Source organism: Thermocatellispora tengchongensis (assembly GCF_014202315.1).
Taxonomy (GTDB): Bacteria; Actinomycetota; Actinomycetes; order Streptosporangiales; family Streptosporangiaceae; genus Thermocatellispora; species Thermocatellispora tengchongensis.
Genome location: NZ_JACHGN010000010.1, coordinates 230,687 through 344,851, shown reverse-complemented (window position 1 = coordinate 344,851; position 114,165 = coordinate 230,687). Strand labels below are relative to the sequence as shown.

Sequence of the window (114,165 nt, the reverse complement as noted above, 5' to 3'; positions counted from 1 at the left end):
ACCCGGGCCTGCTCCCGGCGATCCTGGAGCTGGCGTACGGGCTGATCGCGCAGAACGAGCCGTACGAGGCCGAGGCGCTGCTGCGCGACCTGCTGCAGACCTGCGACCAGCGCGGCGAGCTGTGGCTGCGCTCCTACGCCCACTGGGCGACCTCGCTGGCCCAGCGCGCCACCGGCCGGGTCACCGAGGCGCTGGCCAGCGTGCGCGAGGCGCTGCGCATCAAGGGCCACTTCCACGACGTGCTCGGCGCGATGATGTGCCTGGAGGCCATGGCCCGCATCGCCGCCGAAAGCGGCGATGCGGTGCGGGCGGCCAACCTGCTCGGCGCGGCCGAGACCAACTGGCCCCTGTTCGGCCTGCCTCTCCTGGGCTCGCCGTTCCTCAGCGACGAGCACGAGCAGAGCGTCAAGGAGTGCAAGCGCCTGATCGGAGAGTCGGGCTACGAGGAGCAGTTCCGGCTCGGCGCGCGCATGGACCTGGAGGAGGCCATCGCGTACGCGCTGGACGACGACGATCTCGGCGTGTCCCCGTCACCCCACGCGTGACGCGTCCCCTCCGGGCTCAGGAGACCGACAACAGATCGTCCAGCCGGTATCCGGCGCCCGTCGCCCGGTCCACGGCGTCCGCCTTCCGGTAGCGGAACGTCTCGCGCTGCCAGCGCTCGTAACCGACGATCCACGCGGCCAGGGCGTCCAGGTAGCGGTACAGGACGGCGACGTCCTCCTCCGGGAGCTCCAGCGCGGCGACGACCTCGGGGACCTCCTCGCGAAGCTCGACGAACCGCTCGACCTTGCCGGCCACGAAGTGGTAGGCGTGCTCGATGGCCTCCTCCAGCGTGCAGTTGCGCTCGTTGCGGATGACCATGACGAGGTTGTCCGTCTCGCCCGCGGCCAGCTCCTTCTCCAGCGAGGCCAGGTCGTTGGCCAGGTTGACGAAGTCGGCGGTGAGGGTGCGCATGATGCGCACGTGCGGGATGTTGAAGGCGACCCAGGGCACCTCGAACTCCCCGGCCACCTCGCAGGCGTCGGTGAACTGCTGCATCGCGCCGGTGACCAGCCGCTGCTCCAGATAGCAGTCGAGCGGGAGGAACTCGCCCCGGCGGCGGTTCCCCGACTCGTGCACCAGCGAGCCGAAGTACCGGCGCCAGCTCTCCGACGCGCGCGCCCGCCAGGCGGCCGACTTGCCCGCGCACGAGTCGCGCCACATCTCGGCGAACGCCTGATGCAGCGGACTCCGCCCGGCGGCCTCGCCGTCCTCGGCCCCGTCGGCGTCCTCCAGCAGCCGCTCGAAGCTCGCGCTGATCGCCCGGGCACTGACCGGGTCCCGCCCGGCGGGCCCGTCGAACTGGTCGTCGAGCAGCGTACAGACGGAGACGATGCGATTGGCCATGTCCAGGCCGTGCGGACTGGCGTAGGGGAAGGTGTAGCCGACGAGGCGCTCGGACTTGAACAGGTTGTACAGCCCGGCGGTGCCCTCGCTGATCAGATGACGACGGGCGAGCCAGTCGAGGTTGCGCTCGGCAGCCTCGCGCCACCCTTCGTTCAACCGGAGGGGAAGGGGGATCTCGAACTTCACATCGGCCGGCATTCTGAGCACTCCAGAGGGGGGATCGGCGCTACGGTGCGGGAACCAGATATCGAGCCATAAATACGATGTCAATGAGTAAAACGCCCAAAGATCCGCATACCCCTACACCCATTCCGGTAATCCCGATTACGAAAAACCGTACACATCACATCGCCACGCCCAAGCCCACACCCCGGACACCCCAACACCTCACCCCAGCCACCGGAAATCCCCAGAAGTCCACGGCCCGCCCAGCCCAGGTGGGCGACTCCCCACTCCACCCCCGGGCAAGGCCGAAGCAAAGAAGGGTGAGGTGGGCAGGCCGGGCAGGACGGGCCGAGCCGAGTGAGCCGGGCCGAGACAGAGCGGGGTGAGGCGAGGTGGAGAAGGCAGGGCGGGTGAAGGCCCGCCGAGGACCCCGCAGCCCAGCCGCCCGAGCAGGCGGGAGCGGCGCGATCCCTGCGACCCGCCGCCCCGGCAAGCGAGAGTCCGACGAGGTCGTGCACCACGCCCAGCCCCGCACGCAGAAGCCCGCCGGGCGGTCCGCGACCCGACCGACCCCGCGCAACCGGCCTCACCCAAAGCAGGCGGTCGCCTATCCGGCACACTGCCGGCCACCGGCCGATGCAGTCGAGGGCAGGCAGGCGTAACTCCACCACAGCACTCCACCACGGCGCGGCCCAACCAGGCCGCGTGGGTGGGCCCGGCCGGTGGACCGCCGAGCCAGGTGGCCGATCGGACCGCTCGGGCCTGCCGGGCCGCCTGGGCCGGCCGGGCGACGGGTCAACCGCATGGGCGAACCAGGCCGGGTGGGCCGGCCGAACCGAGTAGGCCGCCCGAGCCGTGGGCCCACAGGACCCACCCCAGGGCCAGCCGGGCCGAGCCGGGCGGGCCGACCGGGCTGCTGGGCCAGGCAGGGGCCGGCCGGGCTGGGCCAAGCCGGGTGGGCCGACCGGGCCGAACCGGAACGGGTGGGCCGGATCAGACCGAAGCGGAGCGAGGTAATGCGGGGTGGGGCAGCCTCGGGCAAGGCACGACAAGCCGGGGCGGGGCAGGGTGAGCAGCGTGTGTGCCTTCACCTCGAACGACCGTGTCCTGCCGGCCGGCGCCGGCACGGACGGGAGCGTGCGGGTCTGGGACCCGGCCATCCGCACCTGCGAAATGACCATCCCGGTTCATGCACCGGCCCTCGATGCTGGACAACCGATGTCCTCGTCATAGGCATGGACACCGGGATCCTCGCCCTCCGGCTCAACCCCGCGGCCACGGGACGCAGATGATCCGGACGTGCGCCCCGTAGTGACAAGAGCGCATGCTGCTCTGCTCAATGCTCACCTTGGCCGGCGCGCACATTGCCCACTCCTTGTGAACCCTGGTCAGACGTGTCGCGCTGAGTCCGAGCAGTCGCCTGCCAAGAACTCCGCGCACGACCGCTGACGATCTCTGCTCTCCGCGCGCAACACCCACTGATACGAGCAGGCGGGAGCCCGTCGCAACCCCTGTGGGCCTAGCCGGCCTCTGGCGGGCGAGGCGGTGGGGGCCGTGCGGGCTGGAGACGGGGGGTGGGTGATTTGGCGGGCGGTCTTGACGGGTTTATCTACGAGGGTGCCGGTGGCGCGTCAAATGCATTGATACGGGGTGAGCACCCGCGACCACCGCGCGAAGTGTGACCGGGAAGTCAGTATGGCAACATATGCCACTATGGTTACATAGATCGCATTTAATCGGGATTGATCGTCTCCTGATTAGAGTCCGACCGTATTCCCATTTATGGCCCTTGTGTCTGAAATATGGGCTTTTGGGGTCATCGATGTCTGATCGGAGGTTTGGGTGGAAAATGTGGTGCTACCTGAGTTGAGGCTTCCGTTCCCGTCCCGGCTGAACCCCTTCGAGGCGGAGGCCGCGGCGCATACCACGGCGTGGGCGCGTGGGATCGGGCTCATCGGCGAGGGTGGGGACGCCGAGCGGTTCGCGGGCGAGTCGTACGCCCGGCTGGTCGCCCGGCTCTATCCCGAGGCGTCGTTGCCCGACCTGGCGCTGGCGGCCGACCTCAACAGTTGGTTCCACGTCTTCGACGACCAGTTCGAGCTGGCCGAGGTCGGCCGGGATCCGGTGCTCGCGCGCCGGCTGGCCGAGCGGGCCGAGGCGCTGCTGCGGGGCGAGCCGCCGGGGCCGAGTGCCGGGCCGGTGCTGCGCGGCCTGGCCGACCTGGGCGCGCGGATGCGGATCAGGGCCGGGGACGCGTGGTGGGACCGGTTCTCGCGGAACCTGCGGCAGTGCCTGGACGCCGCCCTGTGGGAGGTGGACAACCGGGCCTGCGACAAGATCCCCGATCCCGAGACCTACGTCGCCAAGAAGCTGGACATCGCGTACGTGCCGCCGTCCTTCGACGTGATCGAACTGGTCGAGCACTTCGAGGTGCCGCCCGCGATCCGGCTGTCGCCGGAGTACACCACGCTGCTGCACGAGGCCGGGCACATCGTGGTGTGCACCAACGACCTGATCGGGCTGCGCCGGGAGCTGGCGCAGGGCGAGTTCCACAACCTGGTCATCGTGCTGGCGCACGCGGGCGGCGGCACGCTGCAGGAGGCCGTGGCCGAGGTGGAGCGGACGATCTACCGGCGCCTCGACGCCTACCTCGCGGCCAAGGCGGGGCTGGGCGCGCGCCTGGACCGGCTGGGCGTGCCGGAGCCGGTGCGCGCCGCGACCCTGCGCTGCGTCACCGGCCTGGAGGACTGGATGCGCGGCTACCTGGACTGGGCCCTGGAGACCCGCAGGTTCACCGACCCGCTGCCGCGCGGCGCGGCCGGCAGCTTCCACCGTGAGCTGGCCGACTGAGAGCGAGGACTAGCGGGACTCCTCGAACCAGCGCAGGAACTCCTCGTGGCCGAACATCCGGGCGGTGTCGATCGCGGAGGGCGTGCCGGCCGCAGGGTCGGCACCGGCCTCCAGCAGCGCGCGTACGACCTCGGCCTCCTTCTTGAACACCGCGCCCGCCAGCGGGGTCTGACCGCGGTCGTTGGCCCGGCCCGGGTCGGCGCCGCGGGCGGCGAGGGCGCGTACGGTGTCGGCGTGGCCGTGGTAGGCGGCCAGCATCAGCAGGGTGTCGCCCTTGTCGTTGGTCAGGTCGGCCGGCACACCGGCGTCGACGTACGCCGCGAGTCGCTCCGTCTCGCCCCTGCGGGCGAGGTCGAACATCCGGGTGGCGAACTCCTCAAGCTCGTGGTCCGGCTCCATGCAGCCCATTGTGCACCGGTAGTGTGCGCTCGACGGAATTCCCCCCGGCACGCCGTAGGTTGAGAGTGGAACAGGATTTCACGAAAGGCTGGGAGAACGTGTTCGACCCGACGGATCTCTACCGGCTCGGCGGAGATCTCCCCGAGCTGACCGATCCGGTGCTGCTCTACCACTTCGAAGGGTTCGTGGACGCGGGCGGCGCCGGGAGGCTCGCGCTCGGCCACCTTCTCGCCGAGCTGGAGCACCGGGTCGTGGCCACCTTCGATGTGGACCGGCTGCTCGACTATCGCTCGCGCCGTCCCATCATGACCTTCGACACCGACAGATGGGTGTCCATCGACGCCCCCGAGCTGAGCGTGCGCCTCGCGCACGACGTCACCGGCACCCCCTTCCTGATCATGAGCGGCCCCGAGCCCGACCGCGAGTGGGAGCTGTTCACCGAGGCCGTGGACCGCCTGGTGACCCACTTCGGCGTCTCCAAGCTGGTCACCGTGCACGGCATCCCGATGGCCATGCCGCACACCCGCCCGCTGGGCGTCACCGCCCACGCCACCCGTCCCGAGCTGATCGGGGGGCAGAGCAGCTCCTTCGGCAGGGTGCAGGTGCCGGGCAGCGTGGCGGCGATGATCGAGCTGCGGCTCGGCGCCAAGGGCCGCGACGCCATCGGCTACGCGATCCACGTCCCCCACTACCTGGCCCAGGCCGAGTACCCCCAGGCGGCCGTGGCGGCGCTGGAGGCCGTGACCAAGGGCACCGGCCTGGTCTTCCCGACCGACAGCCTCCGCGAGGCCGCCGAGAAGACCACCGCCGAGATCGAGGAGCAGATCCGCTCCTCGGCCGAGCTGTCCACCGCGATCAGCGGGCTGGAGCAGCAGTACGACGCGTTCGCCGCGGGCAGCGAGCGGGAGAACCTGATCGCCGAGGCCACCCCGATGCCCACGGGCGACGAGCTGGCGGCGCAGTTCGAGCGCTTCCTGGCCGAGCGCGACGAGCGGGACGGCTGATGCCGGGCACGGCGCCGGTGCGCACCGGGCTGATCGGCTACGGCACCGCCGGGGAGTTCTTCCACGCGCCGCTGATCGACGCGGCGCCCGGCCTGGAGCTGGCCGCGGTCGTGACCGCCAACCCCGACCGCGCGGCGCGGGTGGACAAGCGCTACCCCGGCGCCCGCGTGGTGTCCTCCCCCGCCGAGCTGTGGGAGCTGTGCGAGCTGGTCGTGGTGGCCACGCCCAACCGCACCCACGTGCCGCTCGCCGAGGAGGCGCTGCGGGCGGGGCGCGCGGTGGTGGTGGACAAGCCGCTGGCGGGCACGGCCGGCGAGGCGGTGGCGCTGCTACGCCTGGCGCACGAGCGCGGCCTGATGCTGACGGTGTTCCAGAACCGGCGCTGGGACGGCGACTTCCTGACGCTGCGCCGCCTGCTGGAGTCGGGCGAGCTGGGCGAGCCGCACCGGCTGGAGTCGCGCTTCGAGCGCTGGCGCCCGCTGCCCAAGGGCGGCTGGCGCGAGTCCGGCGGTCCCGACGAGATCGGCGGCCTGCTGTACGACCTGGGCAGCCACCTGGTGGACCAGGCGCTGCACCTGTTCGGCCCGGCCGAGACGGTGTACGCCGAGACCGACGTGCGCCGCGCCGGGGTCGCCAACGACGACGACGCCTTCATCGCGCTGACCCACGAGAACGGCGCCCGCTCCCACCTGTGGATGAACGCCCTGGCCGCACAGCTCGGGCCGCGCTTCCGGGTGCTCGGGTCGCAGGCGGCGTACGTGAAGTGGGGGCTGGACGTGCAGGAGGAACGGCTGCGCGCCGGCATGCGCCCCGACGAGCCCGGGTTCGGCGAGGAGCCCGAGGAGCGCTGGGGCACGCTCGGCGCCGACGGCGACACCCTGCCGATCCGCACCGCCCCCGGCGCCTACCTCGACTTCTACACCGGCGTGGCGGCGGCGCTGCGCGACGGCGGCCCGCCGCCGGTCGATCCGGCCGACGCCATCGCCGCGCTGCGCGTGCTCGAGGCCGCCCGCCGCTCGGCGGCCACGCGCTCGGTGGTCTCGCTGCGCGCCTGAGCCCCGCCCTGTGGTCCTGCCACCGCCTGGGCCTGCTGGTGGCGCCCGGACAGGGTCAGCCGCGCAGGCGCGCTCGCAGGGCGGCGGTGTCGGCGTCGGTCCAGCCGTGCCGGGCGAGCCAGCCCATCGGGCCGTCGAAGCGCTCGTCGAGCGTGCGCAGGAACTGGCGCATGAACTCCGCGCGGGGCAGGTGGCTGCTCGCGGGACGGCCGTCGAGGTCGCTGCGGTAGGTCTCGCTGGCGCGCAGCCTGTCCAGGATCGCCTCGATGCGCTCGCCGGTCGCGACGTAGTCGGTCACGATCGCCTCGCGGGTCGCGCCCGCGACCTCCAGGGCGAGCGCGCACACCACGCCCGTACGGTCCTTGCCGGCCGCGCAGTGCACGATCGCCGCGCCGTCCTCGTGGGCCAGCACGCGCAGCGCGGCCAGGACCGAGTCGGGCCGGTCGCGCAGGTAGAGGTAGTAGTAGCCGGTCACCCGCAGCTCGGCGAGGTCGTCCTCGCTCGGCTCGCCCTGCCAGGGCAGCACCTTGTCGGCCTCGATGCCCTCCGGCTCGCGATCCGGCGACACGTCGGCGTCGACGTCGGTGTAACGGCCGCCCTCGGCGAACAGGGTGTGGTGGTGGATCTCCACCTCCGGCACCCGGGTGAGCGGGCCGGGCCCTTCGAGGCGCACCTCGGGGCCCGAGCGCAGGTCCACGACGTGGCGCAGCTTCAGCTCGCCCACCAGTTTCGCGACGTCGCCCTCGGTGAGGCCCTGCAAGTTGTCCGACCGGAACACCCGGCCGTGGCGGGTCGTGCCGCCGTCCACCGTCTCCAGCCCGCCGAGATCGCGAACGTTCACCGCGCCGTCGAGCGTGATCCACCGCTTGGAGTCATTCATCACCAAGAGCTTATATCGCGAATTATGGCGTGCCGGTAAATCCCTATCGGGAGCTTCCCTAAATCCGGATGTTGCCCGACACCTGCCCGCAAATGCACTACTTGCCGTCTTATGGGTTAGGACAGGAGGTATCCGACCCGCTTCCTGGGAGGTGACGTGGAACCACAGGACCAGGCCCGCGACCCGCACTCCGTCCCCTCCGCCCGCCCCGGCACGCCGGCGCCCCCTTTGACACGGCCGGCGCCGGGAGCGGTCCACGGGAGGCGGCAGGGCGACGGGCCGGCCTCCGCGTACCGGCAGCAGTGGCGCAGGCACCGCCACGAGCGCGGGCCACGGCCGGTCATCGACCCGTCCCTGGACGCCGACGTCGCCTGGACCCTGCGCGCCAGCCCCGGCGCACTGCGGGCGGCCAGGGCGCACGCCGGCGCCAGGCATCCCGCGCACACCGGCAGGGGCGGCCACGGGAACGGCCACGGGAACACCGCGCACCCGATGCGCGAGGCGGCCAGGCGGGCCCGCCGCAACCACCACGTGGACCCGTTCACGGTGTTCTCGGTCGTGGCCTTCCTCGCCCTCGTCGCGGGCACGACCGGCGTGGGCGGAGCGGTGCTCGCGCTGGTCATCATCGGCTCCATCGGCGCGGTCAGGCAGGCGACCCGGGACCTCGGCAACCAGGGCGCCCGGCGCAAGCTGCGGCTGGCCATGGAGCACGGCGACAGGTTCGTGCTCCCCGAGGACCTGGACCACGCCTGCCAGGAACTGCTGCGGCGCACCCAGGACGCGGTGGACTCGGTGCTGGCCTCGCGGGTGAACCAGGCCGGGCTGATCGACACCATCGACAACCGGGTCACCCTGCCGGAGGAGACCTGGCGGGTCGCGGTGCAGCTCGCCCGGCTGTCGGCGATGAACGCCGAGCACCACCGGATCGTGCCGCGCGACCTGCCGGCGGAGGTCGCCTCGGCCTTCGCGCCGTACACGGCCGCGCTGGACGCCGCGTTCGAGTCGCTGAGCGCCCGGGTGCGCGCCCTGGAGGACTACGCCTGGCGTGTCTACCGCGCCGACCAGGTCTACCGCGCCTTCCGCCAGCTTGAGGTGCTCGCCGAGCGCACCCCGGAGTACGAGCAGCTCCTCGCCGACGTCGTACGCGACGAGCTGGCCGCCCCGCACATCGAGCACCTGTCCGACCAGGCCGAGCAGGTCCGGGCGCTGTTCCGGCAGAGCATCGACGTGGCCCGCGAGGCCGGGGCCCACCTGCTCGCCGGCGGCCTCACCCCCGCGACCCCCGACGTGCCGGCGCCCCCCGCTCCCCGGGCGACACCGGGACCGCCCGCCGCCCCCGAGCCGCGCGACGCCTGACATCACGACTCGCGGGCGCGGATCAGCAGCTCCAGGGTCCGGGCCATGCCGGACTGGTTGCCCAGGCTGCGGTAGATGTCCTGGGCCTGGGTGAGCGGGACCACCGCCGAGCGGCGGTCGCCCGCGTCGAGCCGCACCTCCCCCAGGTAGCGCAGTGACCGCGCCGTCCACCCGCGGTCGCCCAGCTCCTCGAAGGCCCGCACCGCGCCGTGCAGGTCGGCGTCGGCCTCGGCGAAGCGGCCCAGCCTGGCGTGCGCCCGCCCCGACGACACCAGGGTCCGCGCCTCGCCCCAGGAGTCGCCCAGCGCGCTGAGGATCTCCGCCGCCCGGCGCACGAACTCCAGCTCGCGCAGCCCGTTGCGAGGGTCGCCCACCTCGCCCGCGGCGCGCAGGCAGCGGGCCTCCTCCCACAGCTCGCCGCGCTGGCGGAACATCTCCGCGGCCCTGGCCAGGCTGAACCCGGCCTTGGTGAAGGCGTCCTGGGCGGCCCGCGACTCGCCCGCCTGGTTCAGCATGCGCGCCTGGGCGGCCAGCACCTCGCCGTACGCGCGCAGGGTCTGCGCCTCGGAGTAGCGGTTGCCGTCGCGCTTGAACACCGCCAGCGCGTCCTCAAGCAGCTCGCGGGCCTGCTCGGGGCGGCGCTGCGCGAGCCGCAGCTCGGCCAGGTTGCGCTGGGTGCGGGCCGACCACCAGGGGTCGTCCTCGGCGCGGAAGGCCGCGATGGCGTCGATCAGGTACTGCTGCGCCCGGTCGAAGTTGCCCGCGCTGAACAGCGTCATGCCGACCGTGCGCATCGCCCGCGCCGCCCACCAGCTCTCGCCCAGCTCGGTCAGGATGCCGAGGGCGCGCTCGGCGTCGGCCAGCGCCTCCTCGTGGCTGCCCTGGCCGCCGGTCACCGCGGCCCGCTCCAGCAGCGCGATGCCGAGCGAGCGCCGGTCGTCCAGCCGGGTGGCCGCCTCGTGCACGATCTCGGCGACGGTCCGCCAGTCGGACCAGTACGCCCGCAGCGAGTGGCACAGCGAGCAGAACGCGCGGCCGAGCCCCCAGGCCAGCTCCCACAGCTCCAGGCTCCGGGCCTGGCCGACGGCGGCGACCAGGGTCAGCCGCTCGGCGTTGAGCCAGTCGGCGGCCGACACCTGCAGCCGCTCGGCGGCGCCGGGATCGCCGCCGACGTCGGCGTGCCGGCCGCCGCGCCGCCAGTCCTGTGGCCAGCGGGCCATGGCCGCGGCCTCGGCGCGGCGCCGGTAGCCCGACAGCACCCGCTCGATGGCCGCGCGCCGCCGCTCCCCCGAGTCCTCCTGCAGGGCCAGCTCGTGCGCGAAGACGCGTACCAGGTCGTGCAGCCGGTAGCGCAGCACCCCGGCCGCGTCGGTGCCCGAGCACTCGGCGAGCTGCGCGTCCATCAGGGTCTCAAGCTGGTCGGCGCCCTCCAGCGGCGCGATGGCCAGCAGCTCCCCGGCCACCCAGCCCGGCACGTCGGGTGCCTGGACCAGGCTGAGCAGGCGCAGCAGCCGGCGCTGGATGTCGGTGCAGTCGGCGTAGCTCAGCCGCAGCGACGCCCGCACGCTCTTGTCGATCCGGTCGGCGAGTTCGAGCTGGTTCAGCCGGCGGCGCTCGTCGGCGAGGCGTTCGGCCAGCTCGGCCAGGCTCCAGTTCTCGCGGGTCGCGAGCCGGCCACCGCAGATGCTGATCGCCAGCGGCAGCCGGTCGCAGGCCCGTACGATCTCCTGGGCGGCGGCGAGGTCGGCCGCCACCCGCTCGTCGCCCGCCAGCCGGGCCAGCAGTTCCACGCCCTGCGCCTCGCTGAACTCCTGCAGCCGCTTGTCGTAGGTGTTGAGCAGGAACAGCGGCTTGCGCGAGGTGACCATGACCGCGCAGCCGGGCTCGGCCGGGATCAGGTCGCGGACCTGGTCGCCGTCCTGGGCGTTGTCCAGCCCGATCAGGATGCGCCGGCCCCTGGTCCAGGTGAGCCAGAGCTTGCGCAGCTCGGTGAGGCCGCCGGGGTCGGTGGTCAGGCGTACGCCCAGTGCGCGCAGGAACCCGGTCAGCACCTCCTCCGGGCTGACCCCGGCCTCGGCGCCGCCGCGCAGGTCGGCGTACAGGCGGCCGTCGGGGAACCAGGAGGCGACGGCGTGGCCGAACCTGGCGATGAGCGCCGACTTGCCCACCCCGGCCCGGCCGTAGACGGACACCACCAGCGGGCCGCCGGCGTCGCCGGAGACGGTGTGGCCGCGCCCGGAATAGCGGCCGGAGAACACCTTGTGCAGCTCGGCGAGCGAGTCGGTGCGGCCGGTGAAGTGGGCGGGCACGGGCGGCCACTGGTCCGGGGGCCGCCACGAGGGACCCGCGACGGGCTCGGGGACCGGCACGGGGGCCGGCTTGGTGGTGGTCGCCCAGGTGAGCATGCCGACCAGGAGCCCGGCGATCACGGTGATCCCGGCCTTGGCCTCGGTGGGCAGTTCCCACACGTCGAGCGAGGTCGCGAGGATGCTGGCCACGGCGGCGGCGATCCCGGCCGCGGCGGGCGCGGCCAACGGCACCCGGCCGGGCCGCCCGCGCCTACGCGGCTTCTCCGGCCACCGCGACGCCCTGGGCATCCTCGCACCTTTCGGTGAGATCCATTGCGGCACGATTCAATCAGATGCCACCCGGGCCCGGAGGCCCCGATGTTTCCCGCGAAATCCGCGCGAAATCATGGCGAACGGCGAGCAGCGGATCGGCGCACGCGCGTTTTCCGCCGTACGGCGGCGTGGGCCGGGCTCGGTGTGTACCGGCTGTCCGCCCAGGTCCCGCCGGGGTATTCTGGTATTTCATCCGGGTCTGGAACCGCTGCTCACCGCCGGGTAGCGCCTCCCGCCCGGCATGGACGGCGGCGAACGGCCGCCCCTGAGAATCCGAGCCCGAAGCCGGCCCGGTCGTCCCGAAACGGACATGATCCACGGGCTCTGAGCGATTGGTGTGGTTTGCGGGGGTGTGGTGGTGTCCCGCAGAATCGCAGAAAGGGAAGTCCGACGGGAGCTTGAATGGCGACGCGTGACCGGCACACGTCCCTTTCCACCCTGCCCGCGAACCCCCGCCGCCGCGGCCGGTCCCCGGCCGTCACCATCCACTCCGCCACGCTGGTCGTGCCCCTGTCGGGCCCGCCGATCCGCTACGGCGCCATCGCGGTCCGCGACGGACGGGTGGTGGCGCTGGGCCCCCGCAAGCAGCTCACCGCCGCCTTCGCCGGCTGCGTCGAGCGGCACTGGAAGGGCATGCTGGTCCCCGGCCTGGTGGACGCCCACACGCGCATCGGCCGCGCCCCCGACCCGGCCGCCGCGGCGCGCGACCTGATCCGCTCGGGGGTGGTCGCGGTCGCCGACGTCCTGGACGACCACGACGCGATCGGCGTGCTGGCCCGCTCGGGCCTCGGCGGGGCGGCGTACCTGGAGGTCCGCTGCCCGGACGAGCGCACCTGGGAGGACAGCGAGCGCGACCGGCTGATCACCGCGATCCGCGAGCTGGACCACACCGGCGTGATCGGCATCGCGGCCCACACGCCCGACCTCGCCGTACTGGAGGACCTGGCCATCCTGGCCCGCACCTTCGGCCTGCGCCTCCACGCCGAGCCCTCCCCCCGCCACCGCCTGGCCGTGCTGGACGAGACCGGCCTGCTCGGCCCCTACACCCACCTCGTCCACACCGCCGCGCCCCTCGACCCCGCCGACCGCAAGCTGCTGCGCCTGCGCGGCACCCCCGTGGCCGTCTCCCCCGCCACCGCGTCCCCCGAGGACCTGACCGCCCTGATCACCGAGGGCAACGCCGTGGCCCTGCACACCGGCCCCGGCGCACCCGACCTCCTGGCCGCCGCCCGCGCCCTCCTGGACGCCCTCCTCCCCGCGACCCCCCACACCCGCGCCCGCGCCGCCACCCTGGCCCGCCTGGCCTTCGAGACCGCCACCATGGGCGGCGCCCGCGCCCTCGGCCTGTCCGACGGCCTGGGCCGCCTCGGCACCCTGAGCCCCGGCAGCCGCGCCGACTTCGCCGTCTACCCGGTCACCCTCTCCCGCCGCGACCCCTACACCGCCCTCCTCCACGACGGCCCCGGCACCTGCACCACCACCGCGATAGCCGGCCAGATCCACTGGCCCCCCTCCGCCTGATCCGGGGTCACCCGGCCTCCATCCTCGGCAGTACGAAAGTCCAACCACGGTTGAATGCGACCGCGGGCCGCGCGACGTTAGTGTGTGCCTGATGCGTTCGCGTATCGCGCCGGTCCTGCGGCGCTTGTCCGGCCTCGATCCGCTCGTCGTCGACGGTGGAGTGGCGCTGGGGATGGCCGTGGGCAGTTGGGTGTGGACCGTCTGGGAACCCCAGCAGGCGTGGCGGCCGGCGGATTTCACCGCCCTGGTGCTGACCGCGGTGGTGAACCTGCCGCTGGCGTTGCGCAGGCGTGCGCCCTCGACCGTCCTGGCGGTCTCGACGGCCGCCGCCACGGTGTTCCACGTGCTCGGCTACCACAGCGTGACGAACAACATGGGCCCCCTGCTGGCGCTGTACAGCGTCGCGGTGCGCCGGCCCTGGCACCACACGGCGGCCGGGGCGGTGCTGGTGACGATGGAGTGGACGCACGCCATCGCCCAGGCGCCGGGGGTGCCGCAGGCGATGCTGTCGGCCCTGGGGCAGTCGCTGATGGTGGTCGGCGTCGTCGTGGCCATCGGCACCAGCGCGCGGCTGCTGGCACAGCGCACCGAGCAGCTCGCCACCCGCACCGCCGAGCTGGCCGTGCTCGCCGACCGGTTGCACCGCCAGCAGGCGGCCGTGGCCGAACGGGCGGTCATGCACGAACGCCTGCAGATCGCCCGCGAGTTGCACGACGTGGTGGCCAACTACATGTCGATCATCGCGGTGCAGGCCGGCCTTGGCCGTTACGTCGCCCGCTCCGACCCGCCGACCTCCCAGCAGGCGCTGGACGTGATCGCCGACACCAGTCACCAGGCGCTCACGGAGATGCGGCGGCTGCTGTCGATCCTGCGGGTCGAAACCCGCGACGAGGAGGATCTGTACGCCGTACCCCCCGGAGTGCGGCGCCTGCACTGGCTGGTCGAGCGGATGAACCGGGCCGGGCTGACCATAGAGTTCACCGTGCACGGCACGGTCCGGGACCTGCCGCCCGGACTGGACCTGTGCGTCTACCGGATCGTGCAGGAGTCCCTGACCAACACCCTCAAGCACGCCGGACGCGCCCGTGCCGAGGTGAGCCTCACATACGCACCGGCGGAACTGACCGTCCGCGTACGCGACGACGGCGTCCGCGTGGGCACTGAAGGCGTCCACGTGAGCACTGAAGGCGTCCCAGCGTCCCTCCCACCGACCGACTCCGGAGGTCACGGGTTGATCGGCATGGCAGAACGTGTCAGGCTCTACGAGGGTTCGATCACCACAGGACCGCGGCCGCAGGGAGGGTACGAGGTGATCGCCGTCTTTCCGCTGGCCGGCCTCCCCAGACTCGGGCAGCAGGCCGATGCGGGCCCGTCAGGAGCCGCATGATCAAGGTGCTCGTGGCCGATGACGAGGTCCTCATCCGCTCGGGCCTGGCGGCCCTGCTCCGCGCCGCCCCCGGGCTGGACGTCGTCGGTGAGGCGGCCGGCGGCGAGGAGGCCGTGCGCCTCGCCCTCGCCACCGCCCCTGACGTGGTGCTCATGGACATCCGGATGCCCGGCATCAGCGGCATCGTCGCCACCGAGCGCATCCTGCGCGGCCGATCGGCCGACCACGCCCCCAAGGTGCTCATCCTCACCACCTTCGACCTGGACGAGTACGTGTACAACTCGCTGCGGCTGGGCGCGTCCGGCTTCCTGCTCAAGGACACGCCTCCCGAGCGGCTGATCTCGGCGATCCACACCGTCGCCTCCGGTGACGTCCTGCTGGCGCCCACCGCCACCAGGCGCCTGATCGAGGCGTTCTCCCGCCCCGAATTCGGCGCGCACCCCGGCTCCCGGCAGGACGCGAACCTGTCCGTGCTGACCCCGCGAGAGACCGAAGTGCTGCAACTCGTCGGGCGCGGGCTGACGAACAGGCAGATCGCCGACGCGATCTCGGTGCGAGAGGTCACGGTCAAGACCCACCTGAACCGGGTGCTGGCCAAGCTCGGCCTGTCGAGCCGGGCGCAGGCCATCGTCCTGGCCTACGATCACGGCCTGGTGAAACCCGCGATCGGATGACGCTCCGCCCTGCCGGGCAGGGCGGCACACATCCGGCCCACGCGCCCGTGGCCACCGCGGCGCTTCCCCCCTGATAGGCAGCCCTTGAGAGCCGCTCTGACCTGCGGTTGAGCCCGCAGGCGCGCTCAGTACCAGGGGTGGAGGCCCCGCTACGGCAAAAGTTTGAGGCGGCCTCATACCGCCGATTGAAGACCGTTTTCGGGCTTTGTTTTACGTTTGCGGCGTTCAAGAAGAACATCCGGCCGGATGTCCGCCGACGGCGGCCGCTCTCGAATGGCCGCCCCGCAACCCATCACCTCGGAAATGGGGTATCACCATGCCCGTACGAAGCCGTCATCTGGCGTTGGCGCTCGCGACCGCCTCGCTCTCCGCGCTCGTACCGATCAGCGCAGCAGCCGCGACGGACACCCCGACCACCCCGACCACCCCGACGGCCCCGCCCGTCCCGGCCGAGCAGCAGCCGTCCGACCCCGCGCCCACGACCCCGGCGCCCACGGATCCCGCCCCCACCGCCCCGGCACCGACCGACCCGGCACCCACCACCCCTGCTCCCACCACCCCTGCTCCCACCGACTCTGCTCCCACCGACCCAGCACCCACGGACCCCGCTCCCGCGGACCCGCCACCGGTGAGCACCGAGCCCACCGCCCCCGCCCCGAGCGAACTGGAACCCACAACACCCGACCCCGGCGAGGAGCCCCCCGCCGAGGTGGCCGAACTACTCGCGGCAAAGGTGTACAAGCCCTTCCGGTTCATCATCAACGGCAAGAACCGCTGCATCGACGTCCCGCGTTCCTCCAAGGAGAGGGGAACCACCATCCAGTTGTACGACTGCAAGCCCGCCGGCAAGCGGGCCAACCAGGAGTGGACGATCGAGGGCTACTACCTGGACAAGGCAGGCCGCATGGCCTACCTGATCCGCAACCGCCACAGCCAGATGTGCCTCAACGTCAAGGGCTCCTCGAAGGACAACGGGGCGCGGCTCATCCAGTGGCCCTGCAACAAGAACCACCAGAACAGCCTCTGGTACTGGAAGCGCAACTCCTACGGCAAGGGCCAGATGCTGGCGAACTCGAACAGCACCAAGTGCCTGAACGTCGGCGGCAACAGCGCCGCCAACGGCGCCTGGCTCATCCAGTGGACCTGCAGAAAGGACCACCCGAGCTTCGCCCTGTACTTCTGACCTGAAGACTTCTGACCCCTGGCTCAGGACTGCCGGCCGAACCGGTCCGGTGCCTTCCGAGCGGCCCTGTCCCCCCGGATCGCCGACGGCCGGCACGCGGATGGCCGGCAGCCCTGCACCTCGTACGCACCCCGCGCAACCACCGTCCGCTGCCGACGCTCACGGCCCGATCGCCCCACCCGGTCAGGCGGCCACCACGGCCTCCCGGCACCGGGCCGGAGCAGGCCGGTACGGGCGGTGGCCCACCCCGCGCACACGCCCTTCCGTCCCCGTTCCCACGTGGTCCCGGCACGCCGCCGGTAACCCGACAGCACCCCGCCCCCAGCCGGCCACGCCGGGTACCTGGCCCCTCCACCTCCGTAGCCCGGCTCCGCACACCCCACCTACCGGAGGGCCGGGCAGGGCAGGCAGGGCAGAGCGGATGCGGCCGACCACATCAGCCCAGCCACGACAGGGCAGGCAGGACGGCCGCGACACGCGGGACACCGGGCGGGACGGTCCGGGCGGGACGCGCGACGAGACGGCCGAGTCGGGACGCCTGGGGCAAGGGCGGCCGCGCCCCGCCCCACCCATCCCCGGCTCCGCGCGGCCACCCGCGCCCGGCCCCGCCATCCCAGCCCTGCACCGCCACCCGCGCCCGGCCCCGCCACCCCAGCCCCGCACCGCCACCCGCGCCCGGCCCCGCCACCCCAGCCCCGCACGCCCACCCGCGCCCGGCCGGGATCCCGGCCCCGCCCGTTCACACACGCCCGCATGCCATCCCGGCCCCGCCCGCACGCCCGCATGCCATCCCGGCCCCGCGCGTCCACCGGCGTCCGCCGCGCCATCCCCAGTCCCTGGCGTCACACCCCGGTGCCCGCCCGCCCATTCCCTGGTCCCGTGTCCGCCCGCGCCCTCCCATCGTGCGGGCTATCTGGGGTTTAAACCTGGATTGGGTGTGACATGGGGCACATTTGGGATTTATCGGAATCCGGGGGAGGAAGCGGGGCGTTCGGTGACTCGTGTCTCGACCGTCCCCCACGCTAGGACAAGCTGTGCCCCTCCCGGCTGCCGCGCTGCGATCGTTTCGTCACCGTAACTACCGCCTTTGGGCATTCTCCGACATCGTCTCGGTGACCGGGACCTGGATGCAGGTGCTGGGCGTCAACTGGATGGTGTTGAGCGCGACCGGGTCGGCGACCAGTGTGGGGCTGAGCCTGGTGTTGCAGGCGCTGCCGACGCTGGTGCTGGGGATGTGGGGCGGGGCGCTGGCGGATCGGCTGCCCTCTCGGCCGGTGATCGTGGTCTCGCAGGTGACGCAGGCGGTACTGGCCGCGCTGCTGGCGATGATCGCGCTGGGCGGGACGGGTTCGGTGGCGGCCGTGTACGCGATCGTGCTGGTGAGCGGGGTGGTGTCCGCGCTGACGGGGCCCGCGTTCGGCAGGTTCGGGGCCGAGGTGGTGCCGCCGGAGGACCTGCCGAACTCGCTCGCGCTCGGGTCGCTGATCAACTCGGCCGGACGCATCCTGGGCATGAGCCTGGCGGGGGTGCTGATGCCCCTCACCGGCCCCGCCTGGCTGTTCCTGATCAACGCGATCACGTTCTTCGCGGTGGTCGCGTGCGTGCTGGTCATGCGGGCCGACGAGATGCACACGATCCCGCTGGCCGCCGCGTCCGGGACGCACCCCGGGGGCGTGCGCGCCGGGCTCGCGTACGTGCTGCGCACCCCCTGGCTGCTGGTGATGCTGGCGCTCGCGCTCGTCCTGGGCAGCCTGGGCCGCAACTACCAGGTGACCATGGCCGCGATGAGCGCGGGGCCGCTCGGGGCCGGCGCGGCCGGGTACGGGGTGCTGTCCACGGTCTTCGCGGTCGGCACCGTGCTGGGCGGGGTCTTCGCCGCCGGGCGGTCGCGGCTCACCCTGCGGCTGCTGCTGGTCACCGCCGGTGTGGTCAGCGCGGCGCAGGCGGTCAGCGGGCTGATGCCGGACGTGATGACGTTCGGCGCGCTCATGCTGCCGATCGCCGCCGGGGCAGTGATCATCGACACGACCGTGGGCACGCGGGCCCAGCTCGACAGCCCGCCGGAGATGCGCGGGCGGATCATCGCGGTGAACGGCATCGTCGGCGCGGCGGCGGGGGCGATCGGCGGCCCGCTGCTCGGTGTGATGTCGGACACGATGGGGCCGCGCGGGGCGCTGCACCTCGCCGGGGTCGTCACCGTGGCAGCGACCCTGCTGGCCGCGGCGGCCTTCGTCAGGACCCGTGCCAGGGCGCGCACCTCGCCCGCACCGGTGCTCCCGGCCGCGGCTCCGGCCGCCGCCGTGGAACCGGTGGGCTGAGGGCGCTCACGGGCACGCCCACCGGGTGCTCGCCGGGTGCTCGCCGGGCGCCCACCGGCCGGTCGCCGGGGCCTCGCCGGGCGCTCATTGGGCGGTCGCGGGGCGCTCCTTGCGGTGGTCACCGGGCGGTCGCGGGGCGCTCCTTGCGGTGGTCACCGGGCGGTCGCGGGGCGCTCCTTGCGGTGGTCACTGGGCGGTCGCGGCGGGGGTCAGGGGGCCGGTCGGTACGCCTCCACCAGCAGGGCCTCGGCGTCGTCGAAGTAGGCGGCCAGCTCGCGCTCGGCCTTGTCCAGTTCCCCGGCCGCCATGAGTTCGAGCAGCTCCCGGTTCCGCGCCACGAACGGCTCGTGGAAGGACCGGGGGTTGCGCATCACGTGGAAGACCAGCCGCAGTTCGGCCAGGAGCTGGCGCATCAAGTCGTCCAGCCGCTGGCTGCCGTTCAGGCGGGTGATGCCCTGGTGGAAGCGGAGGTTGGCGGTGCCGACGTCGCGCCAGCGGTTCTCGGCGGCCGCGCGCTCGCCGTCCTCTACCGCCTCGCGCAGCGGGCCGAGCGCGTCCGGGGTGGCCCGCCGTACGGCGGAGCACTCGATCACGCGGCGCACCCGGTAGAGGTCGGTGACGTCCTCCAGCGACAGGACCCGCACGAACACGCCCCGGTTGAGCTGGTGCCTGAGCAGCCCTTCGTGGCCGAGCAGGCGGAACGCCTCGCGCAGGGTGTTGCGCGAGACGCCAAGCGCGGTGCCGATCGCCTCCTCCGACAGCCGCTGGCCGGGGGTGAAGAAGCCCTCGGCGATGCGCTCGCGCAGGATGTCGGCCACGCGTTCGGCGGTGCTGCTGCGGCTCAGGCGATCACGATCGCGTTCCAGGGCGGCGACGTCGTCCATGGCGAAATCATCGCACAAAGAATCCACAAGCCTCTTGTCGGATTGTTCAACGATCCTTATGTTGAAAGAAATCCCCCGACAGGAGCGAACGCGATGGCAGGCTCCCATCGTCAAGCACGGCGGGTGATCACCGCCGGCCTCATCGGCACCTCCCTTGAGTGGTACGACTTCTTCCTGTACGGCACCGCGGCGACCCTGGTCTTCGGCAAGCTGTTCTTCCCCACCTTCGAGCCTCTGACCGCCACCCTCATCGCCTTCACCACCTACGCCGTCGGCTTCGTGGCCAGGCCGGTCGGCGGCATCGTCTTCGGCCACTTCGGCGACCGCATCGGCCGCAAGAACGTCCTGGTCGTCACGCTGCTGATCATGGGCGTCTCGACCGTGCTGATCGGCCTGCTGCCCGGCTACGGCACCATCGGCGTGGCGGCGCCGCTGCTGCTGGTCACGCTGCGCTTCCTGCAAGGGCTCGGCCTCGGCGGCGAGTGGGGCGGCGCGGTGCTGATGTCCATCGAGCACGGCGACCGGTCACGGCGGGGCCTGAACGCGAGCTGGCCGCAGGTCGGCGTGCCCGCGGGCAACCTGCTCGCCGCGGCCGTCCTCGGCGCGATGGCCGCCACGCTGCCGGAGGAGGCGTTCCTGTCCTGGGGCTGGCGGGTGCCGTTCCTGCTCTCGGGCCTGCTGGTGGTCGTCGGGCTGTGGATCCGGCTGCGGATCGCGGAGTCGCCGCTGTTCGCCGAGGTCGAGCGGCACAACAGGAAGGCGCGCATGCCGGTGCTGGACGTGATCCGGTCGCACCCGCGCGCCCTGCTGTCGGCGATCTTCGCCCGGATCGGGGTGGACGTCGCGTTCTACACCTTCGCCCTGTTCATCGTGCAGTACGTCTCCGGCACGCTCGGCCTGGACCGCACGGTCGGGCTGAACGCGGTCCTCATCGGCTCGGCGGTGCAGCTCGGCCTGATCCCGCTGTTCGGCGCGCTGTCCGACCGCCTCGGCAGGCGCCCGGTCTACCTCGCGGGCGCGGTCGCGGCCGGGATCTGGGTGTTCGCGTTCTTCCCGCTGCTGGACACCCGCTCCACGCCGCTGATCGTGCTGGCCGCGGTGATCGCGCTGGCCGCCCACGCCGCCATGTACGGCCCGCAGGCCGCCTTCATCGCCGAGTTGTTCAGCACCCGGCTCCGCTACAGCGGCGCGTCGATGGGCTACCAGATCGCCGGTGTGCTGGGCGGCGCGCTCGCGCCGATCATCTCCCTGGCCCTGCTGGAGGCGTTCGGCACCTCGGTCGCGATCTCGCTGTACGTGGTGGCGGCCCTGCTGCTCACCGCCGCCGGGCTGGCGCTCGCCCCGGAGACCCGAGACCTGGACCTGGACACCGGCCTGGCCCCGGCCCCGCCGGGCGCGAAGGCCGCCACCGGCTGAGCCGCCGCGAGCCCTCCCCCTGGCGGGTTCCGCGCGGCCACGCGGAACCCGCCCGCGCGCCCCTCCCGCGACCGGGCGGCGCGGGCCCGCTCAGCGGGGGCCGAGCCCGTTCGCCAGCGCGGGCAGCAGGTCGGCGAGGCCGTCGATCACCAGGTCGGCCTCGCCCGCCTCGGGGCGCTCGGCGTGCAGGAACCCCCACGGCCCTCGGCGCAGCAGCGCCGCGCGCATCCCGGCGGCCCGCGCGGGCCGCACGTCGTTGTCCAGGCGGTCGCCGACGTACAGGATCTCACCGGGTTCGCGCCCGACCACCGCCGCGACCTTGCTGAAGAAGCCGGGGTCGGGCTTCTCCACGCCCCACTCGGCCGAGGTGTGGATCGCGTCCACCGGCAGCTCCATGGCCGCCAGCGCCCCCGCGGCCTGCGGCGGCTGGTTGCCCGCGATCACCACCTGGTAGCCCGCGGCGCGCAGCCCGGCCAGCACCTCGCGCACGTCGGGGTACAGGTCGTCCTGGTCGAAGTTCTCGCGCAGCCCGTCGGGCTCCTCGCGCCGCCACGCGGCCAGCTCGGCCTCGACGTCCAGATCGGGGCGGATCAGCAGCAGGGCGGCGGTGTGGGAACGGTCGAGCGCGGCCATCCCCCCGAGCAGCCCCAGCATGGTCAGCCGGGGCACCCCCAGCCGATCGGCCCACCGCGACCAGATCCGCGTCTCGTCGATCAGCGTCTCGCCCACGTCGAACACCAGCGCCCGAATCTCGCTCATTCCCCAACTTTAGTGGCAGCCCTCCCGGCACCGCGCTCGCGTGCGATACTCACAGTGCCTGTTCGACCACGAAGGGCCACAGAGCGCACCGCATGATCACCGGCTTCGCTCCCATGGGCTGATCCTGGTCTCCGAGATCGTCTCGCCGGGCAGCGTGACGATCGACCGGGAGCGCAAGCCCGCCCTTCACGCGCGGGGCGGGGTGCCGCTGTTCCTTCTGGTCGATCCGGTGGCCGAGCCCGCCGCCGTGACGCTGTTCGGCGATCTGCGCGACGGGAGGTACCAGGAGATCCACACCGTGGCGGTGGGCGCGGAGGTGTGATCGCCGGCGCCGGTGGAGTTCGAGCCGGACACCGGGATCTTCAGGTGATCTTGTCGATGGCCTTGCGGATGCGCTTCTCCGAGACCGGGTAGGGCGTGCCGAGGGTCTGGGCGAAGAAGCTGACCCGCAGTTCCTCGATCATCCAGCGGATCTCGGTGACGTCGTCGTCCTCGCGGCGCGGGGGCGGCAGGCGGTCGAGGAGGTCGTGGTAGTCGTCCTCCACGTCGTGCACCTTGAGCATCCACTCCTCGTCGCGGTACGGGTCGTCGGGGAGCTTGGCCAGCCTGCGTTCGGCGGCGCGCAGGTAGCGGTGCAGGTCGGGCAGGCGGCGGTGGCCGGTGGCGGTGACGAAGCCGGGGTAGACGAGCCGGGCCACCTGGTCGCGCACATCCTGTACGGCCGCCGCCGTAGCGCCGCCGCGCAGCTCGCCCAGGGTGGTGCCGACGGCGTGCCACAGGGCGAGGATGCCCTCCACCCGGCGTACGACGTCGAGGGTGGTGTCGAACAGCTCGGCGCGCACGTGCTCCTGGATGCGGGCGAAGCCGCCCTCGTCCCAGGCGGGGCCGCCCACGTCGGCGATGAGCTTGTCGGCGGCGCAGGCCACGCAGTCGTCGAACAGCGCGGTCGCGCCCTGGTGCGGGCTGCGGCTGAGCGCCAGCTTGGCCTGGTTGGACAACTGGCCGAGCACCCACTTGGCCGGGTTGGGGCTGCCGAGGAGGGCGAGCCTGCGGGTGCCGGCCCACATGGCGCGGCGCTGCTCCGACTCGGTCTCGAACATGCGCACCGCGACGCTGTCGCCCTCGTCGGCGAGCGCGGGGTAGGCCTTCATCCGCCGCTGCTCGAACGTCTTGGGCAGGGTGCCGACGTCCTCCCAGCCGCGCAGGCCGCCGCGCTCCAGCTCCTCGCCCGCCTTGGACAGGGTGGCGCGCAGCCGTGGGGCGAGGCGGCGTTTGAGCGCGGCGAGGTCCTTGTCCTCGGCCAGGGTCTTCTTGCCCTGCACCACCCGGAAGGTGATGCGCAGGTGGTCGGGCACCTGGTCGAGCTGCCAGTCCTCACGCGCGACGGTCACGCCGGTCATCGCGTGCAGCTCGCGCTCCAGCACGGCCAGCAGCGGCTCGCGGCGCGGCTCGGCGCCTTCGAGCACCCGGCGGGCGAAGTCGGGGGCGGGCACGAAGTTGCGGCGCAGCGCCTTGGGCAGCGACCTGATCAGCGCCGCGACGAGGTCCAGGCGCAGGCCGGGGATCTGCCAGTCGAAGCCGTCGGGCGAGACCTGGTTGAGGACCGACAGCGGGATGTGCACGGTCACGCCGTCGGCGTCGGCGCCGGGCTCGAACTGGTAGGTGAGCGGGAAGCGCAGCCCGCCCTGGCGCCAGGTGTCGGGGTAGTCGCGCTCGCTGACCTCGGCCGCCCGCTCGCTGATCAGCATCGACTTCTCGAAGTTGAGCAGGTCGGGCTGCTCCTGGCGGACCTTCTTCCACCAGGCGTCGAAGTGGCGGCCGGAGACGACCTCCTCGCCCACCCGCTGGTCGTAGAAGTCGAACAGCGTCTCGTCGTCCACCAGGATGTCGCGGCGCCGGGCGCGTTCCTCCAGCTCCTCGACCTCGTCGAGCAGCTTGCGGTTCTCGCGGAAGAAGGCGTGGTGGGTGTCCCAGTCGCCCTCCACCAGCGCGTGCCGGATGAACAGCTCGCGCGACATCTCGGGGTCGATCCGGCCGTAGTTGACCTTGCGCTGGGCGACGATCGGCACGCCGTACAGGGTGACCCGCTCGTACGCCACCACCGCCGCCTGGCTCTTCTCCCAGTGCGGCTCGGAGTAGGTGCGCTTGATCAGGTGCTGGGCCAGCGGCTCGACCCACTCGGGTTCGATCTTGGCGTTGATCCTGGCCCACAGCCGGGAGGTCTCCACCAGCTCGGCCGACATCACCCACTGCGGCTGCTTCTTGGCCAGCGCCGAGCCCGGCCAGATGGCGAAGCGGGCGTTGCGGGCGCCGAGGTACTCCTGGATCGGGCGCCGCGGGCCGTCCTTGTCGGCCTTGCGATCGACGTCCTTCAGGCCGATGTGCGACAGCAGGCCCGACAGCAGCGACACGTGCACCTTGTGCGGGTCGCCGGGCACGCTGTTCATGGTGACGCCCAGCGCCTTGGACATCTGCCTGAGCTGGCCGTAGACGTCCTGCCACTCGCGTACGCGCAGGTAGTTCAGGAACTCGGCCTTGCACAGGCGGCGGAAGGCGCTGGAGGACAGCTCCTTCTGCTTCTCCTGCAGGTAGGCCCACAGGTTGAGGTAGGCGAGGAAGTCGGAGTCCTTGTCGGCGAAGCGCCGGTGCTTCTCGTCGGCGGCCTGCTGCTTGTCGGCCGGGCGCTCGCGCGGGTCCTGGATCGACAGCGCGGCGGCGATCACCATGACCTCGCGCACGCAGCCGTTGCGGTCGGCCTCCAGGACCATGCGGGCCAGGCGTGGATCGACCGGCAGGGTGGCCAGCTTGCGCCCGAGCGGGGTGATCCGCTTGGCCTCGTCGAAGGCGCCCAGCTCCTGCAGCAGGTTGACGCCGTCCTTGACCTGGCGCTGGTCCGGCGGCTCCACGAACGGGAACGCCGCGATGTCGCCCAGGCCGATCGAGGTCATCTGCAGGATGACCGAGGCCAGGTTGGTGCGCAGGATCTCGGGGTCGGTGAACTCCGGCCGGCTCAGGAAGTCCTCTTCGGAGTACAGCCGGACGCAGATGCCGTCGGAGACCCGGCCGCAGCGGCCCTTGCGCTGGTTGGCCGACGCCTGGGAGATCGGCTCGATGGGCAGGCGCTGCACCTTGGTGCGGTGGCTGTAGCGGGAGACGCGGGCGAAGCCGGGATCGACGACGTACTTGATGCCGGGGACCGTGAGCGAGGTCTCGGCGACGTTGGTGGACAGGACGATGCGGCGGCCGGAGTGGGGCTGGAAGACGCGGTGCTGCTCGGCGGCCGACAGCCGCGCGTACAGGGGGAGGATCTCGGTGTCGCGGAGGTTCTGCTTGGCCAGGGCGTCGGCGGTGTCGCGGATCTCGCGCTCGCCGCTGAGGAAGACGAGGATGTCGCCCGGCCCCTCGGCGCACAGCTCGTCGATGGCGTCGGAGATCGCCTGGATCTGGTCCTCCTGGTCCTCCTCCAGGGGGCGGTAGCGCACCTCGACCGGGTAGGTGCGGCCGGAGACCTCGATGATCGGGGCGTCGCCGAAGTGGCGGGAGAAGCGCTCGGGGTCGATCGTGGCCGAGGTGATGATCACCTTGAGGTCGGGGCGCTTGGGCAGGAGCTGTTTCAGGTAGCCGAGGATGAAGTCGATGTTGAGGCTGCGCTCGTGGGCCTCGTCGATGATCAGGGTGTCGTACTGGTCGAGCGAGCGGTCGGTCTGCAGCTCGGCCAGCAGGATGCCGTCGGTCATCACCTTGACCAGCGTGGAGTCGCTCACGTGGTCGGTGAAGCGGACCTTGTAGCCGACGGCCTGGCCCAGCTCGGTGTTCAGCTCCTCGGCGACGCGCTCGGCGACGGTGCGGGCCGCGATCCGGCGCGGCTGGGTGTGCCCGATCAGCCCGCGCACGCCCCGGCCCAGCTCCAGGCAGATCTTGGGGAGCTGGGTGGTCTTGCCGGAGCCGGTCTCGCCGGCGACGATCACGACCTGGTTGTCGCGGATCGCGGCCAGGATGTCGTCCTTGCGGGCGCTGACCGGCAGCGCCTCGGGGTAGGTGATCGCGGGCACGGCGGAGCGGCGGGCCTCGGCCCGCCGCTCGGCCGCCTCGATGTCGGCGGCGATCTCGGCCGCGATCTTCTGCCGCGCGGCGCGGTTGCGCACCTTGCGCGCGCCCTCGATCCGCCGCCGCAGCCGCCGCTGGTCGCGCAGGGTCAGCTCGCCCAGCCGCGTGCGCAGCTCGTCGAGCGTGTCGGTCGCGCCGGGTGCCGCGCCGGGCACCGGGCCGGGCGTACGGTCGCGCGCACGCAGATCGTCGCGCGGAGAGTTCAACGAAGTGCTTCCCATGGTCGCTTTCCCGGCCGCCCCATGAACGACCGCCCCCGTAAGGATAGGCAACCGCACCCGGTACTCCGCCAGTCGATATCCGCGGCGCCGCCGGGGGTTCAGGGCGTCAGGCGGCCCAGGTAGAAGAAACAGCCCTGGTCGTCGTGGCATTCCGCCATCTGCCCGAACGGCCGCGCGACCGGGTCGCCGGCCGTGCCGCCCTTGGCCCGGACCGCGGCGACGCCCGCCTCGATGTCGGCGACCGCGTACATGGGCACCGCCCTGGCCTCGGCCCGGCCGCCCCACAGGCCGGTCATCGGCCGCAGCTCGCGGCCCGCGTCCAGGACGTTCCAGCCGTGCTCGACGCTGCCGGGGGTGAACTCCCAGCCGAAGACCGCGCCGTAGAACGCCTTGGCGGCCTCGTCGTCGGGCACCTCGATGGTGAGGTAGGCCAGCTCGCCGGGGTGCGGCGGGCCGGCGGCGGGACGGCCCTCGCCGGCGTCCTCGTAGACGGCGAAGGGCAGGCCCTGGTCGTCCTGGCACATCGAGATCAGCCCGTACGGCTCCCGCGTCGCCTCGCCGGCGGTGCCCCCGGCGGCCCTGATCCGCTCGATCGCGGCGGCGATGTCGTCCACGGCGTAGCACAGGAACAGCGTGCGGCGCTCCTGGCCGCCCCAGATGCCCAGCGACGGCGTGACGCCCTCGATCCGGCGTCCCTGTTCGGTGCTGCCGGGGGCGATCCGCCAGCCGAGCACGTCCCCGTAGAACTCGGCGGCCTTGGCGGCGTCGGGCAGCCACAGCGAGGCGTACCCGAGGTCGCCGTGGCGCAGCATGGTGCCGGTGGTCATGTCGTCTCTCCTCCAGTGGTGGGCGGGGTCGAGCACGGCGCGCTCCAGCCGGGCGCGCAGCCGGGCCGCGAAGGCGGGGTCGGGCGCGACCGGCCGCACCTGCTCGCGGAGGGCCTCGAAGGGGTCACGCATCGGGGTCCTCCTTCCTGTCGGGGGCGGCCAGGCGCTCCTCGTACGAGCCGCGGAACGCCTTGCGCGCCCTGACCAGCAGCGCCTCGGTGGCGTGGACGGTGCGGCCGAGGAGGTCGGCGACCTCCGGGACCGGCAGCCCGTCGAGGTAGCGCAGCGTCAGCGCGGCCCGGTGGTGCGGCCCGAGCGAGCCCAGCACCTCGCGGGCGAGCATCGCGTCCAGCCGCTCGTCCCAGGGGTCCTCGAACCAGTCGTCGCGGGCGGACCCGCTCACCAGGCGCAGCCCGCGCTCCTCGCGCTCGGCGCGCCGCCAGTGGTCCACGAGCTTGTGCCGGGCCACGCCGATGAGCCACCCCACGCTCACGGCGTGGGGCGGCCCGCGCCTGGCCGCCTCGACGGCGGCCAGGAAGGTCTCGGCCGTCAGGTCCTCGGCCAGCGCCCGCTGCCCGCAGCGTGCGAGCAGGTAGCCGTAGACCTGGGGCAGCGCCTCGTCGTACAGATCGAGCAGCGCGATCCCCGGGTCCTGTTCGACGCCCGCTGGTCGTTCCACACCCCTCCGTCGTACGAGAGCCCGCTTCTCCGACGCCCTGGACGGCGGAAATACGGCGGAATTTCAGCGGGCGCGCCCCTCGTAGGCCGCCCGCCGCTGCGGCACCGCCGCCAGGACCTCCTCGTCCCCGCACAGCACCCAGGACAGCTCCTCCTGCGGCAGGAAGAACAGGTCGCCGCCGTGCCCGCTCAGTTCCCCGGCGCGCAGCCAGTACGCCCGGAACACGCCGAAGGCCCGTTCCACCTCGCCCCATACCCCGTCGCCGGGCGCGTCCTCGCCGCACCCCGGCGCCGCGATCTCCAGGCGGCGGTGGTCGCCGGGGTACTCCCCGGCCTTCGAGGCCCGCACCATGCCGGCGGCGAGGTGCAGGTAGCCGCCGACGGGGCCCTGCCAGAGCAGGGCCAGCTCCTCCGGGGTGCGCACCCGGGCGATCATGTCGCGCATCTCGCCGCACCGCTCGTCGCCCAGGGCGAGGAACTCCGGCAACCTGCGCCGGTACGCCCGCGTGCGCAGCCACCCGCGTACGCCTCCCGGAGCCCCGGTGTCGCCGCGGGCCACGGCCCGCAGCAGGGACCAGGCGGCCGGTGTCAGCCCCGTGACGCCCAGGCTCGCGTACCACTCGTCGAGGGTGTCCTCCGACACCCCGGACACGACCGCGGAGAACCGGTCCCCTACCTGCTCCGCGCCCCCGTCACCTTGTCCGAATCCCCCAAGTTGTTCCACTTCCTCCCCATGCCCGACCTGCCACAAAGGGAAACAACCCGCTCACTCTCCGTCAGATGACCGGGACCTCGTGGCCGCGCGCCAGGCCGGGGGCGCGGTGCAGGTGGCCGGGGCGCCCGTCGGGGATCAGCGGGCCCTCGAAGAAGAAGCCGGTCAGCGGGCCGCCGAGGAGGGCGAGGATGTCGTGCTCGTCGCCGGCGCGGGTGCACACCAGGTCGCCCGGCCCCACGTCGTGCTCCTTGCCGCCGGTCAGGACGCGGGCGCGGCCCTCGATGATCAGCCAGTACTCGTCGCAGTCGTGGTAGTGCCGGTCGAACCGGCCGCCCGCGGCGGGCACCGTGAAGGCGCCCGCCGCGGTCAGGTCGGACCAGTACGGCCTGCCCGTGCTCCAGGGCGTGCCGCGGCGGACCACGGTCATCGGGCCGCCTGGGTCCACTCCGGGACCTCGCCGGGGGCGTGCAGGCAGAAGTCGGGGGCGCCCTCCAGCGCCTTCTCCTCCCCGCCCGGCGTGTAGGTGACGATGAGCCGCAGCGGGCGCCACGTCGAGTTGTACGTGGAGTGGTAGGCGCCCTTGGGGATGTGCACGGTGTCGCCCTCCTTGATCGGGAAGGGCTCGCCGTCGTCCACCATCTGCATCGCCTCGCCGGAGATCACGTAGATGATCTCCTCGGCGCCGGGGTGGTTATGCCGGGCGTGCCCGCGCCCCGGGTTGACGATCACCTCTCCGAGGGTGCTGGCCGCGCCGGGCACCGTGGACGGGGTGACGAACCACTTGATGGACCCCCAGTCGAAGGACATGGTGGTCACCTTCTCCGGGCTGAGGTGCATCCTCGCTCCCTCCTAGATCTTCACGCTCTTGAACGCGGCCACCTGCTCGGTGATCGCCCGCTCGGTGGGCAGCCGCTCCACCGAGGACGCGCCGAAGAAGCCGACGACACCCCGCGTGCGCGCCAGCACGTACGCCGCGTCGTCCGGCTCGGCGATGGGCCCGCCGTGACACAGCACGAGGATGTCGGGGCGAACCTCGGCCGCCGCGTCGCGCATCGCCTGCACCCGCTCCACCGCCTCGTCCAGGGTCAGGGCGGTGCCCGCGCCGATGCTGCCCTTGGTGGTCAGGCCGACGTGCGGCACCAGCACGTCGGCCCCCGCCTCGGCCATGGCCCGCGCCTGGTCCGGGTCGAACACGTACGGCGCGGTGAGCAGGTCCCGCTCGGCGGCCTGGCGGATCATCTCGACCTCCAGGTCGTAGCCCATGCCGGTCTCCTCCAGGTTCTGCCGGAAGACGCCGTCGTACAGGCCGACCGTGGGGAAGTTCTGCACCCCGGAGAAGCCCATGGCGGCGAGCTGGTCCAGGAACCTGGGCATCAGCCGGAACGGGTCGGTGCCGCACACCCCGGCCAGCACCGGGGTGTCCTTGACGACCGGCAGCACCTCGCCGGCCATCTCCACCACGATCTGGTTGGCGTCGCCGTACGGCAGCAGCCCGGCCAGCGAGCCGCGCCCGGCCATCCGGTAGCGGCCGGAGTTGTAGATGATGATCAGATCGACGCCGCCCGCCTCGGCGCACTTGGCGGACAGCCCGGTGCCGGCGCCCGCGCCGATCACCGGCCTGCCCTCGGCGACGGTGCGGCGCAGCCGGTCGAGGATCTCCTGGCGGTTCATCGCGCCTCCTTGATCATCTCGTGCAGGCGTCCGGCCATGGCCCGGCCGAACTCCGGGTCGTTGATGTGCGCGTCCATCACCCGCACCTCGGCCGGTGAGCCGCGCAGGCCCTCCTCCATCGCCTCGAAGCAGGCGGCGTCGGCCTTGGGGTCGTGGAAGGCGGCGCCGGGCGAGTCGAGCGCCGACACCCCGCCGAGCGGGACGAACAGCGCCGTGGGCCCGGTGGCCGCGCGCAGCTTGGCGGCGACCCTGCGGCCCAGCTCGGCCATCTCCTCCACCGTCGTACGCATCAGCGTGACGGTGGGGTTGTGCACGTACAGGTTGCGGCCGGCGAAGGCGGCGGGGACGGTGTCGCGGGGGCCGAAGTTGACCATGTCGAGCGCCCCGGGCGCGACCACCTGCGGCACCCCGTGCCGCCCGGCGGCGGTGAGCCGTTCAGGCCCCGCGCTGAGCACCCCGCCGACCAGGTCGTCGGCCAGCTCGGTGGTGGTCAGGTCGAGCACCCCGGCGAGCATGCCGCTCTCGGCCAGCCCCTCCAGGGCCCGGCCGCCCGCGCCGGTGGCGTGGAAGACCAGCACCTCGTAGCCCAGCTCCTCCAGCCGGGCCTTGGCGGCCTCGACGGCCGGGGTGGTCACGCCGAACATGGACGCCGCGACCAGCGGCCGGTCGTCGGCGCCCTCCGGCTCGCCGGCCCGCGCCATGCCGGCGATGGCCGCCGCCGCGTTGCCCAGCACGACCCGGGACACCCGGTTGATCCCGGCGATGTCCACGACGCTGTACATCATGGTCACGTCCTTGGCCCCGACGTACGGCGTCACGTCGCCGGAGGCCATGGTGGACACGATCAGCTTGGGCACGCCGACGGGCAGGTCGCGCACCGCCCGCGCCGCGATGGACGAGCCGCCGCTGCCGCCGACCGCGAGCACGCCGTCGGCCCGGCCCTCGGCGCGCAGCCGGGCCAGCACGACCGCCGCGCCCTCGGCCATCACGGTGACGGCCGCGCCCCGGTCGCCGGCGGCGCGCAGGGCCGCGAGGTCGGCCCCGGCCGCCGCCGCCACCTCGGCGTTCGTCACGTCGGCCCGGGTACGCGGCTCGCCGGTGCCGGCGTCCACGAGCACGACCTCGCAGCCGAGCCCGGCGAGCCGGTCGCGCAGCCAGGCGTACTCGGCGCCCTTGGTGTCCAGCGTGCCGATCAGCACGACACTGGTCACGTCACGCCCCTCTCCTGGAAGACCTTCTTCGCCACGTTGATCGCGTTGATCGTCCGGGGGAACCCGGCGTACTGCACGCAGTGGATGATCGTCTCGACGATCTCCGTGGGCGAGAGGCCCACATTGAGCCCTGCTTTGATATGGCCGGTGAGTTGCGGTTCGACACCCCCCAGCGTGACCAGGGCGGCGATCGAGGCGATCTGCCGCTGCCGCAGGTCCAGGCCGGGCCGGGAGTAGATCTCGCCGAAGTTGAACTCCACGCCGTATCGGCCGATGTCGGAGCCCCAGCCGTCGAGGGCGGCGAGCAGCCGGTCGGCGGCGCCCTCGCCGTACACCTCGTCGTACTTTGCGCGTCCGCGCTCCAGGTCGCCCATCAGATCGAGTGCCCTCCGTCCTGCGGCAGGATGACCCCGGTGAGGTAGTCCGCCGAGGGCAGGCAGAAGAACACGATGCTCTCGGCCAGGTCCTCGGGGCGGCCCAGGGTGCGGGTGGGGATCTGCGCGAGCAGCCTCTCGCGCTGCTCGGGGGTGTCGCGGTCGCGGCCGGGGGTGTGCTGGGCGCCGGGGGCGATGCAGTTGACCGTGATGCCCTTCTCGGCCAGCTCGATGGCCAGGGCCTTGGTCAGGCCGATGACGCCGGCCTTGGCGGCGGCGTACGCGGTGGCGCCGCGCACCAGCCGGCCGCCGCGCACCGCCGCGATGGAGGAGATGTTCACGATCCGCCCGCCGCCGCGCTCCAGCATCGACGGCACCACGGCCCGGGTCACGTTGAACACGCTGGTCAGGTTGACGTCGGTCATCCTGCGCCAGTCCTCGGCGCTCATCTCGTGGAACCAGCGGACCATGCCGCCGCCGGCGTTGTTGACCAGGATGTCCACCCCGCCCCAGGCCGCGATGACCTCGCCGACCGCCGTCTGCGTCGCGTCGAAGCCGGTGATGTCCGCCTTGACCTCCAGCGCCTCCCGGCCCAGGGCCCGTACGGCGTCCGCGGTGGCGGCCAGGCCGTCGGGGGCGATGTCCAGGCCGGCCACGTCGCACCCCTCGCGGGCGAGGGTGCGGGCGATGGTCGCGCCCAGCGCCCCTCCCGCGCCGGTGACGATCGCCTTCTTGCCTGCCAGTCGCATGAGACCTTCCTTCACTTCCGTGCGCCCTTCACTTCAGCGCGCCCTTCACTCCAGCGCGCCCTTCACTTGAGCGCGCCCGCGGTCATGCCCTGGATGAAGTGCCGTTGCAGGACGAGGTAGACCGCGATGATCGGGATGCTCGCCAGCGTGACCCCGGAGGCGATCATGGATCGGTCCACGCTGTACTCGCCGATGAAGAACATGATCCCGGTGGAGATCGGGCGCAGGTTCTCGTCCTGCCCGTACAGCAGCGGGATCAGGAACATGTTCCAGGTGAACATGAACTGCAGCACGACCAGCGTGATCAGGCCGGGGCGGGCCAGCGGCAGCATGATCCGGGTGAACACCCGCCACTCCCCCGCGCCGTCGATGCGGGCGGCGTTGCCGATCTCCTGCGGCAGGCCGCGGAAGAAGGCCCGCATCAGGAACACGCCGAAGGCCAGGCCGAGCGCGACGCTGGGCACGATCACGCCCCAGTACGTGCCCAGCAGGTCCAGGTCGCGGATCAGGTAGTACTGCGGGATCATGATCGACTGGAACGGGACCATGATGCCGAGCAGGAACGCGCCGAAGATCAGCCGCTCGCCGGGCGGGCGGCGGGCGCCCAGGGCGTACCCGGCCAGGCAGGAGAACGCGGTGACCAGCGGCACGACGAACACGGCGTACAGCACCGAGTTGCCGATGTAGGTGCCGAACCTGCCGGTCGTCCACGCCTCGGCCAGATTGCCCCACATCAGCTCGCCGGGCACGCCGAACGGGTCGGCGTTGATCTCGGCGGTGCTCTTGAGCGCGGAGAACCAGATCCACACGAACGGCATCAGGAACAGCACGGCGAACAGGATGAGCAGCAGGTAGCGGGCGCCCTGCACGGTCAGCCCCATGACCCGCCGCGGCGCGATGTCTCGTTTCACAGGCTGATCCGCTCCCGTTCCCGCACTCGCACCACGGCCACCGAGACGATCAGCGAGATCACGGTGAGGACCAGGGACAGGGTGGCGCCGTAGCCGACCTCGTTCTCCATGAACGCCTTCTGGTAGGTGTAGGTGGCGATGAGCTGGGTGGAGTCGTCCGGGCCGCCCTTCGTCATGATCCACACGTGGTCGAACGCCTGGAAGCCGTGGGTGAGCAGCAGCACCGTGACCAGCGTGATCGCGTTGGCGAGCTGGGGCACCACGACGTTGCGGAAGCGCTGCCAGGCGTTGGCGCCGTCCACCCGGGCGGCGTCGATCAGGTCGGTGTCCACGTTCTGCAGCGCGGCGGTGAAGATGACGAACGCCAGGCCGATCTGCGCCCACACGGCCGCGGCCAGCACGGCGTACAGGGCGAGATCGGGGTCGCCGAGCCAGCCCCGCGCCCAGGACTCCAGGCCGACGGCTTCCAGCGCGCGGTTCAGGATGCCGAAGGCCGGGTTGTAGATCCAGCTCCACACGATGCCGACGATGACCGCGGGGAGCACCTGCGGCATGAAGTACAGGGTGCGGAAGGCGGTGAAGCCGCGCGGCCTGGACCACACCAGCATGGCCAGCAGCATGGCCACGGCCATGGTGGCGGCGGTGCCGAGCACCACCCACACCACGTTGTGGCCCAGGGAGCGCCAGAACAGCTCGTCGCCGAGCATCCGCTCGAAGTTGGCCAGGCCGACGAACTCCTTCTCCGGCTGGGCGCCGTCCCAGCTCGTCAGGCTGAGGAAGACCGACTCGGCCAGCGGATACAGGATGAACACCGCGTACAGGGCGCCGGCGGGCAGCAGGAACGCGTAGGAGATGCCGTGGCCGCGCCGGGGCCGCCGGCCGGGCGGGCCGGTCGCGGCGCGGCGGGCGGCCCTCGGCCGCGTACGGGGAACCGTCACGGTCATGAGGTCAGGCCCGCCTCCCACGCCTTCTGCAGCTCCTCGGCCTGCTTCTCCGGCGTCTTGTCGCCCGCCACCACGGCCTGGAAGCCGCTGGTCATGGCCTTGAGGAAGCCGGGCGAGGCCAGGCCGTGGTTGACGGCGTAGCCGATGTTGGTCTTGGCGTCGCCGCCGCCGGTCTGCGCGGCCTCCATGGCCAGCTTGAGCAGCGGGCTGAGGTTCCAGCCGGAGGCGTCGAACGGCACCGGCGGGAAGATCTTCGCCTCCTCCACCCACGGCCGGAGCTGCGCGGGCTGGTAGAGGAAGTCCAGGAACGCCGCCGCCTCCTCGGCGTGCGGGCTCTTGGCCGAGATGTGGTACGCCGAGCCCGACCCGGCCGGGTAGACCCGCGCGCCGCCGCCGATCGACGGCATGGCCATGATGCCGATCTCCTGGCCCGGCATGTCCTTCTCGATGGTGCCGACCGCCCAGGTGCCGTTGAGGTTCATCAGCGCCTTGCCGGCCAGGAACAGCGACTGCGCGTCCGGCCCGCCCAGGGAGTTGAGGTCCTTGATGAACCCGCCCGCCTTGACCAGGTCCACGAAGAACAGCTTGATCGCCTCGACCATCTCGGGGGTGTTCCAGCTCCCCTTGTTGTCGAAGATCAGCTCACCCATGGCCTGGGCGCCGTTGACGTTGTTGGCCATCATCGAGAAGGCCCACCAGCACGGGTAGACGTCCGCCTGCCCGTACGCGATCGGGGTGTAGCCCTTCTTGGTCGCCGCGGCGGCGAAGGTCAGCAGGTCGTCGAAGGTCTCGGGCACGGTCAGCCCGGCCTTGTCGATCAGGGTCTTGTTGTAGAACAGGACCGTGTTCTCCGACTCGTTGGGCAGGCCGTAGAGCTTGCCGTCCAGCGACGCCTCGCGCACCGCGAACGGCGTGAGCCGGTCCAGCCAGCCGTACTTCGCGGCCACGTCGTCCAGCGGCCGGATCAGCCCGGCCTCGGCGAGCACGCCCGCGTTGCCCAGGCCGACCTGGTAGTAGATGACGTCCGGGCCGGTGCCGGAGGCGAGCGCGGTCTTGCCGACCGTGGTCATCTGGTCGCCGTTCTGCGCGTTGCGCACGATCGTGGCGTTCCTGTACGCGTCGTAGATCTTCTTGACGGTCTCGTTCTGCGGGGACGTGGTGAACTGGTCCCACACCTTCAGCGTCGTCCCGCCCGAGCCCCCCGTGGTCGCCGTGCCCGTGTCGGAGCGGCCCCAGCCGCAGGAGGCCAGCGTCGCCGTCGCGGCGGCGGCGCCGCCCAGTCGCAGGAAGTCGCGGCGTGAGGGAGTGTTCATGATGTCGTCCTCTCGGTCACAGCGGGGGGTTCGTTCGCGGCCCAGGGGGCCGTGAAGCGGTAGCGGCCGGACGCCACCGCGCACACCAGCGCTCCATCTCCCTGTCCGGCGTGGCCGAGCACGGTCACGTGCCCGCACTCCCCGATCGGCCGCGCCGACTCGGCCACCCGGCCCGGATCGCTGGTCGGTATCCGCACCGTCGCCTCGGCGCCGGGCGGGATGAGGACGTCGAGCGTGATCGTCGCGCCGGTCACCGACCACGCGGACTCCACCCGTCCGCGCGCGGTCTCCTGTACGGCGGACGCCCGCGTCAGCCTGCCGCCGGGACGCGGCGCGAGGGTCAGCTTCTCGTAGGCCACGGAGTCCGGCTCCTGGCCGATCCCGGCGACTCCTCCGTACAGCCACTCGCCGACGGCGCCGAGGCTGTAGTGGTTGAAGGAGTTCATGTTCGGCGACTGGAAGCCCCGCTCGGGGGTCCAGCCGTCCCAGCGCTCCCAGATCGTGGTGGCGCCCTGCTTGACGCTGAACAGCCAGCCCGGGAACCCCTCCTGGTGCAGCAGCGCGTACGCCAGGTCGGCGCGGCCGATCCGGGTGAGCACCGGGCACAGCAGCGAGACCCCGATGAAGCCGGTGGTCAGGTGATCGCCGTTCTTCTCCACGTCGCGGGCCAGGTGCGCGGCGGCGGCGTCGCGCAGGTGCTCCGGGAGCAGGCCGAACTCCAGCGCGAGCAGGTAGCAGGTCTGGGTGTCGCCCTCGATCCGCCCGTCCTCGGTGACGAACTCGCGGGCGAAGGCGGCGCGCACGGCCGCGGCCAGCTCCTCGTGCCGGGCGGCGTCCTCGTGCTCGCCGAGCACCCGCGCCGCCCGGCCGGTCAGCTCGGCGGAGCGGGCGAAGTAGGCGGTGGCCAGCACCTCGCGCGGGGTCTCCGCGCCGATCTGCAGCCAGTCGCCGTAGTGCCGCCCGGTACGGCGGCGCCAGATGAGGTCGGGGTTGTGCCTGCGGATGTGGTCCACCCAGCGCGTCATGGCCGGGTAGCAGCGGCGCAGCACCCGGTCGTCGCCGTAGAGCCGGTACAGCGTCCAGGGGATGATCACGCCCGCGTCGCCCCAGGCCGGCGCGCCCTCGCGGGTCAGGCAGACCAGCGGGGCCACGTCGGGGAACGCGCCGTCGGCGTCCTGGCCGGCGAGCACGTCCTCCATCCAGTTGGCGAAGAACGCGGCCACGTCGGCGCCCCGGGCGGCGGTGGGCAGGAACACCTGCGCGTCGGCCAGCCAGCCCAGCCGCTCGTCCCGCTGCGGGCAGTCGGTGGGGACCGACAGGAAGTTGCCCCGCTGCCCCCAGCGAATGTTCTCGTGCAGCCGGTTCACCATGGCGTCGTCACAGGTGAACTCGCCGGTCCAGGGCGTGTCGCTGTGCATGGCCCGGCCGGTGACCTCCACGTCGTCCCAGCCGGCCACCTCGACGTACCGGAAGCCGTGGAAGGTGAAGGCCGGCTCGTAGACCTCCTCGGGCTCGCCGGCGCACACGTACACGTCGGTGGCCTCGGCCCGGCGCAGGTTGGCCAGGTAGAGGCGGCCGTCCTGGTCCAGCATCTCGGCGTGGCGCAGCCGTATCCGGGTGCCGCGGGCCGCGCCGCGCACGGTCAGGCGCACCCGGCCGACCATGTTCTGCCCCAGGTCGGCGATCAGGTGGCCGTCGGGGCCGCGCCAGGTGCGTTCCGCGGGCAGGTCGGCGAGCACGCGTACGGGCTGGGCGCGGGCCGCCGTCAGCAGCGACGTGTCGCCGCCGGTGACCGCGGCCGGGGTCCAGGCGGAGTCGTCGAACCCGGGCAGGTCCCAGCCGTCGCGGCGCTCCCGGGCGTCGTGGTACTCGCCCATCAGCAGGTCGGAGTAGCGCAGCGTGCCGCGCGACTCGCGCCAGGCGCCGTCGGTGACGATCACCTCGCCGGAGCCGTCGTCGTGGTCCACGTGGAGCTGGGCCAGGAAGGCGGGGGCGTCGCCGTAGAGCTTGCCGGCGCGGCGCGGGTCGAAGCCCACGAACCCGCTCCACCACCCGTCGGCGAGCACCACGGCCAGCACGTTCTCGCCCTCGCGGAGCAGGCCGGTCACGTCGTGGGCGTGGTACGGGATGCGGTGGCGGTAGTCGGTCCAGCCGGGCTGGAGCTCGGCGTCGGTGACCGCGACCCCGTTGACGTACAGGCGGTAGACGCCCTGCGCGGAGGCGTAGATCCGGGCGCGCTCCGGGCGGCGGGCCAGGCCGAAGGAGCGGCGCAGGTGGGGGCAGTAGGAGAGCCTGCGCGTGTTCGCGGTCAGGTCGTCGTCCACCGGCGGGTCGAACACCGGCAGCACGGTCTCGTCCACGCCGATCCACGAGGCGCGCCAGCCGCCCATGAGCCCGGTCTCGAACCACGACTCGGCGCGGCCGGCGGGCTCCTCGGCGTCGTCCCAGACCTCGGCCGACCACGTGTACCTGGTGCGGGGCCGCAGCGGCTCGCCCGCGTAGCCGGCCCGCTGCCGCGCCGACTCCACCCTGCCGGTGTCCCAGGCCACCCGGCCGCCCTCGTCGCGCACCACCACCCGGTACGCCCGCTGCCGCGCCCCCCGCGCGCCGGAGCGCAGCCGCCAGGCGAGCCGGGGGGCGGGCTCGTCGAGGCCGAGGGGTTCGGTGAGGAGTTCGCAGGACAGACCGTACGGAAGCAGTTCCCGCATGGGTCGGATCACTTCCCTTCGAGGGGATCGCGACCGGCCGAAACGTTTTAAGGGCCGTCTCCGGCGGGACGTTTCCACCGGGGTGCGCCGACGTTACTTCGACGTTGCCGAAGTGGTCAACCGGTTGACCAATTTCTGGGCGCGGCTTATCGTCGCTGCTCATGGAGTACGCGCTGCTGGGCCCGAGCGGGGTCCGGGTGTCCCGGCTGTGCCTGGGCACCTCCCTGTTCGGCGTGGCGCCCGAGCCCGCCGAGGCCGTGAAGCTGGTGCACGCGGCGCTCGACCACGGCGTCAACTTCGTGGACACCGCCGACTCCTACGGCGACCTGCCGCACTTCGACCGGCCCGGCGTGCCGCCGCACCACGAGCGCGAGTCGGCCGAGGAGATCCTGGGCCGGGCGCTGCGCGGACGGCGCGAGCAGGTGGTGCTGTCCACCAAGGCGATGGAGCCGGTCGGGCCGGGCCCCAACGACCGCGGGCTGTCGCGGCGGCACCTGATGGCCCAGCTCGACCGGAGCCTGCGCCGCCTCGGCACCGACCACGTGGACCTCTTCCACGCCCACCACCCCGACCCGGACACGCCGCTGGACCAGACCCTGGCCGCGTTCGACGACATGATCAGGCAGGGCAAGGTCAGGTACGCGGCGCTGTCCACGTACCCGGCCTGGCAGGTCACCCACGCGCTGTGGATCTGCGCCGAGCGCCGCCTGCACGCCCCGGTCGCGGTGCAGACGCGCTACAACCTCTTCGACCGCACCCCCGAGCAGGAGCTGATCCCCGCCTGCCGCCGCTTCGGCCTGTCGCTGACCGCCTTCAGCCCGCTCGGCGGCGGCCTGCTGGCCGGCCCCGCCAAGGAGTACAGCGGCGAGCGCCGCTGGGGCGGCGGCGGCTTCACCGCGCCGCAGCTCGGCGTGGCCGCCGCGCTGCGGTCCCACGCCGCCGAGTGGGGCCTGCCGCCCGCGCACCTCGCGCTGGCCTGGGTGCTGTCCCGCCCGACGGTCGCCTCGGCAATCATCGGCCCCGAGAGCGTGGCGGAGCTGCTGGACGCGCTGCCCGCGGCCGGGCTCCGGCTCGAACCGGCCCAGCTCGCCGCGCTGACCGCGATCGAGTCCTACCCCAAGACCGCCGACCAGATGATCGCGAAACGGAGATCCGCCCATGGGTGAGCCCTTCCGCGTCGGGCTGACGCGCGACTTCCTGAACGCCGAAGGGCGCATCGGCTGGGGTGACATCGGCCTGGCCGCGCTCGACGAGGCCGAGGGGGTCGAGTGGGACTTCCTGCCCGACGCCGGCACCGGCGAGATCCCGCCCGGGGCGGTGGCCGGCTATGACGCGCTGCTGGTGCTGCTGCCCCGGGTCACCGCGGAGACCCTGCGCGGGGCCGACCGGCTGCGCCTGGTGGCCAGGTTCGGCGTCGGCTACGACAACGTGGACGTCGCCGCGTGCACCGAGGCCGGCGTCGTGGTGACCATCACCCCCGACGGCGTACGCGGCCCGGTCGCGGTCTCGGCGCTGACCATGCTGCTCGCCGTGGCGCACAAGGTACGGCAGAAGGACGCCCTGGTCCGCACCGGCCGCTGGCACGACAAGCTGGACCACATGGGCGTGGGCCCGGCGGGCAAGACGCTGGGCCTGGTCGGCTGGGGCAACATCGGCCGCGAGGTCACCCGGCTGTGCGCGCCGCTGGGCATGCGGCAGCTCGCCGCCGACCCGTACGCCGACGCCGCCGCGGCCACCGCCGCCGGCGTCGGGCTGGTGGACCTGGACACCCTGCTCGCCGAGTCGGACTTCGTGGTGGTCACCTGCGCGCTCACCCCCGAGACGCACCACCTGCTGGACGCCGTCCGGATCGCCCGCATGAAGCCGGCCGCGTACCTGGTGAACGTGGCGCGCGGACCGATCGTGGACCAGAAGGCGCTGACCGCCGCGCTGGCGGAGCGGGCCATCGCGGGCGCGGCGCTGGACGTGTTCGAGACCGAGCCGCCCGACCCGGCCGACCCGCTGCTCGCGCTGGACAACGTCCTGCTCGCGCCGCACGCCATCGCCTGGACCGACGAGCTGGCGCTCGGCAACGGGCGCAGCGCGATCGCGGCCGTGCTCGACGTGGCCGCCGGGCGCGCGCCCGCCCACCCCGTCAACCCCGCCGCCCTGGACCACCCCAGGTTCCGATCGATGAGAAAGGCCGCGCATTGACCACTTCCAGCACGCCCATCAAGCAGGCCCTCGGCGCGGGCGAACTCGTGCTCGGCACGTTCGTGTTCGAGTTCGCCACGCTGGGCATCGGCAGGCTCGCGGCGGGCGCCGGCGCCCAGTTCGTGATCTACGACGCCGAGCACACCGGATGGGGGTGGGAGACGCTGGCCTCGCTGGTCGCGACCACCCGGCCCACGGGCGCGGAGCCGTACATCCGCATCCCGGTCGCCGAGCGCAGCGCGGTCTCCCGGGCCCTGGACACCGGGGCCCGCGGGATCATGGTCCCGATGGTGGAGTCCGCGGCGCAGGCGGAGCAGATCGTGCGCTGGGCGAAGTACCCTCCCGACGGCGTGCGCGGGGCGGCCTTCGGCGTCGCGCACGACGACTACGCGGCCGGCGACAACGTCGCCTACATGCGCGAGACGAACGCCAACACGCTGGTGATCACTCAGATCGAGACGGCCGGGGGCCTCGCGGACGTCGAGGAGATCGCGGCCGTGGACGGCGTGGACGTGCTGTGGGTCGGCCACTTCGACCTGACCAACAGCATGGGGATACCGGGCAGGTTCGACCACCCTGACTACCTGGCCGCGCTGGACCGGGTGGCCGAGGCCGCGCGGGCGCACGGCAAGGCGGCCGGGTTCATGGCCGGCGGCGTGCCCGAGGCGGAGATGCTGATCAAGCGGGGGTTCTCGATCCTGGCCTACGGCGGCGACCTGTGGGTCTACCAGGCCGCGCTGCGGTCGGGGCTGAGCGAGGTACGCGGCCTTGGCTGACCTCGCCGGCGCCCGGGGGCGGCTGGTCGATCACGTGGACCACGTCGCCATCGCGGTGCACGACGCCGACAAGGCGATGACCTTCTACACCGAGCGGCTCGGCCTGACCCTGATCGGCGACGAGGAGGCCGAGGAGCCGGGCGTGCGGCTGGCCTACCTCGACGGCGGCAACGTCATGATCCAGCTCGTGCAGCCGCTGCGCGAGGGGCCGGTCGCCCGGTTCATGCGCGAGCACGGCGAGGGCCTGCACCACGTCTGCTTCAACGTGCCGCGCATCGAGGAGGTGCTGGCCGCGCTGCCCGGCGAGGCCGACGCCCGGATCTTCATGGGCGGGCGGGGCCGCCGCGCCTGCTTCCTGCTCCAGGAGCCGAACGGCGTGCGCGTGGAACTGACGGAGAAAGACCCCATCCGATGAGGCTCGGCCCGAGGGTGGTCGTCCTGGACGACGACCCGACCGGCACCCAGGCCGCCGCCGGCGTGACCGTCCTGCTGGACCCGCTGGCCCCGCCGCCGCCCGGCGACGGGCCGTACTACGTGCTGACCAACACCCGGGCCATGGCCGAGCCCGAGGCCGTCGCCCTGCTGGGCGAGATCCGCGCCCGGCACGGCGAGGCCGAGTACGTCCTGCGCGGCGACTCCACGCTGCGCGGGCACGTGTTCGCCGAGTCCGACGCGTTCGGGGCGCGGGAGGGCGTGCTGCTGTTCGCCCCCGCGTTCCCGGCGGGCGGGCGCACCACGGTGGGCGGGGTGCACTACGTGGACGTGGACGGCCGCCGCCTGGTGGCCGCCGACACCGAGTTCGCCGCCGACCCGGTCTTCGGCTACACCGCCAGGACCATGGTGGAGTGGGTGCGCGAGGTGGGCGGGCGCGAGGCGGTCTCGGTCCCGCTGGCCCGGCTGGGCGCGCTCGCGGACGTCCTGGGCGAGGCGGCGCCGGCGACGGTCGTGGTGCCCGACGCCGAGAGCGACGACGACCTGCGTACGATCTCGGCCGGGCTCGACCTGGCCCGGCGCGGCGGCGCGCGCGTGGTGCTGCGCTGCGCGGCCCCGCTGGCCGCGATCCGGGCGGACCGCCTGGCCACGGGCCTGCTCACCGGCGACATGAGCGCGCCGGGCCCGGCGCTGATCGTGTGCGGCTCGCACACCGAGGCGTCCGGGCGCCAGCTCGCCGAGGTCGCCGCCCGCACCGGCGCGCCGGTGCGTACGCTGTCGGCGGAGGCCGCGCAGACCGGCCCCGGCGCCGAGGGCGAACGCCTCGCCGCCCTGCTGGACCGCGACCTCGATCACGGAGGGATCGCGATCCTGGCCACCGAGCGGGTGCGCCGCGCCGAGCACGGTAGCCTTCAGCACGGCGCGCGGGTGATGCGCGCGCTGTGCGGCGCGGTGGCCGGGGTCGCCGGCCGGCTCGGCGCCGTGATCGCCAAGGGGGGCATCACCTCCGCGCAAGTGGCACGCGACGGCCTCGGCGCGCAGAGTGCGGAGGTGCTGGGACCGCTACTGCCCGGCGTGGCGGTGTGGCGGGCGCGCTCCGGCGCCGGGACCGCGATCCCGTACGCCGTCGTGCCCGGCAACATCGGCGGCCCGCGCACGCTCGTGGACGTCGCACACGCCTTCGGGCTCGTCTGAGGCCCGCCGGGCCTCGCAGACTCGTCGCCAGGCCCGCCGGGCCTCGCAGAAAGGATGACGCAGTGGCAGAGTCGGCAGGCGCCGCCCGGCGCCCCGGCAGGTCCGGGACCGCCTCCATCTCGCTGGCCGCCCCCCAGCGCGAGAGCGCGGTGGTGGACATCGCCCGCCAGTTGCTCTCGCAGCTCCTGTCGGGGCACCTCGCCCCCGGCACCCGGCTGCCCTCCGAGCGGCAGCTCTCCGAGAGCCTGGGGGTGGGCCGCTCCACGATCCGCGAGGCGCTCAAGGCGCTGGACGTGCTCGGCATCATCGACGTGCGGCAGGGCGACGGGACGTACCTGAAGCAGAGCACGTCCAGCCTGCTGCCCAGCGCGATCGAGTGGGGGCTGATGCTGGGCCAGCCCCAGGTGCTCGACCTGATCGAGGCCCGCAGGCACATCGAGATCGTCATCGCCGAGCTGGCCGCCGAGCGCGCGGGCGAGGAGGTGATCGCCGAGCTGCGCCACCACCTGGAGGACATGAGGTCGGCGGCCGACAGCGTCGCCTTCGTGGAGGCCGACGTGGCCTTCCACCTGGCACTGGCCCAGGCGGCGGACAACTCGGTGCTCAACGACATCCTGGGCAGCATCCGCTCGCTGCTGCGGGTCTGGATCAGGCGGGCCATCCACGAGGCGGGCGAGACCGAGACCACGATCGCCGAGCACGCCGCCGTGCTGGAGGCGGTGGAGCGCCACTCCCCCGCCGACGCGGCGGCGGCCATGCGCGCCCACATGGACGGCGCCGGGGCGCGGCTGCAGCGATCACTGAAAGACGACTGATCGGATACTGCAAAACCGGACGATCTACCCGTACGGTGTGAATCATGCCGTTGCCGCTGAGCGTTCAGCTCTACACCGTGAGGGACCAGCTCGCCACCGACAGGGATCACACGCTGCGCCGGATCGCCGAGATCGGCTACGGCGCCGTGGAGCCGTTCGACCCGCTGACCGACCCGCAGGGGTTCCGGCGCCTCACCGACGACCTCGGGCTCACCGCGCCGATCACGCACGCGTACGCACTGCTGGACCGCGACCGCGACCCCGCCGAGGTGTTCGACGCCATCGCCGCCATCGGGGCCGGACTGGTGGTCATCCCCGGTGGCATCCCGCACGAGGAGTTCACCACCCGCGACGGCCTGTCCCGCGTCGCCGACCTGCTCGCCGAGCTCGCCGGCCGCGCGGCGCCGTACGGGATGAAGATCGGCTACCACAACCACTGGTGGGAGATCGAGCCCGAGGTCGAGGGCACGCACGCGCTGGAGGTCCTGGCCGGCCTGCTCCCGCCGGAGGTGTTCCTGGAAGTGGACACCTACTGGGCCGCCGTGGGCGGCGCCGACGTGCCGGCCCTGCTGGACCGGCTGGGCGGGCGCGTACGGGCCCTGCACGTCAAGGACGGCCCGATCGAGAAGGGCGAGCCGCACACGGCCGTCGGCGCCGGCAAGATGCCCGTCCCCGCCGTCCTGGCCGCCGCCCCCGACGCGCACCGGATCGTCGAGCTGGACACCTGCGCCGGGGACGTCTTCGAGGCCCTGGCCGCCAGCAAGGAGTACCTGTCGTCGCTGCCGGAAGCCCGGCTCACCGCATGAGCGGCGGCCCCGTGGGCGTCGGCGTCGTCGGCACCGGCGTCATCAGCGCCCAGTACCTGCGCAACCTCACCGCCTTCCCCGACGTGCGCGTCGTGGGCGTGGCCGACCTGGACCCCGAGCGCGCGGCGGCCGTGGCCGCCGAGCACGGCGTCCCGGCGGCGCCCGACGTGGCGTCGCTGCTGGCCACGCCCGAGGTGGAGATCGTGCTCAACCTCACGATCCCGGCCGCGCACGCCGCCGTGGCCACGGCCGCGCTCCAGGCGGGCAAGCACGTCTACGGCGAGAAGCCCCTGGCCCTGGACCCGGCCGAAGGCGAGAAGGTCCTGGCGGAGGCCGCCTCGCGCGGCCTGCGCGTCGGCAACGCCCCCGACACGTTCCTGGGCGCCGGCCTGCAGTCGGCGGGCCGCGCGCTACAGCAGGGCGTCATCGGCACGCCCGTCGCGGTGAGCGCGATCACCCAGGGCCCCGGCCCCGAGGGCTGGCACCCCAGCCCCGAGTTCCTCTACCAGCGCGGCGGCGGCCCCCTGTTCGACCTGGGCCCCTACTACCTCACCGCGATAACCGCCCTGCTCGGCCCGGTCTCCCGGGTCGCCGCCACCGCCCGCCGCGCCCGCGACCGCCGCGTCATCGGCTCGGGCCCCAAGGCGGGCACGTCCTTCGAGGTCGAGGTCCCCACCCACGTCACCGCCCTGCTCGACCTCGCCTCCGGCGCCGGCGTCGCGGCCACCTTCAGCTTCGACTCCGCGCTCCCCCGGCACGCCATCGAGATCATCGGCACCGAGGGCGTACTCGCCCTCCCCGACCCCAACACCTTCACCGGCCCCCTGCGCGTCCGCCACCCCGGCGACACCGAGTGGCACCCCCTCCCGGTCACAGGCCCCACCGCCGGCCGCGGCCTGGGCGTCCTGGACATGGCCCGCAACCTCCGCGCTGGCACCCCCCACCGGGCCTCCGGCACCCTGGCCCAGCACGTCCTGACGGTCATGACCGCCATCACCGACTCCGCCACCACCTCCACCTTCCTCCCCGTCCAAACCGACCTGACTCCCCCACCCCTCCTCCCGGACGACTGGACCCCCGACACCCCCACCCTCTGACCCCATCCCGACGCAGACCCCCGCGGAAATCCAGAAAACGCGGGGGCCTGCGCACACCACCGCCCCGGCGTGGGGGGCGTGTCCGCGCAACCACGCCTGCTCCGGAAAACGGAATAGGGCAGGCACCGGAACCCGCGCGCCCGCGACGCCTCCCGCCCCCGCCTCCCGTATGCGGACACACCCCTCCCCCCGTCAGCCTCCGCCCAAGGACCCGGCCTTCGCCCCTCACCCCCGCCCCCGGCCCTCGCCCTCCGGAGTCCGGCAAGTGGGGGCGTACAGTGGGGAGGTATTTGTAGAAATATAAGCAAATGGGGGATCTGGTGGGACGGCGGCGGCGGGTCCTGGTGCTGGCGATCTGTTGCACGAGCCTGTTCATCGTCGCGCTGGACAACACGATCATCAACGTGGCGCTGCCGGCCATCGCGCGCGACCTCGACGCGCCGCTGTCGGGCATGCAGTGGACGATCGACGCCTACACCCTGGTCCTGGCCTCGCTGCTGATGCTGTCGGGCTCCACCGCCGACCGGATCGGCAGGCGGCGGACCTTCCAGACCGGGCTGGTGATCTTCTCGGCCGGGTCGCTGCTGTGCAGTGTGGCGCCCAGCGTGACCTGGCTGGTGGTGTTCCGGATGGTGCAGGCCGTCGGCGGGTCGATGCTGAACCCGGTGGCGATGTCGATCATCACCAACACGTTCACCGAGCCCAGGGAGCGGGCGCGGGCGATCGGGGTCTGGGGCGGGGTCGCCGGGCTGAGCATGGCGCTCGGCCCCCTGATCGGCGGGCTGCTGGTGGAGCCGGTCGGGTGGCGGGCGATCTTCTGGATCAACGTGCCGATCGGGATCGCGGCCATCGTGCTGACCGCAGTGTTCGTGCCCGAATCCCGGGCGCCGCGCCCGCGCAGGATCGACCCGGGCGGGCAACTGCTGGTCGCGGTGCTGCTCGCCGCGCTCACCACCGGCATCATCGAAGGCCCGAACGCGGGCTGGGGCTCACCGCTGATCGTCGGCTGCTTCGCCGTCGCCGCGCTCAGCCTGATCGGCCTGGTCCTGTACGAGCCGCGCCGCGACGAGCCCCTGCTCGACCTGCGCTTCTTCCGCAGCGCGCCCTTCTCGGGGGCGGCGGCCATCGCGGTGAGCGCGTTCGCGGCACTGGGCGGCTTCCTGTTCCTGAACACCGTCTACCTGCAGACCGCACGCGGGCTCTCCCCGCTCCAGGCGGGCCTGTGCACGCTGCCGATGGCGCTGACGGCCCTGGTCACCGGCCCCCTGTCCGGACGCCTGGTGGCCGCGCGCGGCACCCGGCCGTCGCTGCTCATCGCGGGCGTCGCCTACACCGCGGCCTGCGCGATGCTGAGCTTCGTCACCCCCGCCACCCCGCTGCCCGCGCTGCTCGCGATCTACGCGGTGTTCGGCCTCGGCTTCGGCGTGGTGAACACCCCGATCACCAACACCGCCGTCTCCGGCATGCCCCGCGCCCAGGCGGGCGTCGCGGCCGGGGTGGCATCGACCAGCCGCCAGATCGGGCAGTCGCTGGGCGTGGCCATCGCCGGCTCGGTGGTGGCCTCCAGCCTGACCGGCTCGCTCGGGGCCGGCTTCACCGACGCCGCCCGCGCGGGCTGGTGGATACTCTCCGGTTGCGGCGTGGTGATCCTCTCCGTCGGCCTGCTGACGAGCGGCCGGTGGGCCCGGCGCACGGCGTCCCGGGTCGCGGAGATCTTCGAGCGCGACGAGGCGAAGGCCGGGGTGCGATGAGCGAGGAGCGAGCCGAGCGGGTGTGGCGGGGGCTGCGGTCGCTGGTCCTGGAACGGCACGAGCGCCGCCGCGAGGTCTGCGACGCGCTCGGCATGAGCTTCATCCGCGTCAAGGCGCTGCGCAGCCTGGCCGCCTCCCCCAAGACGATGCGCGAACTGGCGGCCGACCTGCTCATCGACGCCCCGTACGCGACCCTGGTCGTGGACGACCTGGTACGCCGCGGCCTGGCCAGGCGCGAGGTCCACCCGGAGGACCGCCGCAGCCGCATCGTCCGCGTCACCCCCGAGGGCACCGAAGCCGCCGCCAGGGCCGACTCCATCCTCAGCGCCCCACCCCCGCCCCTGCTGTCCCTCCCCCCGGAGGACCTGGACACCCTGGACCGCATCGTGGCCAGGCTGCTGAGCGGCTGACGAGCACCGCCATCCGGGGTCGTCCCTGGTCAACAACGTGAAGGTCGTCAAGCCCCGTCAGGCGAGTAGGCTGACCGCGGTCGCCCGCGACGGTGAAGGAGCCGCTCATGACCACCGACCCGACGTTGACCCGGATCGGCCAGGCAGTGGAGTTGCATCACCACCAGGGCCGGCGTGAAGCAGCACGCGACCTGTTCGCCCAGATCTGGGACGACATCGGCGGCGAGCAAGGCGACCCGCTGCATGTCTGCGTCCTCGCCCACTCGATGGCCGACGTGCAAGACGACGTCCACCAGGAGCTGATGTGGGATCTGCGAGCACTCGCCGCCGCTGATCTGATCACCGATGAGCGGGTGGCCCAAGCCGGGGTGACGCTCTCGGTGGCCGGCCTGTATCCGTCGTTGCACCTCAACCTGAGCGAGTGCTATCGCAAGCTGGGCGATCTCGACCGCGCCCGCGAGCACCTCCAACGGGCGCGGGCCGAGATCGGCGCACTCGGCGACGACGAGTACGGGCGGCTCATCAGGGGTGGCCTGGAGCGGCTGGCCGAACAGTTGGGTGACACCACCTGACCGCGAGCCCGGGCTTGGGCGGCGCGTACAAGTCCGCCCGCAGCATCCGGCCGATCAGCGGCCGGAACGGGTCCAGCCGGAGCGTCCAGCCCATGGCACGAGCACAGCATGCCGCGCAGACCGGGGGCGTCCCGGGTCGGCTCGCAGGCGTGCACGCGTCCGGCGGCGTGCTGCGCGTGTCTTCGCCCCCGGCCAGATGATTCGATGGCACGCGCAAGGTCTGCGCCATACCCTGACGGTGACGAGACCCCAGGAGGGCAGAGCCATGTCCGACGAGCGGGCGCGGCGCATAGGGGAGAACGTGCGGGCGACGCGCCGGGCGAGGGGGGTAAGCCTGGACGCGCTGGCCGGGCTCGTGGGCCGGTCGAAGGGCTGGCTCAGCAAGATCGAGAACGGTAGGGCGCGGCTCGAACGGCGGTCCGACATCGCCGCCCTCGCCGAAGCCCTCCAGGTCTCCGCCGACCACCTGCTCGGCGGCCCCGCCCCCGAAGTCCGCTTCGAACGCCGCCGCTACAACCTCGTGCCCCTCCAGCGCGTCCTCATGGACGCCTCTCCCACCGACCCGCTCGACGTACACGCCCGGCCCGTCGATTCGCTGCGCGCCGACCTCACCGATGCCGACACCGCGCTGCGCCGCGCCGACTACGACACCGTGCTCCGGCTCCTCCCCGGCGTGATCGGCGAACTGTGCGTCCACGCCGCCACCGGCGCCGAGCCGGCGCGCAGCGAGGCGCTGAAGCTGCTCGTACTGGCCTGCGGCTCGGATGGGACGTGCACCCTGCGCCACCTCGGCGAGACGAATCTCGCCTTCATCAGCGGCGAACGCGCCCAGCAGGCCGCCGACCTCCTCGGCGATCCCATCTGGCGGGGGGCCGCCGCGTACGGCCGAGCACACGCGCGCAGCTCGGTGAACAAGCCCAGGCCGTTGATGACCGCCCCGAAGGTCGCCGACGAGGTCGAGCGGCACATCGGCGACGACCCGTTCGCCCACCAGGTGCACGGCATGCTGCGCCTGAGCGCCGCCCTGGCCCGGGAGATCGAAGGCGACCACGGGGGGGCGGCCGACCAGGCCCGCGAGGCGGCCCGGCTCGCCGCGCCCTTGGGAGACGATCCCAACGCCTTCGAGCTGTTCGGCGTGGCCAACGTCGGCGTGTGGCGGACCTCCCTCGCCGTCGAGGCAGGCGAACCGGGTCAGGCGCTCCGCTACGCCGAGCAGGTCGACCCGCGCGCCCTGGCCTCCGACAACCGGCGGGCCGCCCTCCGGATCGAGAAGGCGCGAGCCCACGCCATGCTCGGCCGAGACGCCGACGCCGTACGCGAGCTGCGCCAGGCCGAACGGCTCTCCCCGGCCCAGACCCACAGCAACGCGCTGACCCGCGAACTCGTCGCCGACATGCTCCGACGCACCGGCGGGCGCGACCTGCGCGGCCTCGCCTGGCGGATGAACCTGATCTGAGCACCTGGGTTTCCGAACGGAAACCCCTATCCACCGCCTCACCCTACGTTGTGCGCCATGCGACAGAACGTGACCACGGGGTGGGAGGTTCACACGACGGCCGGCCGGCATCGAGACGTCAGGGTCCACATGCCCAGGTTGGACGACCCGGGCCTGTTCGTGTGCGACGTCCACGACGGACGCGGCCGGACGATCTCCGGCGTGACCCGTGACCAGGCCGAAGCAGTCGAGTTCACCTCTGACACGCTCGCCGGCATGCCCTCTGGCGCGACCGCCCTGATCCGGAAGGCCTGGCCCGACCCGTCCGGGGGTGCCACCTACACCTACGGGCCCACCGTGTGGGAGCGGCGCACCCGAGCGAACGGCGAGGCCCCGATACCCGGTGAGACCAGGTCCGGCGGCACAGACGGCGGCAGCCCCGATGCCTGGTGAGGCGCGGCCCGGCGGCCCGGCCCGTCACCGCCGCGGGGCCCGGGCCGCAGCGCCCTCGCCACCTCGGTCCCATCGTGCGCCGCTGACCTGCCAAGAGGCCCTGTACCTGCACCTCATCTCGGTCACCTGGCCGGACTGGATCATCACGCCTGGCCCGGCATGGTGGGCGGTACGCCGCGACCCGCTTCCCCCACGCCATCGGGACGCGGGACTGCGGCCGGTCATCGGCCGGGCGGGCGCTGTGGAACTGGTGCTGGAACTGCGCGCGGAGGACCGCACCGCCAGGCGGATGGCCGCCGGTGTCTGAACCCTGGTCGCCGCAGCAGCCCCACCGCCGCGGCGGCCGGGCAGCGAGCGGGCTGGCAAGCGGTCGGCTCGTCACGGTCTGGGTGAGGTGCTGGCCGAACCCTGGCTTATGGCGCGTCCCTGCCTGACCGGCATCCGCTGCTCTCCCTTGCCGCCCGGTGCGCCGCATCTCGTTCCTCCCCGGCCGCCGACTCCCGGTTCTGTTGGGCGGTCAAGAAAGGGCGGGCGATCGCGGGGGTCGGGTGGGCGACAGCGGGGAGCCACGAGGGGCTTGCCCCTCGTGACCGGGGGTTTGGGGGGCTGTGCCCCCCGATGGGCACTGCCCGGCTTGCGCGAAGCGCCGGGCGCGCGAAGCGCCGGAGGACCTTTCCGCCCGCTCCGGTTCGCCCGCTCCGGGTTCGGCCGCTCCTGGGATCAGGCGCGCAGGCGGCGGGAGACCTCTCTCATCACTTCGAAGGTCACGTCGGTCGCCAGGCCGAGTACGCGTAGCACTGCCAGCTTGATCAGGCGTTCCAGCTCGTACTCGTCCTTCTGCCGCACCGCGCGGGCCAGCTCGCGACGGTAGTCCGCGTCCTGCTGCCGCCGCAGCTCGACCGCGCGGATGATGTCGTCGGTGCTCAGCACGGTCACTCCTCACCTCGTGCGGGCGGACCAGCGGTAGATCACCAATGTGGAGGGATATCCTTGCAGCGACCTTGCGGGGGCCGGGGTGACGCATGTTTCGTCGAGCTGCATGGCGGTGCACGTGACCGACGTCGAGATCCGGGTGCTGGGCGGCGTTGACGTCGTCGTCGCCGGAGAGCCCCAGCGCTTCCCGCCGCAGGAGGCGAAGGTGCTCGCGGTCCTGGTGGCCTCGGGGCGGCATCCGGTGCGCCGTGACGCGCTGATCTCCTGGGTGCTCGACGACGACGTGCGCAGCGACAACGACCGGCTCTCGCCGGTGATCTCGCGGTTGCGCAAGAAGCTCGCCGCGGCGGGGCTCGCGCTGACCTCGGCGAAGGAGGCCGGGGAGTACCTGCTGCGCGGGCAGGACGGCGGCGACCTGACCGAGACGGTGGACGCCTACCGGTTCGAGGCGCGCATGCGGGAGGGCCGGGAGGCGGTGGCGGCGGGCGAGCCGGAGCGGGCGGTCGCGGCCTTTCGCCGGGCGGCGGCCGACTGGCGCGGGGCGCCGTTCTCGGGGCGCGGCCTGGCGCTGCCGTGGGTGTGCGACCGGTTCGCGGAGAGCCTGGAGCGGCAGCGGGCGGAGCTGGTGCGCGGGACGGCGCAGATCGCGCTGCGGCTCGGGGCGTACGACGTGGCGTCCTTCCTCCGGGAAGGGGCTGTGGCCGACGGCCACGAGGACGGCGAGGCCGTGTGGCTGATGCGGTTCCTGCTCACGCTGCGCGATGAGGGCCCGGCCGCCGCCGAGGCCGCGATCGGGGCCCGGCGGGCCGCGACCGGGTACGACGACCTGGTCAAGCGGGCGTTCGACCTGCTGGTCCTGCACGACCACGGCTTCGACGTGCACCGCTCGCTGAGCCGTCCCGTGGCGCGGCCGGGCCGGGGCAGCCCGGCGGTGACGGTGGGCCGCCGCCGCGAGCTGGCGGCCGTGGAGGCGCTGGTCGGGCGGGTGGCCGACGGCGCTCCGGCCGCGCTGACGGTCCGGGGCGTGGCCGGGGTCGGCAAGACCCGGCTGGTGGAGGAGCTGGGCCGGGTCGCGACCGCGCGGCGGGTGGGCGTGGCCGTGGTGACCTGCCAGAAGCTGGGCGACCTGCAGCCGTGGCGGGTGCTCATCGGCGCGCTGTGGGCGCAGTCGCGGCGTGACGTCGCCAACGGGATCAGCCCGCTGAGCCCGGCCGAGGAGCGTACGCTGGTCGACTTCGTCTCCGCCGCCGATGACGGCTCGCTGGCCCGGCCGGGGCGCGAGCGCGACCCGCGGCGGCTGGCCTCGCTGTTCCGCACGCTGCTGCGGCAGGCGGCCAAGGGCGGCGGGCTGGTCGTGGTCTTCGACGACGCCCACCTGCTCAGCCCGCTGGCCCGCGACCTGCTCAACGACGTACGCGCCGGGCTGGGCGACCTGCCGGTCGGGTTCGTGCTGGCGGGGCTGCCCGGCGCCGAGCCGGAGGCGGGCGGCGGCACCGGCCAGGCGCTCACGCTCGCCCCGCTCGACACCGCGGAGGTCGGGCAGTGGCTGGAGCAGGTGTGGCGCCGGGAGCCGACCGAGCGGGAGGTGTCGGAGGTGCACTCCGGCACGGGCGGGCTGCCGCTGACGCTGTGCGAGGTCACCGAGTCGGACGGCACGCTGACCGTCCCGGCCGGCCCGGTCGCCGCGGAGCAGCCCGACTGGCTGCTGCCCTGGCTGGCCGCCGCCGCGATCACCAGCACCGGCCAGGACATCGACACCGCGTTGGTGGCGCGGGTGCTGGGCATCGGCACCGAGGAGGCCGACCGGCTGCAGGGGGCGGCGGTGGCCGCCCGCGCGGTCGAGGCCGGCGACGGCGTACGGTTCCGGCACGACGCCTGGCGCGAGAAGGTGCTGGCCGACCTGGCCGAGCGGCCCGCGCTGGCCAGGAGGCTGCACCAGGGCGCCTTCGAGGTGCTGGACGCCGAGCTGCGCTCGTCCGACTGGGTGGATCCGGCGCTGCCGGTGCGGGTGGCCCGGCACGCGCGGGCGGCCGGGGCCGAGCTGCCCGAGACGGTGGTGGCGCGGGCCTGCCTGGAGGCCGCGCGGGCCGAGCAGCGCGGCTTCGGCACCAAGGCCGCCATCGGCTGGGCCGAGGACGGGCTGCGGCTGCGCTGCGACGCCGAGACCCGGGTCGGCCTGCTGATCACGCTGGGCGACGCGACCAACGACGCCGGCGAGATGAGCGCGGCGGGCGAGCACTACATGCGCGCCTACGAGGCGGCGGCCGGCCTGCCGCGTTTCCGCGCCGCCGCCGCGATCCAGCTCGCGCGCCGCTGGTCCGATCCCGGCCAGGTGGACCACCAGCTCCTGCACGTGCTGCGCAGCAGCCTGGACGCCCTGGCCGGCGACGACGGCGAGGAGGCCGTCGCGCTGCGGCTGCAGCTCAGCGCGCATCTGGCGCAGAAGTCCACGATGGCGGTCAGCCGCGACACCGCCGAGAGCGGCGGCGAGCGCCACTCGGGGGCCGACCTGGCCCGGCTCACGCTGCGCGAGCTGCGCTCGGAGTTCTCCCCGGCGGTGCGGTGCGAGGTGCTCAACCACTGCCGCTGGGCGTTGTACGACGACGCTCCGCCGCAGGAGCTGCTGGAGATCGCCGAGCAGCTCCACGACGCGGCGATCCAGGCCCGCTCGGCGTACTTCCGCAGCGAGGCCCTGGTCGCGCTGGCCATCGACCTGGTGCGGCTCGGCCGGATCAACAGCGCCGTGGCCACGGTGGAGAAGCACCGGGCGCACATCGCGCAGAACCCGCGCCCGCTGGGCGTGTGGCTGCAGAACGCGCTGGACACGCTGCTGGACCTGTGGCTGGGCCGCTTCGCCGCCGCCGAGGAGCGGATCATGGGCGACGCGCTGCGCGAGGTGGAGAAGTTCGAGGCCGGCATGGCGGTGCCCGCCGACACGCTGCGCCAGACCTGGATGGGGCAGTACTACTGGCTGCTGCGCGAGCAGGGCCGCCTGGAGGAGCTGTTCGCGTCCGGCGCGGTGGAGGCGGTGGAGCGGCACGCGTACTTCCCGATCTGGCGGGCCGGGCTGGTGCTGGCCTGCTGCGAGACCGGGCGGCACGGCGACGCGGTGGACCGGCTGGCCGCCCTGGTGGAGGACACCGACGACTTCGCGGCGCTGCCGCCGTACGGGTGGACGGTGGCGACGCTGTCGGTGCTGGCGGAGTCGGTGGCGATCCTGGACCGGGTGAAGGCCGACGGCATCGACCTGGCCCGGGTCGGGGCCCGGCTGCGGGGGCTGCTGGCCCCGCACGAGGACGGCGTGGTGCTGGCGGGCTGGCCCGCGGTGCTGATGGGCCCGGCGGCCCGGTTCACCGGCACGCTGGCGCTGCAGGCCGGGGAGCCGGATGAGGCGCTGCGGCTGTTCGGCAAGTCGGTCAAGATCGTGGGGGCGGCCCCGGCGCAGCTCGCCCGGCTGCGGGTGGACCAGGCGCGGGCGCTGCTCGCGCGCTCGGCCCACGGCGACGGGGCCGAGGCCGGCGGGCTGCTGCGCCGGGCGCTGTCGAGCGCGGAGAACCTGGGCATGGCCCGGCTCGCCGGGGAGGCCCGCGCGCTCCTGACTACAGTGCCGTAATAATTCGACAACCGCGCGCAAGCGGTTGCAGGACGCTCTACCCGGGCCGGCGGGCCGGCGCGGTGGAGGCGCGCACCACCAGCTCGGGCTCGAACAGCAGCTCGTCGGCCGGGACGACGGCCTTGTCGATCTGCGCCACCAGCAGCTCGACGGCCGCGCGGCCCATGGCGTCGATGGGCTGGCGGACGGTGGTCAGCGGCGGATCGGTGCAGTTCATCAGCGCCGAGTCGTCGAAGCCGATCACCGAGACGTCGGCGGGCACGCTCATGCCGGCGCGGCGGGCGGCCCGGATCGCGCCCAGGGCGAGCAGGTCGCTGGCGCACACGATGCCGGTGGCGCCGCGGCGCACCAGGCGGGTGGCGGCGGCGTGGCCGCCCTCCAGCGAGAACATGGTCCGCTCGACCAGCGCGTCCTCCAGGGTGACGCCCAGGGCGCGGGCGCGGGCCGAGAACGCCTCCAGCTTGCGGGCCGACGGCACGTGGTCGGACGGCCCGAGCACCATGCCGATCCGCTCGTGGCCGAGCGCGACGAGGTGCCCCAGGGCCATCTCGGCGGCCACGGCGTCGTCGCAGGAGACCTGGGGGAAGCCGAGCGCCTCGACGGCCGCGTTCACCAGCACCGTCGGCAGGCCGCGCTCGCGCAGCCGCTCGTAGTGGGCGTGCGAGGCGTCGGCCTGGGCGTACAGGCCGCCGGCGAACACCACGCCGGAGACCTGCTGGGCCAGCAGCAGCTCGACGTAGTCGGCCTCGGAGACCCCGCCCACGGTGCGCGTGCACAGCACCGAGGTGAACCCCTGCTGCGCCAGCGCGCCGCCCACGACCTCGGCGAACGCGGGGAATATCGGGTTGCCCAGCTCGGGCAGCACCAGGCCGACCAGCCGGGCCCGGTCACCGCGGAGCTGGGTCGGCCGCTCGTAGCCCAGGACGTCCAGCGCGGTCAGCACCGCCTCGCGGGTCGCCTCGGAGACCCCGGGCTTGCCGTTGAGCACCCGGCTCACCGTCGCCTCGGAGACCCCGACCTTCTTCGCCACCTCTGCAAGCCGCCGCGTCATACCGCAAACTATACGCGGATCTCCGCAAGCCGTTGCGCTTTCTTACGCCCTGCTTACAGGTGACCGGGAGCGCGGACGCGAGGCCCCTTGCGCCCGCGCCCCCGGGGTCGGCGGGGATCAGTGGAGCCTGGCCTCCGGGGTCGGCAGGGTGATCCTGGGCGGGCCCTGCCAGCCGCCGCGCTTGTTCAGCGCGAAGCCGGGCGGGGTGACGGCCAGCGGGATGGTGATCTTGCTCCTGCTCAGGTCCACCGTGACCGTGGCGCCGGTGGCGGCCTCGCCGGTGTACGTGGCGTCGGTGCCGGCCAGGATCAGGGCCAGGCGGTGGCCCTTCTTGAAGGTGTAGTCCTGGGGCAGGGTCTCCCAGCGCACCCGGGCGTACTCGCCGATCGGCATCGGGCTGGGCGCGCTGAGGGAGTCGCGGTTCTGCGCGTCGAGCCAGCCCCGGGCGACGATCTCCAGCGGCCGGGTGGCGACGTTGGTGACCGTCTTGCGGTAGCAGGCGTCGTCGGTGGCGGAGGACTCGCCGTGGCAGTCCTCCTCGGCCAGGGTGGTGATGCCCTGCCCGACGCGCCAGTCCACCCGCTCCGACTCGCCGAAGTCCACCAGGAGCGCGGTCAGGTTCGCGGTCGGCTTGTCCAGGGCCAGGCGCAGGTCCACCTCCGGGGTGCCGGACAGGCGCAGGTCCACCGGAAGCTCGCCGGTGACGAACGCGGCCCGGTCGGCGCGGGGCACGCCGGCGTCGGCCACCATGGCGTCCTCCGACTGCCGGACGTCGGTGAACGTCGCGGTCGCGCCCCTGCGGGCGGGGACCAGGCCGAGCGAGCCGTCGGCGTCGGGACGCAGCGGCAGGTTCACCGCCGGCGCGGGCCAGTCGCGCTGGGTGATCCAGGTGTCCGGGCCGGTCTGCACGTCGGCGCGGGGCTCGCGCATGATGCCGTTCCGGACGCCGAGCAGCCAGTGGTCGAACCACCGGTGCAGCGTGTCCACCCACACCTCGCGGCGGAAGTCGAAGGGGTCCACGTGGTGGTACTGGCCCACCCACACCTTGCGGGGCACGCCGCGCTCGGCCAGCGCCCGCCACCAGGTGGAGAAGTGGTCGGGCTTGACGTTCAGGTCGTTGACCGTGTGCACGGCGAAGACGCTGGCCCGTACGTTGCGCACGTTCGCGATGGCGCCCGCCAGGTAGTCGCGCTCGGCCCAGAAGGCGTTGTAGTCGCCGGTGTCGTCGCCGTCCTCGGCGTCCATCCGGGCCCGGACGGCCGCGCACTTGGCCGGCGGGTCGGTGTCCACGTAGTCGGCCAGCCAGGAGGAGTAGTCGTAGTTGTAGACCAGGCCGTTGGCGCGCGAGTAGCGGTACCACGAGCTGATCGCCGAGATCGGCACGATCGTCTCCAGCCCGCGCACCCCGGTGGCGGCCACGGCGTTGGCCAGCGTGCCGTCGTACGATTTGCCGATCATGGCGGCCTTGCCGGTGGCCCAGGTCGCGGCCACCGGCGCGCCGTCCGGCCCGTACGCCGTGGCCCGCCCGTTGAGCCAGTCGATCACGGCCTTGCCGCCCAGCACGTCGGCCGCGCCGCCGGTGGCGGGGCAGCCCTCGGACCGGGTGGTGCCGATCATGTCCACGTTGAGCACCGCGTAGCCGCGCGGCACGAAGTAGTTGTCGTAGAACAGCGGGAACCTGGAGACGTTCCCGGCCGCGTCGTAGACCTTCCGCTCCGACTCGTTGCCCCGGCCGGAGTTGTCGTAGTACGGGCTCTCGTCGATGATCGCGGGCACCTTGAGGCCCGGTCCCGACTCCCTGGGGCGGATGATGTCCACCCGCACCCGGTCGTTGCGGCCGTCGCCGTCGCTGTCGATGGCCGACTCGACGTAGACGTGCTCCCTGACGGCGTCGGCGTAGGAGAACACCGGCTGGGTGCGCCCCTGCTCGACGGTGATGCCGGGTCCGGCCTGCGCCCGCGCCGGCGGGGTCACCGCCATGACGAGGACGAGGGCCGCCGGCAGGGTGGTGGCCACCCCGCTGCGCAGCGACTTGGGCACGCGGCTCCTCCGATGCGGATGTGACGGATGAGATCCAGCGTGCGCACTGTCTCATGTGGTACGCCGAGACCGGCAAGATCCCTTTACTCGTTCTTGACCGCCTTGACGCAGCGACGTGACATCGGGTGGAGGCCGGGCGCGTATCCGGGTAATCACCGGTCTTGACGCGTTCCCGCAGGCAGCCGGACGCGCGGGCGGGGATGGGCCTTCCGCCTCCCGACACACCGGCGTAACACTTGTGGGCGTGTCCCACGAACGTCACGGCGGCGCGCGGGCGTGCCACGGCCGGGAGGCCGAGCGGGCGCTGCTGCGGGATCTCATCGCGGGCGCCCGGGAGTCCGGCGGCGCCCTGCTCCTGCTCGGCGCGCCGGGCCTGGGCAAGACGACGATGCTCGACTACGCCGCCGCGCACGCGGCGTGCGACCCCGGCGAGGGCGGCTTCACGGTGCTGCGCGCGTCCGGGGCCGAGTCCGAGCACCTGCTGCCCTTCTCCGGGCTGCACGCCCTGCTGCGCCCGGTCACCGACCGGCTGGCCGCGCTGCCGTGGGCGCAGGCCGCCGCGCTGACCCAGGCGCTGGAGACCGGCACCGCGACCGGCGGCCTGGTGCTGCACGCGGCCGTGCTCAACCTGCTGCTCGCCACGGCCCGCGAGCGGCCGGTGCTGGCCTGCGTGGACGACGTGCACCTGCTCGACCCGGCCAGCCGCGAGGCGCTGTTCTTCGCGGCCAGGCGGCTGCGCGGCGAGCCGGTGCTGCTGCTGTTCGCCGGGAGCGACGGAGCCGGGCTGCGCGGCGTGGGCCTGCCGGCGATCCCCGAGCGCACGCTCCGCCCGCTGGACGCCGAAGCCTCACGCGCGCTGCTGGACGGCCTGCTGCCGGAGGGCGTGCCCGAGGACGTGCGCGCGGCCGTGCTGGACGCGGGCTGCGGCAACCCGCTGGCGCTGATCGAGCTGGCCGGGGCGCTGACCCCGGCGCAGTTATGGGGCTCGGCGCCGCCGCCCGAGACCCTGCCCCCCGGGGGCCGGCTCTGGCGCGCGCACGCCCGCCGCCTGGCCCGCCTGCCCGAGGCGACCCGGGCCGTGCTGCTGATGGTGGCGGCAGACCCGCATCTGGAGACCGACACGCTGATGCGCGCGGTGGAACCGGAGCACGCGCTGGCCGCGCTGGAGCCCGCCGAGGCCGAGGGCATCGTCGAGGTGCGCGGGCGCGAGGTCGGGTTCCGGGAGCCGCTGGTCCGCTCGATCGTGTACCAGGAGGCGTCGCTGGCGCGGCGGCGCGCCGCGCACCGGACCCTGGCCCGGCTGCTGGACCACGACCACCACCGGCTGCGCCAGGCGTGGCACCGCGCCGCCGCCCTGGACGGGCCGCGCGAGGAACTGGCCGGCGAGCTGCACCGGGCGGCGAGCGAGGCGCGCGGCCAGGGCGGGTACGTGGAGTCGTCGCTGGCCTTCGAGCGGGCCGCCGAGCTGACGGCGCGCCGCGCGGACAAGGCCGCGCGGCTGGCGGCGGCGGCGTACGACGCGTGGCTGGCCGGGCAGCCGGGCCGCACCAGAATCCTGCTGGCCCGGCTGCACCCGCTGACCACCTCCCCCGAGCTGCGGGTGCGGGCGGAGCTGATCCGGGGCCACCTGGAGCTGCGCGGCGGCGAGCCCGCGCACGCCCGCGACGAGCTGCTGGCGGCGGCGGAGTGGCTGCTCGACCGCGACCGCGCCCTTGCGGTGCGGGCACTGATGCGGGCGGGCGAGGCGAGCTACCTGGCCGGGGACCACGAGCGCTATCTCGCCATCGCCCGGCACGCCACCGCGCTGCGCCGCCCCGACGACCCGGCGGCGACCCAGCTCATGTTCGAGTACCTGGACGGCCTGGCGGCCACCTTCAGCGGCCGGCACGATCAGGCCACCGGGCCGCTGCGCCGGGTGCTGGAGCTGTCCTCCTCGGTGGCCAACCCCTCGGTGCTGGTGTGGGCCAGCGTCGCCAGCCTGTTGCTGGGCGAGGACGAGCACGCGCTCGCGCTGTCGTCCAGGGCGGTGGACACCGCGCGGGCGCGGCGGGCGGCCGCGGCGGTGCCGCACGCGCTGGAGTTCCTGGTGCACGCCGAGAGCTGGCTCGGCAGGTACGCCTCGGTCGCCGCCAACGCGCTGGAGGGCTACCGGCGGGCCGAGGAGACCGGGCAGCGCAACAGCGCGGCCCAGCACCTGGCCTGGCTGGCGCTGTCGGCCGCGGTGCAGGGCGACGCCGAGACCTGCCGCATCCGCTCCCGCGCCGCCATCGAGCTGGCCGACGCGCACGGGCTCGGCCTGACCAGCGCGCTGAGCAACTGGGCGCTCGCGGTGCTGGACCTGTCGTCGGGCAACACCGCCGCCGCGGCCGACCGGCTGCGGGCCACGGCGGGCTCGGGCGGCGGCGGCCACGTCGTCGTACGGGTGATCGCCACGCCGCACTTCGTGGAGGCGGCCGTGCGCACCGGCGACCGGGAGCGGGCGCGGGCGGCGCTGGCGGTGCTCGACCGGTGGGTGTCCAGCACCGCCAGCCCCGACCGGCTGGCGCTCGCCGCCCGCTGCCACGCCCTGCTCGCCCCGCCGCGCGAGGCCGACGACCGCTTCCGGCACGCCCTGGAGCTGCACCGGGCCGGGTCCTCGGAGTTCGAGCTGGCCAGGACCCAGTTGCTGTACGGCAGCGCGCTGCGCCGCAGCCGCCGCCCCGGGGCCGCCCGCGAGCACCTGCACGGCGCGCTGCAGACCTTCGAGCGCTTCGACGCCCGCCTGTGGGCCGAGCAGGCGCGCGGCGAGCTGCGGGCCTCGGGCGAGGCGGTCCAGCCCCGCGAGGCGTCACGGCCGGCCCGGGAGCTGACCGCGCAGCAGCTCCAGATCGCCCGCATGGTCGCCGAGGGCGCCACGAACCGGGAGGTCGCCGCGCAGCTGTTTCTGAGCGTGCGCACGGTGGAGCACCACCTGCGCAACATCTTCGCCCGGCTGGACGTCCGCTCCCGGGTCGAGCTTGCCCGCCTGTTCAGTTGACCGGCCTGTTCGGTCAACCGGCCTGTTGTCGAGCGGCCTGTTCAGTCGGCCAGGGTTTCCTCCAGCCGGGCCAGGTGCGCCGGGACGGGCCCGGGGTGGACGACGCCGAGGCGCTGGGTGGCGCGGGTGAGCGCGACGTACAGGTCGTTCAGGCCGCGCGGCGACTCGGCCACGATCCCGGCGGGATCGACCAGGATCACCGAGTCGAACTCCAGGCCCTTGGCGTCGCGCACGGTCAGCAGGCTCACCGGGCGCTCCAGATCGACCTCCGCGTCGCGGCCCGAGACGGACGCGCCGGGCGCGGCGGCGACCACGGCGGGCTCGGCCTCGGCCAGGCGGCCGGCCGGTACGATCACCGCCACCCGCCCCTCCCCCGCCGCGGCGGCCTCGCGGCGTACCAGCTCGGGCAGGCCCGCGGCCAGGTCCTCGCAGCGCAGCCGCCACGGGCGCACGCCGGTCGCGCGTACGGATCTGGGCGATTCGAGCCCGGGGTCCAGCTCGGCCAGCACGTCCGCGGCCACCTCGGCGATCTCGGCGGGCATGCGGTAGTTGACGTTGAGCCGGGCCAGCCGCCAGCGGTCGCCCGCGTACGGCGCCAGCACCTCCTCCCAGGACGACGCGCCGGCCGGGTCGCCGGTCTGCGCCACGTCGCCCACCAGGGTCATCCACCGGGTCGGGCAGCGCCGCATGAGCAGCCGCCAGGCCATCGGCGACAGCTCCTGCGCCTCGTCCACGATCACGTGGCCGAAGGTCCAGGTGCGGTCGGCCGCGGCGCGCTCGGCGGCCGTGCGGGTGTCGGCGTCCTCGTGCCGTCCGGCCAGCGCCTCGGCGTCGAGCAGGTCGGTCACCGACAGCACGTCCTCCACGTCGTCCTCCTGGTCGGTGGAGCGGGAGCCCTCGGCGATGTGCAGCACCTCCTGGGCGAAGGCGACCTGCTCCCGGTGGCGGCGGCGGGCCTCGGCCTCGGCGGCGCTGGTGTCCTCGCCGAGCAGTTCCGCGGCCTCGTCGAGCAGCGGCACGTCGGCGGGCGTCCAGCCGCCGCCGGGCTCGCGCAGCAGCAGGGCGCGCTCGGCCTCGGTGAGCCCGGGGGCCGCGGCGGCGATCCACTCGGCGGAGGCGTACAGGCCGGTGAGCAGGTCCTGCGGGGTGAGCGCGGGCCACAGCCGGTCCACGGCCTCGCGCACCCCGGGGTCGGTGCGCAGCTCCGCGCGGATCTCCTCGACGTCCTCCTCTCCGAACAGGTTCTCCCCGCCGAGCACGTCCTCGCCGTAGAGGTCGGCGATGGTACGGGCCAGCGCGTCCACCACGCCCCGGAACACGATCGGCCGCGCCTGGTTGTGCGGCAGCAGGGACGCCCTGGCCCGCTCGCGGATGCGCTCGCAGTCGGCCCGGGTCAGCGGCACCGTCTCGCGGTCGAGCACCACGTCCAGGGCGTCCTCGGGCACCCACTGCCGGTCGCGCACGGCGGCGGCCACGACCTCCGCCATCGCGGCCCGGCCCTTGATCTCGGCGGCGGCGGCCGGCTCGGCTCGGCGCGCGACCAGGCCGGGATACAGCTCGCCGACCGTGGCCAGCAGCACCCCGGTCTCGCCCAGCGAGGGGAGCACCTGGCCGATGTAACGCAGGAAGGTGGTGTTGGGGCCGACGATCAGCACCCCGCGCCGGGCCAGGGTCTCGCGGTGGGTGTAGAGCAGGCACGCGGCGCGGTGCAGCGCCACGACGGTCTTGCCGGTGCCGGGCCCGCCCTGCACGACCAGCACGCCCCGGTGCTCGTCGCGGATGATCCGGTCCTGCTCGGCCTGGATGGTCTCGACGATGTCGCCCATCCGGCCGGTGCGGGTGGCGCTGACCGCGGCCAGCAGCGCGGCCTCCCCGGTGACCCCGCCCTCCTGCCGGGCGCCCTCCAGGTCCAGGATCTCGTCGTTGATCTCGGTGACGTCGCGGTGCCTGATCCTGATGTGCCGCCGCCTGCGCACGCCGTCGGGCGAGGCGGCGGTGGCCAGGTAGAAGGCGCGCGCGGCCGGGGCCCGCCAGTCGAGCAGCAGCGGGTCGCCGTCGCCGTCGTCGAGCAGGCCGATTCTGCCGATGTACCTGCGCTCGCCGTCGCGGAAATCCAGCCGGCCGAAGCACAGCCCGTTCTCGGCCGCCTGCAGATGCGCCAGCCGCTCGTGATAGCGCGCCGCCGCCGTCTCACGCTCGACGAGCGACTGCGCCGTTCCCCCGTTTTCGCGCAGCACCGCGCACAGTCGGCCGGAGACGTATTCGCGCAGGTCGTCGAGCCTTTCATAGAGCATGTGGACGTATTGCCGCTCTGCGGCGATGTCGGCAGTTGACAATTCCGAGCCCCCATGGAATAATATCTTTGGGCGAGTGTGAGTTTTGCGGTTCGGGCTATTCGAAGAGTCAACTATAGCGAGCCGCCCGCCCTTTACGCCATCAATTCCCCGCCCCTTTCGGGCCCCGATCGCCTCCGGCGTCGCGTGCCCCGCCTCGGGCGTCGCGGATTCACGCCGGCCATGCCGCTCGCCGCCGGGGGCGCGCAGCCGCTGCGTCACGCCGCTTTCACGCGAGAAGCGGGCCCCGCCGCGCTCGGCGGGGCCCGCGTCGGGGTGACTTACGTCAGCTCAGCGGCGGGTAGGCGTTGGCCATCAGCTCCTGGAACTGAGCCGAGAACCAGTGCCCGGACAGCGGGGCGTTGGGGAGCGCGCCGCTCTTGTTGAAGCCGTTGCGCTCGTTGCCCTCGTACGTCGGGTCGCACATCCGGTCGAAGCCCTTGCCCTCGTTGTTCGGGATCTCCTCGCTGGCGCCGTCCGACTCGCCCGGCGGCTTGATCCACACGTAGGCGTCGATGCCGGTCGCCGGGCTGGCCTTCGGCCGCTCGCCCAGGCCCGCGCCGCTCTGGTTGCACCAGTTGCCGGCGTGGAGGCGGCGGTCGACCCGGGACTGGTTGACGAACTCGTCCACGTTGTTGGACGTGCTCGGGCCGGTCGGACGGGCGGAGCCGCCCCAGCCGTTGCGCGAGGTGTCGATCAGGAAGCCGATGCTGCTCGGGAAGCCCTCCTGGATCAGACGCTGGCGCATCGCCTGGGCGTAGGTCAGCTCGTCCACGTAGAAGTTCCAGTCCAGCCACTTCGACTGGCGCACGCTGGTGCCGTTGACCGTGGTGTTGATGGTGAAGTACGGCTCGGTCAGGGCCGAGTAGTTGGCGGTGTTGACGATGAAGCCGTGCACGCTGTTCACGCCGGCGGTGGTGCCGCGGGCGGTGGAGGCGAAGAGCTGCGCGGCGGGCCCGAAGTTGGAGTCCCAGCCGAGCCAGCCGTGGTGCGCGGCGTCAACGTAGTTGTAGACGTTCGGGATCGCGTAGAGCTTGTTCAGCGCGTACCGCACGCCCTCCACGTACGCCCCGGACGTCTGCGCCTCCTGGCACTTGGCGAGGTTCAGGTTGGTGACCAGGTTGGGCAGCGAGTCGATCTCGATGATCGTCACGATCCGCAGGTCGCGGTACTGCGGGTCGTCCATGATGTCGGCGATCGGGTCGATGTACTCGGTCTTGTAGCGGTTGAGGCCGTTCTGCGCGATGAGCAGCTCGCCGTTGGAGGCCAGCGCCGAGCAGTCGCGGTTCGGCAGGTTGTAGATGACGATCTGGATCGTCAGCGCGGCGCTGCCGTTGGCGGCGTCCTGCCTGACGGCCTCGTCCAGGTGCTCGCGCAGGCCCATGGCCGAGGAGCTGCCCTCGATGGCGGCGATGCGGTCCATCCACACGCCGGTCGAGATGTTGGCGATGCGCGAGCCGCCGGGCTCGGCCGCGGCCTTGGCCGACCAGTCCGGGTTGACGTAGCCGGTCGCGCCCGCGTACGGGTTGTCCACGCGCGGGCCGGGGCCGCCGCCGTTGTCGTCGTCCGCCTCGGTGGCGGTCACCGACACGCTGGGCAGGCCGCTTGCGGCCACGGTGATGGTGCGGGTGCCGTTGGTGGTGTCGCTGTCCTGCGCGGCGGCCACCGTCACGGTCTGCGGGGTGTTCCAGTTGGAACTCGTGAAGGTCAGGCTCGCGCCGGACGACACCGTGATGTCGGCGTCGCCGCCGGAGGCCGCGGCCGAGGTGACGGTCACGTTCGACGACGGCTGCGCCGCCAGCCGCACCGTGTACGTCACGGTGCCGCCCTCGGGGACGCTCACGCTGGTCGGCGTCACGATCAGCGACTGCTGGCCGCCGGTGGAGTCGTCGTCCACCTCGGTCGCGGTGACGGGCACGGTGGTCAGGCCGCTCGACGCCACGTTGATCGTGCGGGTGCCGTTGGAGCTGTCGCCGTCCTGCGCCGCCGCGACCGTCACGGTCTGGTTGGTGTTCCAGTTGCTCGGCGTGAAGGTCAGGCTCGCGCCGCCGCCCACGGTGATGTCGGCGTCGCCGCCGGAGGCCGCGGTCGAGGTGACGGTGACGTTCGAGGACGGCTGGGCCGCCAGGCGCACGGCGTACGTGGTGGTGCCGCCCTCGGGGACGTTCACCGAGGTCGGGGTGACGATCAGCGACTGCTGGCCGCCGTTCTGGCCGGTGCAGGCGGTCCCGTTGATCGAGAAGCCGGTCGGGTTGGTGTTGGTGCCGGTGGACGTGCCGTTGAAGCCGATGCTCCACTGGGCCCCGGTCGGCTGGGCGGCGTTCCACGACATGCTGCGGGCGGTCACGTTCGCGCCCGACTGCGACCATTCGGCGTTCCAGCCCTGGCTGACCGTCTGGCCGCTGGGGAAGGCGAAGGTGAGCGTCCAGTTGGTCAGCGGGTCACCGAGGTTGCGGATCGTGATGTTCCCGCCGAAGCCGGTGCCGCCCTCCCACGCCTTCGCGTACGTCACCTCGCAAGCGACGGCGGCCTGGGCCGCCGTCGGACTGGCGATGAGGCCGACGCCGGCGAGCAGTGTGACCACCGCCGCCGTGAGCGCCCTGCGCCAGGAGCTCTTGTGGGGTCCCATTTACCGTTCCTTCTCCCTGAGGGAAACCGATGGTTTCGCCGCCACATCGGCGGCCTGACAGCGCCCAGCTCGGCGTTCCGCCTGTGGGAGCGCTCCCAGCGTGGATTTGTTTCAGGGAGATGTACAGAAGGTGGCCCGGCGTGGGCGGTGTGCCGCACCCGGCGAGGACCCGCACCTGTGCAAACGCGCGGGGGCAAGTTCCAAGATCACTGAAAGTTTCAGCCGGGCCCACGCCGTCGGGCCTGCGGCGCCTCCCGGTGCGCCCGCTCGCGGTGGTGTCCGCGCACCGCGACGGCGTGCGCGCGCTCCTCCGGATGCCGCTTGCTGCGGATCAGGCTGGCCACCGTGGTCACCACCAGGATCAGCAGGATCACCGCCAGCGACAGCGGCGTGGGCACGTGCGGGATCGACGGCGAGACGTCCTGGTGCAGGAACGCCAGGATCAGCTTCACCCCGATGAAGCCCAGGATCAGCGCCAGCCCGATCGCGAGGTAGACCAGCTTCCGCAGCAGGCCCTGGATCAGGAAGTACAGCGCCCGCAGACCGAGCAGCGCGAAGGCGTTGGCCGCGAAGACGATGAACGGGTCGCTGGTGATGCCGAACACCGCGGGGATGGAGTCCAGCGCGAACAGCAGGTCGGTGCTCCCGATCGCGACGAAGACGAACAGCAGCGGGGTGACGACCCTGCGGCCCTCCTCGTCGCGCGCCAGCAGCCGGCCGCCGTGGAAGTCACTGGTCGCGGGCAGCACGCGGCGCGCGTACACGAGCAGCGTGTTGTCGTCCACCTGCGGCTCCTCGTCGCGGTGCCGGACGAGCTGCACCGCCGTGTAGATCAGAAACAGCCCGAACACCACGAACGTCCAGGAGAACAGGCTGATCGCCGCCGCGCCGATCACGATGAAGACCACCCGCATGACCAGCGCCGCCGCGATGCCGAACAGCAGCACCTTCTGCTGGTACTCCCCCGGCACCGCGAAGTGGGTCATGATGATCACGAACACGAAGAGGTTGTCCACCGACAGGCTCTTCTCGACCACCCATCCGGCGATGTACTCCGTGCCGGCCTGCGGCCCCGCCAGCGCCCACAGCACGGCCCCGAACGCCAGCGCGATCCCCACGTACAGCACCGACCAGAACGTGGCCTCGCCCATGCTCACCACGTGCGGCCGACGCGCCGCGACCAGGAAGTCCACCGCCAGCAGCACGACGACGAGCCCGATCGTGATCCCCCACGCCCACCCGCTCACCACGGCCCGCCCGTCCCCCTTTCCGCGCCGGTCCCTCCCGCCGGGAGCCTCCCCCGCCGTACCCGATCTCCGGCCGCACGGGCCCGAGCCCGCGCCGGCCGTACCGTCCTGGCCGATCCGCCCCGATCGCGGCCCTGTGGGGCCGGAAGCCCCCTCCGCACACGCTTCCCCGCCCGCGCGCACTCCGGCGCCTGCGGGCGGGGAAGGGACGTGCGGTCAGACACCCGCGCGCGAGGGCATCCTCTGGTGCTCCGGCGTCTCCATCTCGCCGTACATCTCGCCGGACGGGCCGATCTCGCGGTGCGTCTCCTCGATGCGGAGCGCGACGCCGAGCGCGAAGAAGGTCGGCGCCCACTCGCCGATGAAGATGCCCCAGCGGTCGGCCCGGTCGAGGCCCGCGTGCTCCTTGGCGTTCGAGGCGAGCCAGCTCGCGAACGCCAGGCCGATCGAGGCGACCCCCGCCGTGTACATCATCCCGGAGCGGATGCCCATTTTGTGCAGCATTCGAACCATTTCATCCCCCTTGAGTGGTCCATTCGTACTGCTACCCCGATACCGCCTCCGCTAGTCAGAGCCGGTCAGCCGCCCTTCTCCCGGGCCTCGTCCTCCTCGCCCGCCAGCCCGGCGGCGCCCCGCCGGTCGTCGGGAATCTGCGCCGGCGGCCCCTGCTCGTCCACCCCGGACGGCTCGGTCATGCCCTCGGCGCCCTCGCGCTCGTCCGGAACCTGTGGCCTCGGCTCACGGCCCTCGGGATCGGTCTCGGTCACCCCTTGCCCCCTTCGTACGCTGTCCCCTTCGTACGCTGCCCGGTCCCCCTGCCCCCACGACCGCGGATCACTCCCCGGGAAGGGCGGCCGGCCGAGCGCGCCCGCGAAGGGCGCCGGAAAATCCCTGATGACCTCCGGGAGGCGCCGCTCGTAGAGTGATCCCCGCGAACCCTCCGGCCGCGGAGACGCGCCGGAGGCTTCGCACGACCGCTCGCCCAGTACCACCCGGAGCCGCCCGATGCCTCCTGCCACCGACGCCGCCTCCCTGGACGCCGCGATCCGCGCGGCCCGCACCACGCACGCCCGGCTCGCCGTCACCCTCGACGGAGCTCCGCTCGCGGGGCGGGAGGTGGTGGTCGCGCAGCGCGACCACGCCTTCCTCTTCGGCTGCACCGGGTTCGAGCAGATCCCGCTGGCGAACGGCGAGCCGGTCACCATGCCCGCCGAGTCGCCGGAGGTGGCCGAGCTCTGGCTCGACCTGTTCAACTTCGCGACGCTGCCGTTCTACTGGGGCCGGTTCGAGCCCGTACGCGGCCGCCCCGACACCGAGCGGCTGCGCAACGCGGCACGCTGGTTCCGCGAGCGGGGATGCGCGGTCAAGGGGCACCCGCTGGCCTGGCACACGGTGACGGCCGACTGGCTGCTCGACCTGTCGAACGCGGAGATCGCCGAGGCGCAGGTGGCGCGGATCCGGCGCGACCTAACCGACTTTTCCGGACTTATCGGGATGTGGGATGTGATCAATGAGGTCGTGATCATGCCCGTCTTCGACAAGTACGGCAACGGCATCACCCGCCTGTGCCGCGACATCGGCCGCATCCCGATGATCCGCATGGTCTTCGACGCCGCCCGCGAGGCCGACCCCACCGCGACCCTGCTGCTGAACGACTTCGACATGTCGGCGGCGTACGAGTGCCTGATCGAGGGCGTGCTCGAAGCCGGCGTCCGGATCGACGCGCTCGGCCTGCAGAGCCACATGCACCAGGGCTACTGGGGCGAGGAGAAGACCCTGGACGTCATCGAGCGCTTCTCCCGCTACGGCCTGCCCCTGCACTTCACCGAGACGACCCTCGTCTCCGGCCACCTCATGCCGCCCGAGATCGTGGACCTGAACGACTACCAGATCGACGAATGGCCCACCACCCCCGAGGGCGAGGCCCGCCAGGCCGACGAGATCACCCGCCACTACAAGACCCTGCTCGGCCACCCGTCCGTACAGGCGATCACCTACTGGGACTTCAGCGACGGCGGCTGGCTCGGCGCCCCCGCCGGCCTGGTCCGCGCCGACGGCACCCCCAAGCCCTCCTACCAGGCCCTGCACGACCTGATCAAGGGCGAGTGGTGGCTGTCCCCCACCACCCTGACCACCGACGCCGCCGGAAAGGCCGAGATCACGGGCTGGCCGGGCACGTACGAGATCACGGCCGCGGGCAGAAGCGCCACCTTCACCCTCCCCGCCACCGGCGAGACCACCATCGCCCTGTGACGGCACGCGAGCCCTGACCGCAGCCCGTCGCCCGCGCCCGGTTTTGTCGTCCGCCGTTGCTATAACGAACGCCGTCACCCCCCACCGAGGAACAGGATCTTTCGATGGCGTCGGTCATCTTCCGCGACGAGACGGCCACCGGCCGGGCGCTGGAGGAGTTCTCCCTCCCTGGGCTGCCCGAGCGGATCTCGGCCCGCGAACTGGTACGCCTGCGGGTGCGCGAGGAGGTCGCCCGTTACAACGCGGCGCCCTCCCCGCACTTCCGCGGCCTGGTCAAGCCCACCGGCGCCAAGGCCGAGCCGAACGGCTATCGCATGGGCGCCGTGCGCAGGCTCGACTGGGAACGGCAGGCCGACGCGGCCGAGGCCGCCTTCGCCCGCAACGGCTTCCTGCTCCTGGTGGGCGACCGCCAGATCGAGGACCTGGCGGAGGAGATCGACCTGACCGCCGGCCCGGTGGTGTCCTTCGTCAAGCTCGTCCCGCTGGTGGGGGGCTGACATGGGCGTTCTCGACGCGCTCCCCGCCGAGCACCGCGGCTGGCTCGGCGAGCTCGACGCGGCCACGCTGGAGGCGTTCGCCCGGCTCGACGCGGCGTACACCTTCTCCGGGTCGGCTTGGCCGGCCCACCAGTTCGCCGACACGCCCGTGGGACGGCTCACCGCCCAGTGGAACGACGCCGGGTGGCGGGCCATGGCGCTGTGGACCCAGATGCGGCTGCACATGGTGTGGTCCCAGGTGGACGGCCCGGAGAGGTACTGCTGGACCTTGGGTGCCTTCCCGCGGGCCATCGCGCGCCGCGCGCTCACCTGGTCGGCACGGGAGCTGGACCTGCTCTGGCGCATCACCCTCGCTCTGCCCGACCCGGACCAGCACTTCGAGGACCTGTACCGCATACCGGTGGCCGCCACCCGGCTCCTGCCCATGGCCGAGCGCGCGCCCCTGCTCCCGCACCTGCGGCAGGTCCACCACACCCTGGAGGAGCAGAGCGGTCTCACCGACCGCTGGGACGTCAAGCACGCCCTGGACACCCTGCTGGTCGACCAGTTGGCCGTCTGCGACCCGGCCGCCGCGGCCCGCGTGCTGGTCCCCCTGCGCGACGGGTTCGCCCGGCTGATCCACGACGAGTACGCCGGACGCCTCGGCGCCCCCTCCGCGCTGCCCCTCGCCCGGCGGTGGAGCACGGCCACGTCCGCCAACCCGAGCGACCACTGGCGCGAGGAGGCGGCGCGCCGGGCCACGCCCGAGGCTGTGGCCCTGGCCCGTGAGATCCTCGGCCGCCTCCCCGCCTACCGCGAGCAGGTCGTGCGGCACAGGCACCACGAGCGCGAGCGGACGGTGGTCACCTATCTGCACAAGCGCACGGGCGTGCTGCTGCGCGGCATGATCTGGACCTGCGACTCCCTGACCGAGCCCTGGGTCACGCCGCTGCTGGGCGACATCGCCGTCGCGGCCGGCACCGGGATCGGCGGGGCCGGCGCCAACGCCCGCAGCGAGATGGTCGCCAACGCCGCGATCGGCGTACTGGCCCGGCGCGGCGGCCCGGAGGTGATCGCCCAGATGGCGCGCGTCCAGGCGAAGGTGCGCAAGAAGAGCGTTCTCGCGGCCGTCGCCCGCGCCCTCGACGACGTCGCCGCTCAGACCGGCCTGTCGCCGGAGCGGCTGCTCGACCGCACCGTCCCGGATTTCGGCCTGGGCCCCGACGGCACCCGCACCGAGCACGGCCTTCGCCTGAGCGTCGAGGGCGGCATCTCCTACGTCGATCCCTCGGGCGAGGTGCGCAAGTCCATCCCCACGGCGGTGCGCCGGGAGCACGCCGGGCTGCTGGCCGAGCTCAAGGCCACGGCCAAGGAGCTGCGGAAGACCCTGCCCGCCGAGCGATTCCGGATCGAGCGCGCCCTGGCCACCGAGCGCATCTGGCGCTGGAGCGAGGTGTGCGAGTTCTTCCTGGACCATCCGGTGACGGGCGCGTTCGCCAGGAACCTGATCTGGGAGATCCTCCAGGGCCCGGCCGGGCTCGCGGTCCTTCGCGACGGCGGGTGGGAGCTGACCGACCCCGCGGGCCGCCGCATCCAGCCCTACCCCCGCACCCCCGTCCGCCTCTGGCATCCCATCGACAAGCCGGTGGAGGAGGTCCGCGCCTGGCGCGACCACCTCCTCGGACTGGGCCTGCGCCAGCCGTTCAAGCAGGCCTTCCGCGAGGTGTACGTGCTCACCCCGGCCGAGGAGCGCGCGTACGACCGCTCGCGCCGCTTCAGCGGCCATCTGCTCCGCTACGGCCAGGCCAAGGCCCTGCTCACCGAACGCGGCTGGACCGGCATGTCGCTGGGCCACTGGGGCCCAGAGTACGGCTCCGGCGAGGCGGAGGCCGTAAAGGAGTGGCCCGGCGGGCTGAGCGCATGCTGGGACTTCGACCTCGACCCCGACTCCGCCCCGGGCGACGGCTTCGGCACCGCCTCGATCTGCCTCAGCGGCGTGCTGCGCTTCGTCTCGCCGCGCGGCGAGGTGGTCCCGCTGGCCGAGGTGCCCCCGCTGACGCTCTCGGAGGCGCTGCGTGACGCCGACCTGGCCGTCGGCGTCACCTCCACCGGCCTGGACCCGCACGGCCACGGCGAGTACTGGCAGTCGTACGGCTTCGGCGAGCTGACCGAGAGCGGCCAGATCCGCCGCGACGCCCTCGCCCGGCTGCTGCCCCGCCTGGCCATAGCCGGCCGCTGCACGCTGCTCGACCGCTTCCTGCGCGTACGCGGCGACCTGCGCACGTACCGGATCCACCTCGGCTCGGGCAACATCCTGATGGAGCCCAACGACGCCTACCTGTGCATCGTCCCCCAGGGCGACGGCGACCGGGTCTTCCTGCCCTTCGAGGAAGACGGCGGCATGCTGTCGGTCATCCTGTCCAAGGCGTTCCTGCTGGCCGCCGACGCCGAGATCACCGACCCGTCCATCACCCGCCAGATCCGCCCCTGACCCGCCTCGATCACCGCGCGGCGGGCGAGCGCCGCCGAAGGCGGCTAGATGAACCGGGAGCTGCGGACCGGGCCGGGAGAGCGGACCCGGTCCCGGGTGCCGCCGGCCGCCCACACCCCCGCGACCCCGGTCACGAAGCGGGCCAGCACATCATCGGTGTCCGGGGGCGTCGCCCCGTCGCCCTCGTCGGCGGCGGGGTCGGCCCGCAGGATCTCGGCCGCGAGGTCCTCCGCCCCGCGCTCGTCGGGCGGTGACTTCTCCACGGACCCATCGGGCCCGTACCGCAGCCGTTCCCCCCAGGGCGGCACGACCGTCTGACACGTCAGCGCGCTGACGTCGGCGCTGATGGGCGGGGGGTCGGTCCAGCACGTGGCGTGCTCGTACAGGACCTGGCCGGGCAGGCGTTCGAACAGGGCCTCCAGCACGTCGCCGTCGGCCTCGTTCAGGTCGTAGGCGACCACGACGGTGTCGGTCCGGCCGGGGGCGAACGGCTCCCCGGGCAGCCCGAGCACCTGGGCGGCGGCCAGGCCCAGCGCGTGATCACCCCGGCCCGGCAGCAGCGCCACCGCCCGCGGGCTCCGCCCCGCCGCCTCCAGGATCGTGCGCAGGCGCAGCAGGCCGCGCAGGCAGGCGCCGAAGTCGTCGCTCAGGTACGCGTACCTGCCGGTCATGCCCTGGTCGAACCCGTACGGCGACAGGGTGGCCAGGACCCCGCCGGAGAGGGCGAAGTGCCAGCCCCGCAGATCGCGGTCGTCGAGCGGGCCGACGGCCTGAGCCGCCCGCGCCCGCTCGACCATCCGGGCCAGGCGGTCGCGCGCCGGCAGCCACCGCTCGTCGTCGGGGACGGGCAGCCCGGCCGACTCGGCGGCGGCCCGGTCGAGATCCCCCGCCATCAGCGCGTTGTACGCCAGCAGGTACCGGTCGGGCCACGGCGGCAGGTCGGCCTCGTGCTCGGCCAGGACGGCGACGGCCTCACCGTGCCGGTGCTCGTCCTCCAGCCCGGCCACCAGCTCCCGCAGGATGCCCAGGGACCCCGGCTCCCCCGCCAGCGCCGCCCGCAGCGCGGGAATCGCCAGGAAGGCGACCCCCCGCTCGATGCACGCGTAGCCGTAGGCGTACAGCGCCTGCGGGTGACCGGGCCGCTCGGCCACCCCGGCCGCCGCCTCCACCAGATCGGTGAACCCCATCAGCTCCGCCGCCCGCCCGACGAGCGGCGCGGTGTCACCGATCGCGAGCCGGACCGCGGTGAAACGCAGATGCCGCATCAGGCCGCCGACGTCGCCGGCCTCGGCCAGCTCCCGCGCCTTGCGGAGATCATCGTCCATGCGACGACACTACTGACGTCCGGCTGTCGGATTCATCTGGTTTGCCGGGGACGCGACGCCCTCGCTCGGGGTTTCCGCGGGACTCCCCGCGTGCGGTGGCCCGGCATCGTCAGCGGACGTCCACCACACCCGGGGGCGTACGAGAGGAAGTGGGTCGGTCGCAGGCGGCGCGCCCGCTCAGCTCGCGTCGTCGGCCGCGAAGGTCACCTTCGCCGTCTCGACGGTCCCCGCACGGCGCCCCGGTGCGCTCTGCCACTGCCAGTACAGGTTGGTGTGCGCGATCACCTGCTCCGGCGGCGGCGCGCCGTACGCCGTCAGGTCCTCCGTCGTGTGCGCGTCGCCGACCAGCGTCACGTCATAACCCCGGACGAAGGCCCCGTGCAGGGTCGAGCGGATGCACGCGTCGGTCTGCGCGCCCGTGACGACGAGCCTGCCCACACCACGCTCGGCGAGGAGCGCGTCCAGCTCGGTGGCCTCGAACGAGTCGCCGTAGCTCTTGTGCACGAGAGGCTCCGAATCGCGGCGGGCGAGCTCCGGCACGTACTGCCAGCTCTCACTGCCACGCGTGAGGTGCTCATCGGAGTGCTGCACCCAGACCACGGGCACATCCTCCACGCGAGCCTTGCCGACCAGCTCATTTATGTTCGCGATCACGCCATCACGGTTGTACGCGCCGGCCATCACCCCGTTCTGCACGTCGATCACGAGCAGTGCGGTGTTCGGCCGATCGGGCAGGCTCGTCAACGGAACTCCTGTATCGGATCGCGGTTCGTGTGCGGCTCCACCATAGGCCCCGCGACCGACAAAACCAGAGGCCACACCGGCTAAGAGGACCGCCGCGCCGTGACACCGCCCCCACCTGTGCCGGGGGCGCCGCCCCACCGCAGGGAAACCGGTCCGAGCGGCCGGCTGGTACGCCCGCCGGTTCAACCCCACCAGTCCGGCCGCTCGGGGGGCGCCTGCGGCGGCCCGCCGCGTGTCGCGGTGAAGGCCGTCAGGTCGGGTGGGCCAGGGGTGAGGGGGGCGCTGGCGGGTCTTGGACGGCGGCGAGGCACCAGAAGAGGAGGGCTATCCCCATGGCGCCCGGGTCGGGGACGCCCAGGGCTCGGGCGCCGACGTAGCTGGCGCGGCCCTGGCGGGCGCGCATCGTGGCGGTGGCGTGGGCGCCGGCGGCGGCGGCCCGGGCCGCTCTCCGGAACGCGCCCTCGCCTGGCCGGGCCAGTTCCGCGGATGCGGGCGCAAGGGCGTCGAGCAGGGTGCGGTCGCCCGGCTCGGCCTCGCCCACGCGGCGGATGGCGGCCAGACCGGCCGCGGTGCCCTCGGCCCAGCCGGTGGCGGGGTCGTGATCCAGGGCGCGGGCGATCTCGCTGAACAGCAGGCCGAACAGGGGCCCGCTGGTGCCGCCGACCTCGTCGAGGAAGACCCGTCCCGCCACCTCGAAGCCGTGGCCGGTGGAGCCGGTGGCGTCCAGTTCGCGTGCCACGCGCTCCAGGCCGGCACGCAGGTTGTCGCCGAAGTCGCCGTCGCCGCTGGCCTGGTCCAGGCGGGTCAGCTCGGCGTGCGCCTCGGCGACCGCGGCGACGTAGCGGCGGAGCACGGACGAGCCGGTCATCGGATGGCCTCCTGATCCTGGCAGGGAAACGCGGGGGTGCGGGCGGGGGCCCGCCACCACTGGCTCCACCCGTCGTGGAGCCGGGTCAGGGTGAGGGAGAACCCGGCCATGTCGAGCGCGGGCACGAAGGTGCCGACCAGAGACTCGCGGATGTCCAGGCCACGGGCGTCGAGGTCCGCGGCCACCCGTTCGAAGATCGCGTACAGTTCGAGCTGCGTGGTCGCGCCGAGGCCGTTGACCAGGACCAGCAGGTCGTCCGGGCCGGGCGGCAGCGCCGCCAGCAGCTCGTCCACCATGCGCGGCAGCAGTTCCTCAAGCGGGGGCCGGTCGACGGTCTTCGCGGCGCGCTCCCCGTGGATGCCGACGCCGTACTCCAGCTCGGCCGGGCCGAGGTCGAAGGCCGGCGATCCGGTGTGCGGGGAGGTCTGCGCCCGCGCGGCGACCGCGAGGCTGCGCGACGCCGCGGCGAAGGCGGCGCCGAGGTCGGCGAGCTCGTCGAGTCCGCGCCCCTCGTCGGCCGCGGCGCCCAGCAGCTTCTCCACCACGACGGTCGCGCCCGTGCCACGCCGCCCGGTCGCGGTCTGCTCGCTGTCGGTCGCCAGGTCGTCGTCCACGAGCACGCGGCGGACCTCGATGCCCTCGTGCCGCAGCCGCTCGGCGGCGATGCCGAAGTTGATCCGATCGCCGGTGTAGTTCTTGACCACGTGCAGCACGCCGCCGCTCCCGGCCGCCGCCCGGCTGGCGTGCAGCACCTGCCGGTTGTGCGGTGAGGCGAACACCTGGCCGGGCGCGACCGCGTCGAGCATGCCGCGGCCGAGGAAGCCGGCGTGCAGGGGCTCGTGGCCGGAGCCCCCGCCGGACACCAGCCCGACCGAACGCCGCGGGTCACGCTCGCGCGCTCGCAGGTGGACCGGGTCCTCGCTCAGCTCCACGAGCCCGGCGTGGGCACGGGCGAAGCCGCGCAGCGCGGCGCCGACCGGATCGGCGCCGGGGAGAAAGGGGCGGCTCATCGGGCGCCCTCGCCGGTGCCGCGGGCTCCGACCGTACGTCCCCTGCGCCGGGCCCCGCCCGGGACAGGCGCTTCACCGTGGGCCAGCCGGGACGCGGCGAGGCTGGAGATCACGGCGACGCCGGCCATGTAGGCGACCAGCCAGGTCCAGTGCCCGCCGGCGGCGGCCAGGAGGGCGGTGCCGGCCAGCGGGGCGAGGCCGCCTCCAAGGGTGGCGCCGACCTGCTGGGTGACCGACAGGCCGGTGTAGCGCACATGCACCGGGTACAGGTTGGCGAACAGCGCCGCCTGCGCGCCGTACATGGAGCCGTGACCGACGGCCAGGCCGAGCACCATGGCCACGGTGGTCAGCGCGAAGTCGCCGGTCTGCACCATCAGGAAGAACGGCACGGCCAGCACGGCCTGGAACACCGCGCCGGCGATGTAGACCCTGCGCCGGCCCACACGGTCGGACAGCGCGCCGAACAACGGCAACGTGAAGCACTCCACCAGGCACGCGATCAGCACGGTGAGCAGCACGGGGCCGCGCGGCAGATCCAGCTCGGTGGTGACGTACGCGACCGCGACGACGTAGTAGACGTTGAACAGGCCGCTTTCGGCGATCTTGGCCAGGATGGACAGCACCACACTGCCGCTGTGCCGGACGAACAGCTCCTTGACCGGCACGGTGCGCACCTCGCGCTCGGCGCGCATTTTGACGAACTCGGGGCTCTCGCTCAGGCGCAGCCGGATGTAGAACCCGACGCCGATGAGGGCGATGCTCAGCAGGAACGGCAACCGCCACGCCCACGCCTCGTACGTGCCCTCGGGCAGGAAGGTGTCGAGCAGGGTGACCAGGCCCACCGGGAGCAGCACTCCCGCCGGGGTGCCGATGTGCACCAGAGAGGTGGACAGGCCCTGGCGCTCCTTGGGGCTGTACTCCAGGGCCATGAGCACCCCGCCGCCGTACTCGCCGCCCATGCCGAGCCCTTGCACCAGCCGGATCAGCACGAGCAGCAGCGGCGCGGTGATGCCGATCGACGCGTAGGAGGGGATCAGGCCGATCGCGAAGGTGCCCGCGCCCATCATCAGCATCGTGATGATCAGGACGTTCTTGCGGCCGAGCCGGTCGCCGAAGTGCCCGAAGATCAGGCCGCCGAGAGGCCGGGCCAGATAGCCGACGAAGAACGTGGCGAACGCGGCGAGCGTGCCGACCAGCGGCGTCTCGGCCGGGAAGAACACGTCGCCGAAGACGAGGGCCGCGGTGGTGGCGTACAGGGTGAAGTCGTAGTACTCCACCGTGGTCCCCAGAGCGCTGGCCCACACCACCCGCTTCAACGGCGTTCGCGGGACCGCCTGCGCCGCGGCGCGGTCGATCGAGCTGTCCATGAGCATCCCTTCACGTCAACCCCCGTCTGATAGTCTGATATATCAGACACTAGATTTTACGCGACCGCAACACCTGAGCCGAGGAGCCGTAATGCGCAGTCTCGATCTGCACGGGATGATCTCCACCGTCGTGACGCCCTTCGACGAGCACGACCGGGTGGACCTGGATCTGCTGCGGGGCGAGGTGAAGTACCTCCTGGACGCCGGCGTGACCGCGATCTGCGCCTGCGGCAGCACCGGCGAGGGCCAGACGCTCTCCCTGGAGGAGAGCACGGACATCTGCCGCGTGGTCGTCGAAGAGGTCGCCGGCCGGGTGCCGGTGATCGCCGGAGTGATCCAGAACTCCACGGCCCAGGTGATCCGCTACTCGCTGGCGCTGAAGGAGACGGGGGTGGACGCGCTGCAGATCACCCCGGTGCACTACGTCTTCTCCCCGTCCGCGGACGAGACCGTCGCCTACTTCCGCGAGATCGGCGAGGCGGTGGACCTGCCGATCGTGCTGTACAACGTAGTGCCCTGGGCACTGGTCCCCGTGGACGTGATCGAGCGGCTGGCCGAGGTGCCCCAGCTCGTCGCGGTCAAGCAGAGCGGGGGCGACATGCACCTGCTGGTCGACCTGCTGGCCAGGGTGCGCGACAGGTTCACCATCCTGGCCGCGCTGGACGACCTGCACTATCCGGCGTTCATGCTCGGGGCGCACGGCGCGCTGGCCGCCATCCCGACGGTCACGCCCCGGCTCAGCGTCGAACTGTGGAATGCCGTGCAGGCGGGTGACCATGATCTCGCGCGAGAACTGCACGAGCGTATCCTCACGGTGTGGCGGGCGATCGACGGCCCCAACCTGCCGGCGACGCTCAAGGCCGCGCTGCGGCTGCAGGGCCGCGACGGCGGGCTGCCGCGCAGGCCGTTCTCCCCCGCGAGCCCGGCCGAGCGCGAGCGCATCGCCGCGGCGCTGCGCGCGGCTAACCTGATCGCCTAGCCGCACCCGGAGCAACCGCCCCGCCCGCTGGAGAGCAGGAGAGACCGTGCCGCCTCTGACGCCCGTGACGAAGGACTCCCCGCTTGTCGTGGACTCGATCGCGGAGCAGCTCTACCGGATCCTGTGCGACCGGATCACCAGTGGTACGTACGCGCCCGGGTCGCGGCTGGACCCGCAGGCGGTCGCGGCGGAGTTCGGCGTCTCGCGGACCCCGGTACGCGAGGCGCTCGCCCGCCTCGAACTCGACCAGCTCATCGTGACGCGTCCGCGCTCGGGCACCTTCGTGGCCCGGCCGGGCATCACCGACGTGCACGAGGTCTGCCAGCTCCGCAAGGGCATCGAATGGGTCGCGACCGGGATCGCGGCCCGATCGATGCCGCTGGAGCAGATCGCCGACCTGCGCGCAGAGGCGGTCGAGGCGCTGGCCCGGGCCGAACAGGGCGACTACGAGCCGTTCTTCGCCAGCGACAGCCGGCTCCACAACGAGATCGTCGCGGCCACCGGCAACGCCCGCCTGATCCGGGCCCGCTCCTCCACCGAGCCGTTCGTACAGTGGCTCCGCGTGCTGGGCGCCACCGGCCCGCACCGCATCGCCGGATCCACCCGCCGCCACCTCCAGATCCTGGACGCGATGGCGGCCCGCGACACCACCGCCGCCCAGGAGGCGGCGGCCGTCCACCTGGACGAGGTCGAGGAGTGGACGGTCGCGGACATGGAGTCCAAGGCCATCGCCACCTGACCCGACGGGCCGCATGCCCCCACGTGGCGTGAGAATCCGGTCCGGACGCTCACGCCACGATCACCATCCGATGGCACACCAATGGCACGAGCCCCGTTTCCAAGATCGGAGACGGGGCTTTTTTCGCAGGTGGGCGGTACTGGGTTCGAACCAGTGACCCCTCGCTTGTAAGGCGAGTGCTCTACCGCTGAGCTAACCGCCCGGGCGCGATGTGCGGCACTACACCTTACGACACCATGGGGGGCGGTGGCACATCGGGCGGGTGCCAGGTGTCGGTTTCGGATGCCTGCCAGGCCAGGAGGGCGGCGCCGAGCATGCCGGCGTGGGGGCCCAGTGAGGACGTGTGCAGGGGTGGGGCGGGGCGGAAGGTGAGGCGGGAGGACAGGCGGGGGCGGAGGGGGGTCAGGAGGGTTTCGCCGGCCTGGGAGAGGCCGCCGCCCACGATTATGGCCGCCGGGTCCAGGAGGAGGGTGTAGGTGGCCAGGGCCAGGGAGAGGGCTTCCAGGGCGTCGGTCCAGACTTCCTGGGCGGCGGGGTCGGTCGGTGCGGCGGCGATGACCTCGGCGGTGGTGGCGGGGATGCCGGTCTTGTGGGTGTAGCGGCGGGGGATGGCGGAGGCGGAGGCGTAGGTTTCCAGGCAGCCGGTCTGACCGCAGGCGCATGTCTCGCCGCCGGGGAAGACGGGGATGTGGCCGATCTCGCCGGCCCAGCCGGTGGCGCCGGCGTACGGGGCGTCTTGGATGATCATGGCGCCGGCTATGCCGGTGCCTATGGGGAGGAAGAGGAAGTCCGAGAGGTCGCGGCCGGTGCCGAGGACGCTCTCGGCCAGGCCGGCGGTTCGGACGTCGTGGCCCAGGCGGATCGGGACGCCGGCCGCGGAGGGCGGGGTGAAGGCGCCGGCGGGGACGTCGCGCCAGCCGATGTTGGCGCTGTAGCGGGCGGCGTCGTCGGTGACCAGGCCGGGGACGACTATGCCTATGCCTGCGGGGGTTCCCGGCTCTGTCGTCATGAGGTCCGCTACGAAGGCGCGGATCGCCGCCACGGCGGCGTCCGCCGGGCGGGGGGTGGGGCGGCTCTCGGTGTGGGCGACCGTGCCGTCGGCGGTGACCACGCCGCCCTTCATGGAGGTGCCGCCGACGTCCAGGGCGACGACGTACGGCGGCATCAGGCGCGGCCCAGGACGCGGTTCAGGGCCGCGGCGACCTCGTCGGACAGGTCGTCCGAGGGCGCGGGGCGGCGGGCCCGGGCCGTGGCGCGGGCCTGGCGTACGGCGCCGCAGCCGCGGCACTCGACCTCGCCCAGCCGGCAGATCAGGCTGGTGGAGCCGCAGGTGTGGCAGGTGTCGAGCTGCAGGTCGTGCGCTCGCTGGCAGTCCGGGCAGATCAGGACCTGGGTCTCCTGGTGCACGCCGCGCCGCCACGGGCTGGCGCCGCGCACCGGGTCGGTCTGCCGGGCCCCGCATCGGTAGCAGGGCATGGTGGCCTCCGTAGGTGACGGGAAACTAGGAGATCTCGGCGAGCGCCTTGGTGTAGTCGGCCACGTCGCGTGCCTCGGGCACGGGGTTGACGACCTTCCACCGGACCACGCCCTCGCCGTCGATGATGAAAGTGCCCCGTTTGGCGAGCCCCTTATCCTCGTCGAACACGCCGTACGCCCGCGCGACCTCTCCGTGCGGCCAGAAGTCGGACAGCATGGCGAACTCGTAGCCCTCCTGCTCGGCCCAGGCGCGCTGGGCGAACATGGAGTCCACCGAGACGGTGAGCAGGCGGACGTCGGCGGGCAGGCCGGGCGCGAAGTCGTCCCTGAGGGCGTCCAGTTCGCCGTGGCATACCCGGCTGAAGGCGAGCGGGTAGAAGACGAGGACGATCCTGCTGCCGCGCAGGGCCGACAGCGTGACCGGTGTGCCGTGCTGGTCGGCCAAGGTGAAGTCCGGGGCTTGTGAGCCCGTTTCGATCCCCATCTTCGCCCCGCTTTCTCTCGGTTGTGGGCGTGCGCCATTCTCCTGCCGTACGACCGTCGGCCGTACGGCAGGGCGGCCCCCCGAACGTCTGTTGCCGGCCTAGCGACGCGTCTTGGGGGCCACCAGGCGGGTCCCCGACCAATCACGGGCGGCGCTGATACTGCTGGTCTGCGACAGTCCGGCCGTCGTGGCGTCCTCACCGATGTCGCTCGGCTCCACGTGGCCGCTCCTGCCGGCCTTGGGGGTGAGCAGCCAGATCTGCCCGCCTCCGGCCAGTGCGGTCTGGGCGTCGCTGAGGGCGTCGAACAGGTCGCCGTCGCCGTCGCGCCACCACAGCAGCACCACGTCGACGACGTCCTCGTAGTCCTCGTCGACCAGTTCGTTGCCGGTCAGTTCCTCGATGGACTCGCGCAGTTCCTCGTCGGAATCCTCGTCCCAGCCGACTTCCTGCACCACCTGACCCGGCTTGAGGCCGAGTCGTTCGGCCAGGCCGCGCTCGCCCTGCGCCTGACCCGCGGTCGCGCTCACGTTCATCCCTCCTGCTTGAATGGCCCCGCCTCATGCGGACTTCCGGCCCGATGACGGGCCTTCGCTATCGGCACAGTCCACACGCTGCGACCCACCGTCGTCAACGGTCGCCACGGCAACGAGCCGCCCGGGAGGCCCGTCCGTATGGATTAGTCGGACAAAAAAGACAAGCGGACACGCCGGTCCGGGTTGTCCACGTTCAGATCGACGAGCGCGACAGACTGCCAGGTGCCGAGCGCGAGCCGTCCGCCCAGGACGGGGACGGTGGCGTACGGCGGGATGAGAGCCGGCATCACGTGCGAGCGGCCGTGGCCGCGCGAGCCGTGCGCATGCCGCCAGCGGTCGTCGGCCGGCAGCAGGTCGGCCAGCGCCGCGAGCAAATCGTCGTCGCTGCCCGAGCCGAGCTCGATCAGCGCGATCCCCGCCGTCGCGTGCGGCACGAAGACGTGCAGCAGCCCGTCGCCCCCGCACTCGCGCGCGAAGTCCGCGCACGCGGGGGTGATGTCGTGGACCCGCTCTCTCCCGCCGGTCGCCACATCGATCTGTCTCGATCTCACGGTTCGATCTTATGGTTCCGCCTGCTCCTACGGCTTGCGCTGCGCGGGGACCACGATCGCGTCGGGGCCGGGGAAGATCAGGCCGGTGTGGCCGTCCTCGAAGCGCACGACGTACGGCGGGGCGCCCCCCGGGCCGCGCACCTCGATGATCTCGCCGCTCCTGTCGCGCTCGCCCACGATGTTGCCGTGCATGAGGAGCCGGTCCCCAACTGTCGCCTGCATCCGTGGTCGCCTCCTTTTCTGTGTGCATGCGAGGTCCAGAGCACTTCCCAGCCTCGTACGGCGAGGCCGGTTGGGGAAGAGGCCGGACGATGTCCACCACAACAGCCGGGACAACCACAACCGAATCGTTACGCTTCGCGGAAGTTCCCGGAAACGCGCCGCTCATCGGGGTGACGACTGATCGGGGAAAGTGATCCGTCGATGGAATCTTTGACTGTTTTCGCACACCCTGCGACAGTCGTCCTACGATCGGTGGTCTAGGCCAGAAGATACGCTCCTGCCAGCAGGGACATCTTTGGTTACCCGGTAGTAGAGTCGCGCTTTCCGGGGTAAGCGGCCAGGATGGAACTGACCTAGAACACCCACCACGAAGAGGCTTCACAAGTCCATCCTCGGAAGGCGAGACCCAGTGGCTTCCGGACGCCAGCGTTTCTCGATCATCAGCGACGGCCTACCCAGCCAGCTCCCTGATGTCGATCCCAGCGAGACTCAGGAGTGGCTCGAGTCGCTCGACACCGTCGTCAAGACGGAAGGACGGACACGGGCCCGCTACTTGATGCTGCGCCTGCTCGAACGGGCACGCGAGCACCAGGTCGGCGTGCCCGGCCTGCGAAGCACCGACTACATCAACACCATCCCGCCGGAGCGCGAACCGTGGTTCCCCGGCGACGAGCACGTCGAGCGCCGCATCCGCGCGTACATCAGGTGGAACGCGGCCATCATGGTCTCGCGCGCCAACGCGCGCACCAACGTCGGCGGCCACATCGCGACCTACGCCTCGGCCGCCTCCCTGTACGAAGTGGGCTTCAACCACTTCTTCCGCGGCAAGGACCACGGCGAGTCCGGCGACCAGGTGTTCATCCAGGGTCACGCCGCGCCGGGCATCTACGCCCGCGCGTTCCTGGAGGGCCGGCTGAACGAGGCCCAGCTCGACGCCTTCCGCCAGGAGCTCTCCCACGGCTTCCACGGGCTGCCGTCCTATCCCCACCCGCGGCTGATGCCCGACTTCTGGGAGTTCCCCACGGTGTCGATGGGCCTGGGCCCGATCGCCGCCATCTACCAGGCGCGGTTCAACCGCTACCTGCTCAACCGCAAGATCAAGGACACCAGCCGCAGCCACGTGTGGTGCTTCCTGGGCGACGGCGAGATGGACGAGCCCGAGTCGCTGGGCGCCATCGGCCTGGCCGCCCGCGAGGAGCTGGACAACCTCACCTTCATCATCAACTGCAACCTCCAGCGCCTCGACGGCCCGGTGCGCGGCAACGGCAAGATCATCCAGGAGATGGAGTCGTTCTTCCGCGGCGCCGGGTGGAACGTCATCAAGGTGGTGTGGGGCCGCGACTGGGACCCGCTGCTGGCCGCCGACGTGGACGGCGTGCTGGTCAACAAGATGAACACGACCCCCGACGGCCAGTTCCAGACCTACTCCGTCGAGTCGGGCGCCTACATCCGCGAGCACTTCTTCGGCGACGACCCGCGGCTGCGCAAGATGGTCGAGCACATGTCCGACGACGACATCCGCAAGCTGTCGCGCGGCGGCCACGACTACCGCAAGGTGTACGCCGCGTTCAAGGCGGCCCGCGAGCACGTCGGCCAGCCGACGGTCATCCTCGCCCAGACCATCAAGGGCTGGACCCTGGGCAAGGACTTCGAGGCGCGCAACGCCACCCACCAGATGAAGAAGCTCACCAAGGCCGAGCTGAAGGAGTTCCGCGACCGGCTCTACCTGCCGATCCCCGACTCCGCGCTGGAGGGCGACCTGCCGCCCTACTTCCACCCGGGCGAGGGCGACGAGGAGATCGCCTACATGCAGGAGCGCCGCGCCGCGCTGGGCGGCTACCTGCCCAAGCGGGTCGTACGCGCCAAGCCGCTCAAGCTCCCCGGCGACCCGGTCTACGCCGACCTGAAGAAGGGCTCGGGCAAGCAGGCGGTCGCCACCACGATGGCCTTCGTACGCCTGCTGAAGGACCTCATGCGCGACAAGGAGATCGGCGCCCGGTTCGTGCCGATCATCCCGGACGAGGCGCGCACGTTCGGCATGGACGCGATGTTCCCGTCCGCGAAGATCTACTCCCCGCACGGGCAGACGTACGAGGCGGTCGATCGCAACCTGCTGCTGTCCTACAAGGAGTCCGCCGAGGGCCAGATCCTGCACGAGGGCATCAGCGAGGCCGGCTCGATGGCCTCCACGATCGCCGCCGGCACCGCCTACGCCACCCACGGCGAGCACATGGTGCCGATCTACGTCTTCTACTCCATGTTCGGCTTCCAGCGCACCGCCGACCAGATGTGGCAGATGGCCGACCAGATGGGCCGCGGCTTCCTGCTGGGCGCCACCGCCGGGCGCACCACGCTGAACGGCGAGGGCCTGCAGCACGAGGACGGCCACACCCCGCTGATCGCCTCCACCAACCCGGCGGTGGTGACGTACGACCCGTCGTGGGCCTTCGAGATCGCGCACATCGTGCGCGACGGCCTGCGCCGCATGTACGGCGAGAACCCCGAGGACGTCTTCTACTACCTCACCGTCTACAACGAGCCCTACCTCCAGCCGGCGCAGCCCGAGGGCATCGACGTCGAGGGCCTGCTCCAGGGCCTGTACAAGTTCGCCGAGGCCCCCGACGGCGACGAGCGGCGGCCGCGGGCCAACATCCTGGCCTCCGGCGTGGCGGGCCCGTGGGCGCTGGAGGCGCAGCGGATGCTGGCCGAGGAGTGGGGCGTCGCGGCCGACGTGTGGTCGGCCACCTCGTGGTCGGAGCTGCGCCGCGAGGCGATGGCCTGCGAGGAGCACAACCTGCTCAACCCCGACGCCGAGCGGCGGGTGCCCTACGTCACCCGGCTGCTGTCGGGGGTGCGGGGGCCGTTCGTCGGCGTCAGCGACTACATGCGGGCGGTGCCCGACCAGATCGCCCGCTGGGTGCCCGGCGACTGGTCCTCGCTCGGCACCGACGGGTTCGGCCTGTCCGACACCCGCTCGGCGCTGCGCCGCCACTTCCACGTGGACGCCGCCTCGATCACGCTGGCGGTGCTCACCAAACTCGCCGAGCGCGGCGAGGTCAAGCCCGAGGCGCTGCGCGAGGCGATCTCGCGCTACCACCTCAAGAACGGAGTCACCGAGGCCGGCGGCGCCGAGAGCAACGACACCCAGTCGATGGGGTTCTGACCCGAGCCGAGATGACGTGAGAAACGGGCCCGGCCGCGCCACGGCCGGGCCCGTTCTCGTGCCGTGCCTCACGATCACGGCTTTGGGCGTGCGTCGGGGCGTGCCTCGGGTTCACGCCTCGGGGCGTGCCTCAGGTCGTCGCCAGGGCCTCCGTGGGCGACAGGCGGGCGGCCCGCATGGCCGGGTAGAGGCCGGCGAGGGTGCCGATGACCAGGGTGGCGCCCACCGCGCCGCCGAAGGCCCAGGGCGGCACGACGGCCGGCCAGTCCTTGGAGGTCGCGTACGCGATCGTGGCCGCCGCGCCGAGCACGCCCCCGGCCACCCCGCCGAGCGCCGACAGCAGCAGCGACTCGGCCAGGAACTGCACCCGCACCTGGCCCCGGGTGGCGCCCAGCGAGCGGCGCAGCCCGATCTCCCTGCGCCGCTCCAGCACCGAGATCACCATCGTGTTGGCCACGCCCACGCCGCCGACCAGCAGCGCGACCGCGCCCAGGCCGAGCAGCAGGTTGGTGAACGCGCCCGCGGCGGCGGCCTTGGCGGCCAGCGCGTCGGAGGGCCGGCTGACGTCCACCTCCTCCGGGTTCTCCGGGTTCACCGTACGCGGCAGCACGTCGCGCACGGCCTCCACCGACGCGTCCGTGGACCGCTCGTAGATCTTGGTGGGGTGGCCGTCGAAGCCGAGGTAGCGGGCCGCGGCCTCGAAGCCGACCAGCGCCGACCGGTCGATCTCGGGGGCGAGCGGCAGGGTGTCCAGGATGCCGACCACCACGAACCACCGGCCGCCGATGTAGACCTGGCCGCCGGGCTCGGTGACGCCCAGCCGCTGGGCGGACACCGAGCCGAGCACCACCGCGGGGTAGCGCCCGGTGGCCTGGTTCAGCCACACCCCCGAGCGCATCCGGCCCTCCAGGGTGCGCAGCAGCTCGCCGTCGGCGGCCTGCACCGCGATCCCGCCGGTGATCGCGCTGTCGATCTTGTCGGTGCGGCGCACCGTGGCGTCGATGGTCCCGGTCGCGGCGGCGCTGGTGACCGGGGCGATCCGGCGCACCATGTCCAGCGCGCTCGCGGGCAGCTTGGCCTCGGCGCCGAACAGCGTGCGCCCCGGCTCCACGGTCAGCAGGTTGGTGCCGAGCTTGTCGAGCTGCCGCAGCAGGTCCTCCCGGGACGAGGAGGAGATGCCGATCACGGCGACCATGGTGGCGATGCCGATCGCGATGCCGAGCGCCGAAAGGATCACCCGGGTGGGGCGGGAGCGCAGCCCGGCCGCCCCGACCCGCAGCACGTCCCGGCCCCGCATCCGCGCGGGCGTCAGCCGCTCGCCGCGGCCCTCCCGCCCCCTGCGCGCCGCGCTCATCGGGCGGCCTCCCTCGCCATGGCCGCGCCGCTCCCGCGCTCGTCGGCGACGATCAGCCCGTCCCGGACCCGTACGCGGCGGGGCGCCCACGCGGCGATCTCGGGGTCGTGCGTGATGATCGCGACGGTGGTGCCGGAGGCGTGCAGGCCGGCCAGCACGTCCAGCACCTCCGCCCCGGCGGCGGAGTCGAGGTTGCCGGTCGGCTCGTCGGCCAGCAGCACCGGCGGCTCGCCGACCACCGCGCGGGCGACCGCCACACGCTGCTGCTCGCCGCCGGAGAGCTGGTGGGGCCGGTGGCCGAGCCGGTGCCCCAGGCCGACCCGCTCCAGGGCCGCCGCGGCCCGCTCACGGCGCTCGCGCAGCGAGGGGCCGCTGTAGAGCAGGCCGTCGGCGACGTTGTCCAGGGCGCTCACCCCGGCGGAGAGGTGGAACTGCTGGAAGACGAAGCCGAGGTGCCGGGCGCGCAGCGCGGACAGCTCGCGATCGGACAGCCGGCCGACGTCGTGGCCGGCGATCCTGATCGTGCCGGTCGTGGGCCGGTCCAGCGTGCCGATCATGTGCAGCATGGTGGACTTGCCCGAGCCGGAGGGGCCGACGATGGCGAGCAGCTCGCCCGCGCGGACCTCCAGGTCCACGCCGCGCAGCGCGGCCACCCCGCCGGCGTACACCTTGGTGACGTCCCGCAGCTCGATGATGGGGGCGTCGGCGTCGCTGATCACGTGGACGGCACCCCGACCTTCATGCCCTCGGCCAGGCCCTCGCCGGAGATCTCGACGCGGCCCCCGCCGTACGCGCCGGTCTCCACGGGCACCAGCCGCGTCCTGCCGCCCTCCACGACCTCGACGCCGAAGCCGCCCTCGCGCAGCGCCAGCAGCGCCTCGACCGGCACCGAGAGCACGTTCTCGACCCGCTCGCTCTCCATCTCCACCGTCACCGGGGCCTGGTCCAGCCGGCCCGCGCCGCCCTTGCCCAGGGTGATCTCGACGTCGATGGTGGGGTTCTCGTCGCCGCCCTCCTCCCCGCCCTGCGGGACGCTGGCCACGGTCCCGACGAAGGTGATCTCGCCCTTCGCCTCGCGCCCGCCGGGCAGCTCCACGGTCACGCTCGCGCCCTTGCGCGCCAGCTCCTGATCGTCGGTGTCCAGATCGACCTGGACGACGCGGCGGGTGCCGGTCAGCTTCAGCACCGCGGCGCCGGGGCGTACCTTGTCGCCCACGCGCACCGACGCCTCGGCCACGCGCACCGGACCGTTCACGAAGAGCACCTGCGCGGCGTCCACGCTGCCGGTCTCGGGCAGGCCGCGGTCCTCCTGCCACTCCTTGACGGCGGCGTGGGTGGCGTAGGTGAAGTCGTCGTCCACGGTCATGTCATCGCCGTAGCCGAGCGCCTTGAGGTTACGCTCCAGTTGCTCGACGTCCGGGCCGTCGTCCACGCCCAGGTTCAGGGTGCGGTAGAGCGGCAGGCTGCCGTACATCAGCGTCAGCGGCTTGCGGTCCACCTTCAGCAGCGACCGCCCCCGCCTGATCACCGTGCCCTCGTCCGGGACCGCGGTGACGGTGCCGGACACCTCCGCCTTGACCTCGTGCTCGCCGGCGTACGTCAGCCGGCCGCTCACCGACTTGGTGTCCACCAGGTCGCCGCGGGTGATCTCCGCCGTCGCGGGGACGGGCGGGGCCGTCGGGCCCGCCGTGCCGCCCCGCCCGTTCAGGCCCACCGCCGCGACGCCCGCGCCGCCGAGCACCGCGGCCACGGCGACCCCGGCCAGCAGGGCTCCCTTGCGTCTCATGTCTGCTCGCTCACCTCCGTGCCGGGAGGTCGCACGCCTCCGGCACGCCGGCAGTTCTACGGGCGCCGTGGTTAGCGACCCGTAAGCCGCGCCTGCTTACCGGCGCCTAACACCCGCTGGTCCAGGCTGGTCGGCGGAGGTGCGGGGTCATGCGCGTACTGGTGGTCGAGGACGAGGACGAGATGGCCGACGCCATCGCCCACGGGCTGCGCCGGCGGGCCATCGCCGTGGACGTCGTCTACGACGGCGTGCAGGCCATGGACCGGCTGGCGTACGTGGACTACGACGTGGTGGTGCTGGACCGCGACCTGCCCGAGTTGCACGGCGACGAGGTGTGCCGGCGGCTGGTGGCGATGGAGCGCGGCAGCCGGATTCTGATGCTGACCGCGATGGGCGAGGTCGGCGACCGGGTGGACGGGCTCGGGCTCGGCGCGGACGACTACCTGCCCAAGCCGTTCGCGTTCACCGAGCTGGTGGCCAGGGTGCGTACGCTGGCCCGGCGCACGGCCCCGGCGAAACCGGGCGCCCTGGAGCGCCGGGGCCTGGTGCTGGACCCGGCCGCCCGCACGGTGAGCCGGGACGGCGCCGCCCTCACCCTGACGCGCAAGGAGTTCGCGCTGCTGGAGGTGCTGCTGCGGGCCGGCGGCGGGGTGGTGCGCACGCGCGACCTGCTCGCGCAGGCGTGGGACGAGCACTACGAGGCGGGCACGGGCGCGCTGCGGGTCGCGATGGCCACCCTGCGCAGGAAGCTCGGCGACCCGCCGCTGATCGAGACCGTGCCCGGCCGGGGGTACCGGCTGTGAGGACACGCGGAGGTGCGATGACGCGACGGCGCGGGCGGGTGTGGCGCGGCTTCGGGCTGCGGGCGCGGCTGACCCTGCTCTACAGCGGCCTGTTCTTCGCCGCGGGCACGGCCCTGCTGTGGGTGACGTACGTGCTGACGGCGCGGGCGATGGAGCAGCAGCTCGTGACCCGGCTGGACACCAAGGTCATCGGCCAGGGGCTGCCGATGCCCCCGTCCAAGCAGCTCATCGCGGTCAGGGTGGGCGACGAGCTGACCCAGCAGATCGAGGCCGGCAAGGAGATCGTACTGGCGGACCTGATGCGCAACTCGGTGATCGGCCTGGTGGTCATCGGGGTGCTGGCGATCGGGTTCGGCTGGGTGATGACCGACCGGGCGCTGCGCCCGTTGCAGCAGGTCACCAGGACCGCCGAGCGGCTGTCGGAGAGCACCCTGCACGAGCGGATCGCGCTGGACGGGCCTCCGGACGACGTCAAGCGGCTCGCCGACACCTTCGACGCCATGCTGGACCGGCTGCAGCGGGCCTTCGACGGCCAGCGCCGGTTCGTCACCAACGCCTCCCACGAGCTGCGCACCCCGATCGCGATCAACCGCACCCTGATCGAGGTGGCCCTGGAGGAGCCCGACGCCTCCGACGACCTGCGCGCCCTGGGCAAGGCGCTGCTCGGCACCAACGCCAGGCACGAGCGGCTGATCGAGGGGCTGCTGCTGCTCGCCCGCTCGGAGAACGAGCTGGTGGACCGCAAGCCGGTGGACCTGGAGCACGTGGCGGAGTCGGCGCTGGAGCAGCTCGGCCCGCTGGCCGAGCGGCGCGGGATCACGCTGCGGCCCTGGCTGGCCCCGTGCGTGGCCTCGGGCGACGCGCTGCTGCTGGAGCGGTGCGTGTTCAACCTGGTCGAGAACGCGATCAAGTACAACCACCGCGGCGGGCACGTGCTGGTGCGCCTGGCCCGCGACGACGAGGGCGGGCTGGTGCTCGCCGTGGACAACACCGGCCCGCTCATCCCGGCGCACGAGGCCGGCGACCTGTTCGAGCCGTTCCGCCGCCTGCACGACCGCACCGGCTCCGCCAGGGGCGCGGGCCTGGGCCTGTCGATCGTACGCGCCATCGCGCAGGCGCACGGCGGCTCGGTGACCGCCGTCCCGCGGCCCAGCGGCGGACTGTCGGTGACCCTGCGCCTGCCCGAGTCGGCCGCGGCGCCCGCCCCGCTCCCCCGCGCCACGGGCGCCGCGGGCGCCACGGACAGCCTGGACAGGCTGGACACGCTGGACACCCTGACTCCGGTCCCCTGAGCCCCCGTTCCGGAACGCGGCACGTGCCCCCGGCCGGGCCGTGCCCCGGCCGGGGGCCGCCGGGGCTCAGGAGCCCGGCACCCGGGACCTGTCGGGGCCGCCGCCGGGCATCAGGTGCTCGCACGCCTTCTGCGCCTGTTCCATCTTCTCGGGGGAGACGCCCTTGGGCTTGACGATCATCAGCGCGCCGCCGTCGGTCTTCGGGTCCTCCATGTCGATGCCCTGCTCGCGCATGCACCGGACGAACTTGAGCAACTGGTCCTGGGCCTTCGCGTCGGGCCTGCCCTTGCCGATGCCGCCGCCCTGGAGGTACTTGCCGCAGGCCCGCTGCGCCTCCTCCATCTTCTTCCGGTCGCCGCCCTTGTAGGTGATTTTGATGCGGCCGCTGGAGTCGGGGTCCTCCATGTCGATGCCGTGCTCGCGCATGCACTGGGCGAACTTGTACGGATCGCTGGACCCGGACGGCGAGGGCGTGGCCGTGGCCCCCGCGCTCCCCCGCTCGCCCGTCACCGACGCGACGCCGACCTCGGCGGGCTCGCCGCCGCAGCCGGCCAGGGCGAGCAGCGGCAGCGCCCCGACGAGCAGTGCCGCACGCCGGAAAGTCATGATGAACGCACCTCCACCTCCGAGAGGTCGCACGCCTCGCGGATGTGCATCCATGTCTATGGAGGTGGAGGTTAGCGACATGTAAGCCGCGTACGCCCGCCTGCGCCGCCGGTCGCGCGGTGATCCCGGGCGCGCCGCCGTTCGGCGGTCGGCGGCGAGCCCGGGAGGCTTCAGGGGCGCGGGCGGAAGGGCGTCACTTGGGCGCGAACAGCCCGAACAGGTTGCCGGCGGGGTCGGTCACGTAGGCGAAGTCGGGGCCGCCGGCCGCGCCGACGACCTTCGAGGTGACCGTGCCGCCCAGTTTCTCCACCCGTTCGCAGGCCGCCTCGACGTCGGCGACGGCGACCGAGAAGATCGCGTGGGGCCGCATCTTCCCCCCGGTCGCGAAGATGCCGCCGGACGGCGCCTGCGCGCCGGGGTAGGTGATCAGCCGGTAGTCCATGCCGGCCTCGGCCGAGCCGGGGTCGGCGGCGAAGGTCCAGCCGAACAGCTCGCCGTAGAACCGCTGGGCCCCCTCGGGGTCCTCGGTCGCGACCTCGAACCACATGACGGTGTCGAGCGCGTCGCTCATGCGCGTCCTCCTTGGTTTTTCCGAACGCACTTACGATTACACGCGCTCGCGACAACCCCCTGTCGGTGTTTTCGCACCATCTTTCGCTCACGTCAATCCAGCACCGGATGCCGCACCAGCATGTCGGGCACGTCGGTGACGAACTGCTCGGGCGGGCGCGCCGGGCAGCGCTCGCCCGTCGCCACGGCCTCGGCGATCCGGTCGAGCCGGAACACCCGCACGTCGTCGCGGAGCCGGCACCAGCCCACGAGGTACCAGATGCCGCCCACGCCGCCGAGGAACACCCCGGGCTCGATCTCGCGCTCGGTCACCTGCCCCTTGCGGTCGCGGTAGCCGATGCGCAGCACCCAGCGGTGCAGCAGGGCGTCCTCGATCACCCGGGCGACCTCGGCCGACACGGCCGCCGTGGCGGCTTCGTCGCCGCGCTCGATCAGCCGCACCCGCTCGGCCAGCTCGCGCGCCCGCTCGCCGTCGGGCGCGGGCATGGCGGCCACGAGCTTGCGCAGCGCGCTGCGGGCGTGCCTGGCGAAGGGCGGCCCGCCCGCCCCGCCCAGCGCCACCGCGATGGCGACGGCCTCGGCCGGGGTGAAGTTGAGCGGGGGAAGCGACATCTCCTTGTCGAGCGCGTAGCCGCCCCGCCTGCCGGGCTGGGGGTAGATCGGCACGCCCGCCTGCTGCAGGGCCGAGATGTCGCGCTCGATGGTGCGCGGGCTGACCCCGAAGCGCGCGGCGAGGTCGCGCGCCGACCGCCAGCGGGGGGAGATCGCGCGCAGCTCCTCGACGAGCGCGTACAGCCGGTCCGTACGGTTCACACTCGTGACGGTACGCGGTGGCACCGACATTCACGGGCTTCCGGAAGCCCCGTGGCCGCAGGGCGTACGGGATAGTAACCTTCCCGCCACTACCCCACAATTCTGTCACAAAGCGAAATGCACCGGCGAACCTCTCCTATTGGACCGTTCCTGGCGATACCCTGAGGCGATCACACAGCACGGGAGCTCAATGGCCGGCCACGCCCAGCAACGACCCGGAGGACCACCGGGCAAGAAGGTCCACTCCGAGCAGGGCGGCAAGGCGTCCAAGGCGGTCACCCTCATCACACTCGGTGTCGTGTCGCTGACGGTGGTCGCCTACTGCTCCGCGCAGGACGACGACTACTACGAGGACCCGGTCACCGCCGACTGCGTGGACCTCTCCCAGCCCCAGCCCGACGGGTCGTACCCGGTGGTGGACGAGTCCTACTGCGACGACGACGACGACGATGATGACGACGATGACGACGTCTACCACGGCTCGCACGGCGCGTACGGGTGGTACTACGGCGGTCTCCGCACCGGCATGCGGGTCACCGGCGGCACCACCCTGCGCCCCGGCGACGCGCACATCGTCAGCCGCAGCGGCAGCGTGATCCAGCGCGGCGGCTTCGGCGGGCGCGGGTCCGGCGGCGGCTGAGCGGTGCGCAGGGAACGCTTCGAGCCGCGCCCCGGCTGGCAGGCGACCATCGAGTCGCAGGGCCTGGCCTTCCACACCTCGGCCCACCCCGGCGACCTGACCCGCCCCTACTGGGACGAGAGCGTGCACTACTCCTTCACCATGGAGGAGGTGCTGAGCCTGGAGGAGCAGGTCGAGGAGCTGCACCGGATGTGCCTGGCCGCGGTCGAGCACGTCGTCGCGCACGGCCGCTACGCCGACTTCGCGATCCCCGCCTGGGCCGCCCCGGCGGTCGCGCGCTCCTGGGAGCGGCGCGACCCCCACCTGTACGGCCGCTTCGACCTGCGCTACGACGGCGCCGGCCCGGCCAAGCTGCTGGAGTACAACGCCGACACGCCCACCAGCCTGGTGGAGAGCTCGGTGGTGCAGTGGTTCTGGCTGCGCGACACCCACCCGGACGACGACCAGTGGAACTCCATCCACGAGCGGCTCATCGACCGCTGGAAGGAGATCGCCCCCTCCCTGCCCACCGGCCCGGTCCACTTCGCCTGGACCAACATGGACGAGACCGGCGAGGAGGCGATGACGATCGCCTACTTGCAGGAGACCGCCGAGCAGGCCGGGCTGGCCACCGCGGCCGTGGCGATGGAGGACATCGGCTGGGACCCGCTGAACCTGCGCTTCGCCGACATGGAGCGCCGGGTGATCCGCACGCTGTGCAAGCTCTACCCCTGGGAGTGGGCGGTGGCCGACCCGTTCGGGGAGCACGCGGTGCGCCAGCAGGGCCAGGTCGTCTGGATCGAGCCGCTGTGGAAGATGCTGCTGTCCAACAAGGCGCTGCTGGCGGTGCTGTGGGAGCTGTACCCGGACCACCCCAACCTGCTGCCGGCCTACCTGGACGGCCCGCGCGGCATGCGCTCCTACATCAGCAAACCGCTGCTCGGCAGGGAGGGCGCCGCGATGCGGGTGGTCACGCCCGGCGGGGAGTTCGCCACGCCCGGCGGGTACGGCGCCGAGGGCCACGTGCACCAGGAGTTCCTCCCGCTGCCCGACTTCGACGGGCAGCGCCCGGTGCTCGGCGCCTGGATCGTGCACGACGAGGCGGCCGGGCTGGGCATCCGCGAGACGTCCGGGCTGATCACCGACGACACCTCCTCCTTCGTCCCCCACCGCATCCGTAGTTAGAGCACCACAGGGAGAACCACCGACATGCCCACCGCCCTCGCGGCCCCCCTGGCAGAGACCCTGGGACGCGGCGCGCTCGCGATCCTCGCCTACGCCACGCTGGGCGTGCTCCTGCTCATCGCCGGCTTCTACGTGCTGGACCTGGCCCTGCCCGGCAAGCTGCGCGATGTGATCAAGACGGAGCGCAACCCGAACGCCACGCTGCTCACCGCGTCCGGGCTGGCCGCGATCGGGCTGATCGTGTCCGCCTCGATCTGGTCCTCCGGCGGCGCGCTGCACGAGGGGCTGCTCGCGACGCTGGTCTTCGGCCTGGTGGGCATCGCCGTGCAGACGCTGGCGATGCTGCTGTTCGACATCATCGCGGGCGTGTCCATCCGGGACCTGGTCACCGAGCCGGAGCTCCAGCCTGGCGCCCGGCTGCTCGCGGTGACTCACCTCGTACTTGGACTGATCACCGCAGTTGCCGTCATTTAGCCACAATTTGGACGCGGTGTGGGGTTGCGCGCGCGACCTGGCACTCTAGATGCGTGACCGAGCGAGCCGAGAAGCACAGCAGCGCGGAAGCGGCGGGCGACCGGACCCGGGAGGACACCACCCGGAGGCTCGAACGCGCGATGGGCGCGCTCGGCACGGCCGTGATGGCCCGGATGGACGAGCGGCTGCCCTGGTTCCGCGCGCTGTCGGCCGAGGACAGGTCGTGGGTGGGCCTGGTGGCGCAGGCCGGCATCGCGGCCTTCGTGGAGTGGTTCCAGCACGCCGACGAGGGCAAGCCCACGCCCAACATAGAGTTCTTCGGCACCGCGCCCCGTGAGCTGAAGCGCTCGATCTCGCTGCAGCAGACCGTGGACATCGTCCGCGTGGTGGTGGAGGTCGTCGACGCCCAGGTGGACGAGCTGGCCGCGCCCGGCGGCGAGGACCAGCTCGAACAGGCCGTGCTGCGCTACACCCGCGACGTCGCCTTCGCCGCCGCCCACGTCTACGCCCGCGAGGCCGAGGTGCGCGGCGCCTGGGACGCCCGCCTCGAAGCCCTGATCGTGGACGCCCTGGTACGCGGCGAGGTGGACGACGGGCTGCACTCCTGGGCCGCCGCGCTCGGCTGGACCTCCGCCCCCGTCATGGTGATCGCCGGGCACGCCCCCGAGGGCAAGCCCGAGACCGTCATCGACCGGCTGCGCGACAGGGGCCGCAGAAGCGGGCTCGACCTGCTGGCGGGGGTGCAGGGCGAGCGGCTGATCGTGATCGTCGGCGGCGCCGAGAACACCGCCGAGGCCGTGCGCCAGGTGGTGCCCAAGTTCGGCCCCGGCCCGATCGTCATCGGCCCCGAGGTGCCCGACCTGCACACCGCCGCGCGCTCGGCCCGCGCCGCGCTGGCCGGGCTGCGGGCGGCCTGCGGCTGGCCCGACGCGCCGCGCCCGGTGCACGCCGACGAACTGCTGGCCGAGCGGGCCATCGACGGCGACGCCGACGCCAGGGCGCAGCTCATCGAGAACGTGTACGTCCCGCTGGCGGGCACCCCGCTGCTCGACACCCTCGCCACCTACCTGGAGCAGGGCACCTCCCTGGAGGCCACGGCCCGGCTGCTGTTCGTCCACCCCAACACCGTGCGCTACCGGCTGAAGAAGATCACCGAACTGACCGGCTACCAGCCCACCGAGGGCCGCTCCGCCTTCACCCTCCAGGTCGGCCTGATCCTCGGCCGCCTGTCGGAGTCGGCGCTGCCGTGAGTCCGGCCTCATTCCCGGCACCCCCCGCCTGACCGGGCGGGGGAAACCATCCGGAAATGCCCGCTGTAGGACCCCTACAAAAAGCCGGGGACAAAGTTCGTACGGATCTCCATCCATGTAGCTGACCCCTACAGGGCAGGCTGAAGCGTGTGCTCGCCATCGTCGCTCCGGGCCAAGGCGCCCAGACTCCAGGCTTTCTGACCCCATGGCTCGAACTCCCGGGCCTCGCGGACCGGCTGTCCACGTGGTCCGAGGTCGTCGGCCTCGACCTGATCGCCTACGGCACGTCGGCGGAGGCTGACGAGATCCGCGACACCGCGGTCGCGCAGCCCCTCCTCGTGGCCGCCGCGCTCGCCGCGGCCGAGGCGCTGGGCGCCGAGCCCGATCTCGTCGCCGGCCACAGCGTCGGCGAACTCGCCGCCGCCGCGCTCGCCGGGGTGCTCACCACCGAGCAGGCGCTGACCCTGGTCCGCGAACGCGGCCAGGCCATGGCCAAGGCCGCGAGCGTCACCGAGACCGGCATGACCGCCGTGCTGGGCGGCGAGGAGGCCGAGGTGCTGGCCGCGCTCGACCGGCACGGCCTGACCCCGGCCAACATCAACGCCCCCGGCCAGATCGTCGCGGGCGGCACGGTCGAGCAGCTCGCCGCCTTCGCCGCCGACCCGCCGCCCCGGGCCCGGCTGCGGCCCCTGTCGGTGGCCGGCGCGTTCCACACCCGGCACATGGCGCCCGCGGTGGACCACCTGCGCCAGGCCGCCGCCGACATCACCCCGGCCGACCCGCGGATCACGCTGCTGTCCAACGCCGACGGCGCCGCCGTCGCCAGCGGGGCCGAGTTCCTCGACCGGCTGATCGCCCAGGTCAGCAACCCGGTGCGGTGGGACTCCTGCATGGAGACCATGGCCGCGCTCGGCGTCACCCACATGATCGAGCTCACCCCCGGCGGCACCCTCACCGCCATCGCCAAGCGGGCGCTCAAGGGCGTCACCACGGTCGCGCTGAAGACCCCCGACGACCTCGACGCCGCGCGGGAGGTCCTGCGGTGAGGCTGCCCCAGGGCGCCCCCGGGGCGCGCGTGCTCGCGTTCGGGCACTACCAGCCGGCCAACGTGGTCACCAACGACGACCTGGCCAAGACCATGGACACCGACGACGAGTGGATCCGCAGCCGCGTGGGCATCGCCGAGCGGCGGATCGCGGCCGAGACCGAGTCCGAGATCGACCTGGCCGTGCAGGCCGGCGGCAAGGCGCTGGCCGCCAGCGGCCTGTCGGCGGCCGACATCGACCTGGTGATCGTGGCCACCTGCACGATGGAGACCCAGATCCCCAACGCCGCGGCCCGGGTCGCCAGCCGGCTGGGCATCCACGCGCCCGGCGCCTACGACGTCAACGCCGCGTGCGCCGGCTTCTGCTACGCCCTCGCCGCGGCCTCCGACAACGTCCGGGCCGGCTCGGCCACCAACGTGCTCGTGGTCGGCACCGAGAAGTTCTCGCAGTGGATCGACTGGAACGACCGCGCCACCGCGGTGATCTTCGCCGACGGCGCGGGCGCCGCCGTGGTCGGCCCGTCCGAGACCCCGGGCATAGGCCCCGTCGTATGGGGCAGTTCCGGGGACAAGTACGACGCGATCATCATCAAGGACCGCGACTCCTTCCTGCACCAGGAGGGCCAGACCGTGTTCCGGTGGGCGACCACCTCGCTGCACCCCGTGGCCGTCGAGGCGTGCGAGCGTGCCGGCGTGGCGCCGTCGGAGCTGGCGGCCTTCGTGCCCCACCAGGCCAACCTGCGCATCATCGACTCGATCGCGCGTAAGATCGGCTCCGACCGGGCCGTGGTCGCCCGCGACATCGTGCTCGCGGGCAACACCTCGGCGGCCTCGATCCCGATGGCGCTGTCCCGCATGATCGAGCGCGGCGAGGTCCCCTCCGGGGGTCTGGCCCTGCTGCTCGGCTTCGGCGCCGGCCTCACCTACGCGGGCCAAGTGATCGAGATCCCATGAGACTTGCACGCCCGCCGGCCCTCGGCGGGCTGCAACACCGAAACACCCGAGAACACGAACCAAGGGAGTAAGCGCGACATGGCCATGACCGAACCGGAGATCCTCGCGGGCCTCGGCAAGATCATCAACGAGATCACCGGCATCCCGGCGACCGAGGTCACCCCCGAGAAGAGCTTCGTGGACGACCTCGACATCGACTCGCTGTCCATGGTCGAGATCGCCGTTGCCGCCCAGGACGAGTTCGGCGTCGAGATCCCCGACGACCAGCTCAAGAACCTCAAGACCGTCAAGGACGTCGTCAACTTCATCCAGTCCTGACCGACCCCGGTCAACCGATCCGGGCAGAGCCGACCAGAGGAGTGCAGAAAAGTGAGTAAGGACCAGGTACGCGTTGTCGTCACCGGACTCGGCGCGACGACGCCCCTCGGTGGGGACGCCGCCACGACCTGGTCGGCGCTCCTCGCCGGTCGGTCGGGGATCAAGCCCCTCACCGCGGACTGGATCGACACGGTCCCGGTGAAGTTCGCCGGCGTGGCCGCCGTCGATCCCGGCGACGTGCTGCCCCGGCCCGAGGCGCGCCGGCTGGACCGGGCGGAGCAGTTCGCCCTCATCGCCGCCCGCCAGGCGTGGGAGGACGCCGGCACGCCCAAGGTCGACCCCGATCGTCTGGGCGTCGTCGTCGGCAGCGGGATCGGCGGCATCACCACGATCCTCCAGGCGTACGACACCTACCGCGACAAGGGCTGGAACCGGCTCTCGCCGTTCACCGTGCCCATGCTGATGCCCAACGGCTCCGCCGGATGGATCAGCATCGACCTCGGCGCGCGGGCCGGCGCCCACGCCACCGTCAGCGCCTGCGCGACCGGCGCCGAGTCCATCGGCTACGCGATCGAGATGATCCGCTCCGGGCGCGCGGACGTGGTGGTGGCGGGCGGCACCGAGGCGGCCATCCACCCGCTCAACATCGCCTCCTTCGCCGCCATGCGCGCGATGTCCACCCGCAACGACGAGCCCGAGCGCGCCTCGCGGCCCTTCGACAAGGCCCGCGACGGCTTCGTCCTGGGCGAGGGCGCGGGCATCCTGGTGCTGGAGTCGGAGGAGCACGCGCTCGCCCGCGGCGCCACCATCTACGCCGTCGCCGGCGGGGCCGGCTTCTCCAGCGACGGCCACCACATCTCCGCCCCCGAGCCCAGCGGCACCGGCGGCAAGGTCGCCATGGAGCGCGCGATCCGCGCGGCCGGGATCAGCGCCGCCGACGTGGTGCACGTCAACGCGCACGCCACCGGCACCCCCGTGGGCGACGAGATCGAGACCACCGCGATCAAGGACGCGATCGGCGGCCACCCGCTGGTCACCGCGACCAAGTCCATGACCGGCCACCTGCTCGGCGGCGCGGGCGGCATCGAGTCCGTCTTCACGGTCCTCGCCCTGAAGGAGCGGATCGTCCCGCCCACGGCCAACCTCGACGACCCCGCCGACGGGATCGAGGTCGAGATCGTACGTGGCGAGCCGCGCAAGCTCCCCGAGGGCCAGATCGCCGCGATCAACAACTCGTTCGGGTTCGGCGGCCACAACGTGGCCGTCGCCTTCACCACTCACTGACGTCACGAGGAGCCGTTCATGACGATGCTTGACAACAGGGTGGTGAGTCCGGCCTCCGACAAGGAGGCCGTCGATCCCCGCGACCCTGCCACGCGCCTGGCCGCCTTCCTCGACGAGGGCTCGCTCCGGCTGATCACCCCCGAGGACAAGAGCGGCGTGCTGGCCGCCATGGGCCGCGTCGAGGGCGTGCCCGTGGTCGCCTTCTGCAGCGACGCGCGGGTGCAGGGCGGCGCGATGGGCAGCGAGGGCTGCGAGCACATCGTGCACGCCTACGACGTCGCCGTGCGCGAGCGGGTGCCCGTTGTCGGCATCTGGCACTCCGGGGGCGCCCGGCTGGCCGAGGGCGTGGAGTCGCTGCACGCCGTGGGCCGGGTGTTCAACGCCATGACCAAGGCGTCCGGTGTGGTGCCCCAGCTCTCCGTGGTCGTCGGCCCCGCCGCCGGCGGCGCCGCGTACGGGCCCGCGCTCACCGACATCGTCATCCTCGCCGACTCCGGCCGCATCTTCGTCACCGGCCCCGACGTCGTGCGCAGCGTCACCGGCGAGCAGATCGACATGGCCGGGCTGGGCGGGCCCGAGCCGCACAGCAAGCGCAGCGGCGTGGTGCACGTCGTGACCAAGACCGAGGCCGAGGCGCTGGTGCAGGCGCGCAGGCTGGCCGTGCTGCTCGGCCACCAGGGCCGGGTCCGCGCCTCGGAAGTGGAGGAGGCCGACTTCAGCGACCTGCTCCCCGAGTCGCCGCGGCGGGCGTACGACGTCAAGCCGCTGATCAAGGGCCTGCTGGACGAGCCCGGCGTGGAGCTGCACCCCAAGTGGGCGCCCAACGTCGTCACCACCCTGGGCCGCCTCGCGGGCCGCACCGTCGGCGTGATCGCCAACAACCCGATGCGGCTCGGCGGCTGCCTGGACGCCGCCTCGGCCGAGAAGGCCGCCCGCTTCGTCCGGATGTGCGATGCGTTCGGGGTGCCTCTGGTGGTCCTCGTCGATGTGCCGGGCTACCTGCCGGGCGTCGGCCAGGAGCACGACGGGGTCGTACGCCGCGGCGCCAAGCTGCTGCACGCCTTCGCCGAGGCGTCGGTGCCGCGGGTCACGCTGGTCACCCGCAAGGCGTACGGCGGGGCGTACATCGCGATGAACTCCCGCGCGCTCGGCGCGACCAAGGTCTTCGCCTGGCCCACCGCGCAGATCGCGGTCATGGGCGCCGTGGCCGCCGTACGCGTGCTCAAACGGCGCGAGCTGGCCGCGGCCCCCGAGGAGGAGCGCTCGGCGCTGGAGGCCCGGCTGGCCGAGGAGCACGAGAAGCTGGCCGGCGGCCTGGACCGGGCCGTGGCGCTGGGCGTGGTGGACGAGGTCATCGACCCCGCCGAGACCCGCGGCAGGATCGCCAAGATCCTGGCCCAGGCCACCCCGGCGCGCGGCGCCCACGGCAACATCCCGCTGTAACCCCGGCACCCCAGCAGGCCCCGTAAGGGCCGGCCCCGCAGGGGCAGACGCGGCCAGGGCTCACACGGGCGGACACGGCCAGGGCCCGCAAGGTCAGACGCCGCAAGGGCCCGCAGGGGCAGACGCGGCGGGACCAGGCCCGCAAGGCCGGCCCCGCCGAGACCACCCCTGCGGAGCCCGCCCGCGGAGTTCACCTCTGCGGAGTTCACCCCCGCACAGACAGCAACCCCCGCACGATGGCGTGCGGGGGTTGTGTGCGTCCGGCGGGTGTGCGGCTTCCCCGACCGCGCACACGCCGGCGCCCGGTGGCGCACCGGGCCAGTCTTACACGGCGGCGTGGAGCCAGCGCACCGGCGCACCGTCGCCGGCGTACCGGAACGGCTCCAGTTCCTCATCCCACGGCTTGCCGAGCAGTTTGTCCAGCTCCTCCTCCAGCACGACACGGCCCTGCGCGGCCATCAGCATCGCCGAGCGCAGGCGGTCCTCGGGCACAAGGATGTCGCCCGACGCGCCGATGACGGCGCTGAACGCGCCGAGCGTCGGCGTGTAGGCATGCCGCGCCCCGTCCACGCCCGGCGAGGCGTCCTCGGTGATCTCAAAGCGGATGCGCTGCCATCCCATGAGCGAGGACGTCACGGCGGCCGCCGTGCCGGCGCGGCCCTCCCACTCCGCCTGCGCGCGCAGGGTGCCCGGCGCGGCGGGCTGAGGAGTCCACGTCAGGTCGACGGGCACGCCAAGTACGCCCGCGACCGCCCATTCAATGTGCGGGCACAGCGCAGGCTGAGCCGAGTGGACGTAAAGCACGCCACGAGCAGACACCGGACCTCCCGTTTCGGTACGAGGTGCGCCTTCCCCAACGGCCTCGTACTGGGATGATCACGAGTGACTGTAGGAGAGACTACCGTCGGTCGTGACGTGACACCAGAGGTGGGTCATACCGAGATGTTGCGCCAGTGGCACTTGACACGATCACGGGCCACGGCGACTACACTCCGCAGTCACATCCTCACCCCCGGAGGCATCGTATGCACGCCCACGTCATCGCCGTGTCGCGCACGGCAGGCGCGCCCGCGCTCATCCGCCCGCGACAGCTCCTCATCGACCATACCGCCGTGAGCGCCGTCGAGCGGTGGAGTCAGGGCGTTTCCGAGCATGACGGCGTATGCCAGGTGCGGCTCGCGCCGGGGGTCGATCCCGTCGCGCTCGCCGACGACCTGCGCTCCCAGGGGCTGCCGGCCTCCCCCAACCACGTCCTGGTCGGCCAGCCGCTGTTCTTCGGCGGGCCCGCCACCCGGCCGTTCCCCACCGGGCCCGTCGATCCCGGGCCGGGCGGCCCGCCCAGCCTCGTCAGTGTCGCGGTGCTCGACACCGGCATCGCGCCCCACCCGTGGTGGAACGACAGCCCCTGGTATTCCGAGCGCGGGGCCGGCAGCGACGAGCTCGCCGACTCCGACGGCGACCTCGCCCTGGACGCCCAGGCCGGCCACGGCACGTTCATCGCCGGGCTGCTGCTGCGCCGCGCCCCCGGCGTCCGGCTGCGGATCGGCCGGGTGCTCGACGGACACGGCGTCGGCGACGAGGCCGGGCTCCTGCGCGCCCTGGCCGGGCTGCGCGAGCGCCCGCCCCAGGTGCTCAACCTGTCGCTGGGCGCCCACACCGCCGACGACCAGCCCCCGCCGCTGCTCGCCCGCGCGCTGGAGCAGCTCCCCGGCACGGTCGTGGTGGCCTGCGCGGGCAACACCGGCTCCTCCCGCCCGTTCTGGCCTGCCGCGCTGCCCGGCGTGGTCGCCGTCGGCGCGCTCGACGCCGCCGGGACCGGCCGCGCGCCCTTCTCGGCGTACGGGCCGTGGGTGAACGCCTGCGCCCCCGGCGAGTGGCTGGCCAGCACCTTCCTGTCGGCGTGCGGCTTTTCCGGGTACGCCCGCTGGAGCGGCACCTCCTTCGCCGCCGCCCTGGTCTCCGGCGCCATCGCCGACGCCGCGCGCGAACTGCCGCCCGCCGACGCGGCGGCGTACGTGCTCGATCCGCTCCGCGGCGGGCAGATCCCCGATCTGGGGGTGCTCGTGCCCGCGGATCGCTAGAATCCCTGACGTACAGTCCAGGATTGACTACTCTCCGACTTCACCGGGGCGCGAGGCTCCGCTGGAGGCAGACGTGCCCGATACGACCGCGCCGGCCCCGCTGCTGCGGGCGGCCGCCGAGGGCGACCGCGGGGCTTGGGACCGGCTGGTCGAGACCTACAGCCCGATGATGTGGGCCTGCGCCCGCGCGTACGGGCTGGCCTCCGGCGACGCCGACGACGCCGTGCAGGCCGCCTGGCTGCGCCTGCTCGAACACATCACGGCCATCCACACCCCCGAGGCGCTGGGCCGCTGGCTGCTCACCACGACCCGCCACGAGGCCCTGCACATCGCCCGCGGCAACAGCCGGGTGCTCCCCGCCCCCGAGCCCCCACCGCCGCCACGCCCCGGCGACGACACCGAGACCGCCGACCCCCTGGCGATCGTCCTCGACGCCGAGCGCCGCGCCCGCGTCTGGCACGCCGTGGCACGCCTGCACGAGCCGTGCCGGTCCCTGCTCCGCCTGGTGGCCACCGACCCCGACGCCGGCACCCACCAGATCGCCCTGCGCCTCGGCATGCCCCGCGGCAGCGTCGGCCCCACCCGCTCTCGCTGCCTGCGCCACCTGAGCCGCCTGATCGCAGCGGAGGACCCGCCCTAGCCCACCACACGCCGGTCACCGTCGAGCCAAAAGCCACGACCGACGACCGCCGGAAAATCCCTCCAACCCGCCAACAACACAATGCAATTCACGCAAACCGGCAACCCATGCAACCCATGGAAGCCCTGAAACCCCTGGAAAGCACATGCACCACGATGAAACCCCCGCAAGGACCGACGACCGACCACACCCGCTCTTCCCGAGGAACGGTGCCCATGATCGATGAGGAAGCCCTGCTCGCCGCCCTGCGCATGGCCGCCGGCCACGACCCGGTCCCCCGCCAGGTGACCGCCTCCGCCCGGCACGCCTACACCCTGCGCACACCCGGGGCCGTCACCGCCCCCCGCGTCCCCATACCCCGCACCCACAAGCACCCGCCCCACCGCAACTCCCCGCCCCGGCCCGGCCCCGAGCGCGAACCCGACCCGGCCTCCCGCCCCCGCCTCCTCCGCTTCGCCGCCGCCGGCCTGGCCGTGGACGTAGAGATCACCGTCTCCGACGGCCTCCTCGACCTCGCCGGCCGCCTCCTCCCCAACCCGGGCCCCGGCAGCCGCATAGACATCCGCACCCCCCACCTCACCCAGTCCCGCGACATCTCCCCCACCGGCCACTTCGCCGCCACGGGCCTCCCCCCGGGCTGGTTCACCGTCGTCTGCCACCGCACCGGCCAGCCCCCCGTCACCACGAGCTGGACCCTGATCCGCTCCTGACCCCCTCCCTCACCCACCCCTCATGCCACCCTCCCCCCAGCCCTTGGGCGCCCCTCCGCTCCCAACGGCCTCCGCCCCCCTCGCGCAGGCTCCTCACCGCACGCGCTCCCACCACACCCGGGTCACCGCGCGTCCCCACTTCGGGAGCCCTCCCCAAGCCTCTTCTCCGGCAGCCGCATCCCCGCCGCCGACACCTTCGCGCCTCACGACGCCCCGCCTGCGTCACCCCCCCCGGCGCCCGCACCGCAGTGCGCGCCACAGACGACCGGGAAGATGCCCGACTCCCGCACCGACACCGCCGCGACGAACCACCAGGTCCGGCCCTCGTGGAGTCAATGGCCAGAGCCACACGGCACCCGCGCACCGGCCCCTCGCACGGCACCGCGTCACACACAGGCCACGCGCCCGCATCCGCGCCACCAGCCATCCAACCCACGACGGCACCGAACGGAGCGACACTCGGCGGCCCCATTCGCCCCACACCCCATCCTGCTCAGCCGCGGCCATCGGGGTGTGCGCATGCGGCGCCTCGGAACGTTCCACGGTGGATGCGACGTATGTGGGCGGCGCCGGTCGCGCCGAGGCCAGCGGGCGCTCCACCCCCGGTACCCGGCGCGCCTACCGGCGTCGCTCAGCACGGCCGGCGCCGCCCCCATGGGCAGCATCCGGGCACACGCACTCCCGCGCCCCGGCATCCCCAGCCGTCGTCCGGCCAGAACGTCCGCAGCGCACCACCGGGGCCTCAGCACCACGAGGTCCTCACCGCACCACCGGGCCCTCAGCACCACGAGGTCCTCACCGCACCACCGGGCCCTCAGCACCATGAGGTCCTCACCGCACCACCGGAGCCTCAGCACCACGAGGTCCTCACCGCACTACCGGGGCCTCAGCACCACGAGGTCCTTACCGCGCCACACCTCGCGTCCCGACCGCCGGGCCCATCGCAGGGCGGCCCTCGGGGGCGCGGCCGGGCGTGTCAACCCATTCCTGCTACCTCTGGATCGGCGGAACCAATGACCACACATGACCGCGTGACCTCGTCTCTTCGTGCTGCTGAGGAGGCTCTGTGGCTGACCGCGGCGCGGCCCTCGGCGGCGTTGGAGCGGGCGTATGCGGTTCTGGACGCGGCCCGGGGGCGTGGGGAGTGGGAGGCGGTGGCGGTGGCGCGGCGGGCGGTGGCGCTGGCGGCTCGGGAGCTGGGGGATCTGGCGTTGGCGGAGCGGCAGCTTCGGGCCGTGGTGGAGGAGGGGGGCGGAGTGCCGGAGCGGCGGGTGGCGCAGGCGCGGTTGTCGCTGGTGACCGTGCGGACCGAGATGGGGCATCCGGAGGAGGCTCTGGAGATCGCCGTAGCTGCGGAGCCGTGTCTGGGCGGGAGCGACGTCGCCAAGCTGGCCTCGCAGCGGGCGGTGGCCCTGGTGGCGCTGGGGCGGCTGGACGAGGCCGCGGCGCAGGGGGATCTGGCGGTGGAGGCGCTCATGGGGGCGGCCGGGCCGCCGTTGCCGGAGGCGGGTACGCCGGAGGCGGACGACCTGCGGTTCCTGGTGGGGGCGCTGCTGAACCGGGCGGTGGTGTCGGCGTACCTGGGGCGGCACGGGCAGGCGGAGGAGGACCTGGAGCGGTGCCTGGCGCTGGGGCGGGCGGCGGGACTGGGGCATCTGGTGGCGCTGGCGGAGGCCGACCGGCCGTTCCTGGCGGCGCGGCGGGGGGACGTCCCGCTGGCGTTCGCGCGCTACCGGGAGGCCGAGGTGGCCCTGCGCGAGTGCCCGGAGCGGCTGGCCATGATGCGGTGCGACCTGGCCGCCGCGCTGCTGTCCATACGGCTGCCGGGCGAGGCGCGGGCGTTGCTCGATCTGGCCGTGCCCGAGCTGGAGGCGGCCGGGGCACGGGGCGGGCTGGCGGACGCGCGGCTGCTGCTGGCCCGGCTGGAGCTGCTGGCCTCCGCGCCCCACGCGGCCGCCGCGACCGCCGAGCGGGCCGCCGCCGACCTGAAGGACCAGGGGCGGGCGGGCATGCTGCCCCTCGCCGACGACATCATGCTCCGGGCGCGGCTGGCGATCGACGGGCCCTGCCCGGAGCTGGTGGCGCGGATGTCGCGCTGCGCCGGCGACCTCGCCGACGCCCGCCATCACGACGCCGCCGCGCATCTGCGGCTGGCCGCGGTGGAGGCGGCGCTGCGGCTCGGTGAGCGGGCCACGGCCCGGCGGCAACTGGACGACGTCGCCGCCGAGGGCGAGGGGCCGGTGCGGGCGCACGCCCTGGCGCTGGCGCGGGATCTGGACGGTGACACGCGCGGGGCGTTCGACGCGGTGGCGAAGGGGCTGGCCGAGGTGGGCGGCTCGGCGACGCACGATCCGCTGGCTCGCGCGTACGCGGTGCGGGCGGGCGAGCGGCTGGCGGAGTTCGGCCTCACGCTGGCGCTGCGCGGCGGCGTGCCGGAGAACGCGCTGGAGTGGGCCGAGCGGTGGCGGTCGGTGGCCGCGACCGGACGTCCCGGCGCCCCGGGGCTCGACGGGCTGCGGGCGGTGCTGGGGGCCGACGGCGCCGTGGTCGAGTACGTACGGCACGGCGCCGAGCTCACCGCGATCGTGGTCACCTCCGAGGGGGTCACGGTGTGCCCGCTGGGGCCGATGACCCCCGCCGCCGAAGCCGTCGCCCGCCTCCAGTACGCCCTGCGCCGCCAGGCCCTCGGCGACGCGGGGCCGCCGGGCGAGCCGGGTGTGGCCATGGAGGAGGCGGCGAGCGTGGAGGAGGTCCTGCTCGGCCCGCTCGCGGAGGCCCTGCCCCCGTGCGGGCCGGTGGCGATCGTGCCCACGGGCGCGCTGTACTCGCTGCCGTGGCCGGTCCTGCCCGGTCTGCGCGAGCGCCCGGTGTGCGTGGCGCCCTCGGCGGGCGCGTGGCTGGCCGCGGCCCGCACCCCGCCCCGGGGCGAGGGCGTCGCGGTGGTCGCCGGGCCCGGCCTGGCGCACGGGCGGGGGGAGGCCGCGGCCGTGCTGGGCTGCCATCGGGGGGCGCGGCCGGTGGCGGCCCGGTCGGGGCCGGTGCTGCGGGCCCTGGACTCCGCGCTGGTGGTGCACCTGGCCGCGCACGGGTTCTTCGACGCGCGCAGCCCGATGCTGTCGAGCATCGACCTGGACGACGGGCCGCTGATGGCCTACGACCTGTGCCGCCTGCGCACACCCGCCTGGCTGGTGGTGCTGTCGGCCTGCGAGGTGGGCCTGTCGCGGACCCCCGCCGACGGGGCGGTCCTGGGGCTGGCCGGGACGTTCCTGGCCCGGGGCACGGCGTGCGTGGTGGCGGGGCTGGTGCCGGTGCGCGACGACGACACCGCCACGCTGATGGCGGTCTTCCACGACCTGCTCGCGGCGGGTCACCCGCCCGCCCACGCGCTCACCGCGGCCTCGGCCAAGACCGGGGTCTTCGGCTTCGCCTGCCTGGGCGCCGGGTTCACCGCGCTGCCCGGGGCGTGACCGTCACCCCCCGGTGGCCACCGGACGTGCGGGGTCGGTGATCCAGTGCGACCAGGAGCCGGCGTACAGCGCCGCGGGTACGCCCGCCAGCCGCAGCGCCAGCACCTCGTGAGAGGCGGTGACGCCGGAGCCGCAGTAGGCGCCCACCCGGGCCGTCTCGGTCGCGCCCAGGGCGGCGAAGCGGGCCCGCAGCCGCTCGGGGGGCAGGAAGCGGCCGGAGGCGTCCACGTTCTCGCCGGTGGGCGCGCTGACCGCGCCGGGGATGTGGCCCGCCACGGGATCGACCGGCTCCACCTCGCCCCGGTAGCGCTCGGCGGCGCGGGCGTCGAGCAGCACGCCGGAGCCCGCGAGCGCGCCGGCCTCGTCGGCGGTGAGCAACGGCATGCCGCCGGGCGTGGCGGTGAAGTCGCCGGGGGCGACCTCGGGCTCGTCCTTGGCGACCGGGAGCCTGGCCTCGGTCCAGGCGCGGTAGCCGCCGTCGAGCACGCGTACGTCGGGGTGGCCGAAGTAGCTCAGGGTCCACCAGGCGCGGGCGGCGGCGGTGGAGTCGGCGTCGTCGTAGACGACCACCGGGCGCGAGCCGGAGACGCCGAGGCGGCGCATCGCGGCCTGGAACCGCTCCGGCGACGGCAGCGGGTGACGCCCGCCAGCGCCGGGCGGGCCGGCGAGGTCGGTGTCGAGGTCGCAGAAGACGGCCCCGGGCAGGTGGCCCTCGCGGTAGGACTCGGCGCCGGGCGGCCCGGCCAGCCGCCAGCGTACGTCGAGCACGGTGGGCCGGGGGGACATCGCGGACAGCTCGCCGGGCGTGATCAGCGGCGAGGTCACGAGGCGGCCCTCGCGGTGGCCTCGGACAGGGCCTTGGCGAAGGCGAGCACGCTGCGCACCGCGTCGGCGCCGTCGGCGGCGTCGCTCACGCGCAGGGACATGTCGTCGGCGGTGACCGCGCCGGTGTAGCCGTGGTCGGCCTCGCAGTTCTCGTCGCCGCAGGTGGCGGGCTCCAGGTCGACGTGGGCGATGCCGCCCCACCCGATGGTGAGGGTCACCTCGGTCGGCGGGGTGCCCGGGACGTACGACGCGGGGTCGGGGACCACCCTGGTCACGCTGACCGACTGGATGCGGCTCAGCAGCACCGCCTCGGTGATCGTGGACGCGTGGGCCACGGTCGCCCCGTCGCCGGGCGGGTGCTCGTCGGTGTGGCAGACGATGAGCCGGGTGGGCGACAGCACGAGGACGGTGACGTGCCTGCGGACCTCCATCGCCGGGTCGAAGGTGGCCTCGTGGTGCACGACGTAGGCGGTCACGACCTCCTTGCCCAGCGCCGACTCCACCGCGTCGGAGACGAGGTCGGGGTAGTAGCCGCTGCGGTCGATCGCTTCGCGCAGGCCCGCGGCCGAGACTCGGGTTTCCCTCATGTGTCCATCCTGCCCTGTCCCGGGTCGCGCTTTCATCACGCGGGCCGGGGGTGCGGGCCCCGGCGTGATCACGGTTCCGCACACCCCCCGGGGGGCGGGGGCGGCGGGTCAGCGCAGGCGGCGGGGACCGTCGTCGGGACGGGGGCCGCGGGGGCTGCGCAGGACGGCGCGGGCGGCCAGCACGGTCACGCCCGACTGGCCGACGAGCACCGGGTCGAGGTCCAGCCGCTCGACCTCGGGCAGCTCGTCGGCCACCCGCCCGGCGACGACCAGCAGGTCCTCCAGGGCCTTGACCGCGACGGGCGGGTAGCCGTAGCCGCCGAGCAGCAGCGGCGCCGCGCGTACGGCGCGGACCAGCTCGGCCGCGTCGCCGTCGGTCAGCGGCGCCAGCCGGTACGCCACGTCGCCGAGCAGGCGCGCGGTCACCTCGCCGAGCCCGAAGGACACGACCGGGCCGACCGCAGGGTCCTCGACCACGCTGATCACCACGGGCACGGCGGGCTGCGGCGCCATCCGCTGCACCGCCAGCGGCTCGTCCGGGCCGAGCTGGGCCGACAGGTCGGCGTACGCCTGGCGCAGCGTCTCGGGCCCGGCCAGCCCGAGGCGTACGGTCCCGGCCCGCTCGGCGGCCCGCGGGTCGGCGGCCTTGACCACGACGGGCCAGCCCAGCCGCTCGGCCGCGGCCAGGGCCTCCTCGGCGGAGGCGGCGGGCTGCGCGGGCCAGACGGTCACGCCGTAGCAGCCGAGCAGCTCGGTGGCGTCGATGCGCACCGTCTCGGCGGGCTCGGCCCGCTCCAGCGCGGCGCGGACCAGGGCGCGGGCGGCCTCGGCGTGCGGGGAGGGCTCGGCTATCGGGGCCGGGCCGGCGGGGCGGGCGCGCCAGGCGGCGTAGCGCACGACGTGGGCGAGGGCGCGCACGGCCTCCTCCGGGGCCGCGTACGACGGGATCGAGCCGAACCCGGGCCCGGGGGGCGGCGCGTTCCTGGACCTGGCCGGCGGGCCGGGCACGCTCAGCTCGGGCAGCATGCCGATCCGCCCCTGGTAGGTGGCGAGCACCGGCTTGGCGGCCCCTTGGACGACCCGGAGCAGCTCGGCGGCCACTTCGTCGCACTGCCCGGGGATGGGCGGGGTGTAGATGACCACGACCGCGTGCACGTCGTCGTCGGCCAGGCGGTCGGCGAGCGCGGCGCCGTACTCGGCGGGGCCGGCGGCCGGGCCCAGGTTGACCGGCGGGGTGGGGGTGAGCCCGGCGCTGACGCAGGCGTCGGCAGCGAGCAGCGTCAGCGCGTCGGAGTTGCTCACCACCGCGACCCCGGGCCCGGCGGGCAGCGGCTGGTGGGCCAGGAGCTGCGCGACGTCGAACTGCTGCATCAGGTCGTCCACCCGGATCACGCCGGCCTGCTCGAACAGCGAGCTGAGCGCGGTGTCGGGCAGGGCGATCACGGGGGCGGCGTGGCCGACGGGCACGCCCTGGGTCGTGCGCCCGCTCTTGACCGCGACGATCGGCTTGCGGCGCGAGATCCGCCGGGCCAGCCGGGCGAACTTGCGCGGATTGCCGAACGACTCCAGGTAGAGCAGGATCACGTCGGTCGCCGGGTCCTCCTCCCAGTACTGGAGCAGGTCGTTGCCCGACACGTCGGCCCGGTTGCCGGCCGAGACGAACGACGACAGGCCCATGCCGCGCTGGGCGACCCGCTGCAGCAGCGCGGCGCCGAGCGCGCCCGACTGGCTGAAGAAGCCGACCCGGCCCCGCGCCGGCACGGTGGCGGCGAGCGTGGCGTTGAGGCGTACGGCGGGGTCGGTGTTGGCGATGCCCAGGCAGTTGGGGCCGACGACGCGCAGCCCGTACGCGCGGGCGATGCGCACCAGTTCGTCCTGGCGCTCCCGCCCTTCCGGCCCGGTCTCGCCGAAGCCGGAGGAGACGACGATGAGCCCGCGCACCCCCTTCTCCGCGCACTCCTTGACGACGTCGATCACGCCCTGGGCGGGCACGGCCAGCACCGCGAGGTCCACCTCGCCGTCGATGGCGGTCACGCTCGGGTACGCGCGCACGCCCGCCACCGCGCGCACCTCGCGGTGCACGGGGTAGACCGGGCCGGTGAAGTCGGCGCGCAGCAGGTTGCGCAGCACCATCTGGCCGACGCCGCCCGGCTCGCGGGAGGCGCCGATGACGGCGACCGAGCCGGGGGTGAGCAGCCGCTCGATGGAGCGGGCCTCGGCGCGGTGCTCGCGCGCCACGGTGACCTCGTGCGCGGTCTCGGTGGGGGTGAGGTCGAGCGTCATGCGCACGACGCCGTCCTCGAAGGTGCTCTGCCCGGTGTAGCCGGCCTGGCGCAGCACGCCCATCATCCGCTGGTTGGCGGGCAGCACGTCGGCGACGAAGCGGCCGATGCCGTTCTCGCGGGCGGTGGCGGCGAGGTGTTCGAGGAGCACGGAGGCGACGCCGCGGCCCTGGTGGGCGTCCTCGACCAGGAAGGCGACCTCGGCCTCGCCGTCGGCGATCCTGTCGTAGCGGATCACGGCCACCATCTCGGTGCCGATGGTCGCGATCAGCGCGACCCGGTCGTGGTAGTCGACGTTGGTGAACCGCTCGACCTCGCGGTCGGAAAGGCGGGGGCGGGGGCCGAAGAAGCGGAAGTAGATCGACTCGTCGGACAGGCGGGAGTAGAAGGCGCGCAGCCGGTCGGCGTCGGCGGGGCGGATGGGGCGCACGTGCGCGGTGCCGCCGTCGGCGAGCACCACGTCGGCCTCCCAGTGGGCCGGATATCCGGCGGCGGGGGTGGTTTCGTGCGCGTTCACGTGGCGGTCTCCCGGGTCGCTCTCACGGTCGAATGTTGCTCGTCATCTCATACGACAAGACCCTACGACCCACTTCAACAACGCTTATGCATCGACTGAGCCCCTGTCTCTGCACTCTGGCCCACACGCAGGCCAGAAACTGTTAAGTTTCTCGGGGTCAGGCGCGGATGGCATTGTTCAGCAAGGCGGTGACAACATGACCCGGGTTGTCGTGGTGGGCGATCTGATGACCGATGCGGTCGCGCGCGCCCGCTACCCGCTCGCCAGGGCCAGCGACACCCCCGCCGTCGTGACCATGCACGGGGGCGGCTCCGGAGCCAACATCGCCTCCTGGCTCGCCGTCGAAGGGGCCGAGGTCGCCTTCATCGGCCGCCGCGGCGCCGACATCACCGGCCGCAACCGCGACATGGAGCTGATGGGCTACGGCGTCGACGCGCGCCTCGTCATGGACCCCGAACGCCCGACCGGCACCTGCGTCGTCCTGGTCACCCACAAGGGTGAGCGCACCATGCTGTCCGACCCCGGCGCCAACGCCGCGCTCTCGCCCGAGGACCTGCCGCGCGACCTGTTCACCGCGGGCTCCCACCTGCACGTCTCCGGCTACACGCTGATCAACGAGGGCTCGCGCGAGGCGGGCCAGGCCGCCCTGGAGCTCGCCCGCCGCGCCGGCATGACGATCTCGGTCGACTGCGCCTCCTCCGCGCCGCTGGAGCGCACGGGCGCCGAGCCGTTCCTGGAGTGGACCCACGGTGCCAAGCTGCTGTTCGCCAACGCCGACCAGGCCAAGGTGCTGACCGGCCGCGAGGAGCCCGCCGCCGCGGCCAAGGTGCTCACCGCCTGGTTCCCGCAGGTCGTGATCAAGCTCGGCGCCGACGGCGCGCTGTGGTACACCAACAGCCGGGCCGAGCCGGTGCAGGTGCCCGCCGAGACGATCGACCGCGTCGTCGACGGCACCGGTGCGGGCGACGCGTTCACCGCGGGCTTCCTGCCCGCCTGGCTTGAGGGCAAGCCGCCGTCCGAGGCCCTGACCAGCGGCTGCCGCCTGGCCGCGAAGGCCATCGCCTACCTCGGCGCCCGTCCGCGCCTCTGACCGCCGCCGCGACGGTGGATGACCGGGGCCTGTGACGGTGTCGGCGCCTCGTCCGCTGCGGCCGGGAGATCCCGAACGGATCGGCGGTTTCACGCTGGTCGGGGTGCTCGGCGAGGGCGGTCAGGGCTCGGTGTACCTGGGGCGGGGCCCCTCCGGCGAGCGGGTGGCGGTCAAGCTGCTGCACGCCCGGTTCGCCGACGACCCGGCGGCGCAGAAGCGGTTCCTGCGCGAGGCCGAGGCCGCCCGGCGGGTGGCCCGGTTCTGCACCGCCGCGGTGCTGGAGGTCGGCGCGCTGGACGGGCGGCCGTACATCGTCGGCGAGTACGTCGAGGGCGGCTCGCTGGCCGACCGGGTCGCCACGGAGGGGCCGCTGGACGAGGCCGCCCTGCTGCGGCTCGCGGT

Annotated in this window: 99 protein-coding genes and 1 tRNA gene (2 of these 100 only partly in view); 50 read left to right on the top strand and 50 right to left on the bottom strand. The window is 73.2% G+C overall.

The genetic code is table 11. The features are described 5' to 3' along the window. On the top strand, positions 1-545 hold the end of the coding sequence (locus HNP84_RS24645) for an ATP-binding protein (protein WP_246518551.1). It extends 1,504 nt beyond the left edge of the window; 545 of the gene's 2,049 nt are visible here — the last part of the coding sequence; the start codon falls outside the window, past its left edge; the stop codon is at positions 543-545. Positions 546-561: 16 nt separating this feature from the next. On the opposite strand, the gene HNP84_RS24640 is transcribed toward HNP84_RS24645, so the two are convergent. After that, positions 562-1,587 carry a terpene synthase family protein gene (locus HNP84_RS24640; protein WP_185052244.1) on the bottom strand — a complete coding sequence of 342 codons (1,026 nt, stop codon included), beginning with the start codon at positions 1,585-1,587 and terminating at the stop codon, positions 562-564. A gap of 1,833 nt (positions 1,588-3,420) precedes the next feature. On the opposite strand from HNP84_RS24640, the gene HNP84_RS24635 reads away from it, so the two are divergent. Further along, the gene (locus tag HNP84_RS24635; protein WP_185052243.1) at positions 3,421-4,404 is read left to right on the top strand and encodes a terpene synthase family protein; all 984 of its coding nucleotides are present in this window, start codon (positions 3,421-3,423) and stop codon (positions 4,402-4,404) included. 9 nt (positions 4,405-4,413) lie between these two features. Here HNP84_RS24635 and HNP84_RS24630 read toward each other — a convergent pair whose 3' ends face one another. Beyond that, a complete protein-coding gene (locus tag HNP84_RS24630; protein WP_185052242.1) occupies positions 4,414-4,812 on the bottom strand; it encodes an ankyrin repeat domain-containing protein in 399 nt (132 codons plus the stop codon). Positions 4,813-4,901: 89 nt separating this feature from the next. On the opposite strand from HNP84_RS24630, the gene HNP84_RS24625 reads away from it, so the two are divergent. Beyond that, a complete protein-coding gene (locus tag HNP84_RS24625; RefSeq protein WP_185052331.1) occupies positions 4,902-5,807 on the top strand; it encodes a proteasome assembly chaperone family protein in 906 nt (301 codons plus the stop codon). After that, a complete protein-coding gene (locus HNP84_RS24620; RefSeq protein ID WP_185052241.1) occupies positions 5,807-6,862 on the top strand; it encodes a Gfo/Idh/MocA family oxidoreductase in 1,056 nt (351 codons plus the stop codon). Before HNP84_RS24625 ends, HNP84_RS24620 begins: the two co-directional genes overlap by 1 nt. 55 nt (positions 6,863-6,917) lie before the next feature. On the opposite strand, the gene HNP84_RS24615 is transcribed toward HNP84_RS24620, so the two are convergent. Then, positions 6,918-7,742 (bottom strand): tyrosine-protein phosphatase, encoded by an 825-nt coding sequence (locus HNP84_RS24615; protein WP_185052240.1) that lies wholly within the window; start codon positions 7,740-7,742, stop codon positions 6,918-6,920. 156 nt (positions 7,743-7,898) lie between these two features. On the opposite strand from HNP84_RS24615, the gene HNP84_RS24610 reads away from it, so the two are divergent. Continuing rightward, positions 7,899-9,098, top strand: coding sequence for a hypothetical protein (locus HNP84_RS24610; protein ID WP_185052239.1), 1,200 nt, complete (start codon positions 7,899-7,901; stop codon positions 9,096-9,098). A gap of 2 nt (positions 9,099-9,100) precedes the next feature. On the opposite strand, the gene HNP84_RS24605 is transcribed toward HNP84_RS24610, so the two are convergent. Beyond that, a complete protein-coding gene (locus HNP84_RS24605) occupies positions 9,101-11,695 on the bottom strand; it encodes a tetratricopeptide repeat protein (RefSeq protein ID WP_185052238.1) in 2,595 nt (864 codons plus the stop codon). Positions 11,696-12,121: 426 nt separating this feature from the next. Between HNP84_RS24605 and HNP84_RS24600 the strand changes: the two genes are divergently transcribed. The 5 genes from HNP84_RS24600 to HNP84_RS24580 all read left to right on the top strand — a co-directional run bounded on the left by HNP84_RS24600 (position 12,122) and on the right by HNP84_RS24580 (position 18,802). Beyond that, on the top strand, positions 12,122-13,240 hold the full coding sequence (locus HNP84_RS24600) for an amidohydrolase family protein (RefSeq protein ID WP_185052237.1): 1,119 nt from the start codon (positions 12,122-12,124) through the stop codon (positions 13,238-13,240). A gap of 91 nt (positions 13,241-13,331) precedes the next feature. Beyond that, positions 13,332-14,627, top strand: a complete 1,296-nt coding sequence (locus HNP84_RS24595; protein WP_185052236.1) for a sensor histidine kinase — start codon at positions 13,332-13,334, stop codon at positions 14,625-14,627. After that, positions 14,624-15,301 carry a response regulator gene (locus HNP84_RS24590; RefSeq protein WP_185052235.1) on the top strand — a complete coding sequence of 226 codons (678 nt, stop codon included), beginning with the start codon at positions 14,624-14,626 and terminating at the stop codon, positions 15,299-15,301. The genes HNP84_RS24595 and HNP84_RS24590 overlap by 4 nt, the downstream gene beginning before the upstream one ends. Positions 15,302-15,929: 628 nt before the next feature. Beyond that, positions 15,930-16,484, top strand: coding sequence for an RICIN domain-containing protein (locus tag HNP84_RS56190; protein ID WP_185052234.1), 555 nt, complete (start codon positions 15,930-15,932; stop codon positions 16,482-16,484). 1,001 nt (positions 16,485-17,485) lie between these two features. After that, the gene (locus HNP84_RS24580; RefSeq protein WP_312925627.1) at positions 17,486-18,802 is read left to right on the top strand and encodes an MFS transporter; all 1,317 of its coding nucleotides are present in this window, start codon (positions 17,486-17,488) and stop codon (positions 18,800-18,802) included. Between the two features lie 209 nt (positions 18,803-19,011). Here the strand turns inward: HNP84_RS24580 and HNP84_RS24575 are convergent, their stop codons facing one another. Then, positions 19,012-19,686 (bottom strand): GntR family transcriptional regulator, encoded by a 675-nt coding sequence (locus HNP84_RS24575; protein ID WP_185052233.1) that lies wholly within the window; start codon positions 19,684-19,686, stop codon positions 19,012-19,014. Between the two features lie 93 nt (positions 19,687-19,779). Here HNP84_RS24575 and HNP84_RS24570 point away from each other — a divergent pair, with 93 nt between their 5' ends. Further along, positions 19,780-21,102 carry an MFS transporter gene (locus HNP84_RS24570; protein ID WP_185052232.1) on the top strand — a complete coding sequence of 441 codons (1,323 nt, stop codon included), beginning with the start codon at positions 19,780-19,782 and terminating at the stop codon, positions 21,100-21,102. Between the two features lie 90 nt (positions 21,103-21,192). Here the strand turns inward: HNP84_RS24570 and HNP84_RS24565 are convergent, their stop codons facing one another. Continuing rightward, entirely contained in the window at positions 21,193-21,861 is a 669-nt protein-coding gene (locus HNP84_RS24565) for an HAD family hydrolase (protein WP_185052231.1), read from the bottom strand. Positions 21,862-21,901: 40 nt separating this feature from the next. On the opposite strand from HNP84_RS24565, the gene HNP84_RS24560 reads away from it, so the two are divergent. Continuing rightward, on the top strand, positions 21,902-22,183 hold the full coding sequence (locus tag HNP84_RS24560) for a Uma2 family endonuclease (protein ID WP_185052230.1): 282 nt from the start codon (positions 21,902-21,904) through the stop codon (positions 22,181-22,183). Between the two features lie 40 nt (positions 22,184-22,223). Here the strand turns inward: HNP84_RS24560 and hrpA are convergent, their stop codons facing one another. The 14 genes from hrpA to HNP84_RS24490 form a co-directional block, all read right to left on the bottom strand. After that, the gene (gene hrpA / locus HNP84_RS24555; protein ID WP_312925658.1) at positions 22,224-26,123 is read right to left on the bottom strand and encodes an ATP-dependent RNA helicase HrpA; all 3,900 of its coding nucleotides are present in this window, start codon (positions 26,121-26,123) and stop codon (positions 22,224-22,226) included. A gap of 164 nt (positions 26,124-26,287) precedes the next feature. Next, positions 26,288-27,148: a VOC family protein gene (locus HNP84_RS24550; protein WP_185052228.1), complete on the bottom strand. Its 861-nt coding sequence runs from the start codon at positions 27,146-27,148 to the stop codon at positions 26,288-26,290. Beyond that, positions 27,141-27,695, bottom strand: coding sequence for an RNA polymerase sigma factor (locus tag HNP84_RS24545; RefSeq protein WP_185052227.1), 555 nt, complete (start codon positions 27,693-27,695; stop codon positions 27,141-27,143). Before HNP84_RS24545 ends, HNP84_RS24550 begins: the two co-directional genes overlap by 8 nt. A 63-nt stretch (positions 27,696-27,758) precedes the next feature. Further along, complete coding sequence (locus tag HNP84_RS24540) at positions 27,759-28,337, bottom strand: hypothetical protein (RefSeq protein WP_185052226.1); 579 nt, start codon at positions 28,335-28,337, stop codon at positions 27,759-27,761. 133 nt (positions 28,338-28,470) lie between these two features. After that, positions 28,471-28,836, bottom strand: a complete 366-nt coding sequence (locus HNP84_RS24535; protein WP_185052225.1) for a cupin domain-containing protein — start codon at positions 28,834-28,836, stop codon at positions 28,471-28,473. Continuing rightward, the gene (locus tag HNP84_RS24530; protein ID WP_185052224.1) at positions 28,833-29,246 is read right to left on the bottom strand and encodes a cupin domain-containing protein; all 414 of its coding nucleotides are present in this window, start codon (positions 29,244-29,246) and stop codon (positions 28,833-28,835) included. Before HNP84_RS24530 ends, HNP84_RS24535 begins: the two co-directional genes overlap by 4 nt. A 12-nt stretch (positions 29,247-29,258) precedes the next feature. After that, positions 29,259-30,080 (bottom strand): phosphoenolpyruvate hydrolase family protein, encoded by an 822-nt coding sequence (locus HNP84_RS24525; protein WP_185052223.1) that lies wholly within the window; start codon positions 30,078-30,080, stop codon positions 29,259-29,261. Beyond that, positions 30,077-31,291: a Tm-1-like ATP-binding domain-containing protein gene (locus HNP84_RS24520; protein ID WP_185052222.1), complete on the bottom strand. Its 1,215-nt coding sequence runs from the start codon at positions 31,289-31,291 to the stop codon at positions 30,077-30,079. The genes HNP84_RS24525 and HNP84_RS24520 overlap by 4 nt, the downstream gene beginning before the upstream one ends. Continuing rightward, entirely contained in the window at positions 31,288-31,665 is a 378-nt protein-coding gene (locus tag HNP84_RS24515) for a carboxymuconolactone decarboxylase family protein (protein ID WP_185052221.1), read from the bottom strand. The genes HNP84_RS24520 and HNP84_RS24515 overlap by 4 nt, the downstream gene beginning before the upstream one ends. Further along, positions 31,665-32,414: an SDR family NAD(P)-dependent oxidoreductase gene (locus tag HNP84_RS24510; RefSeq protein WP_185052220.1), complete on the bottom strand. Its 750-nt coding sequence runs from the start codon at positions 32,412-32,414 to the stop codon at positions 31,665-31,667. Before HNP84_RS24510 ends, HNP84_RS24515 begins: the two co-directional genes overlap by 1 nt. A 62-nt stretch (positions 32,415-32,476) precedes the next feature. Beyond that, positions 32,477-33,325: a carbohydrate ABC transporter permease gene (locus HNP84_RS24505; protein WP_185052219.1), complete on the bottom strand. Its 849-nt coding sequence runs from the start codon at positions 33,323-33,325 to the stop codon at positions 32,477-32,479. Next, positions 33,322-34,269 carry a carbohydrate ABC transporter permease gene (locus tag HNP84_RS24500; protein WP_185052218.1) on the bottom strand — a complete coding sequence of 316 codons (948 nt, stop codon included), beginning with the start codon at positions 34,267-34,269 and terminating at the stop codon, positions 33,322-33,324. The genes HNP84_RS24505 and HNP84_RS24500 overlap by 4 nt, the downstream gene beginning before the upstream one ends. Continuing rightward, positions 34,266-35,582, bottom strand: a complete 1,317-nt coding sequence (locus tag HNP84_RS24495) for an ABC transporter substrate-binding protein (RefSeq protein WP_185052217.1) — start codon at positions 35,580-35,582, stop codon at positions 34,266-34,268. The genes HNP84_RS24500 and HNP84_RS24495 overlap by 4 nt, the downstream gene beginning before the upstream one ends. Then, positions 35,579-38,290 (bottom strand): alpha-L-rhamnosidase, encoded by a 2,712-nt coding sequence (locus HNP84_RS24490; RefSeq protein WP_185052216.1) that lies wholly within the window; start codon positions 38,288-38,290, stop codon positions 35,579-35,581. The genes HNP84_RS24495 and HNP84_RS24490 overlap by 4 nt, the downstream gene beginning before the upstream one ends. Positions 38,291-38,451: 161 nt before the next feature. Between HNP84_RS24490 and HNP84_RS24485 the strand changes: the two genes are divergently transcribed. From HNP84_RS24485 to HNP84_RS24425, 13 genes are all read left to right on the top strand, one after another. Continuing rightward, a complete protein-coding gene (locus HNP84_RS24485; RefSeq protein ID WP_185052215.1) occupies positions 38,452-39,456 on the top strand; it encodes an aldo/keto reductase in 1,005 nt (334 codons plus the stop codon). After that, complete coding sequence (locus HNP84_RS24480; protein WP_185052214.1) at positions 39,449-40,483, top strand: 2-hydroxyacid dehydrogenase; 1,035 nt, start codon at positions 39,449-39,451, stop codon at positions 40,481-40,483. Before HNP84_RS24485 ends, HNP84_RS24480 begins: the two co-directional genes overlap by 8 nt. Then, positions 40,480-41,259 (top strand): HpcH/HpaI aldolase family protein, encoded by a 780-nt coding sequence (locus HNP84_RS24475; RefSeq protein ID WP_185052213.1) that lies wholly within the window; start codon positions 40,480-40,482, stop codon positions 41,257-41,259. The genes HNP84_RS24480 and HNP84_RS24475 overlap by 4 nt, the downstream gene beginning before the upstream one ends. Beyond that, the gene (locus HNP84_RS24470) at positions 41,252-41,674 is read left to right on the top strand and encodes a VOC family protein (RefSeq protein ID WP_185052212.1); all 423 of its coding nucleotides are present in this window, start codon (positions 41,252-41,254) and stop codon (positions 41,672-41,674) included. The genes HNP84_RS24475 and HNP84_RS24470 overlap by 8 nt, the downstream gene beginning before the upstream one ends. After that, entirely contained in the window at positions 41,671-42,885 is a 1,215-nt protein-coding gene (locus HNP84_RS24465; RefSeq protein WP_185052211.1) for a four-carbon acid sugar kinase family protein, read from the top strand. The genes HNP84_RS24470 and HNP84_RS24465 overlap by 4 nt, the downstream gene beginning before the upstream one ends. A gap of 62 nt (positions 42,886-42,947) precedes the next feature. Next, a complete protein-coding gene (locus tag HNP84_RS24460) occupies positions 42,948-43,700 on the top strand; it encodes a FadR/GntR family transcriptional regulator (protein ID WP_185052210.1) in 753 nt (250 codons plus the stop codon). 44 nt (positions 43,701-43,744) lie between these two features. Further along, a complete protein-coding gene (locus tag HNP84_RS24455) occupies positions 43,745-44,506 on the top strand; it encodes a sugar phosphate isomerase/epimerase family protein (protein WP_185052209.1) in 762 nt (253 codons plus the stop codon). After that, positions 44,503-45,603 (top strand): Gfo/Idh/MocA family protein, encoded by a 1,101-nt coding sequence (locus HNP84_RS24450; protein WP_185052208.1) that lies wholly within the window; start codon positions 44,503-44,505, stop codon positions 45,601-45,603. Before HNP84_RS24455 ends, HNP84_RS24450 begins: the two co-directional genes overlap by 4 nt. A gap of 308 nt (positions 45,604-45,911) precedes the next feature. Next, entirely contained in the window at positions 45,912-47,354 is a 1,443-nt protein-coding gene (locus HNP84_RS24445; protein WP_185052207.1) for an MFS transporter, read from the top strand. Continuing rightward, complete coding sequence (locus tag HNP84_RS24440) at positions 47,351-47,764, top strand: MarR family winged helix-turn-helix transcriptional regulator (protein ID WP_185052206.1); 414 nt, start codon at positions 47,351-47,353, stop codon at positions 47,762-47,764. Before HNP84_RS24445 ends, HNP84_RS24440 begins: the two co-directional genes overlap by 4 nt. A gap of 107 nt (positions 47,765-47,871) precedes the next feature. Next, positions 47,872-48,336 (top strand): tetratricopeptide repeat protein, encoded by a 465-nt coding sequence (locus HNP84_RS24435; RefSeq protein WP_185052205.1) that lies wholly within the window; start codon positions 47,872-47,874, stop codon positions 48,334-48,336. 265 nt (positions 48,337-48,601) lie between these two features. Beyond that, the gene (locus tag HNP84_RS24430) at positions 48,602-49,792 is read left to right on the top strand and encodes a helix-turn-helix domain-containing protein (protein ID WP_185052204.1); all 1,191 of its coding nucleotides are present in this window, start codon (positions 48,602-48,604) and stop codon (positions 49,790-49,792) included. 57 nt (positions 49,793-49,849) lie between these two features. Then, complete coding sequence (locus HNP84_RS24425; RefSeq protein ID WP_185052203.1) at positions 49,850-50,224, top strand: hypothetical protein; 375 nt, start codon at positions 49,850-49,852, stop codon at positions 50,222-50,224. Positions 50,225-50,944: 720 nt separating this feature from the next. Here the strand turns inward: HNP84_RS24425 and HNP84_RS24420 are convergent. Beyond that, a complete protein-coding gene (locus HNP84_RS24420) occupies positions 50,945-51,154 on the bottom strand; it encodes a hypothetical protein (protein ID WP_185052202.1) in 210 nt (69 codons plus the stop codon). Positions 51,155-51,263: 109 nt separating this feature from the next. Here HNP84_RS24420 and HNP84_RS24415 point away from each other — a divergent pair, with 109 nt between their 5' ends. Continuing rightward, positions 51,264-54,770 (top strand): AAA family ATPase, encoded by a 3,507-nt coding sequence (locus HNP84_RS24415; protein WP_185052201.1) that lies wholly within the window; start codon positions 51,264-51,266, stop codon positions 54,768-54,770. 37 nt (positions 54,771-54,807) lie between these two features. On the opposite strand, the gene HNP84_RS24410 is transcribed toward HNP84_RS24415, so the two are convergent. Together HNP84_RS24410 and HNP84_RS24405 are read right to left on the bottom strand one after the other, a co-directional pair. Further along, positions 54,808-55,821, bottom strand: coding sequence for a LacI family DNA-binding transcriptional regulator (locus HNP84_RS24410; RefSeq protein ID WP_185052200.1), 1,014 nt, complete (start codon positions 55,819-55,821; stop codon positions 54,808-54,810). 117 nt (positions 55,822-55,938) lie between these two features. Next, on the bottom strand, positions 55,939-57,861 hold the full coding sequence (locus HNP84_RS24405; protein WP_312925618.1) for a Xaa-Pro dipeptidyl-peptidase: 1,923 nt from the start codon (positions 57,859-57,861) through the stop codon (positions 55,939-55,941). Positions 57,862-58,105: 244 nt separating this feature from the next. Here HNP84_RS24405 and HNP84_RS56185 point away from each other — a divergent pair, with 244 nt between their 5' ends. After that, entirely contained in the window at positions 58,106-60,877 is a 2,772-nt protein-coding gene (locus HNP84_RS56185) for an ATP-binding protein (protein ID WP_185052199.1), read from the top strand. 41 nt (positions 60,878-60,918) lie between these two features. On the opposite strand, the gene HNP84_RS24395 is transcribed toward HNP84_RS56185, so the two are convergent. The 5 genes from HNP84_RS24395 to HNP84_RS24375 all read right to left on the bottom strand — a co-directional run bounded on the left by HNP84_RS24395 (position 60,919) and on the right by HNP84_RS24375 (position 67,853). After that, the gene (locus HNP84_RS24395) at positions 60,919-63,213 is read right to left on the bottom strand and encodes a HelD family protein (protein WP_185052198.1); all 2,295 of its coding nucleotides are present in this window, start codon (positions 63,211-63,213) and stop codon (positions 60,919-60,921) included. Positions 63,214-63,496: 283 nt separating this feature from the next. Beyond that, the gene (locus HNP84_RS56180) at positions 63,497-65,839 is read right to left on the bottom strand and encodes a glycoside hydrolase family 6 protein (protein ID WP_185052197.1); all 2,343 of its coding nucleotides are present in this window, start codon (positions 65,837-65,839) and stop codon (positions 63,497-63,499) included. Between the two features lie 218 nt (positions 65,840-66,057). Next, positions 66,058-67,089, bottom strand: a complete 1,032-nt coding sequence (locus HNP84_RS24385; RefSeq protein ID WP_185052196.1) for a TerC family protein — start codon at positions 67,087-67,089, stop codon at positions 66,058-66,060. Between the two features lie 213 nt (positions 67,090-67,302). After that, positions 67,303-67,599, bottom strand: a complete 297-nt coding sequence (locus HNP84_RS24380) for a hypothetical protein (RefSeq protein ID WP_185052195.1) — start codon at positions 67,597-67,599, stop codon at positions 67,303-67,305. Positions 67,600-67,664: 65 nt separating this feature from the next. After that, on the bottom strand, positions 67,665-67,853 hold the full coding sequence (locus HNP84_RS24375; protein WP_185052194.1) for a hypothetical protein: 189 nt from the start codon (positions 67,851-67,853) through the stop codon (positions 67,665-67,667). 238 nt (positions 67,854-68,091) lie between these two features. On the opposite strand from HNP84_RS24375, the gene HNP84_RS24370 reads away from it, so the two are divergent. From HNP84_RS24370 to HNP84_RS24360, 3 genes are all read left to right on the top strand, one after another. Continuing rightward, complete coding sequence (locus tag HNP84_RS24370; RefSeq protein WP_185052193.1) at positions 68,092-69,339, top strand: endo-1,4-beta-xylanase; 1,248 nt, start codon at positions 68,092-68,094, stop codon at positions 69,337-69,339. Positions 69,340-69,443: 104 nt separating this feature from the next. Beyond that, positions 69,444-69,836, top strand: coding sequence for a hypothetical protein (locus tag HNP84_RS24365; protein WP_185052192.1), 393 nt, complete (start codon positions 69,444-69,446; stop codon positions 69,834-69,836). A gap of 1 nt (position 69,837) precedes the next feature. Further along, entirely contained in the window at positions 69,838-72,306 is a 2,469-nt protein-coding gene (locus HNP84_RS24360; RefSeq protein WP_185052191.1) for a DUF4132 domain-containing protein, read from the top strand. A 44-nt stretch (positions 72,307-72,350) separates the two neighbouring features. Here HNP84_RS24360 and HNP84_RS24355 read toward each other — a convergent pair whose 3' ends face one another. From HNP84_RS24355 to HNP84_RS24335, 5 genes are all read right to left on the bottom strand, one after another. After that, positions 72,351-73,631 carry a tetratricopeptide repeat protein gene (locus tag HNP84_RS24355; protein WP_185052190.1) on the bottom strand — a complete coding sequence of 427 codons (1,281 nt, stop codon included), beginning with the start codon at positions 73,629-73,631 and terminating at the stop codon, positions 72,351-72,353. 177 nt (positions 73,632-73,808) lie between these two features. Then, positions 73,809-74,375, bottom strand: coding sequence for a cysteine hydrolase family protein (locus HNP84_RS24350; RefSeq protein ID WP_185052189.1), 567 nt, complete (start codon positions 74,373-74,375; stop codon positions 73,809-73,811). Between the two features lie 250 nt (positions 74,376-74,625). Then, entirely contained in the window at positions 74,626-75,243 is a 618-nt protein-coding gene (locus tag HNP84_RS24345) for a DAK2 domain-containing protein (protein ID WP_185052188.1), read from the bottom strand. After that, the gene (locus HNP84_RS24340; protein WP_185052187.1) at positions 75,240-76,253 is read right to left on the bottom strand and encodes a dihydroxyacetone kinase subunit DhaK; all 1,014 of its coding nucleotides are present in this window, start codon (positions 76,251-76,253) and stop codon (positions 75,240-75,242) included. The genes HNP84_RS24345 and HNP84_RS24340 overlap by 4 nt, the downstream gene beginning before the upstream one ends. Then, positions 76,250-77,620: an MFS transporter gene (locus HNP84_RS24335; protein WP_185052186.1), complete on the bottom strand. Its 1,371-nt coding sequence runs from the start codon at positions 77,618-77,620 to the stop codon at positions 76,250-76,252. The genes HNP84_RS24340 and HNP84_RS24335 overlap by 4 nt, the downstream gene beginning before the upstream one ends. 91 nt (positions 77,621-77,711) lie before the next feature. Here HNP84_RS24335 and HNP84_RS24330 point away from each other — a divergent pair, with 91 nt between their 5' ends. Further along, on the top strand, positions 77,712-78,599 hold the full coding sequence (locus HNP84_RS24330) for a dihydrodipicolinate synthase family protein (RefSeq protein WP_185052185.1): 888 nt from the start codon (positions 77,712-77,714) through the stop codon (positions 78,597-78,599). A gap of 46 nt (positions 78,600-78,645) precedes the next feature. After that, positions 78,646-79,338, top strand: a complete 693-nt coding sequence (locus HNP84_RS24325) for a GntR family transcriptional regulator (protein WP_221336653.1) — start codon at positions 78,646-78,648, stop codon at positions 79,336-79,338. Between the two features lie 130 nt (positions 79,339-79,468). Here HNP84_RS24325 and HNP84_RS24320 read toward each other — a convergent pair. From HNP84_RS24320 to HNP84_RS24290, 7 genes are all read right to left on the bottom strand, one after another. Then, positions 79,469-79,540, bottom strand: a tRNA-Val gene (locus HNP84_RS24320). A 24-nt stretch (positions 79,541-79,564) separates the two neighbouring features. Beyond that, complete coding sequence (locus HNP84_RS24315; RefSeq protein WP_185052184.1) at positions 79,565-80,503, bottom strand: ROK family protein; 939 nt, start codon at positions 80,501-80,503, stop codon at positions 79,565-79,567. Then, positions 80,503-80,814, bottom strand: coding sequence for a hypothetical protein (locus HNP84_RS24310; RefSeq protein WP_185052183.1), 312 nt, complete (start codon positions 80,812-80,814; stop codon positions 80,503-80,505). Before HNP84_RS24310 ends, HNP84_RS24315 begins: the two co-directional genes overlap by 1 nt. Before the next feature lie 25 nt (positions 80,815-80,839). After that, entirely contained in the window at positions 80,840-81,298 is a 459-nt protein-coding gene (locus tag HNP84_RS24305; protein WP_185052182.1) for a peroxiredoxin, read from the bottom strand. Between the two features lie 99 nt (positions 81,299-81,397). Next, positions 81,398-81,826: a DUF3052 domain-containing protein gene (locus HNP84_RS24300; protein WP_185052181.1), complete on the bottom strand. Its 429-nt coding sequence runs from the start codon at positions 81,824-81,826 to the stop codon at positions 81,398-81,400. 149 nt (positions 81,827-81,975) lie between these two features. After that, on the bottom strand, positions 81,976-82,383 hold the full coding sequence (locus tag HNP84_RS24295) for a YjbQ family protein (RefSeq protein ID WP_185052180.1): 408 nt from the start codon (positions 82,381-82,383) through the stop codon (positions 81,976-81,978). A gap of 27 nt (positions 82,384-82,410) precedes the next feature. Beyond that, complete coding sequence (locus HNP84_RS24290; RefSeq protein ID WP_185052179.1) at positions 82,411-82,605, bottom strand: DUF1918 domain-containing protein; 195 nt, start codon at positions 82,603-82,605, stop codon at positions 82,411-82,413. Between the two features lie 409 nt (positions 82,606-83,014). Here HNP84_RS24290 and aceE point away from each other — a divergent pair, with 409 nt between their 5' ends. Next, positions 83,015-85,768 (top strand): pyruvate dehydrogenase (acetyl-transferring), homodimeric type, encoded by a 2,754-nt coding sequence (aceE, locus tag HNP84_RS24285; protein WP_185052178.1) that lies wholly within the window; start codon positions 83,015-83,017, stop codon positions 85,766-85,768. 130 nt (positions 85,769-85,898) lie between these two features. Here the strand turns inward: aceE and HNP84_RS24280 are convergent, their stop codons facing one another. Genes HNP84_RS24280 through HNP84_RS24270 form a run of 3 tightly spaced genes read right to left on the bottom strand, consistent with a single transcriptional unit; the run spans position 85,899 to position 88,908 of the window. Then, the gene (locus HNP84_RS24280; RefSeq protein ID WP_185052177.1) at positions 85,899-87,122 is read right to left on the bottom strand and encodes an ABC transporter permease; all 1,224 of its coding nucleotides are present in this window, start codon (positions 87,120-87,122) and stop codon (positions 85,899-85,901) included. Then, entirely contained in the window at positions 87,119-87,841 is a 723-nt protein-coding gene (locus HNP84_RS24275; protein WP_312925611.1) for an ABC transporter ATP-binding protein, read from the bottom strand. Before HNP84_RS24275 ends, HNP84_RS24280 begins: the two co-directional genes overlap by 4 nt. Beyond that, positions 87,838-88,908, bottom strand: coding sequence for an efflux RND transporter periplasmic adaptor subunit (locus HNP84_RS24270; RefSeq protein WP_185052176.1), 1,071 nt, complete (start codon positions 88,906-88,908; stop codon positions 87,838-87,840). Before HNP84_RS24270 ends, HNP84_RS24275 begins: the two co-directional genes overlap by 4 nt. Before the next feature lie 149 nt (positions 88,909-89,057). Here HNP84_RS24270 and HNP84_RS24265 point away from each other — a divergent pair, with 149 nt between their 5' ends. Then, positions 89,058-89,711 (top strand): response regulator transcription factor, encoded by a 654-nt coding sequence (locus tag HNP84_RS24265; RefSeq protein WP_185052175.1) that lies wholly within the window; start codon positions 89,058-89,060, stop codon positions 89,709-89,711. A 17-nt stretch (positions 89,712-89,728) separates the two neighbouring features. Further along, a complete protein-coding gene (locus HNP84_RS24260; RefSeq protein WP_185052174.1) occupies positions 89,729-91,003 on the top strand; it encodes a sensor histidine kinase in 1,275 nt (424 codons plus the stop codon). A 66-nt stretch (positions 91,004-91,069) separates the two neighbouring features. Here HNP84_RS24260 and HNP84_RS24255 read toward each other — a convergent pair whose 3' ends face one another. The 3 genes from HNP84_RS24255 to HNP84_RS24245 all read right to left on the bottom strand — a co-directional run bounded on the left by HNP84_RS24255 (position 91,070) and on the right by HNP84_RS24245 (position 92,992). Beyond that, positions 91,070-91,609, bottom strand: coding sequence for a hypothetical protein (locus HNP84_RS24255; RefSeq protein ID WP_185052173.1), 540 nt, complete (start codon positions 91,607-91,609; stop codon positions 91,070-91,072). Positions 91,610-91,802: 193 nt separating this feature from the next. Then, positions 91,803-92,180: a VOC family protein gene (locus tag HNP84_RS24250; RefSeq protein ID WP_185052172.1), complete on the bottom strand. Its 378-nt coding sequence runs from the start codon at positions 92,178-92,180 to the stop codon at positions 91,803-91,805. Between the two features lie 92 nt (positions 92,181-92,272). Beyond that, positions 92,273-92,992 (bottom strand): helix-turn-helix transcriptional regulator, encoded by a 720-nt coding sequence (locus HNP84_RS24245; RefSeq protein WP_185052171.1) that lies wholly within the window; start codon positions 92,990-92,992, stop codon positions 92,273-92,275. Between the two features lie 190 nt (positions 92,993-93,182). Here HNP84_RS24245 and HNP84_RS24240 point away from each other — a divergent pair, with 190 nt between their 5' ends. The 9 genes from HNP84_RS24240 to HNP84_RS24200 all read left to right on the top strand — a co-directional run bounded on the left by HNP84_RS24240 (position 93,183) and on the right by HNP84_RS24200 (position 101,564). Next, entirely contained in the window at positions 93,183-93,632 is a 450-nt protein-coding gene (locus tag HNP84_RS24240) for a hypothetical protein (RefSeq protein ID WP_221336650.1), read from the top strand. A gap of 3 nt (positions 93,633-93,635) precedes the next feature. Next, on the top strand, positions 93,636-94,796 hold the full coding sequence (locus HNP84_RS24235) for a glutathionylspermidine synthase family protein (RefSeq protein ID WP_185052170.1): 1,161 nt from the start codon (positions 93,636-93,638) through the stop codon (positions 94,794-94,796). Between the two features lie 24 nt (positions 94,797-94,820). Then, complete coding sequence (locus HNP84_RS24230; RefSeq protein ID WP_185052169.1) at positions 94,821-95,270, top strand: DUF350 domain-containing protein; 450 nt, start codon at positions 94,821-94,823, stop codon at positions 95,268-95,270. A 53-nt stretch (positions 95,271-95,323) separates the two neighbouring features. Beyond that, positions 95,324-96,520 (top strand): PucR family transcriptional regulator, encoded by a 1,197-nt coding sequence (locus tag HNP84_RS24225; protein ID WP_376771950.1) that lies wholly within the window; start codon positions 95,324-95,326, stop codon positions 96,518-96,520. 149 nt (positions 96,521-96,669) lie between these two features. Then, entirely contained in the window at positions 96,670-97,566 is an 897-nt protein-coding gene (locus tag HNP84_RS24220; RefSeq protein WP_185052168.1) for an ACP S-malonyltransferase, read from the top strand. Further along, positions 97,563-98,519 carry a beta-ketoacyl-ACP synthase III gene (locus tag HNP84_RS24215; RefSeq protein WP_185052167.1) on the top strand — a complete coding sequence of 319 codons (957 nt, stop codon included), beginning with the start codon at positions 97,563-97,565 and terminating at the stop codon, positions 98,517-98,519. Before HNP84_RS24220 ends, HNP84_RS24215 begins: the two co-directional genes overlap by 4 nt. Before the next feature lie 78 nt (positions 98,520-98,597). Then, on the top strand, positions 98,598-98,837 hold the full coding sequence (locus HNP84_RS24210) for an acyl carrier protein (protein ID WP_185052166.1): 240 nt from the start codon (positions 98,598-98,600) through the stop codon (positions 98,835-98,837). 51 nt (positions 98,838-98,888) lie between these two features. Further along, positions 98,889-100,121 (top strand): beta-ketoacyl-ACP synthase II, encoded by a 1,233-nt coding sequence (fabF, locus tag HNP84_RS24205; RefSeq protein WP_185052165.1) that lies wholly within the window; start codon positions 98,889-98,891, stop codon positions 100,119-100,121. Positions 100,122-100,139: 18 nt separating this feature from the next. Next, positions 100,140-101,564 (top strand): acyl-CoA carboxylase subunit beta, encoded by a 1,425-nt coding sequence (locus HNP84_RS24200; RefSeq protein WP_185052164.1) that lies wholly within the window; start codon positions 100,140-100,142, stop codon positions 101,562-101,564. 324 nt (positions 101,565-101,888) lie between these two features. On the opposite strand, the gene HNP84_RS24195 is transcribed toward HNP84_RS24200, so the two are convergent. Then, positions 101,889-102,383 (bottom strand): DUF3145 domain-containing protein, encoded by a 495-nt coding sequence (locus HNP84_RS24195; protein ID WP_185052163.1) that lies wholly within the window; start codon positions 102,381-102,383, stop codon positions 101,889-101,891. A 206-nt stretch (positions 102,384-102,589) separates the two neighbouring features. On the opposite strand from HNP84_RS24195, the gene HNP84_RS24190 reads away from it, so the two are divergent. The 4 genes from HNP84_RS24190 (at position 102,590) to HNP84_RS56175 (ending at position 108,462) form a co-directional block, all read left to right on the top strand. Continuing rightward, a complete protein-coding gene (locus HNP84_RS24190; protein WP_185052162.1) occupies positions 102,590-103,645 on the top strand; it encodes a S8 family peptidase in 1,056 nt (351 codons plus the stop codon). 73 nt (positions 103,646-103,718) lie between these two features. Then, positions 103,719-104,285, top strand: a complete 567-nt coding sequence (locus HNP84_RS24185) for an RNA polymerase sigma factor (protein ID WP_312925605.1) — start codon at positions 103,719-103,721, stop codon at positions 104,283-104,285. A 215-nt stretch (positions 104,286-104,500) separates the two neighbouring features. After that, positions 104,501-104,995 carry a hypothetical protein gene (locus tag HNP84_RS55175; RefSeq protein ID WP_185052161.1) on the top strand — a complete coding sequence of 165 codons (495 nt, stop codon included), beginning with the start codon at positions 104,501-104,503 and terminating at the stop codon, positions 104,993-104,995. Between the two features lie 1,031 nt (positions 104,996-106,026). Further along, positions 106,027-108,462 carry a CHAT domain-containing protein gene (locus HNP84_RS56175; protein WP_185052160.1) on the top strand — a complete coding sequence of 812 codons (2,436 nt, stop codon included), beginning with the start codon at positions 106,027-106,029 and terminating at the stop codon, positions 108,460-108,462. Between the two features lie 3 nt (positions 108,463-108,465). Here HNP84_RS56175 and HNP84_RS24170 read toward each other — a convergent pair whose 3' ends face one another. From HNP84_RS24170 to HNP84_RS24160, 3 genes are all read right to left on the bottom strand, one after another. Beyond that, positions 108,466-109,248 (bottom strand): sulfurtransferase, encoded by a 783-nt coding sequence (locus tag HNP84_RS24170; protein WP_221336691.1) that lies wholly within the window; start codon positions 109,246-109,248, stop codon positions 108,466-108,468. A gap of 35 nt (positions 109,249-109,283) precedes the next feature. Next, positions 109,284-109,874, bottom strand: a complete 591-nt coding sequence (locus HNP84_RS24165; RefSeq protein ID WP_185052158.1) for a DUF5998 family protein — start codon at positions 109,872-109,874, stop codon at positions 109,284-109,286. 108 nt (positions 109,875-109,982) lie between these two features. Further along, on the bottom strand, positions 109,983-112,673 hold the full coding sequence (locus HNP84_RS24160; RefSeq protein WP_185052157.1) for a bifunctional acetate--CoA ligase family protein/GNAT family N-acetyltransferase: 2,691 nt from the start codon (positions 112,671-112,673) through the stop codon (positions 109,983-109,985). Positions 112,674-112,869: 196 nt separating this feature from the next. On the opposite strand from HNP84_RS24160, the gene HNP84_RS24155 reads away from it, so the two are divergent. Then, on the top strand, positions 112,870-113,763 hold the full coding sequence (locus HNP84_RS24155; protein ID WP_185052156.1) for a carbohydrate kinase family protein: 894 nt from the start codon (positions 112,870-112,872) through the stop codon (positions 113,761-113,763). Positions 113,764-113,794: 31 nt separating this feature from the next. Beyond that, positions 113,795-114,165: the start of an ABC transporter substrate-binding protein gene (locus HNP84_RS24150; protein WP_185052155.1), read on the top strand. The gene runs 2,443 nt beyond the window's last position; only the first 371 of its 2,814 coding nucleotides appear in the window; the start codon lies at positions 113,795-113,797; its stop codon lies beyond the right edge, outside the window.

What these genes read in the sequence shown, in the direction of transcription:
- HNP84_RS24640 (WP_185052244.1), bottom strand. Translation starts at nt 1,587, where the DNA reads ATGCCGGCCGATGTGAAGTTCGAGATCCCCCTTCCCCTCCGGTTGAAC.
- HNP84_RS24630 (WP_185052242.1), bottom strand. Translation starts at nt 4,812, where the DNA reads ATGGGCTGCATGGAGCCGGACCACGAGCTTGAGGAGTTCGCCACCCGG.
- HNP84_RS24620 (WP_185052241.1), top strand. Translation starts at nt 5,807, where the DNA reads ATGCCGGGCACGGCGCCGGTGCGCACCGGGCTGATCGGCTACGGCACC.
- HNP84_RS24615 (WP_185052240.1), bottom strand. Translation starts at nt 7,742, where the DNA reads ATGAATGACTCCAAGCGGTGGATCACGCTCGACGGCGCGGTGAACGTT.
- HNP84_RS24605 (WP_185052238.1), bottom strand. Translation starts at nt 11,695, where the DNA reads ATGCCCAGGGCGTCGCGGTGGCCGGAGAAGCCGCGTAGGCGCGGGCGG.
- HNP84_RS24600 (WP_185052237.1), top strand. Translation starts at nt 12,122, where the DNA reads ATGGCGACGCGTGACCGGCACACGTCCCTTTCCACCCTGCCCGCGAAC.
- HNP84_RS24595 (WP_185052236.1), top strand. Translation starts at nt 13,332, where the DNA reads ATGCGTTCGCGTATCGCGCCGGTCCTGCGGCGCTTGTCCGGCCTCGAT.
- HNP84_RS24590 (WP_185052235.1), top strand. Translation starts at nt 14,624, where the DNA reads ATGATCAAGGTGCTCGTGGCCGATGACGAGGTCCTCATCCGCTCGGGC.
- HNP84_RS24575 (WP_185052233.1), bottom strand. Translation starts at nt 19,686, where the DNA reads ATGGACGACGTCGCCGCCCTGGAACGCGATCGTGATCGCCTGAGCCGC.
- HNP84_RS24570 (WP_185052232.1), top strand. Translation starts at nt 19,780, where the DNA reads ATGGCAGGCTCCCATCGTCAAGCACGGCGGGTGATCACCGCCGGCCTC.
- HNP84_RS24565 (WP_185052231.1), bottom strand. Translation starts at nt 21,861, where the DNA reads ATGAGCGAGATTCGGGCGCTGGTGTTCGACGTGGGCGAGACGCTGATC.
- HNP84_RS24550 (WP_185052228.1), bottom strand. Translation starts at nt 27,148, where the DNA reads ATGCGTGACCCCTTCGAGGCCCTCCGCGAGCAGGTGCGGCCGGTCGCG.
- HNP84_RS24535 (WP_185052225.1), bottom strand. Translation starts at nt 28,836, where the DNA reads ATGACCGTGGTCCGCCGCGGCACGCCCTGGAGCACGGGCAGGCCGTAC.
- HNP84_RS24530 (WP_185052224.1), bottom strand. Translation starts at nt 29,246, where the DNA reads ATGCACCTCAGCCCGGAGAAGGTGACCACCATGTCCTTCGACTGGGGG.
- HNP84_RS24525 (WP_185052223.1), bottom strand. Translation starts at nt 30,080, where the DNA reads ATGAACCGCCAGGAGATCCTCGACCGGCTGCGCCGCACCGTCGCCGAG.
- HNP84_RS24515 (WP_185052221.1), bottom strand. Translation starts at nt 31,665, where the DNA reads ATGGGCGACCTGGAGCGCGGACGCGCAAAGTACGACGAGGTGTACGGC.
- HNP84_RS24510 (WP_185052220.1), bottom strand. Translation starts at nt 32,414, where the DNA reads ATGCGACTGGCAGGCAAGAAGGCGATCGTCACCGGCGCGGGAGGGGCG.
- HNP84_RS24500 (WP_185052218.1), bottom strand. Translation starts at nt 34,269, where the DNA reads ATGACCGTGACGGTTCCCCGTACGCGGCCGAGGGCCGCCCGCCGCGCC.
- HNP84_RS24495 (WP_185052217.1), bottom strand. Translation starts at nt 35,582, where the DNA reads ATGAACACTCCCTCACGCCGCGACTTCCTGCGACTGGGCGGCGCCGCC.
- HNP84_RS24490 (WP_185052216.1), bottom strand. Translation starts at nt 38,290, where the DNA reads ATGCGGGAACTGCTTCCGTACGGTCTGTCCTGCGAACTCCTCACCGAA.
- HNP84_RS24485 (WP_185052215.1), top strand. Translation starts at nt 38,452, where the DNA reads ATGGAGTACGCGCTGCTGGGCCCGAGCGGGGTCCGGGTGTCCCGGCTG.
- HNP84_RS24480 (WP_185052214.1), top strand. Translation starts at nt 39,449, where the DNA reads ATGGGTGAGCCCTTCCGCGTCGGGCTGACGCGCGACTTCCTGAACGCC.
- HNP84_RS24465 (WP_185052211.1), top strand. Translation starts at nt 41,671, where the DNA reads ATGAGGCTCGGCCCGAGGGTGGTCGTCCTGGACGACGACCCGACCGGC.
- HNP84_RS24455 (WP_185052209.1), top strand. Translation starts at nt 43,745, where the DNA reads ATGCCGTTGCCGCTGAGCGTTCAGCTCTACACCGTGAGGGACCAGCTC.
- HNP84_RS24450 (WP_185052208.1), top strand. Translation starts at nt 44,503, where the DNA reads ATGAGCGGCGGCCCCGTGGGCGTCGGCGTCGTCGGCACCGGCGTCATC.
- HNP84_RS24445 (WP_185052207.1), top strand. Translation starts at nt 45,912, where the DNA reads ATGGGGGATCTGGTGGGACGGCGGCGGCGGGTCCTGGTGCTGGCGATC.
- HNP84_RS24440 (WP_185052206.1), top strand. Translation starts at nt 47,351, where the DNA reads ATGAGCGAGGAGCGAGCCGAGCGGGTGTGGCGGGGGCTGCGGTCGCTG.
- HNP84_RS24435 (WP_185052205.1), top strand. Translation starts at nt 47,872, where the DNA reads ATGACCACCGACCCGACGTTGACCCGGATCGGCCAGGCAGTGGAGTTG.
- HNP84_RS24430 (WP_185052204.1), top strand. Translation starts at nt 48,602, where the DNA reads ATGTCCGACGAGCGGGCGCGGCGCATAGGGGAGAACGTGCGGGCGACG.
- HNP84_RS24425 (WP_185052203.1), top strand. Translation starts at nt 49,850, where the DNA reads ATGCGACAGAACGTGACCACGGGGTGGGAGGTTCACACGACGGCCGGC.
- HNP84_RS24415 (WP_185052201.1), top strand. Translation starts at nt 51,264, where the DNA reads ATGGCGGTGCACGTGACCGACGTCGAGATCCGGGTGCTGGGCGGCGTT.
- HNP84_RS24410 (WP_185052200.1), bottom strand. Translation starts at nt 55,821, where the DNA reads ATGACGCGGCGGCTTGCAGAGGTGGCGAAGAAGGTCGGGGTCTCCGAG.
- HNP84_RS56180 (WP_185052197.1), bottom strand. Translation starts at nt 65,839, where the DNA reads ATGGGACCCCACAAGAGCTCCTGGCGCAGGGCGCTCACGGCGGCGGTG.
- HNP84_RS24380 (WP_185052195.1), bottom strand. Translation starts at nt 67,599, where the DNA reads ATGGTTCGAATGCTGCACAAAATGGGCATCCGCTCCGGGATGATGTAC.
- HNP84_RS24370 (WP_185052193.1), top strand. Translation starts at nt 68,092, where the DNA reads ATGCCTCCTGCCACCGACGCCGCCTCCCTGGACGCCGCGATCCGCGCG.
- HNP84_RS24365 (WP_185052192.1), top strand. Translation starts at nt 69,444, where the DNA reads ATGGCGTCGGTCATCTTCCGCGACGAGACGGCCACCGGCCGGGCGCTG.
- HNP84_RS24360 (WP_185052191.1), top strand. Translation starts at nt 69,838, where the DNA reads ATGGGCGTTCTCGACGCGCTCCCCGCCGAGCACCGCGGCTGGCTCGGC.
- HNP84_RS24355 (WP_185052190.1), bottom strand. Translation starts at nt 73,631, where the DNA reads ATGGACGATGATCTCCGCAAGGCGCGGGAGCTGGCCGAGGCCGGCGAC.
- HNP84_RS24345 (WP_185052188.1), bottom strand. Translation starts at nt 75,243, where the DNA reads ATGACCGGCTCGTCCGTGCTCCGCCGCTACGTCGCCGCGGTCGCCGAG.
- HNP84_RS24340 (WP_185052187.1), bottom strand. Translation starts at nt 76,253, where the DNA reads ATGAGCCGCCCCTTTCTCCCCGGCGCCGATCCGGTCGGCGCCGCGCTG.
- HNP84_RS24335 (WP_185052186.1), bottom strand. Translation starts at nt 77,620, where the DNA reads ATGGACAGCTCGATCGACCGCGCCGCGGCGCAGGCGGTCCCGCGAACG.
- HNP84_RS24330 (WP_185052185.1), top strand. Translation starts at nt 77,712, where the DNA reads ATGCGCAGTCTCGATCTGCACGGGATGATCTCCACCGTCGTGACGCCC.
- HNP84_RS24315 (WP_185052184.1), bottom strand. Translation starts at nt 80,503, where the DNA reads ATGCCGCCGTACGTCGTCGCCCTGGACGTCGGCGGCACCTCCATGAAG.
- HNP84_RS24310 (WP_185052183.1), bottom strand. Translation starts at nt 80,814, where the DNA reads ATGCCCTGCTACCGATGCGGGGCCCGGCAGACCGACCCGGTGCGCGGC.
- HNP84_RS24305 (WP_185052182.1), bottom strand. Translation starts at nt 81,298, where the DNA reads ATGGGGATCGAAACGGGCTCACAAGCCCCGGACTTCACCTTGGCCGAC.
- HNP84_RS24290 (WP_185052179.1), bottom strand. Translation starts at nt 82,605, where the DNA reads ATGCAGGCGACAGTTGGGGACCGGCTCCTCATGCACGGCAACATCGTG.
- HNP84_RS24280 (WP_185052177.1), bottom strand. Translation starts at nt 87,122, where the DNA reads ATGAGCGCGGCGCGCAGGGGGCGGGAGGGCCGCGGCGAGCGGCTGACG.
- HNP84_RS24270 (WP_185052176.1), bottom strand. Translation starts at nt 88,908, where the DNA reads ATGAGACGCAAGGGAGCCCTGCTGGCCGGGGTCGCCGTGGCCGCGGTG.
- HNP84_RS24265 (WP_185052175.1), top strand. Translation starts at nt 89,058, where the DNA reads ATGCGCGTACTGGTGGTCGAGGACGAGGACGAGATGGCCGACGCCATC.
- HNP84_RS24260 (WP_185052174.1), top strand. Translation starts at nt 89,729, where the DNA reads ATGACGCGACGGCGCGGGCGGGTGTGGCGCGGCTTCGGGCTGCGGGCG.
- HNP84_RS24255 (WP_185052173.1), bottom strand. Translation starts at nt 91,609, where the DNA reads ATGACTTTCCGGCGTGCGGCACTGCTCGTCGGGGCGCTGCCGCTGCTC.
- HNP84_RS24250 (WP_185052172.1), bottom strand. Translation starts at nt 92,180, where the DNA reads ATGAGCGACGCGCTCGACACCGTCATGTGGTTCGAGGTCGCGACCGAG.
- HNP84_RS24240 (WP_221336650.1), top strand. Translation starts at nt 93,183, where the DNA reads ATGGCCGGCCACGCCCAGCAACGACCCGGAGGACCACCGGGCAAGAAG.
- HNP84_RS24230 (WP_185052169.1), top strand. Translation starts at nt 94,821, where the DNA reads ATGCCCACCGCCCTCGCGGCCCCCCTGGCAGAGACCCTGGGACGCGGC.
- HNP84_RS24210 (WP_185052166.1), top strand. Translation starts at nt 98,598, where the DNA reads ATGGCCATGACCGAACCGGAGATCCTCGCGGGCCTCGGCAAGATCATC.
- HNP84_RS24200 (WP_185052164.1), top strand. Translation starts at nt 100,140, where the DNA reads ATGACGATGCTTGACAACAGGGTGGTGAGTCCGGCCTCCGACAAGGAG.
- HNP84_RS24190 (WP_185052162.1), top strand. Translation starts at nt 102,590, where the DNA reads ATGCACGCCCACGTCATCGCCGTGTCGCGCACGGCAGGCGCGCCCGCG.
- HNP84_RS55175 (WP_185052161.1), top strand. Translation starts at nt 104,501, where the DNA reads ATGATCGATGAGGAAGCCCTGCTCGCCGCCCTGCGCATGGCCGCCGGC.
- HNP84_RS24170 (WP_221336691.1), bottom strand. Translation starts at nt 109,248, where the DNA reads ATGTCCCCCCGGCCCACCGTGCTCGACGTACGCTGGCGGCTGGCCGGG.
- HNP84_RS24165 (WP_185052158.1), bottom strand. Translation starts at nt 109,874, where the DNA reads ATGAGGGAAACCCGAGTCTCGGCCGCGGGCCTGCGCGAAGCGATCGAC.
- HNP84_RS24155 (WP_185052156.1), top strand. Translation starts at nt 112,870, where the DNA reads ATGACCCGGGTTGTCGTGGTGGGCGATCTGATGACCGATGCGGTCGCG.